This is a genomic window from Pseudomonas sp. GW821-FHT02H09, from assembly GCF_059421425.1.
Window position 1 is genome coordinate 225,132 of record NZ_JBWKVA010000002.1, and the last position, 114,179, is coordinate 339,310.

Below are 114,179 nucleotides of genomic sequence, written 5' to 3' on the forward strand. Positions count from 1 at the left end.
GCCGCTGGCCAGGCGTCCGTCCAGTACCCGCAAGCGCAAAGCCTGATAGAGCTGTCGACTCAAGCCCTGACGACGATCCAGTTCGATACCCGCCGGGTTGAACGACAAGGACAGCGGCGCAAGGGACATGGGCTGGGACCTCAAAAAATGGACCTATGAAATTGGTCATTAATGGCTCTTACAACAGACCAATAGCCTGCCTAGGATGCAGGCATTCGCCAAGGAATATTTCCATGTACACACCCAGCGCATTTGCCGAACAAGACGTGTTGCAACTGCACCAACAAATCCTCAGCACCCGGCTCGCGATGCTGATCACCCACGGCGCACAAGGCTTGCAAGCCAGCCATTTGCCGCTGTTGCTGAGCCCTGAGCAAGGGCCCAATGGCACCCTCTACGGGCATTTGGCCAGAGCCAATCGGCAATGGCAGGAACTGGAGGCTGGCGCTGAAGCACTGGTGATCTTCGCCGGGGCCGATGCTTATGTCAGCCCCTCGTTTTACCCGAGCAAAGCCGACCACGGCAAAGTCGTGCCGACCTGGAACTACGTCGCCGTGCATGCCTATGGCAAGGCCGAAGTGTTCAGCGACGCGCACCGCTTGCGCAACCTGGTCAGCGCCCTGACCGATCGCCACGAAGCCGGTCGCGCCAAACCGTGGAAGGTCGACGATGCGCCGGCCCACTACATCGACGGCATGCTCAAGGCCATCGTCGGTTTCGCTTTGCCGATCCAGCGTCTGGAAGGCAAACGCAAGCTCAGCCAGAACCGCAGTACCACAGACATCGCCGGTGTGCGTGAAGGGCTGGCCGCCAGTCCCGACCTGCACGACCAGGCCCTCGCCCACTTGATGCGTTAAGGAATAACCATGAGTCAGATCGAGATCCGCCCCGTCACCGCCAACGACCACGCCGCCTGGCAACCGTTGTGGCAAGCCTACCTGCGCTTCTACGACACTGAGTTGCCCGGCACTGTTTATCAGAGCACCTGGCAACGCTTACTCGATCCGAACGAACCAACCCACGCCGCCCTTGCGTGGCTCGATGGCAAGGCGGTGGGTCTGGTGCACTTCATTTACCACCGCTCCAACTGGAGCATCGAAAACGCCTGCTACCTGCAGGACCTGCTGGTCGTCCCGGAAACACGCGGCACCGGCGTTGGTCGGCAGCTGATTGAATTCGTCTATGACACCGCACGCGCTGACGGTTGCGCCAAGGTCCATTGGCTGACCCACGAGACCAATGCCACTGCTATTCGGCTCTACGAGCGCATCGCCGAGCGCCCTGGCTTCATCCAGTTTCGCAAAGGCCTTTAAGGTTTAAGGAGAGCAGCATGTCGAACCCACTCGCTCACTGGAAAGGCGTCCCTGCGCCCTCGGTGAAACTCATCGAAGGGCGCTTCATCCGCCTGGAGAAACTCGACCCGGCACGTCACGGCGATGGCCTGTGGCAAGCGCTACAAGGCCCGAATTCCGATCCGAAACTCTGGGACTATCTGCCTTATGGCCCCTTCGCCGAGCGCGATGCATTCGATGACTGGCTAAACAACCACGCGGCCAATAGCGACCCGTATTTTTTCACCGTGATCGACCGCGCCAGCGGCGACGTTCAGGGCATTCTCAGCCTGATGTCGATCGTCCCGGCCCAAGGCCGGATCGAAATCGGCCACGTTACCTTCGGCGCACCAATGCAGCGTTCACCGAAAAGTACCGAAGCGGTTTATCTGCTGGCCAAAGAGTCTTTTGCGTTGGGGTACCGCCGTCTGGAATGGAAGTGCAACAACGGCAATGCCCGCTCCAAGTACGCGGCTGAGCGTCTGGGCTTCAGTTTTGAAGGGGTGTTCCGCCAGCACATGGTGGTCAAAGGTCAAAACCGTGACACGGCGTGGTACTCGATCCTGGATTCGGAATGGCCGGCGATTGGGGCAGGGTTTGAGAAGTGGTTAAGCGAGGAAAATCAGGCGGGGTCTGGGCAGGTCAAGACGTTGGTGGAGTGTCGTCAGAATTCCTGACGATGATCGTTCCCACGCTCTGCGTGGGAATGCAGCCCGTGACGCTGCGCGCCACATTCAGGAGCGGACGCAGAGCGTCCAGTGAGGCATTCCCACGCGGAGCGTGGGAACGATCTTTACACCAGTTTCTGCGCCAACACCGCAATATGCTCCGGCCCTATCCCGCAGCAACCGCCCAGATGGCTGGCACCACGTTTCTGCCAATCGGCCGCCCATTGCAGGTATCCCGGCGGATCGAGGTCTTCACGCAATGGGTCCAGACCATCGTTGGCCGTGGCTTCTTTGGGCTGCGGCGGGAACGCGTTGGCGTAAGCGCCAATGTTGATTTTCACCCCCAACCGCTCAAACGTTTCCCGGGCTGCGTCGATCGCGGCCCCGATCACTTCCGGCTGGCTGCAATTGAACAACAAGGTTTCAACGCCCAGTTGCGCGGCGACAGCTGCGGCCTCGCTAACCGGCTCGCCGGAGCGCAAACGCGGTACTTCGTCGGTGTCTTCATCCTTCAAGGTGAATGACAACCAGAACGGCTTGCCATCCTTCGGCAGGCCCGCGTGAATCGCCCGGGCTTCGACGATAGAACTCTGGGTTTCCGCCAGCCACAGGTCCACATGCGGGGCCAGACCGGCCACCAACGGCGTCAGTAACTCGGACACCCGCGACGCATCGAACAGGTCCGGACGATAAGAACCGAACAGCGGTGGCAATGAGCCCGCCACACGCACCGGCTGCCTGGCGGCGTCGGCCGCACGACGCGCCAGTTCACCCGCCAATGCGGCAAGCGCCTGACCTTCAGCAGCAAAACGCTCTTCCCCAATATGAAACGGCACTACCGCATAGCTGTTGCTGGTAATAACGTTCGCACCGCTTTCGATATAAGCGATGTGAACCGCCTCAACCGCTTGCGGGGCTTCGCTCAAGGCCAGTGCTGACCACTCAGGCTGCCTGAACGGAGCGCCTCGGCGCTGCAGTTCACGACCCATGCCGCCATCCAGAATTACCGTGCTGCCTGCGCTCATATGCTTTTTACTCATATGCTTATGAAAATAACTCACTACCAGAGTCGTTCTTATAACTATTAAATACGCACCATTCAGTTAATAACAACCTCTTTTTTAGTCAGGAACCACCCGTGAAACTTCAACCGCTGCTGGCCTTGGGCCTGACGATTCTCGCTGCCTCCACCCAGGTATTTGCCGGTGCCACGCTGGATCGCGTCGAACAAAAGAAAGAGCTGGTGGGCGTGCTGATGGAAAGTTATCCACCCTTCTCGTTCCTCAACGATCAGAACCAACTCGATGGTTTCGATGTTGACGTGGCCAAAGCCGTAGCAGACAAACTCGGCGTCAAACTGCGCCTCGAGACCCCGTCCTGGGATGTGATCGCCGCCGGGCGCTGGAGTGGTCGCTATGACATCTGCATCTGCTCCATGACCCCGAGCAAGGCACGCGCCGAGGTCTTCGATTTCCCGGTGGAGTACTACGCCTCACCGGCAGTGATCGTGGTCAATGCCAAGGATGACCGCATCCATAACGCCAAAGACCTGAGCGGCAAAAAAGTCGGCCTCACCAGCGCCTCCAGCTACGAAAGCTACCTGAACAAAAACCTGGTGATCGAAGGAGCCGAGGACACCCGGTTGCAGTACCCGTTCGAGGACGTGCAGATCGCCCCGTATGACACCGACAACGTCGCCTTCCAGGACCTGGGCCTGGGTGCCGGGGTTCGGCTGGACGCAATCCTTACCAACCTGGTAACCGCGCAACCGCGACTTACCGAAGACAAACGCTTCAAGCTTGCCGGTGAGCCGCTGTATTCGGAACCTAACTCGGTGGCCATCGAAAAAGGCGACGCGCAGTGGGACAGCAAAGTGCGTGAAGTCTTCGCCCAGCTGAAACAGGACGGCACCCTGACCAGGCTGTCGCAAAAATGGATCGGCGCCGACATCAGCAAATGACTTCTTTCCCCCAACCGCCTCAGCCGCCACAACCGGTGGCTGAGTCGTTGCTCAAACGTGTCTTTGGCTTTCGCACGCGCCTGTACCTGACCTGGGCGGCGATGCTCGGCTTGTTCGCGAGTTTTTTCCTGAGCTTCGACCTGAAGTTCTCGATCATCCTCGACAAACTGCCGAACCTGATCGGCCTGCATCTGGCGCCCAATGGCTTCTTGCAAGGCGCAGCGCTGACACTGTTTTTGTGTCTGTGCTCGATCGTCGCCTCGTCTCTGCTGGGCTTCATCACTGCCCTGGCGCGGCTGTCGAAGAGCGCGGTAGCGTTCGGCGTCGCGAGTTTCTACGCGTCGTTTTTTCGCGGCACACCGCTGTTGATTCAGATCCTGCTGATCTACCTCGGCCTGCCGCAACTGGGCATTGTCCCCGGCGCCATTGCGGCCGGGATCATCGCCTTGTCGCTGAACTACGGCGCGTACTTGAGCGAAATTTTTCGCGCCGGCATCCTCGGCGTACCCCACGGTCAGCGCGAAGCCTCGCTGGCACTGGGCATGCGCGAGACAGTGATCTTCTGGCGGGTCACCCTGCCGCAAGCCATGCGCACCATCATCCCGCCCACCACCAACCAATTCATCTCGATGCTCAAAGACTCGTCACTGATCTCGGTGATGGGCGTCTGGGAAGTGATGTTCCTGGCTCAGTCCTACGGCCGCTCCAGCTACCGCTACATCGAAATGCTGAGCACCGCGGCGATCATTTACTGGTTGATGTCGATTGGTCTGGAGTTGATTCAGGCACGGATGGAGCGCCATTACGGGAAGGCGTATCAGCAGCGCAGCCAGATGACCGATTGAGCTTCCAGCCCAGTGCATCCAGGGCATCGCAGCCATCCTGAATCAGCAAATGCGCGGCGTTGGCGAAGTGTTCCAGGTCGTAGCCCTCGGCATCCTTCACGCTCAGGCAGGTGACGCTGTTGAGCAAATTACGTGCGGTCTTGATACGGTGGATCGCGGTCTCGAAGAGATCACAGGCGTCGGCATTGATGTTGAGGAATAGGGTCGGTTCGACGCTGAGATTGCTTTGGAGGGGGGTGTAGTTGGGCATATGTAACTCCATAATTATTTTTCGGAGCTACCACCGTTTGCAGATAAGCAAAACTAGGGCGGCGCTTTAACGTCCACTCTGTTTTTCGACCGGCTAAGATCGGTCACCATTTTGGCGATGACGGACGAACTATAGGGAAGCCTCTGCAGGATGTAAGAGCCGGTCCCTACATCTCAGACCGTTCCTACATCAATCGAAGGAAGAAGCGCCGAGTACAGACCCCTTTCGCCTGTTCGCTCTGGCTTTGGCTTTGGCTTTGGCTTTGGCTTTAGATCTTGATCCACCCGCCCCTTCGGAAGGCCGAGTGAAGGTGTTCATCAGGGGACTGGCGCGCAGCGCCCCTCGGCGAAGCCGAGGACATCGCATGGAGGTCGTAGCGAAGCAGACCGGAGGGCGATGCCCCCTGATGGACACCGTAGCGAGGGAACACCGAGCCCCAGCGAGGGGCCGAACGCTCGGGGCAAGACTTTTTGGTTCCTTTTGGGGCGTTTGCCAAAAGGGACCCGCTGTAAGAGCGGAACCCTAAGTTGCCGTTACCGCAGAAATGGATATGTACACCTGCAAGAGATTGGTCGGCTGTCAGGCCGCCATCGCGAGCAAGCTCAGCTCCTACAATTTATCTCTGAGTACATCCGCAGGAGATCGGCCGGCTGTCAGGCCGTCATCGCGAGCAAGCTCGGCTCCTACAATTTATCTCTGTGTACATCCGAAGGAGATCGGCCGGCTGTCAGGCCGTCATCGCGAGCAAGCTCGGCTCCTACAGGGCATCTGGGCAACCCGCCAGGACGGTGTTTCGGACAGACGAAAAAAAAGGGGAGCACATGCCCCCCCGAGGTTTAAAGCGTTTCAGTCAAAGGCTGTCAATCAGCCCTCGATCTCGATCAGGATTTCGCCAGGGTTGACCCGGTCGCCCTTGGCCACATGGATAGCGGTGACTTTGCCGGCGATGGCCGATTGAACTTCGGTTTCCATCTTCATCGCTTCGGTGATCAGCACCGCCTGGCCGGCTTTCACGGTGTCGCCTTCCTTGACCAGCACATCGACGATGTTGCCCGGCATGGTGGTGCTGACGTGGCCCGGCGCGGAGGCCTGCTTGCGCTTGCTGCTACCGCCGCTGACGAATTCATTGAGCGGTTCGAACACCACTTCTTCCGGCATGCCGTCGATGGACAGGTAGAAGTGACGCTTGCCTTCAGCCTTGACGCCCACACCGGTGATGTCGACGCGGTAGGTTTCGCCGTGGACGTCGATGACGAACTCGGTCGGTACGCCTTCGCCACCGGCCGACCTCACGCCGCCGGCTTCCGGGATCGGCAGCAGCACTTCCGGGGTCAGGGTGCCGGCTTCGCGCTCTTCGAGGAACTTACGACCGATGTCCGGGAACATGGCGTAGGTCAGTACGTCTTCTTCGGACTTGGCCAACGCGCCGATGTCGCCACGTAGCTTGGTCATTTCCGGCTTGAGCAAATCGGCCGGACGCACGTCGATCACCTCTTCGCTGCCGATGGCCTGACGACGCAGTTTCTCGTTCACGGTACCCGGCGCCTTGCCGTAGCCGCCTTGCAGGTAGAGCTTCACTTCGTTGGTAATGGTTTTGTAACGCTCGCCAGCCAGCACGTTGAAGAACGCCTGAGTGCCGACAATCTGCGAGGTCGGGGTTACCAGCGGCGGGAAGCCGAGGTCCTCACGAACCCGCGGGATCTCCGCCAGCACTTCGCTCATGCGGTTCAGCGCGCCCTGCTCTTTCAACTGGTTGGCCAGGTTGGAAATCATCCCGCCCGGTACCTGGTTGACTTGCACGCGGGTGTCGACGGCGGTGAATTCGCTTTCGAACTGGTGATATTTCTTACGCACGGCGTAGAAATACAGACCGATTTCCTGCAAAAGCTCCAGGCTCAGGCCGGTGTCGAATTCGCTGCCTTTAAGGGCGGCGACCATCGACTCGGTACCCGGATGGCTGGTGCCCCAGGCGAAACTGGAGATCGCAGTGTCGATATGGTCGGCACCGTTTTCGATGGCCTTGAGTTGGCACATCGCAGCCAAACCGGCGGTGTCATGGGAGTGGACGAACACAGGCAGCGATTGCTCGGCTTTCAGCGCCTTGACCAGTTCGCCAGTGGCGTACGGGGTCAGCAGGCCGGCCATGTCCTTGATCGCAACAGAGTCGCAACCCATGGCTTCCATTTGCTTGGCTTGCGCCACGAAGGCCTCGATGGTGTGCACCGGGCTGGTGGTGTAGGCGATGGTGCCCTGGGCGTGTTTGCCGGCAGCTTTCACCGCTTCGATGGCAACGCGCAGGTTACGCACGTCGTTCATGGCGTCGAAGATGCGGAACACGTCGATGCCATTGACCGCGGCCTTGGCGACGAAGGCTTTGACCACGTCGTCGCTGTAGTGGCGGTAGCCCAGCAGGTTCTGACCACGCAGAAGCATTTGCAGACGGGTGTTAGGCAAGGCCGCACGCAGTTTGCGCAGGCGCTCCCACGGGTCTTCTTTCAGGAAGCGCACGCAGGCGTCGAAAGTCGCGCCGCCCCAGACTTCCAGCGACCAGTAGCCGACTTTGTCGAGCTTGTCGCAGATCGGCAGCATGTCTTCGGTGCGCATGCGGGTCGCCAGCAGCGATTGGTGGGCGTCGCGCAGGATCGTGTCGGTAACGTGAATTTTCTTGGTCATGATTATTCCTCACAGGCCTGCGTGGGCGGCGATGGCGGCGGCGATGGCCAGGGCCAGCTCTTCGGGTTTGCGCTTGATCGAGTAGTTGGTCAGCTCAGGGTGGCTTTCAACGAAGCTGGTGTTGAACTGACCGCTACGGAATTCCGGGTTACGCAGGATTTCCTGGTAGTAGGCGGCGGTGGTCTTGACCCCTTGCAGACGCATGTCGTCGAGGGCGCGCAAACCACGGTCCATCGCCTCTTCCCAGGTCAACGCCCACACCACCAGTTTCAGGCACATGGAATCGTAGAACGGCGGGATGGTGTAACCGGTGTAGATCGCCGTATCCGTGCGCACGCCGGGACCGCCGGGTGCGTAGTAACGAGTGATCTTGCCGAAACTCGGCAGGAAGTTGTTTTTCGGGTCTTCGGCGTTGATCCGGAACTGCAGCGCAAAACCGCGGTGCTGGATGTCTTCCTGTTTCACCGAAAGCGGCAGACCGGAAGCGATGCGAATCTGTTCGCGAACAATGTCGATGCCGGTGATTTCTTCGGTAATGGTGTGCTCTACCTGGACCCGGGTGTTCATCTCCATGAAGTACACCTCGCCCTCGGCGAGCAGGAACTCCACGGTACCGGCGTTCTCGTAGCCCACAGCCTTGGCTGCGCGCACCGACAGGTCGCCGATGTAGGCGCGCTGTTCAGGGGTCAGTTGCGGGCTTGGGGCGATCTCGATCAGTTTCTGGTTGCGGCGCTGGATCGAGCAATCACGTTCGAACAGGTGAACCACGTTGCCAAAGCTGTCGCCGAGGATCTGCGCTTCGATGTGCTTTGGATTGACGATGCATTTTTCCAGGAAGACTTCCGCCGAACCAAACGCCTTGGTCGCTTCGGAAATCACCCGCGGGAAAGCTTGCTCCAGCTCTTCGCGGCTGTTGCAGCGACGAATACCGCGGCCGCCGCCACCGGAGGTGGCCTTGAGCATCACCGGGTAACCGATGCGGTCGCCTTCGACCAGCGCTTCGGCGATGTCCGCGACGTTGCCTTCGGTGCCCGGGGTCACTGGCACGCCGGCCTTGATCATGCTGCGGCGCGCTTCAGTCTTGTCGCCCATGCGGCGAATCACTTCTGCCGACGGACCAATGAATTTGATACCGCGCTCGGCGCAGATTTCTGCCAGTTCAGCGTTTTCCGACAGGAAACCGTAACCTGGGTGCAATGCATCGCAACCGGTTTCCACTGCCAGGTTCACCAGCTTGCGCGGATTCAGGTAACCGGCCAGGGGTTCGGCACCAACGCTGTGGGCTTCATCCGCGCGCTTCACATGCAATGCATGGCGATCGGCGTCAGAATAGATCGCGACCGAGCGAATGCCCATCTCGGCGCACGCACGCACGATTCGTACGGCAATTTCCCCACGGTTGGCGATCAGGATTTTTTTTATCACTTGGAGGTTCCCTTGAGCCGATGGCACTGACGACCTGCTAAACCAGGTCGGCGCGTGACTAAATGTTTCAGTTCAGTCGCATAGCCACACTATCCCGCTCAAGGAATTAACAAAAATCAATAATAATTGGGCCGCTCATAAGCAAAGACTTATAGTTGACGGACAAGCCTGCGGCCAGAGTTTCTAAAAATGCGTAAGTCCTTGATGCGTATGACATTGCGCCAGCTTCAGATTTTCAATGAAGTCTGCGATCTACGGTCCTACAGCCGTGCAGCTGAGGAAATGTCTCTCACACAGCCGGCCGTCAGCCTGCAAATTCGTCAGCTGGAAGAGCTGATTGGTCAGCCATTGTTCGATTATGTAGGCAAAAAACTCTACATGACCGAGGCCGCTGAAGCCCTGCAACGGGCCAGCCGGGATATTTTCGGGCGCCTGGAAAACCTCGACATGCAGCTCTCGGACATGCAGGGCTCACTGCAGGGGCAACTGAAACTGGCTGTGGAATCCAGCGCCAAGTACTTCGTGCCGCACCTGTTCGCCGCCTTCAAGCGCCAGCATCCAGAGGTCAACCTGCAGCTGACCGTGATCAACCGCGCGCAGGCCATTCGGCGCCTCTCGGATAACCGCGACGACCTGGTGATCATGTCCATGGTCCCGCAGGACATGGGCCTGGAGTTCCTGCCGTTCCTCAACAACCCGATCATCGCCGTGGCGCCGCCGGACCATCCGCTATGCCACATGGGGCCGCTGCGTTTGCAGGATCTCGAACCCTATACGCTGCTGCTGCGCGAGCAAGGCTCGGGCACACGACTGGCGTGTGAGGAGTATTTCAAGGAGAAGCGTGTGCACTTCACACAAACCCTGGAGGTCGCTTCGGCGGAAGCTCAGCGCGAGTGTGTGGTGGCAGGTTTGGGCGTAGCACTGTTGACGCGCCACGCCCTGAACCTTGAGTTGGCAACCGGCACGCTCAAAGAGTTGCCGGTGGAGGAGTTACCACTGTACCGCAGTTGGTGCGTGGTACAGGCCAAAGCCAAGCGCCTGTCACCGGTGGCGCATGCGTTCCTGGGGTTTATCCGCAGCGAACGGGTGCAGATCAGCGGGCTGGTTGAGCGTTTCGACGGGAAGTTGCCGGCGCTGCCTGCCAGTAATTGAGCTCCGCCGAGTCGGGAAAGTCACCAATCTCGGCGAGCAACTGACGCTGCTCACAACGGTGCTCAATCGCGCGACGGAATGCCATGCGGCGCTGATCTTCCTGCTGACGGCGGGTTTTGACGGCGCTGTTGCGTTCTTCGTAGTGCTGGGCCATTTCGAGTCTCCCAAGACGAGTACGGGAGTTACACGATGGACGTCAGGGATGACGATTTGGCTGCGCGGGGATTACAAGGATGTGAAAGTTACCGGGCGGCGATAGTGCAAGCCTCACCCTTACAGGGATTTGTGGCGCTCTTGTAGGAGCGAGGCTTGCCCGCGATAAGGTCGGAACGACCTTCCAGCAATCAATCGTCCAGCGCTTTGACCGACTTGGGCGACAGACGCAAGCTGCGCAGGCTGCGTTTGACGCTTTTGAGGTGGTTGACCAGGCTTGGGCCACGGGCCATGGCTACGCCCATCGCCAACACGTCGATCACCACAAGGTGAGCAATACGCGAAGTCAGCGGCGTGTAGATTTCGGTGTCTTCATGCACGTCGATCGCCAGGTTGACAGTCGACAGCTCGGCCAACGGCGTCTGGCTCGGGCACAAGGTGATCAGCGTCGCGCCGCTTTCGCGGACCAGGTTGGCGGTGATCAACAGGTCTTTGGAGCGCCCGGACTGGGAAATACAGATCGCCACGTCGGTAGGTTTCAGCGTCACCGCCGACATCGCCTGCATGTGCGGGTCGGAATAGGCTGCGGCGGTCAGCAGCAAGCGGAAGAATTTGTGCTGAGCATCCGCCGCCACCGCGCCAGATGCACCAAAGCCGTAGAATTCGACGCGCTGGGCCTGGGACATGGCGGTGACCGCACGCTGCAAGGCCGCCGGGTCGAGCTTCTCGCGCACTTCCATCAGCGTATGCAGGGTAGTGTCGAAAATCTTCAGACTGTAGTCGGCAACCGAGTCGTCTTCATGGATCGCGAACTGCCCGAAGCTCGCACCTGCCGCCAGGCTTTGCGCCAGTTTCAGCTTCAAGTCCTGGAAGCCCGAACAGCCGATGGCACGGCAGAAGCGCACGATGGTCGGCTCGCTGATGCCAACGCTGTGGGCAAGATCGGCCATGGAACTGTGCATCACAGCCGCGGGGTCAAGCAGCACATGATCGGCGACCTTGAGCTCCGACTTGCGTAACAGGTGGCGTGACTGGGCGATGTGTTGCAACAGATTCAAAGGGCTGGACTCGTTGTTATTGGCAGACGCCAGGGATGTAGCCATTTTGTAGTTATACTACATGAATGCGCTTTTTGCCCGCTCAATGCGTAACTGAATCGCCTTGCCGCCCCCTATTTTGGCCGGCCGCGCGCTATGTAGCAGCTGGCGCAGCCTGCGTTCGGCCGCGAAGCGGTCGTAAAATTTACGACCGCAATTTTCCTGAAAGCTGCATTCATCCAATCTACGGCCGCTTCGCAGCCGAACGCAGCCTTCAGCAGCGGCTACAAAAAGCGCTCATCCGCGCGCAATAAATCCGCCAACCCTGCGGCTTCCACCGGCCGGCTAATCAGATACCCCTGCACTTCATCACAGCCCTCAGCCTTGAGAAACTCAAGCTGCTCCGGACGCTCGACCCCTTCAGCCACCACTTTGAGTGACAGCCCATGGGCCATGGCGATGATTGCCCGGGTGATCGCCGCGTCTCCACTACCCTCGGCCAAACCGCGAATAAACGCTTGATCGATCTTCACGTAGTCCACCGGAATGCGCTTGAGGTAACTCAACGACGAATACCCGGTACCGAAGTCGTCAATCGCCAGTTTCACTCCCAGATCACGCAGTTGCTGGAAGGTTGCGATGATGTGCTCGACGCTGTCCAGCAGTTGGCTTTCGGTCAGTTCGAGCTCCAGGTAGTGCGGCGCCAGACCGGTTTCCTCAAGCACCTGGCGAACCAGGCTGACCAGCTTGCCCTGACGCAATTGATGCACCGACAGATTGACCGAGACCCGGATCGGCTCCAGCCCCTGACGTTGCCATTCGCAGGCTTGCCAGCAGGCCTGACGCAACACGAACTCGCCGATCGGACCGATCAGCCCGGTTTCTTCGGCAAGCCCGATAAAGTCGCCTGGCGGCACCCGCCCCATGGTCGGGTGATCCCAGCGAACAAGGGCTTCAGCGGCATTCAAGCGGCCCGTCGCCAGACACAGCTTCGGTTGGTAGAACACCATCAACTGCTGCTCTTCGATTGCCTTGCGCAGCTGGTTTTCCAGTTGCAGGCGTTCCAGAGTGCTGGCTTGCAGACTTTCGGTGTAGAACTGGAAATTGTTGCCGCCCAAATGTTTGGCATGTTGCATGGCCATATTCGACTGACTGACCAACGTCGAAATGTCCCGTGCATTGTCCGGCAACATGCTGATACCCATCGAGGCACTGACCACCAGCTCATGCCCTTCCACCGTCAGCGGCAACCGCAGCTTGGTCGCTAGCCGGGTCGCTACCCGGGCCAGGCTGGACAAGTTGCCATAAGCGTCGAACAGCACCGCAAATTCATCGCCGGATAAACGCGCGATGGTGTCGGCCTCCGGTAGCGCATTGACCAGTCGGCGTGCCATTTTCTGCAACAACTGGTCGGCGATTTCATGGCCTAGGCTGTCATTGAGCAACTTGAAGCGATCAAGATTGATATGCAGCAACGCCAGGCTTCGGCCACCCTGGCGCACCCGCTGATGGGCGTCGTGCAGCCGCTCGCGGAACAGTGAGCGATTGGCCAAACCGGTCAGTTCGTCGTAATGGGTCAAATAGCGCATGCGCTCTTCGGATTCGCGTCGGGCGGAGAGATCGGTGAAAAAGCCGACGATATGGCTAACATTTCCTCGAACATCGCGCACGACGTTGAGCTGGAGCCATTGCGGATACAGCTCGCCGTTCTTGCGCGCCTCGACCAACTCCCCCTGCCAACTGCCGTGTTGCTCCAGAGCCTGATGGATCACCGGGTAGTACCGGCGCGCGTCACGACTGCCAGGCAACTCGACGACGTTACGCCCGAGCATGTCCTCGATCTGGTAACCGGTCACCCGGCTGAACGCCTGATTGACCGCGATTAACGCGTAATTCGGATCGAGAATCACGATACCTTCGCTGGCCGCTTCGAACACCGTGGCCGCCAGCCGACGCTGCTCTTCCAGCTCTTTGCTGGTGCTGATGTCGCGTCGGGTACCGACCATACGGATTACTCGACCGTTTTCCCCTCGCTCCACTGCCCGCCCGCGGTCCTCGATCCACACCCAATGCCCGTCGCCATGGCGCACGCGGTACTCAATAGAATAATCCTCGGTGCGGCCCTTCAAATGCTCGACCAGTGCGCGCTTGAGCGGCAGCAGATCCTGTGGATGCAAACGCGGCTTGAGATGGCTGAGCATCGCAGTCACGTACTCCGGCTCCAGGCCAAACAGCTCTTTAAGCTGCGTGTGATGCACCTCGTCGGTTTGCAGATTCCAGTCCCACAACCCCAATTCACTGGCCTTTAAGGCCAACCCCAGACGCGCTTCGCTTTTGCTCAAAGCCTGATTCGCCGCGTCCAGTTCCAGGCTGCGTTGCGAAACCCGGCTTTGCAGACTGGTCTGAGCCTCACGCAGTTGCTCTTCGGCACTGCGACGCTGGTCGATTTCCCGGGCCAGTTCCTGGTTCAGCTGTTCGCTGCGACTTTGCGCTTGCTGTAAATGCTCGATCAGCGCCTGGTTCTGGAAGCGCCGCTGCAAACCATGATGAATCAACCGATTAACCTGCCAGGCGACGACACTCAAGGAGGCCAGCAGAATCACCCCCAGCCAGCCCCAGCCTTGCTGCTGTTCGTCACCACCCCAGAATAAATAGCCAATCGCCGGCAACAGACACGGCAAGGTAAAGGACAGGAATGCCGGCAGACTGACTGCATAGGCGACGCTGGCCGAAAGCGTCGCCGCACCGATCAGGCCAAAGACCCAGGCCTGTTGCAGGAAACTGTCGGTCGGCACCAGGGCGATGCCGGCACAAGCCAGGGTCAAACCGCTCATGCCGGAGCCAAGCAGGAACATCCGCCGCCAGATCGGCTGCGCCTGGCGGCTCGGCATTGCGGAGTCGAAGGCCGCTACCTGAATGACCCGTAGTGCCACCAATGTCAGCAGCCAGACCAGCCAAATGCTGACCAGCAAATAGCGCTGCGGGCTCCAGAGCAACCAGACGCAGACCAGACCATTGAGCAACATGAACAACGTGGGCAGCAGCGAGCCTTGATAAAGCAAACGCGTGCGTTCGACCGCCATCTCCATGGCGTAGTGCTTGCGTATAACCCGCGGTTCCACAGAGGGGCCCGGCAGGCCAGGGCTGAGTGTCATAGGCAATGTTCTTATAATGGTGAGCCCGAAACGTCGCAGGAGCATACACAAGCAACCGCCCGGACCAAACTGCTCCAGATCATAAAATCGACAAACAATTTGCGTCTGATTCCCTCCCCGGACCGCTCAAGCGAGCCCCGCCAACGCCTGCAGCGAATGACTGACCGGTCGTCCCCCGTCTCTTTTTATCGGTTAAACCAAAGCTCGGTTTGCCCGGTGTGGCCCAGCACCCTAGAATGCTCCGATGCGCGATGATCTCTCCCTTCTGCTGAACTCTCTCAACGATGCCCAACGCCAGGCTGTAGCTGCCTCCGTGGGTCGTCAGTTGGTCCTGGCCGGTGCTGGTTCCGGTAAAACCCGTGTGCTGGTACACCGCATCGCCTGGTTGATCCAGGTCGAGCAGGCCTCCTCGCACTCAATCCTGTCGGTGACCTTCACCAACAAGGCCGCTGCCGAGATGCGTCATCGCATCGAGCAGTTGATGGGCATCAGCCCGGCCGGTATGTGGGTCGGCACCTTCCACGGCCTGGCGCACCGCCTGTTGCGGGCGCACTGGCAGGAAGCCGGTTTGAGCCAGACCTTCCAGATCCTCGACAGCGATGACCAGCAACGCCTGGTCAAGCGGGTAATCCGCGAGCTGGGGCTGGACGAACAACGCTGGCCGGCCCGTCAGGCACAGTGGTTCATCAACGGGCAGAAGGACGAAGGTCTGCGCCCGCAACATATACAGGCCAGCGGCGATCTGTTCCTGGCCACCATGCGCAGCATCTATGAAGCCTACGAGGCCGCCTGCCTGCGCGCCGGGGTGATCGACTTTTCCGAGCTGCTGCTGCGCGCCCTCGATCTGTGGCGCGATCACCCAGGCTTGCTCGCGCATTATCAAAAGCGCTTCCGCCATATACTGGTGGACGAATTCCAGGACACCAACGCTGTGCAGTACGCCTGGTTGCGGCTGCTGGCCAAGGGTGGCGACAGCTTGATGGTAGTTGGCGATGACGACCAATCGATCTATGGCTGGCGCGGCGCGAAGATCGAGAACATCTACCAGTATTCCGAAGACTTCCCGGACGCTGAAACCATTCGTCTGGAACAGAACTACCGCTCCACCGCCGGGATCCTCAAGGCTGCCAACGCCTTGATCGCCAACAACACCGGCCGTTTGGGCAAAGAGCTGTGGACCGACGGCGGCGAAGGCGAAGCGATCAATCTGTACGCGGCCTTCAACGAGCACGATGAAGCGCGCTACGTCGTGGAAACCATCGAAAGCGCCCTGAAAACTGGCCTGGCCCGCAGCGATATCGCCATTTTGTATCGCTCCAACGCCCAATCCCGGGTACTCGAAGAAGCGCTGCTGCGCGAACGCATCCCTTACCGGATCTACGGCGGCCAACGCTTCTTCGAACGCGCCGAAATCAAGAACGCCATGGCCTACCTGCGTTTGCTCGAAGGTCGTGGCAACGATGCAGCCCTGGAACGGGTGATCAACGTTCCGGCCCGCGGCATCGGCGAGAAAACCGTCGAAGCGATTCGCGAGCACGCACGCCACAGCGATGTGTCGATGTGGGAAGCCATGCGCCTGTTGGTCGCCAATAAAGGCCTGACCGGTCGTGCAGCCAGTGCCCTTGGGGTATTCGTCGAGCTGATCGAGAACCTTGCGGCCAAAACCGTGGACATGCCACTGCACCTGATGACCCAGACGGTCATCGAGCAGTCGGGTTTGATCGCCTACCACGAGGCGGAAAAGGGCGAGAAAGGCCAGGCTCGGGTAGAAAACCTTGAGGAACTGGTCAGTGCCGCGCGTAACTTCGAGAACGCCGAAGAGGACGCCGACCTGTCGCCACTGGCCGCCTTCCTTGGCCATGCGTCGCTGGAAGCCGGTGATACCCAGGCCGACGAACACGAAGACAGTATTCAGTTGATGACGCTGCACAGCGCCAAGGGCCTGGAATTCCCTTATGTGTTCCTGGTGGGCATGGAAGAAGGTCTTTTCCCGCACAAGATGAGCCTGGAAGAGCCTGGCCGCCTGGAAGAGGAACGCCGCCTGGCCTACGTGGGCGTCACCCGGGCGATGCAGAATCTGGTGATGACCTACGCCGAAACCCGACGCCTGTATGGCAGCGAGACTTACAACAAGGTTTCACGCTTCGTACGCGAGGTACCGAAAGGCCTGATTCAGGAAGTGCGGCTGTCCAATAGCGTCAGCCGACCGTTCGGCAGCGGCCAGAAACAAAGTTCGAGCAGTATGTTCAGCGGCACCGAGATCCCGGAAACCGCGTTCAGTCTCGGTCAGCACGTACAACACTCGGTGTTCGGCGAAGGAGTGATCCTCAACTTCGAAGGCGCTGGCGCCCAGGCACGGGTGCAAGTGAATTTCAGCGAAGGCAGCAAGTGGTTGATGCTGGGTTACGCCAAGCTGGAAGCAATCTGACTTTATTGAAGGTAGAAGTACATGGGCTCGGGTTTTTTCTCTTCCTGGACATTCTGGGCCCTGCTTTCGGCGGCGTTCGCGGCCATGACGGCGATCTTCGCCAAAATTGGCATTGAAAACGTCAACTCTGACTTTGCCACCCTGTTGCGCACCATGGTGGTATTGGTCAGTCTGGCCTTGATTTTGTACGCCACGGGCCAATATCAGTCATTAGGATCGATCTCGGCGAAGAGCTACCTGTTTCTGTTGCTGTCCGGACTTGCAACAGGCGCCTCATGGATTTGCTACTTCCGCGCACTGAAGCTGGGGCCTGCGTCGCTGGTGGCGCCAGTGGACAAGCTCAGCGTGGTGCTGGTGGCGGTGCTCGGGGTGATCCTGCTGGGTGAAAAGCTCGACCTGCGCCAATGGGGCGGAATCGGCCTGATCACCTCCGGTGTAGTAATGTTGGCCTTACGGCGCTAAAAAAAAGACATTCCTACAGAACTTATCCATCAGGCCTACAGCCCAAACATTACCGGCCCTACGCCACCGACTGCGCTTCATGGCAGACGACCAGGCAAAAGCCCGAAACACTCTGCCGCTAGCCAGTGACACTTCACCTGTGCAACATGGCACGCGTGCCATCCACAAATGGGAATTCCCTTTATGAAACGTTTTCTTAGCATCGCCATGGCGTTGTGCATCGGCCTGACGATGAGCCTCGACGCCAACGCCAAGCGTTTTGGTGGCGGCAAAAGCGTCGGCGCTGCGCCGACCCACCAGACCAGCCAGATGGCCCCGTCCTCTTCGGGCGTTGGCTCTGCCGCTGCTACTGCAGGGGCTGCCGGTGCCGCAGGCGCTGCCGCCAAAGCCGGCGGAGCTTCGCGCTGGCTCGGCCCTCTGGCCGGCATCGCTGCCGGTGGCCTGCTGGCCTCCATGTTCATGGGCGGCGGCTTCCATGGCATGCAGATCTTCGACATCCTGATCATGGCGGTCATCGCCTTCCTGATCTTCCGCTTCATTGCCGCTCGTCGCCGCAAGCAGCAAGAGCACATGACTCCAGCTGGCCACGCACCGATGCAGCGTGAAGTATTCGAGCAAAAACCGGCTCAAGGGCCGATCTTCGGTGGTTCGGCAGCACCTGCTGCCGCTCGTCCGGTGATCAACGCACCAGCCTGGTTTAATGAACAGCGTTTCGTTGAAGCCGCGCGCAACCACTTCCAGTCCCTGCAGCAGCACTGGGACGCCAACGAAATGGACAAGATCGCCGAGTTCGTGACCCCGCAACTGCTGGAGTTCCTCAAGCGCGAACGTGCTGATCTGGGCAACGGTTTCCAGTCCACCTACATCGACAACCTCAATGTTCAGCTGGACGGCGTGGATGATCGCGCCGACAAGACCGTCGCCACCCTGACCTTCAGCGGCGTGTCGAAAACCTCTCGTTTCGACCAGGGCGAAGTGTTCAGCGAAAGCTGGAACATGGAACGCCCGCAGGGCGAGAACCAGCCTTGGCTGGTGGCCGGTATCCGCCAAAACGGCTGATCCGATACTCTGCGTTGAGTATGTTGAAACAAAACCCCAGCCTCGGCTGGGGTTTTCTATTTCGCAGTTGCACTTATAGCGAGCTACTGTATAAACCGCCCCCATATAAACCGCGCCATTGAGCAAGAGGATTGAGGTCGTGGAAGAAGTCATTGAAGAACTGCGTGAAAAAAATGAACCTGTGCCGGTCCCGTTGGAACTGCCAGATGAAGATCTACTGGTGGAGATCGAAGAACAGCTGTTCATCGACATTCCCTTTGTCTTCAAAGAATTCCTGTTGACCGTCAGCGATGTTGTCTATGGCAGCCTGGAGCCGGTAACCGTCACGGATCCACAGTCCCATACCTATCTGCCTGATGTTGCGGCCAACGCCTGGGACGCCGGTGTTCCCCGGGAGTTGATCCCGATCTGCCAGGACGGTGATGACTATTACTGCGTCGAGGAAGACGGCACTGTGGTGCTGTGGTCCGCCGAAGAAGAACTGGTTACCGAAGAAACCTGGGAATCTGTATGGCATTGGGCGCGGGACGTCTGGCTGGAAAGCTGATCCCGACCGCTTGAGCCCGCTTCCAGCGCCAGACTGGAGCGGGCCTCAATGTTCGGCAGAATCGTTGTGGTTATCCAGGGTTTCCAACAGGGCAACCTGCATCCGCGTATGCACGCGGATAAACCAGCGCCACAGAAGTGCTGCGACAGCCGCCGCAACGACGGCAATCAGGATCAACAGCTCGGTGGTCGGCAGAATGCTCGACGACAATGCCGCCAGCAGCAGGAAGATCACCAGCAACGACAGAATCGGTATCACCTCGGCGATCACCCGCCGCACCCGCTGGGTATGACGACCGGCCATGTCAGCCTTCACACCCATCTCCGCCAGCAACATCGACAGCGCTTTGAGTTTGCGATAAGCGGCGATCAAAAACGGCAACGACAACAGCAATGCCCCTCCCCAGATCAGCGCCTTCTGCCATCCTGGATCGCTGATCCAGCCTTGAAGATAACCGCCAATACGCCCGGCGAAAAAACCGCCAGAGAAAAAGATCGCCATCACCAGCGCCAGATTGACCCCCACCTGTAACAGGATCCGCCGAATCATTTTGGCCAACAGCGCGCCCTGCCCTTGGGGCTGGATGCTGCGCAGCCATTCACCGTACATCCCAAGTACACGAGCCAGACGCTGCGGCATCACCGCTGTCAGCTTTAGCGACAACGGGTCGGCCGCACGAATCAGGTAGGGAGTCAGTAAAGTGGTGATAGCCGACACGGCCACAGCCACCGGATAGAGAAAATCGCTGGTGACCTGCAAGGTCATACCCAAGGCCGCAATGATGAAAGAAAATTCGCCGATCTGCGAAAGCCCCATGCCAACCCGCAGTGAGGTGCGTCCGTCATTGCCCGCGATAAAGGCGCCCAGCCCACAGGACAACATTTTGCCCAGCACCACAGCGACAGTGATCACTGCAATCGGCCAAGCGTATTGCAGCAGAATCTGTGGGTCGATCATCAAGCCGATGGCGACAAAGAAGATGGCGCTGAACATGTCGCGAACCGGCTCGATCAATCGCTCTATTTTCAGTAATTGGCGCGACTCGGCCATAATCGCGCCAATCAGAAATGCCCCCAGCACCATGCTGTATTCCAGCTTGACCACCAGCAGACAGAAGCCAAAGCACAGACCCAACACGGTGATCAGCAACATCTCGTCGCTTTCAAATGTGGCCACATAGGCCAGCAGCCGTGGCACCAGTGAAATGCCGATCACCAGGGCGACAATCATGAACAATGAGAGCTTGCCGACCGTGGAAAACACTTCTCCGGAGCTGACGGTGCCGCTGACCGCAATACTCGAAAGCAGCGCGATGATGCCAATCCCGAGAATGTCTTCAACGATCAACACACCGAAGATCAGCTGCGCAAAGCGCTGGTTTTTCATTTTCAGGTCGTTGAGGGCTTTGACGATGATGGTTGTCGAGGAAATCGCCAGGATGGCGCCGAGGAACATCGAGTCCATGGTATTCCAGTCGAACCAGCGGCCGATTTCGTAACCGATCCAGATCATTAGCACGATTTCGAGGAATGCCGCGATAAACGCCGTAGCCCCTACCCTGAACAATTTACGCAGGCTGAACTCCAGCCCAAGACAGAACATCAGAAAAATCACCCCGAGCTCTGCCAGGGTCTTGATGGTCTGCTCGTCATGGATCAGACCGAAAGGTGGCGTGTGCGGCCCGATGATGAAGCCGGCGACGATATAGCCGAGCACCACCGGCTGTTTGAGCCGATGAAAAAGAATTGTCACCACCCCCGCGACCAACATGATCACTGCCAGGTCCTGAATGAAACTGATGGCGTGCATGGCGTGGAGCTCCTTGGGTCAGGTGCTGACACAGTCGTTCGATCACCGGAACGCCAACAATGGCGTGATTGAGTGAACTACAAATCTGAATCTCAGGTAGAAAATGCCCTCGGGACAGGCTTTTGAAGGGTAACACCGCGACTTCCGGCAGAAAGGCGGTGCAATATATGGAAACAGATCGATCCGGGCGTGACGGCCTTCACCGGTTCGGCGTCCCGTTAAAGATGGTTTTGAAAAACTGACCAGGCGCCCGCAGAGGTGCTCCCAAAATCCCTGCCTAGAATCGTGAGTAGTGAGCTATGGAACCCGGAAACGCCCAGCTGTCGATGACGGTATTGATGACCCCCGACATGGCCAATTTCTCTGGCAATGTCCACGGCGGAACCCTGCTCAAGTATCTCGACGAAGTCGCCTACGCCTGCGCCAGCCGCTATGCCGGACGCTACGTGGTCACCCTGTCGGTGGATCAGGTGATCTTCCGTGAGCCGATCCATGTTGGTGAATTGGTAACCTTTCTTGCTTCGGTCAACTACACCGGCAACACCTCGATGGAGGTGGGAATCAAGGTGGTGACGGAGAACATTCGTGAGCGCTCGGTGCGCCATACCAATAGCTGCTTTTTCACCATGGTAGCGGTCGACGACCAGCGCAAACCTGCCGTCGTGCCTCAGCTGCAACCGCAAAACAGCGAAGACAAACGCCGTTTTATGCAGGCCAAGCAACGCCGCCAGATTCGTCAGGAGCTGGAAAAGCGTTATCAGGAAATCAAGTCGGACGCCTGAGGGCCGTCATTCAAGGACAATCAGGCGAGCGCCTGACCTGTGGCGAAGGGGCAAGCCCCCTCGCCACAAGGTTATGCCAGCCTTGGGACTTGCCTGACTCAGCTCAGAGGCTGATCGCCGTCGCCTCAAACCGCACCCTTGGATGGGCAATCCGGTCCTGGGCTCGCACCAACTCCAGTTCGTAGCTGGCGCAGGCCTGGGTTTCCAGCAGCACTTCATGTACCGCCGCGGCGGTGAACTCGAAGGCCGCCAGCAGGCTGTCCCCCAGCAGCACCCGAGCCAGAAACAGACCGGACGTCAGGTCACCGACACCCACCGGTTGGCGCGGAAAAGCCAGTAACGGCCGACGCAGGTGCCAACTGCCCTCGGCGGTCACCAGTAACATCTCAAAGCCGTCCGGCAACTTGCCGGGATAATCCAGGTGTTTGACCAGCACCGCCTTCGGACCGCGTGCCAGCAGCGCTCGCGCCATGGCCAGGCAATCGAACAGCGACTGCGGCTTGCGACCGGAGAAGCTGTCCAGCTCGAGTTGATTCGGGCACATGAAGTCAGCCATCGCCGCAGCTTCGTCCAGCAGGAAGTCGCTGACTTCGGCCGGCACACTGCAGCCCTTTTCAGGATGGCCCATCACCGGGTCGCAAAGGTACAAGGCTTTGGGATTGATCGCCTTGATCCGCTCCACCCCGGTAAGAATTGCCCGCCCCTGGGCCGCGCTGCCGAGGTATCCGGACAGCACCGCGTCGCAGTTACCCAATTCGCCAATCGCCGCTATCCCTTCCACCAGCGCCGGAATCTGTTGCGGTGCCAACACCTCTCCCGCCCACTGTCCATACTGAGTATGGTTGGAGAACTGCACGGTATTGAGTGGCCAGACATTCACCCCGACCCGCTGCATGGGGAAAACCGCAGCACTGTTGCCAGCATGACCGAAGACCACGTGAGACTGGATGGCGAGCAAATGGGGTGTACGTTTCATGCGAGATTTCCGTAAACCGATTGAAATTCGAGCCGCGCAGTATGCGACTAAACGCAGCCTGTACGACAGACCGGAGACACAGTTAAGCTGACACTACTTTGTTGGAGCGTTCGTTCATGCTGACCCTGGGAAATATTTTCGTGCTGATGCTGCTGGCGACCGGCGCCGCCTGGCTGTGGCACAACCACGGCTTGCGCGAGCGGGCACTGGAGAGGGTCAAGCAGCATTGCGCCAAGCTCGATATCGAACTGCTGGACGGCAACGTCGCGTTGAAGCGCATTGGCTTCGTCAAGGATGCCAACGGTAGACGACGCCTGGCCCGCATCTATAACTTCGAGTTCACCGTAACCGGCGAGACGCGTCATTCAGGCACCATCACCCAGTTTGGCGCCCACAGCTCACAAATCGAGCTGGCGCCCTACCCGTTCGAGGTCAAAACCCCACTCCCGAGTGCTGAAATAATCGAACTGAACCAGTGGCGCCAGGAACATAACAAGCGCAGTAGTTGACGCAAAGGCAAAAGATCGCAGGCTGCGCCAGCTCCTGCAAGGGGTACGCGTGGGTCAAGCCTGCACTACGCGGCACCCGGCCAAGATGTTTTGCAGCGCTGCCGCGTCCTGCGGCTCGCTGAAAATCAATTCGATACGTGAATCACGCCGCCATTCACTGGGCTGCCAGTGCAGACCCGAGTTATCCACTGCGTTGGCTGACACCCAGCCGTCGGCGCTGTGGATAACCAGCTTGGCCCGCCGCCACTCAATGCTTTGAAGCCATTGCAGAACCCGCGTCGCATCGAATCGCTGACTCGGATGCCAACGCCAACCAATACTCCAGTCGCCTTCCTGTTGCTGGCTCAGACAAATCGGCTGCGCCGGATCAGTCCAGATCGAGGGCATCTTTGCCTGGCCTTTAGGCGCGGTGAAGTTATCCACACCCGCGTTTGCCTGGTTCTGCACACCGGGTAATTCGGACAGTGGCAAAGCGGCTTGCTGCGTCCAGCACATCGGACAATCGGGCAATTGTTTGATGATCCGCTGGCGATCCGCATCGCTGAGCTGCTCGTCCTTGTTCAGTACCAACAGACCCGCATTGGAAAGCGCTTCCTGCTGCGCTTGCGGCAGTGGTTTCCCGGTGGCCAGCGCTTGGGCATCCAGTACCAGCACACACGGCTGAACGGCCAAAACGCCCTGCCACGGCGCATCCTGTAATTGTTTGAGTAACTGCGCCGGATGGCCCAATCCGGAAGGTTCGATAAACAACCGGTTTGGCCGCGCCTTACGCAACAAACGCCCAAGCCCAATCTGAAACGGCGCTCCATTCACGCAACACAAGCAACCGCCTGCCACCTCACCCAGCGCAATACCATCGGCGTCCTGAGTCAGCAACGCAGCATCCAGGCCGATTTGACCAAACTCATTGATCAGCACCGCCCAGCGCTCATGGGCCGGCCGCTGCGCCAGCAGGTGCTTGATCAGGCTGGTCTTGCCGGCGCCAAGCGGCCCGGCAATGACGTGGGTGGGAATGTTCTGCAGCATGTTCGACAGTTTTCTAAAGAGGTGAATGATGCGGGTGATATGGCTGCCATTGCTGTGAGGCGTTGGCCCAGGCCTGTGTGGTCCACAGCCAGGCACAACGGCTCGACGTCAAGTTCTGTCAGCAGAACCGCGACGTCCCGAAAAACTGTTCAACGACGGCTTCTGCCAACCCAGACTGGCCGGCCAGAAAGTCGACGTAGCGTTCACCAAGCAGTGCCCCGCCGGAGCCTTCGGCGTTTGCAGCAACGCCCAAGTGGCCAATATGCCTTACCGGCAGGATATTCACTATTACGGCGTGGCCACTGATGCAACGTATTCGCAGCCGTATTGCGAAAACCAAAGCCAGGGTACATGGCTGAAGTCTTGAGTGCGCCTAGCTCAGCCAGTCGAGGGTCAGAATCAGTCGGCGTTCACCCGATGCCGGTTGCGGCGAGCGATGGATCAGGCCGAAGCCTTCGTTGCCATGCCATTTCTCGCCTTTGAGCAAAGCCACTTCACCGCAGGCGACTTGCTGAATCTTTGAGAAGTCTTGCGGCTCGGCGTCGACCTTGCCCAGTTGCCGACGATCCATCGCCCCCTCTTGTAGCCATTGGCTGCCGATGCCGGCGTAAGTGGTGATCAGACGCACCGGCACATGATCGACGTGGAAGCGCGGGCACATGGCCTTGTCCAGCACCCGCAGACGCAGGCCGATGCGCTTGGCGCCCAGCAAGCAGGCGAAGGCGCTGACCAGCCAGGAGATGTCGGCGATAAATCCTTCGTAGCCCTCCAGGTCGCTGAAGCCTGAGGCCAGACCTTGCAGATTCGGTTCTGAATCATCATTGGCCAACTCCAGCGATAACGACTCTGCCAGCGGCTCACCCAAGGACAGCAGCAACGTGCCGAAATCGGCGACATGCACTGGCAGGTGGCGTTGCCAGACAGCCAGATTCACTCCGTCGTCCAGAATTTGAGTGAGCGCTTTTGGTGTATCACCCCGGACCTGACGAATTATCGGACGCAGCTTCAGACTGGGCGCGAGCATCAAGCCGCCTCCTCTTCATGCCAAGGGCCGAAAGGGTCGACCATCAGTCGCCAGCCTTCCACACCCACGGCCATTTCGTCGTCGGTCAGCAGGCAGCTATCAAGCTCGGCAGTGAGCAGGGCGAAGTCGATGTTCTGACCGATGAATACCAGTTCCTGACGGCAGTCACCGGTGGCGGCGGCCCAGTTTTCCATGATCGCCGAGGTGCTTTCCTGATCCTGTGGCCACTGCGGCTTCGGCACGAATCGCCACCAGCGTCCGGCAAAGCCATGACGCATCAAACCGCCAGCCTGGGACCAGCTTCCAGCGTCCTGATGCTTGCTGGCCAGCCAGAAAAAACCCTTGGAACGCAGCAGTTTGCCGTTCACCCACGGGCGGTCGATGAAGCTGAAAAAGCGCTGCGGATGGAAGGGGCGTCGCGCCCGATAAGCCGTCGAGGCGATGCCGTATTCCTCGGTTTCCGGGACGTGTTCACCGCGTAACTCCTGCAACCAGCCCGGCGCCTGAGCGGCACGTTCGAAGTCAAAACGCCCGGTGTTGAGGATCTTCTTCAGCGGTACTTCACCCATCACCATGGGGATTATTTCTGCCTGGGAGTTGAGCCGTTCGAGAATGGCGATCAGCTCCTGGCGGTCGCTGCGGCTGATCAGATCGATTTTGCTGATCAGAATCACGTCGGCGAATTCAATCTGCTCGATCAACAGATCCGTGATCGAACGCTCGTCCTCCTCGCCCAGGGTTTCACCACGGGAGGCGAGGCTTTCGGCCGCTTGATAGTCGAGCAGGAAGTTCATACCGTCGACCACCGTGACCATGGTGTCGAGCCGGGCGATGTCGGCCAGGCTCTGGCCTTCTTCATCGCGAAAGGTAAAGGTTTCCGCAACTGGCATAGGCTCGGAAATACCGGTGGATTCAATCAGCAGGTAATCGAAACGACCTTCCCTGGCGAGCTTGCTGACCTCTTCCAGCAAGTCTTCACGCAAGGTGCAGCAAATGCAGCCATTGCTCATTTCGACGAGTTTTTCTTCGGAACGATTCAGCGTGACATCGCGCTGAACCTCGCTGCCGTCGATATTGATCTCACTCATATCGTTGACGATCACCGCCACCCGAAGGTTGTCGCGGTTGCGCAGAACGTAGTTGAGCAGCGTGCTTTTACCGGCGCCGAGAAAGCCGGAGAGCACGGTAACGGGAAGGCGATTGGGCATCAGGGTGTCTCATCAGAGCGGGACTTATTTTAATGTTATAATATAACAATGCAATTAAGCCAATCCCCTCTTGTTCCCAGCGACGAAGGGCGCAATGCTTGCGCCAACCCGCCTCACGAGAAACCCCATGCGCAACGCTCTGAAATACACGCTGTTGGGCCTTACGCTGTTTGCCGCGAGCAACGCCTTCGCGCAACTGCCGAGAACGCTTGCCAACTGCACCCGCAGCGCCAACCTGCTGGCGTGCGTGGATGCCGATGGCAATGCCTATAGCGTCGCCACGGCCGGCAGCACCACGTATCTGCGGGGTTTCGAAGTAATCGGCAAACGCTACTGGGCGCAGACCAACAGCCGCTACGGGCAATTGACGTTCTTCACAGGCATCGCCTCTGACGGCGAAGCCTGGGTCGGCTACAGCCGCCGTGTTGGCTGGACCACTATCAATCGCTTCTCCAGTTCCGGTGGCGCCAGTGCCAAGTTCACTTGCAGCCGTATCAGCGGCTGTTAGACCTGGGCTTTTTTCTGATCCTGCAACCAGGCCATGTAGCTATTCACCGGTGGATTCTTCTGGAAGTAGCGCTGCAACCCTTCGAACAAACTGTCGGCCACCTCCTGTTCCACGCGTTTCTGATGCAGCGTGGTGATACCGGCAAGACTGCCAAGCACTGTGCTACCTAACTGAATGCTGTTGACCTGCACCGGTCCGGTGAGGTCGAGCACGATCCGTGTACCACAGATAGGAGAGCGTCCGCACTCGACATGACGTGGTGAAGGCCCACTCAGGAAAAAGGCATCGTCGGCTGTAAAGTTATAATATAACATGTCGAATCTTTTCCAACGATGGACCTGCTTATGAACGCGCTGACTCTGCCGGATATCGCCGCGCAGGCCTCACGCCAAGCCTTGCCACTCGAGTGGGTGGGCATGTGCGGCATTGCTCTACCCATGTTGTTCGATGGCCAGCGAATGAGCGCCATAGCGGATGCAGGCGTGAGTCTCGATGATGGCGAGGCGCGTGGCATTCATATGTCACGTCTGTATCTGGCGCTGGAAATGCTCGAACAGGAAAACCTCACACCGCTGCTTTTACGTCAGGTTCTTCAACGTTTTCTCGATAGCCATGACGAGTTGTCCAACAGTGCCTATCTGCGTATTCACACCGATCTACTGCTTAAGCGGCCAGCCTTGGTCAGTCCGCTGTCGGGTTGGAAAACCTACCCGGTGAGCATCGAAGCGCGGCTGAAAAACGCAATGTTCCACGTGGAACTAAAAATTGAGGTTAGTTATTCCTCAACTTGCCCGTGCTCAGCCGCACTGTCGAGACAGCTAATTCAGCAGCAATTCGTCGAGGACTTCGCCAACAAAGCGTTGCAGCACGCCGACGTTCTGGCCTGGCTCGGTTCCTCAAAAGGCATCGTTGCGACGCCTCATAGCCAGCGCAGCAGCGCGCAGTTGCAGCTGCGGTTGGACGACTGTCTCGAAAGCTTGCCATTGATCACGGTGATCAATGACGCTGAAGCAGCCCTCGGCACCGCCGTTCAAACCGCGGTGAAACGCGCCGACGAACAAGCCTTCGCCTTGGCCAATGGTCAAAACCTGATGTTCTGCGAAGACGCCGCTCGACGCTTGAATCTGGCCTTGAAAAGATCCCCGGGCATCAACGCCTTCCTCCTGCGCGTTACCCACGCCGAAAGCCTGCACGCCCACGATGCTGTGGCCGAAAGTTGCTGGAACTGGGAGGCCGCATGATCCGTTGCCAAGCATTACGCTGGGGCGCTCCCGGTCAACCACTGACTCCCCCCGTGAAATTCGAACTGGCGAACGGCAGCCTGACCGCGGTAATCGGCGCTAACGGCTCGGGTAAAAGCAGCCTGCTGAAAGTTATCGCTGGGTTACAGAGGCCGCTGGCTGGCAAAGTCGAACTGGATGTTCCACGACGCGGCAGCCTGTCTTTCCTTGCGCAACAACAGCATCTGGACCGACAGTTCCCCATCAGTCTGCAAGAGCTGGTCGCCGCTGGATTCTGGGGCAGCAAGCAAACCCCACAGATGCGCAACCAACGCCTGCAAACCGTACTGGAAGACTGGTGCTTGAGTGGCCTGGAACATCGCCCATTGATGGCGTTGTCGGGCGGTGAATTGCAGCGAGCCCTACTAGCCCGTTTGAGTCTGGGCCATGCGCCGGTGTTGTTACTCGACGAACCCCACGCCGCGCTCGACGAGCTCGGCCAGACACTGCTCTGGAAACACATCCACGCCTGGCATGCCGATGGTCGGACGTTGGTCGTCGTCTGCCATGACCTGGCTGCAGTGCGCCAACACATTCCTCAAACGCTGCTGATCAAAAGCAGTGGCTGCATACTTGCGCCAAGTACCGAACTGATCACCCAACTACCTCAGACGCAGGTGGCGTAATGGTCGCCGCTGCTGCGCTTTGGCAACCGTTCCACGAATTCGTCTTCATGCGCCGGGCACTTCTTGGCGGTTTGGTATTGGCCTGTAGCACTGCCCCACTCGGGGTGTTTTTGATCCTGCGGCGCATGAGTCTGATCGGTGACGCGGTGGCTCACGGGATCTTGCCCGGCGCCGCCTTGGGGTTCTGGTACGCCGGTTTGAGCCTGACGGCGCTGACCGTTGGCGGCCTCGGTGCGGGCCTGGGCATGGCCGGGCTCGCAGCATGGATCACCCGCCGTACCGGCCTGCGAGAGGACGCCAGCCTCGCGGCGATCTACCCGATTTCCCTGGCTTGCGGTGTGCTGATTCTCGGGATCGCCGGCAAACGTCTGGACCTGCTGCACCTGCTATTTGGCTCAGCGCTTGCCGTCGACGGACCGACGTTGGCCGGCATGCTTTGGGTCTCGGGTTTCAGTCTGACTGCCATGGCGCTGATCTATCGCCCCTTGTTGCTCGACACCCTCGACCCGCTGTTTCTGCAAACCGTCAGCCGTCTCGGACCGTTGGCACACGGGCTGTTTTTGACCCTGGTGGTGCTGAATCTTGTCATCGGCTTCCAGGCCATCGGCGCGCTGATGGTGGTCGGTTTGATGATGTTGCCCGCCGCCGCTTCGCGTTTCTGGAGTCGACGCTTGCCAGTGTTGATGGTCATCGCCGCGGTGCTCGGTTGCCTCTCGGTGTGGCTTGGTCTGTTGCTGTCGTTCTACTACTCGCTGCCCAGCGGTCCGGCCATCGTGCTGGTGGCTGGCGGTTTTTACCTGCTGTCCGTGGTGTTCGGTCCGGTGCACGGTTTGCTGCGCCGCCCACCTTTGCTTACATCCCAATGAGGTGTTTCCCGATGCGCGCTCTACTCGTGCTGTTCAGTCTGCTGCTGCCGTTGTCGCTCTCGACAGCATCCGCGGCAGAAAAACTTCAGGTCGTCACCAGCTTCAGCATTCTCGCCGACATGACCCATCAGGTAGGCGGTGAGCATATTCAGATCACCAACATGGTCGGCCCGGACGCAGACGCCCATACCTACGAACCCACCCCGGACGATGCCAAAGCGCTGCTCAAGGCCAGGCTGATCATCAAGAATGGCTTGGGTTTCGAACCGTGGCTGGATCGCCTGGTCACCAGCACCGAGACCAAAACCCCGGTGATCACCGCCAGCCGTGGCGTCATCCCGCGAACCATGGATGAAGACGGCGAGACCATTCCCGACCCGCATGCCTGGCACAACCTGGCGAACACCGAACTCTATGTGAACAACATCACCAAGGCGCTGATCGCAGCGGATCCGGCGAACAAAGCCGACTACGAACGTAACAGCCAGGCCTACCTGAAACAGATCTACCGTCTGCTGGCCGACGCCAAAGCCAAGCTCGGTTCCCTGCCACCGGGAAACCGCAAGATCGTCACCTCCCATGATGCCTTTGGCTATCTTGGCCAGGCTTACGGCATCAACTTCATGGCGCCTCAAGGTTTGTCCACCGAGCGCGAACCCTCCGCAGCCGAGGTCGCTGCGCTAATCACCCAGATCCGCCAGGCCAAGGTCAAAGCGGTGTTTATGGAAAACATCAAGGACGCGCGCCTGCTCAAGCAGATCGCCGAAGAAAGCGGCGCGCATATTGGCGGTACCTTGTACTCCGATGCCCTTGCCGCCACGGGTCCGGCCAGTACCTTCGCCGGACTCTTCGAATACAACCTCAACACGCTGTACGACGCCTTGAGCACGCCATGATTCGAAAGAACCCGTCAGGCGATCTGCCGCTGATCGCCGAGTCCGCTTATGTGGATAAAACCGCGATCATCTGCGGCAAGGTGGTAATCGGCGAGAACGTCTTCGTCGGCCCCTATGCGGTGATTCGTGCCGACGAAGTGGACGACTCAGGTCAGATGGAGCCAATCAGCATCGGCGCCAATTCGAACATCCAGGACGGCGTGGTCATCCACTCAAAATCCGGCGCGGCGGTGACGATCGGCGAGTTCAGTTCGATCGCCCACCGCTCCATCGTTCACGGGCCATGCTCCGTCGGCAATCGGGTGTTCATCGGCTTCAACAGCGTGTTGTTCAACTGTGCGGTCGGCGACGGCTGTGTGGTGCGGCACAACTCGGTGGTCGATGGCAGGGATCTGCCTGAAGACTTCTACGTACCGTCGACCACCCGCATCGGACCCAAGACCGACCTGTCGCAGTTCCCGCCTGTCAGCGTCAGTGCTTCGGAGTTTTCCGAGGATGTGGCGCGGACCAACGTCGATCTGGTGCGCGGCTACAAAGCCCTGCAGAACGAGTTTTGAACATGAGCAGCGCGCTGACCCACAACGCCCGGTTGGTCAACGAAGGTCATGAGTTCGACGCCGATCTACTGCTGGACCACGGTCGCATCGTGAAATATGTAAGTTTGCGTAGCCGCAATGGGGAGGGTTGGGGGCAGATGAGTGTTCATCAGGTGTGTGGGCGATTGGGGTTGGAAACCAACGCTAATTAGTGACTAGATCGTTCCCACGCTCCTGCGTGGGAACGCCTCAATGGACGCTCCGCGTCCGCTTTGTGACGCAGCGTGTCACGGGCTGCATTCCCAAGCAGAGCGTGTGGGAACGATCATCACGCTCGTGGCTTGACCGTACCGCAGTCTTGCCCCATCCACACCGCTCGGGTGTCCAGGCTGCCCTTCTGCTGGATGCCGGTGGCATTGAAGGTGCCGTTGACCTTGGTCGTGAACTCTCGATCACTGAGGAAAGTGGCGACACCGGTGCCCTGCGCTTTCGGGCAGCTGAAGCGAAATTTCCACTGATTGCCGGCGCGGTCGGTGATTTCCTGCTTGCAGCCCGATTGCGGATCCGTCAGCGGAATGTTGTCGGACTGCACTTGGGCCTGAGTCAGACAAGCTCGAATACCTTTGCCGCCCATGGTGATGCCCTGCTGCTCTAGCGCTGCCCGTTGTTCCGGGGTCATCTGGCTCTGTAACTGGCCAAGGATCAATTGCAGATCAGGCAGGTTCTGGTCATCGACCTTCATATTGCTCGACGTCAATTCCCACAACCCAGGCTGCAACATTTGCGCCTGAGCAGCGACAGGAAGTGACAAGCCAACAACCATGGCCAAACCCAGCAGACGAACGTTCATCAAGTAACTCCTAGAGAATAGTGGCCGTTAGACGTCTGCAACCTACTTCAGTTGCATGGCGAATTAAATAGCGACATTCGCCGTGGAACATGGTCTGTTAAGCATTGAACCTTCAGGAGAAAGGCTGCCCCATGGATTATTTTGGCCCGCATTTTTTCGGTTATCTGATCGCCACTATTCATTTGCTGGGCATGATCGCCGCCATCCATGCCGTATTCACTGTCAGGACTGCCCAAGGCGCAATCGCGTGGGCCTTGTCACTGTTGTTCATTCCTTATCTGACCCTCATCCCCTACCTGGTCTTCGGCCGCAGCACGTTCGATGCCTATATCAAGGCAAGGCGCCAGGCCAACGAGGAAATGCGCAAAGCCATCGCCGATCTGAACTGGCGCCCCTGGATCGAAGAAGCGCTGACCGCTCGCGCCTCAAATGCCTACGCCTCGCTGCGTGCCATGCCGAAACTGGGACAAATGCCCTGCCTTGCCAATAACCAGGTGCGCCTGCTGATCAATGGCGAAGCCACTTTTGCGGCGATTTTCGATGCCATCCGTAACGCCCGCCAAACCGTACTGATCCAGTTTTTTATCATCCACGACGACCACCTCGGTCGCCGCTTGCAGGCCCTGCTGATGGAGAAAGCTGCCGAAGGCGTAGCCATTTACGTGCTCTACGACCGTATCGGCAGCCACTCCCTGCCTCACAGCTACGTTCAGCCAATGCGCGAGGCCGGCGTACAGATCAAAGCCTTTGCCACACGCAGCGGCTGGCTCAATCGCTTCCAGATCAACTTTCGCAATCACCGCAAAATTGTCGTGGTCGATGGTTTGTCCGGATTCGTCGGCGGGCACAACGTCGGCGACGAATACATGGGTGAGAAACCGCCGCTGGCGCCTTGGCGCGACACCCACGTCCAAGTCAGCGGTCCGGTGGTGGCCTGCATGCAGGAGTCGTTCGCTGAAGACTGGTTCTGGGCTTCACGCCAGCTGCCGCCGCTGATCCTGCCGGACACCTATCCGGATGACGGCGTACTCTGCCAACTGCTGGCCAGCGGCCCGGCAGACCCCTACGAAACCTGCTCGCTGTTTTTCGTTGAAGCGATCCATGCCGCGACTGAGCGGGTGTGGATCACCAGCCCGTATTTCATTCCCGACGAAGCGGTTTTCGCTGCGCTGCGACTGGCAGTGTTGCGCAATGTGGATGTGCGGATTCTCCTGCCGTCGCGGCCGGATCACCGCGTCGTCTACGCCGCGTCCAGTCTCTTCGCCTTCGAAGCCGTTCGGGCCGGGGTACGAGTGTTCCGTTATGAGCCCGGTTTTCTGCATCAGAAAGTAGTGCTGATCGACAGCGAAATCAGCGCCATCGGCAGCGCGAATCTGGACAATCGATCGTTCCGGCTCAACTTCGAAGTGATGCTGCTGACCGTCGACAGACAATTTGCCGCCGAGGTGGAACACATGCTCTGCGAGGATTTCGACCAGGCTCACGAGATCGCTAAAGGAGAAAGCCGGGAGACCCACCGCCTGCAACAACTTGGCATGCGGGTCGCCCGGCTTATATCGCCGATCCTTTAAGGGTTGTAGATATCGTCGCGAGTCCACGGCAGTTCATGGCTACCGTCGGCATGAGCCTTGACCGCGAGGATCTGGTGCAAATTGATCCAGCCTCTGGCGAATGCATAAGCGCAACCGGCCAGGTAGAGCCGCCAGATACGTAGAACCTGCTCTGGCACCTGTTTTGCGGCGGCTTCAAGGTTATCTTCCAGGCGCTCGCTCCAGTGGTCCAGGGTGCGTGCGTAATGCAGGCGCAGGCTTTCGACGTCGACGATTTCCAGCCCCGCCTCGCTGATTTCAGCCGAGATCATCGACAGATGCGGTAGCTCGCCATTGGGAAACACATAACGCTCGATGAATTCGCCAGCACCCCGCCCAACCGGCCGACCGTCAATGTGCTTGGCGGTAATACCGTGGTTCATCACCAGGCCGCCTTCGCGCACAGCGCCGAACAGGGTCTGACAATACTGCGCCAGGTTCGCATGGCCCACATGCTCAAACATGCCAACGCTCACCACCTTGTCGAAACGGCCGTCCTGAGGCAGGTCGCGATAATCGAGCAATTGCAGTTCGACCATATCCTCCAGACCTTCCTCAATCACCCGCTCACGAGCCAGCGCCAACTGCTCTTTGCTCAGGGTAATCCCGAATACTTTCGCTCCGAATTCCCGGGCGGCAAAGCGCGCCAGCCCTCCCCAACCGCAACCGACATCCAGCAAGTACTCGCCGGGCTGCAGGCGCAGCTTACGGCACAGATGCCGAAACTTGGCTTGTTGGGCCTGTTCGAGGCTCTCGCTACCGGTCTCGAAATAGGCGCAGGAATAGGCCATGTCGCTATCGAGCCAAAGCTGATAGAACGCATTGGACAGGTCGTAATGATAGGAAATGGCTGCCGCGTCGGTAGCTTTGTCATGGACGGAGCGAACCGGTTGATTGCCTTCGTCCTCAGCCAGCAGAGCCTGGCTCCACTCATCGCAGACCCGAATGACCTCATTGATAGAGCCTTCGAGTTCCAGCTTGCCTTCGACGAACGCCGCCCCTAGCAAATCAAGGCTCGGATGAGTGAATTTGGCAACCAATTGCGGGTCCTTGACCACAATGGTGACGCTGGGCGCCGGGCCCAGATTAAACTCATGGCCATCCCAGAGTCTGAGGCATAACGGTAGTTGCAGATTCTGTAAGGCCGGTGGAAGTTGCACGAGCATGGATAGTCCCCCTTGTTTCAGACGTCTGATTTGAGGGTAGACCATCCATGAAAATTAGCAGGCTATCGAACTCATAGCCTCTCTCTATGACCCGCGACGGTGATCGAACCGTCGTGAACCCACTGTTTCAGCCAGGTTACGGCCTGTAGTGGCGCACCCTCTACACAAGTGACTGTGAACTCGCTACACAGTTCGGAAAAGCTCAAACCGTCGTTCACCACGGTAGTCCCGACATAGCACTAGAGAGAGATCCGCCCCTGATCAGACATCCTCTTTGAGCTTGAGCAACGGCTCCTGAAAACGCAGCAAACGGCCCGCATTGCCGAGCACCAGCAAGGTGCTGAGGTTGTGCAGCACCGCGGCGATCATCGCCCCCGCCGCCCCAAGCCAGCCGAACGCGGCAAACGTGACGATCGCAAGCGTCCAGCCCAGACCGATGATCACATTGACTTGCAGCGTCTGACGACACTGGCGACTCAAGCGTACGCAAGTGCCCAGGCGTCGCAGGTCGCTGCCAATCAGAACGATGTCCGCCGAGGCCAAAGCGATATCCGCCCCGCCCGCGCCCATGGCGACACCGACCACCCCGGCTTTGAGTGCCAGCGAATCGTTGATCCCGTCGCCCACCACCATCGGCCGAAAACCGCTGCCGATTTCCTGCAGAACGCGGTTGAGTTTGTCTTCAGGCAAGGCTTGGGCTTCGACATCGCTGATCCCGACTTCATAGGCCAGGCTGTGGGCCACGCTATGCCGATCCCCGGTGAGTAGCAGTTGCCGCCCCAGTCCCAGTTCTCGCAGCTCGCTCAGTGCGTGGCGAGCCTCGGGTTTGATGCTGTCCGCCAACAACAGCCAACCGAGAAATTGCCCGTCCAGCGCCAGCCCGGCAATGGGGCCGTCATGCTCCGGCACGGCGGACGTCGCAATGCCCAACTGGGTAAACAGCTCCGGACGACCGAGTGCCGCCTCGCCCTGCTCCGTTTGCGCCACGACACCCAAACCCTGGCGTTCACAGATATCCGACAGCACCAGAAAATGTTCCTGCGTCACCAGCCCGGCCAACGCACGGCTAACCGGATGGCTACTGGCCGAACCCAGGCTGGCTGCCAGTTTCAGCAAGGCGCTGCGATCTCCGACCGGGCTGTCGATCGATTGCAAACGCAGGGTGCCAAACGTCAGGGTGCCGGTCTTGTCCACTACCAGCGAGGTCAGGTCCGCCAGCTCTTCGAGAAACGCCGAGCTGCGAATCAAAATCCCGTGGCGCGCCGCTACGGCGATCCCGGCAATTGCCGTTGCCGGCGCCGACAACACCAAAGCACAAGGACAGGCTGCCACCAACACCGCCAACATCGCCTGCGCATCGTTGCTGATAAACCAGGTGACGGCCGCCAGCAGCAAGACCAGCACCATGTAGCTGCCGGCATAACGCTCGAGCAAACGAGTGATCGGCGGCTTCGAGCGCTCGGCGCTTTGCATCAGTGCAATGACTTTGCCCAGGGTCGACTCATTACCGGTGCGGGTAACTTCAATGCGCAACAGGCCATCGAGGTTGATCGCCCCGCCGAACACCTGCATGCCGACACTCGCCTCCAGCGGCACCGACTCGCCAGTGATCGGCGCGGTGTCGAGGCTGGCCTGCCCGGAAAGCACCAGGCCATCGGCCGGCACCCGGTCACCGGCGCGCACTTCCACCAGGTCGCCGGTCTTGAGCGTGGTGTTGTCCACTTCGATAATCGTGCCGTCACCCTGCACTCGCCGTGCATGGCTGCGCGTCAACTTACCCAAGGCATGAATAGCTTCCTGGGAGCCGATCACGCTGCGCTCTTCCAGCACATGGCCGAAGATCATGATGATCGGCAGCAAGGCCGCCGTCAGCAGATCGCCAGTGGCCCACGCGCCCATCATCGCCAGTGCGATCAACTGATCGGTGATGCCGTGCAGGCTTGGATAACGCAGGCTGTACCAGGCCGAACGCATCACCGGAACGGCCACCAGCAACGAGGCAAAACCCAGCAGCAACTGGCTGACACCATTTTGCTCCGGCACCAACCAGCGCCAGACCAGACCCAGCCCGAGCAGGCCGAGGGCGAGCATCGCCAGGGTCAGTTGTCGCGCGGCGCCGCGTTGTTCGGCAGAGGTCAGCATGCTCGCCGCAGGTTGGGCGGCAGCAGAATGGGCAGTCATTGTTCGGCTCCCTGAATGATCAGGCGGGTATCGTCTTTAGGATCGACCGTGGTCACCGAGCCGGCCTGGCCGAGGATCTTCGGCAGACGCTCACGATAAATTCGCAGCAGCATTTCAGGGTCGGTGCCCTTCTGCTGCGCCTGGGCCAGGCTCTGTACTGTTGCCGTGTCGGTCGACGCTTTGGCCAAGCGCTCACTGGCTTGTGCATGAGCTACTTGCAGGACACGGTCGGCTTGCTGGGTGGCGGTCTGGGTCAATTTTTCAGCATCGGTTCGCGCGTTCGCCACGGCCTTGTCAGCCTGTTGGCTGGCGGTCAACACCGCGTTGAACGCGTTCACCGCAGGCTCCGGCAAACTCGATTGCACGTCGACTCGTGCCACCTCAATCCCCAATCCCTGCCCCGTCGCGGTCAATTCGGCCAAGCGTTGATTGATGCCCTGCACCAGATCCCCGCGCAGACGTTCGCGACGCTCGGCGGCCTGGTTATCCGCGCCGATCAACTCAGGGCGCGCCACCAGAATTGTGTCCAGGTCTCGCGCAGCCGTCAGCGCCACCGCACTGCGGGTCACCATGCGATCCAGTGCCGGCAGCACATGCTCGCCTTGCAGTACGAACGCATACGGCTCGTTGACCTTGTAGAAGACCCGTACATCCAGTTGCACCACACCGGCATCACCGGTCAGCAAGTAACCGGAGCCGGCCAAGGCGTCACTCAACGGCGTGGCGAAACTGGCAACTCGATCACCTTGTAGCGCAGCATCGGAACGCAACAGGTTTTCCACCCGGCGCTCGATCACCCGATCCGCCGCCGGCAACAACACAACCTGTTCAAACGGTCGCGGCCACGCCAACAACAAACCAGCATTCTGAATACGATCCAGAGCCCCAAAGTGCAGTACCACCGCCCGATTCTGTGGATCGATCTGCCGCACGTTGGAGAACGCCCAGACCACCGCAGCCAACACTGTCACTGCGTACAACGCGAGGAAGGTCAAGCGGCCGGCTTGAATCCACGGGCTACTGACTTCATTTGTTCCACGTGGAACGTTACTCATGGCTGCGACTCGGCCTTGCTACCCAGGCTCGGCGGCCCGTCCACCAACACCCGAAATGGCGCCGCGTCGGTGCGCAATATCAGCTTGGTACCCGGAGTGACTACCGTGCCCAGAGTGTCCAATGAGCGCAGCAAGTTATATAGCTGCGGTGAACCCGCATAAGCACGGCCGTAAATCTGCGCGGCCTCGACTCGCGATTGAGCTTCGATATCTGCGGCTTTCACCGTGGCATCGGCTTGCACAATTCGCGCATCACGCTCGGCGGCCGATCGAATTTGCGCCGCCTCGCGTTTGCCGATTGCGGTGCGCTCAGTGGCAATGGTTTCACGCTCAGCGCGCATTCGGTCGACAGTAGCGGTCAGGGTCACCGACGGCAGAGTCAGCCGCTCGATACCGACTTGCAGCACACGCACGCCATAGGTGGTCAGCAACTGCTGATCGATCTGCTTACGCAGTTGCGCTTCGAAGTCAGCGATGTGGACCTGGTTGGCGTCGGTGTTCACCAGATTGGCCAGGTCAAAACTGCTGGCCGTGGTTTCCAGCGCCGAGCCGACAAAGGTACGAATCTGCCGCGCCGCCTCGTCTGGCTGGTTTTGTACCGCCCGCATAAAGCGCTGCACGTTATCCGGATCGCCCTGCACCTGCCACGCCACGTAGGCCTGAACAATGATCCGCAAACCATCACGCGTACCGACGTCCTGTAAACCGCTGGAGGTGGTGCGCAACCGCAGGTCCACCGGGATCGCCGCCTCGAACGGCGCTGGCCAACGCCAGCCAAGACCAGGCTTCAGCAGCACCCGCGACGGGTTACCAAAACGGGTGATTACCGTGGCTTCACCTGAGCGCACTTGCACCAGGCTCGCCGCCGCAATAGCAAACAACACCAGCAACACCGCCCAGGCCATGCGCCGCCAAGGAAAAGGTCCAGCCTCTTGTGGATCGCCATGGTGATGATGGTGGCCATGATGGTGCCCGCCATGGCCGTGGTCGTGGCCGACGTGGTCTTGATGATCGTGGGAATGAGGCTGGCTCATTGGGAAGCTCCTGACTGAACGGCTTTACGCGGCGCCGCAGGGTCAACCGGTAGCGTGAACGTACGTAGATCGATTGTCGGAGCGCTGTTGCCGCCCAAACGATGATCGAGAATAAGCAGCTTGGTTTTCGCCAGGCCCAAGGTTAGCTGACTGAAGTATTGCTCCAGCACAAAGGCCTTCCCGGCCGAGGCATAAGCCTTTTGTTCAGCCGCAAAACGCAGGTCGGCGGACTGAGCGGTGGCTTTGACTTCATGGGCGCTGGCCTGCGCCTGATCACGGGTAACACTGGCTTGCAATTGCGCCTGATTGGTCTGCTCACTGGCAGCCCCGCGCTCACGGGCGATCAACGCCTGGGCGCCGATCTGCGCGGCTTGCACACCGTGATAAGCGTTGGCAGCACCGGCCGGTGGATGAATCGCTTCAACCACCGTGGCAAGGATTTCCACGCCGCTGTCGAGTTTCTGCAAGTCAGCCTGCACCGCGCGACCGATGTCATCGGCAAGCCCTACACGATCCTCACCCAGCAACCCATCGAGGGTACGCGAAGCGAAATCGTGAACAAGAATCCGGCTGGCGGTGCTGCGAATCAGCGTCGGAACATCTGCAGTGTTATAAGTCGCCGCCAGCGCCGCCTGATCGGTCAGGCCGATGCGATAGACAAAACGCACGTCCATGTTGACGATCTGAAAGCTCTGTTTGTCGGCACTGCTGCTGGCGATGACCTGTGATTTGTCGTTCACATGGCTGGCATCCCACAGCCGATTGGCGATCAACGGTGCGGGGCCTTCCGCCGAATCTGGCAGTGTTGCGACAGTCGCTTCACCGGTGCTGGTGGCCAACTCATGCACCACACCGTTCTCGACACTCAGCACGCGACCTAAAGGCCAAGGCAAGCCGGCATGCAGTCCCGGCCCGAAGACCTCGACCGGCTTACCGAAGCGCTCGTAAATTCCCCGCGCTTGCAGGGGAATTTCGTGAATCCCGGTGAGCAGCCAACCAACCGCCAGCACCACCATCAGTACTGGAAAAAACGCCCGGCGCATGTAGGTGAAAGCCCAGATCTGCCTAAGGTCGATACCGAAGCGGTTGTGCAGTTCGTGCTGTAACGCCAGCAAGGGCTGCGGAGGCCAGCGCAGCATGCCGGCGACAAAACTTTGCGCCAACAGCCGTGGTTCAAGCTGTTCGCGACGAGGGCTGAACAGCGACAACAGCGCGCGCAACAGCAATTCGATCGCCACCAAACCCGGCAGCAAACCGATCAACACCGCCAGACGTACAGGCCAAACCGACGTTTCACTGCTGAACAACAGGCATAACGCGCTCAACACCAGGCAGATGATCGCCACCCGGACCAATTGCCCAAGCTGCCCGGCCTCGGGCCATTCAGCGGGGCTTTCCTGGGCCAGCTGACGTTCGAACACCAGCAAGCCGAAGGCCAGTAATAACGAAAGCGCCGCCCCCACACTGGCCGACAGCCCTAATGCGGCGCCGGGCAACGACAGATCCCAGACCTGCTCGATGCTCAGCAGCGCCAACAGTGCCCAGCCACACAGCCAGAGAGTCGGTGCGCCAATCTGCGCCAGCAGGCGCATCCAGCTGTCGCCAATACGCTCCAGCAGCCGCTCGTACCAGCCAAGCGCTTCAACCGGCCTGTCCACGATTTGCTCAGCGGATGGTGCGGCCTGTGACCCCAGCGCTCGCCCGCGCCACTGTGTCACCCACCAGGCTGATTGCAGCCCGGCAATCACGACCAGCAGGGAGGCGGTCTGATTGACCAACAACGCAGACCATGGCGATTGCGGGGCGAAAAGTCCGACAAAAAACGCCAGCACCAAGCCGACTACCGAGCCCCCCGCCAAACCGATGCCGACCCGCTTCAACCGCCGCGCGTGAAATGCCGCTTGTTGAAAACGCGGCAGCCCTTCTACATCCGCCCCATCCGCATCCAGATCGACTTGCATACCACCCCAGCCTGTTGTTGCCAAAACCCAGGCCTGTGGATAAGTCCCAGGCCGCTGCGAATATCACATTTCGTTACGATATAACGATGGTAATGAAATTTTCTCTTCGCACCTATCCTTTTGTCTGCACAGCAGTGCCTGTGGATAAGCCCTTTCCATGGGGCTTGACCAAAAGCGTACAACCGAAACATATTACGAGCATAATTTTTTTGTGCGATCTAACTTCCTGACCTGCCACCCGCACCCGACACGCTCTGAAGCGTTGCGTCAGGCGCCGATGAATGTGGAGGGGATGGCGACGCAGATCCAGTTTTATACGGTGGGAGTTTATGTTGGTTGTTCAACCGTCTTCGCGGGCAAGCCTCGCTCCCACATCAGTTATTCGGCGAACACAAAATGTATGCCTCACACAGATCCGTAGGAGCGAGGCTTGCCCGCGATCGACTCAATCCGGCAAATGCCCCAACGGCAATGGCCCGGGGGTTTTCACTGTGTGGATCGCGAAGTTGCTGCGAATGTCGCTGACGCCCGGCAGTTTGAGCAAACTGCCGGTGAGAAAGCGTTCATAGCCACGCAAGTCCGGCACCACGACTTGCAGCAAAAAGTCCGACTCGCCCGACACCAGAAACGCTGAAATCACCTCGGGCAACGCCGTCACCGCCTGGCGAAAAGCTTCGGCTTGAGCATCGTTATGCCGCTCGACCTTGACCCCGACAAACACCGTCAAACCCAGGCCCACCTCGTCGCGATCGAGGTTGGCCTGATAGCCGCGAATCACCCCGGCCTCTTCCAGCAATCGAACCCGACGCAAGCACGGCGAGGCCGAAAGACCGATCTCGTCGGCCAATTGTACGTTGCTCAGGCGTCCGTCTCGTTGCAGGGCCGCCAGGATTCGGCGGTCGTAGGCGTCCAGTTTCATGATTGGCATATCCTGACTGTTCTTGTTCATCACTTGGCAGATTATGCCAAGTCTAACCACTTTACTGGCTTACTACGCAAGCACCTACCCTGCCCGTCGGGCATAGACTTTGATCACCGAATCGATAACGAATGGGGTGGCAAGGTGGCAGAACTCTGGATGTTTTTTTTGGCTCTGGCGGTGGTGTATCTGCTGCCGGGCCCGGACATGATTCTGCTGCTGCAAACCGGCGCGCGTCAGGGCACAGCCACGGCGCTGGCGACTGCCGTGGGGCTGGCGATTGCCCGTGGTTGCCATGTGGCCTTGGCGGCGTTGGGCCTGGCGACCTTGTTCAAGGCCGCGCCCTGGACCTTTGAGGCGGTGCGCCTGGCGGGTGCCGCCTACCTGCTATGGCTGGGGGTTCAGTGTCTGCGCTCCAACATGTTGCCGAGCCTGAATTCAGCCGGTGCGTCCACCCGGACCTTGCTGTGGCGTGAAGCGATCCAGCGTGGGTTGCTGACCAACCTGCTTAACCCCAAGGCGTTGCTGTTTTGCTCGGTGCTGCTACCGCAGTTCATCGACCCGCAAGCCGGCCCGGTAGTGGCGCAGTTCGCCAGGCTTGGCGTGGTGCTGGTCATCGTTGGGCTGTTGTTTGACAGCTGTTACGCACTGGTCGGGACCAGGCTCGGCCGCTGGCTCGAACGCAGCCCCTCGGCGCAGCGGGTGCAGCAATGGCTGTTCGGCAGCTTGTTGATCGGTTTTGCCCTGCGCCTGACGTTCGTTCAGCAGGCGTAAAGCCCTGCACTTGGCAATCGGCCGGTACTTGCAGGATCTATGCGATGACTTCGGAATGAAACAAGGGCCTTTCAAGGCCCTTTGCGTCACTGGCCAGTACCCTGCTCAGCCAGGCTTGCGGGCAATGATGACCTGACTTTTCGCCACGACCGCGTCCAGCGCCTGCTTGATCTGCGCGCCACGCGGCGAGGACAGAACCGCCTGCCAGGTGTCGGCCCAGTGATTGAGCAGCGGATGATCGGCGTTGCCGAAGTCGACCTTGGCTTCCCAGAACAGCAGCATCCACATCGACCAGTAGAAACCGTACTGGCTGTGGCTGATCACTTCCAGACCGGCATCGCTGACCATCTGCTTGAACTGGTCTTCGCTGATGATCCGGATGTGGTTGGGTTTCTGGAAGTATTCGGGTGCAGCGATGTCTTTTTGCAGGTCTTCGGAGCTCGGATGCGGAACGCTCAACAGGTACAAAGCACCCGGTTTGCCGACTCGCACCAGCTCGCAAAGAAACTGCGCCGGATCGTCTACGTGTTCGATGACTTCAGTGGAGACGATACGTGTCGCGATGGCATCGGCCAGCGGCAGCGGGTTGCAATCAGTGACATGGGATTCGATATCGCGCGCCGGGGTGTCGCTCATGCGCTGGCGAGCGGCCTCGACTTTGGCCGCGTCGATATCGGCGATGATGATTTTCGCCCCGCGCATGGCACAGAAATGCACGTTACCGCCGTCACCGCAGCCGACATCCAGCACCGTATCTTCGGTGGTGATCGGGAATCCGCTGAACAGCTCGCCGGTTTGCTGATTGAACCAGCCGCTGAGCATCGCATCGTGCAGCCCCAGCATGTACGGGTCGACCTTGTCGGTCGAGGTCTGGGACTGCACTGGTTCGGGTACTTTGCCCGCCGTGAGTTTCTTCAAAAGGCTCAGCATGAGGTAGCTCCAGAGGGTTGGACGGCGGTTCGGCTGGCGTTCAAGCGCTCAACCCGGCGTGTGCCCCGGTTGCGCATGGGCAGCTCGATGAATCGATAATTGAGCTCGCTCAACAGGATGATCAGGGTCATGGCGAGGAGGATGGTCAATATGGGATGACCGGCCGGGCTCGGCAGCCCCGCCGACTGCAGCCGGAAACAGAGTTCGCGGACCAGCAAATAGGCCGGTACATGGATCAGATAGATCCCATAGGAGCGACTGCCGACCCAAGTAAGCAGGTTTTTCAGCGGGCCACGCGGGAACAGGTAATCGCGGTTGTAAGAGGCGACCCAGACCAGTACGGCGCAGAGGACAGCCATTGCGCCAATGCGGTAGCTGGCGAACGTGTAGGGTTCAGTACCCAACACGCTCAGCATCAGCCCGATGCCAATCAGCAACGGCACGCCGAGCCACGGATGGCGTAACACCGTGGGTTCCCAGCGAGCGTGGCTGGCGTGCGCGCCCCAGATCGCCAGCAATACCCCGAGGGCCAGGGCATCGGTCCTGATCACCATCAGTAAAGGCGTGCGCAGGGTAAGCAATTGCATGGCAACCAGCGTCAGCAGCGCCCAGACCAGGCGTTTGCGGAACACCAGAATGAACACCGGCAGCAGCACATAAAACTGCTCTTCCAGCGACAGGCTCCAATAGACAAAGCTGGCCCCGTATTCATAGCGGAAGAAACTGTCGGCGAAACGGAAATTGGCAAACTGCAGAAAACCCGCCTGGGTCGCTTGAAGGTTGGCGGACAGGCTGCCGAAAGCCCCGGACTGATTGAGGAACGCGCACGCCAGCAGAATCAGCACCAGCCACAACCAGGCTGAAGGCAACAACCGGAAGGCCCGGCGAATCCAGAAATTGCGGGTCTGCTGCCAAAACTGCTGGCCCGAGGTGCAGCCTTGCAACACCGGGATCAGACTGCGGGCGATGACGTATCCGGAGATAACGAAAAACAGGTCAACACCCCACCACGACTGAACGTGCGCATTGATGGCCTCCAGCAGCGGGACAGGCGTGGGGAACATGCTGCCCTGCAAGTGGTGAAACAGTACGCCGAGCACGGCAATCGCCCGCAGCAGCTCAATGTCCATGATTCGCTTGTTGTTCATCACGTGCGTCCTGCTTCTGGAGCGGATTGAGCAATGCCCGCTTTGCGCGCAATAATCACCTGACTTTTTGGCATGAACTGATCCAGCATGCGTTTGATGGCCAGCCCATCGGGCTGCGCCAGCAGGTCTTGCCAGGTTCTCGCCCAACTTTCCATCAGTGGCGGATACGGCGCCTGAATCCGGTCGCGTACAGCCCCACCAAGATCGCGCCCGGCGGCCCGTTCGCTGGCCCAGAAAAAAATCATGCCCATGACCCAGAAGAAGCCGCTGGCCTGACGATGCTCGATGACCAGGCCGGCGTCCTCGATCAACGCGGCGAAGCGCTCACGGGAGAAAATCTGAATGTGGTTGGGGGACTGGTAATAGCCCCGCGGCGCGATGCCCTGTTGCAGATGCTCGCCCACAGCGTCCGGAACGCTGATCAAATACTGAGCGCCGGGGCGGCCCATTCTCACCAGTTCAGCCATGAACTGCTCGGGCTGGTCGACGTGCTCCAGCACTTCCATGCACACAATCTTGCTCGCACAACCGTCGGCCAAGGGCAGCGGCAGGCTGTTGCTGACCAGGCCCAGCGACGGAGCCTGTGTCTGAGCGCAAACCTGGCGGGCAAGGTCTCGAACCTTGTCGAATTCGCTGTCGGTGAAAATAACCGAAGCGCCCTGACGGACCGCGAACAGCGTCGCAACGCCCTCGCCGCAGCCTACGTCGAGCAGCGTATCGCTTGCACTGATGGCGAAACCTTTGAGCAGTTCGCCGCTGTCCGCCAGAAACCAGCCGTCGTGCATGGCGTCGTGCAGACCAATATCACGCGGCGACACTGCGGGCGCGGGCGCAAGCAGCGGCTCAGCCTGTACACCACACAGACGTCTGAACAGTGCACGGATCATGCTTCCGGGGTTTCCACTGCTAGCGTCTTGCGACTATCGAACAGTTGCACGAAAAAGGCCTGCAAACGCTCCTGCGCATTGGCCTGGCTGCAGAACTTTTCCAGGCTGCGTACGGCATGCGCGGACATGTGTGCGTAGCGCTCGCCATCCAGTTTGGCCACCTCATAGCTGGCCCGATAAGCCGAACACAATGACGCCCAGTTGGTGATGTAGCGCAGGGTGCGAAACGCCTTGCGCGGATCATGGGGCCAGGCGGTCAGCTCTTCAGTGGAGTCGATGATGAAGCTGTTGTCCGCGTCCATGTAATCAATCATCGCCGTGGTGCAAGGCGCCACCGCAGGTTTGCCACAGGACATGAACTCCATCAGCGGCAGGCATTGTCCTTCGCCGTAGGAGGTATTCACCACGTAGCTGGTGGCTTGCACCAGGCGTTCATAGTCGGGGTCAGCCAGATAGCCGTAAATCAAGACGATCCGGCAACGGTAGGATTGATTCTTGTAGAGGTGGTGAAGGATATCGCTCAGCGCTTGCTCGGCATCGTGATGGGTCAGCTTCAACACCAGCGTTGCATCCTCCACCTCGCGGAACGAGACACAGAAAGCGCTGAGCATGTCTTCCCAGTTCTTGCGACCATCACTTGGGTTGAATACCGAGGTGTAGACCACGCCATCGAGTACCAGCTCACGATCCTGAACCGGAGCATCGAAATCGATTGCAGTGCCATTGCGCAAGTGCGCGGGCCCAAAGGCGCACAGATCGAGCTGGCGGCTGTCGACCAGCAGCCCCTTCAGATTGAGCTTGACCTGATGAGCCTGTGGCTGACGCTCAAGTTGTTGGCCCCGCGCTGCAAAACGATCCCAAACCGGGGCCGGGATGGCGCTGATGGGGTAGTCCGCGCCCATGGCGTCGCACACAGCTCTTACCGTGTAGCTGGAATGGGTAATCGCCGCGCCCGCTGCGCCAAGGACGTTGCGCCAATCGTTTCGGGGTTCGCCGTCCCAGCTTTCGTTGGGAATCGTGCTGAACTCCCAGGCAAACACCGGAATGGTCGGGCAGGCATAGTGGATCGGCGTGCGATGAGGCGGTGAAAACGATAGAAACACGCACTCTTCGCCACGGCCCAGACACTCACGGTACAAGTGATCCACCTGCTCGTCGGGGTCGATGATTTCCACCACCGTGCCCAGCCGCTCGAGCACCGGGCGGTATTCCTTGAGCACGAAGTAATAGCTGTATTCAGAGCGGCCAAGATTCTGCGCGATGGTGCTCTTGTTGGTTTCCGAATGAATGAGGATCAGCATGATGCGTTGTCCGCCACAGCGACTGTCGGTGCAGTCCCGAGCGCACCTGTCAGGGGAAGCTCGAAGAACGCCCAGAGACGCTTTTGTACGGGGGTGAAGGCGCAATAGTCACGCATGCGCTCAATCGCCGCACGGGACATGTTCTGGTAGACGTCCGGCTGTTCCTTGGCCATTCGATAGCTGTCCTGATAGGCAGTTTTCAGCGAGCCCCAGTCCGGTCGATGACGCAGGGTGCGATAGATAATGCGTGTGTCCTGCGGCCAGATCGTCAGCTCCTCGCTGGACTTGACGACAAAAGCCACTGTCTCATCGATGTAGTCTTCCATGGCGGTATGGTTCGGTGCGATCACCGGTTTGCCGCTGGCCATGAACTCCATCAGTGGCAGGCAAAGCCCCTCACAGCGTGAGGCGTTCACATAGAAACTGGCGGCCCCATACAGACGGGCATATTGCGGGTCATCGAGATAGCCATGCATGACGACCACCCGGCAGGCGAACGGCGAAAGCTGCGCCAGCAGAGTCATCAGCTCGGTGTAGTAGCAAGACAGATCGTTATGGGTGATCTTCAACACCAGCGTGGCATCGTCGATCTCACGAAAGGCCCAGCAGAAGGCGGTGATCAATTGATGCCAGTTCTTGCGGCCGTCCTTTGGGTTGAACACGCTGACATACACGACGCCATCCACCAGGGTTTCGACGCGCTGACTTGTGTCCGGCAGGTCCAACGCAGGTTGCTCCGGTTGCGGCACGGACTGAGGACCGGCCACACCCGGCAGGTACCTGGCCAAGCGTGAATGCTGCTTGTACGACAGCAGGTCGCGAATACCTTCCCAATACCACTGACTCAAATACAACGTGCGGCTGGCAGGCCCCGACTGCGACTGGCCGCGAACCGCTTCCAGGCACCACAGGCGCAGGTAATGCTTGGCGATGACAAAGCGTCGCTGCCAGGTCAATGGCGGCGGCCGCAAGGCATCCAGCAGTTCCTGCTCCTCGGGGGTCAGCCGCGGTGCAAGCAGCGCATCGGGAGACAGACCGAGCAACCGTGTGTCGAGAATGCAGCCCTTGATGTCCAGGGTAGTCCCCGGATTGATCGGCGCGCTGGAGTACTGATCGCGAATGGTAGCGAAATTTTCCCAGAGCGGCGTGGGCAGTACCAGGACCGGAAAGTCCTCACCCAGCGCCCGACGGACGGCCCGAGCGGTGTGGCTCGATAACGTAATGACCCGGCCATGACGAGCAAGTGTACGGCTCCAGTCCTGATGCGGGTCGTTATCCCAGTGTTCGTCGGGGATCGAATCGAACTCCCAGGCCACCACGCAAATGGTCGGGCAGCTCAGGTCGGTCGGGGTTTTCTGGGGTGGCGTGAACGAAAGGAAGAGACTCTCCTGGCCTTCACGCAGGAGTTGCCGATAGAGCGGATCGACTTCAGCGGTCGACTGCACCACGTGAACCCGCCCAAGGCTTTCGAGTACCGGACGGTAGGCCTTGAGCACGAAGTAGTAACTGTACTCCGGACGGCCGAGGCTCTGGCTGATCGAACTGTCGTTTACGTCCGAGTAAAGAATAAAATTCATGGCATCCCACGATGAAGCCGCCGTTGGGCAACTTCACTCTATGACGGCAGAGCCATTGACGAAGTCCTGTATTTCCAGTGGCTTCGCCGATCGTCCTCATGCCCGTCTACGTTCTTGTTTTATTGGTCAGCTTTCCCTGGCCAAAAGCAGCCATGCTGATCGCTGGGCGGTCGCGACGAGGGGCATTCTAAACACATCCGTTGAGGGTTCGTGAACCGGCGGGCGACAAATTTTGCGCTACGCTGACGAGAACTGACTGGTCACAATTGGACTTATTGAAATTGCCGGGCAATTGGCACAGATTGTCTCAAAACAACTACAACAATAACTTCGCACGCCACTGAATCTGGAACAACTACTAGAAATTACCGGATTTTCTCAGCAAAGACTGGGGGTGATTTGCCGAAGTTTGATAATTGAGGGGGCTGCTGTTTGAAGAAGCGTCTGTTCGTTACGGGTCTGACTGGATTCGTAGGACGTCACATCCAATCCCGTCTGAGTGCTCCCGATTCGGTTTGGGATCTCCTGCCTGTCGCGTCCGGCTATGACCTTTCCCAGCCACACAGCCTGGAAGACCTGTGGCCCGAAATGCCCGACGCCGTCATCCACCTGGCTGGCCAGACCTTCGTCCCCGAAGCGTTCCGTGATCCGGCCAAGACTCTGCACGTCAACTTGCTCGGGACGCTGAATTTGCTGCAGGCGCTCAAAGCTCGCGGCTTCAACGGCACCTTCCTGTATGTCAGCTCTGGCGACGTTTATGGCCAAGTGAGCGAATCCGCGCTGCCTATCGATGAAAACCAGTCGCCCTGCCCGCGTAACCCATATGCTGTCAGCAAGCTCTCGGCGGAATTTCTATGCCTGCAATGGGGGATGACCGAGGGCTGGCCGGTGATCGTCGCACGCCCCTTCAACCACATCGGTACCGGACAAAAGGACAGTTTCGTCATCGCCAGCGCCGCACGCCAGATCGCCAGGATCAAACAGGGTCTGCAAGAACCACGACTGGAAGTGGGCGATATCGACGTGACCCGCGACTTTCTCGATGTGAGCGACGTGGTGTCTGCCTATCTGGCCATGCTGCAGCGCGGCTCACCCGGTCAGACCTATAACGTCTGCTCAGGCAAAGAGCAAAGCATCCGCAGCTTGATCGCACAGCTGGCGGACATCGCACAGGTCGACATCGAATTGATTCAGGACCCTGCGCGTCTTCGCCGCGCAGAGCAGCGTCGCGTCTGTGGTAGCCATGCCAGGCTGCAACACGCCACTGGGTGGACGCCTGAGATAACTACACAACAATCCTTGCGGGCGATCCTGTCCGACTGGGAGTCACGAGTACGCCAAGAATGACAAAAAGTGCACTGATCACTGGGATCACCGGACAAGACGGCGCCTATCTGGCCAAGCTGCTGCTCGACAAGGGTTATCAGGTCCACGGTCTGGTGGCGCGTCGCAGCAGCGATTCGCGCTGGCGCTTGCGTGAGATGGGTATCGAGGGCGAGATTCGCTATCTGGATGGCGACATGGCCGACGCCTGTTCAGTGCAGCGCGCGGTGATCAAGGCCGCTCCCGATGAAATCTACAACCTGGCGGCACAGAGCTTTGTCGCAGCCTCCTGGGATCAACCGGTGACCACCGGAATCGTCGATGGGCTGGGTGTGACCCACCTGCTCGAGGCGATCCGTCAGTTCAGTCCGCACACGCGTTTCTACCAGGCCTCCACCAGCGAAATGTTCGGCCTGATCCAGGCCGAGCAACAGGACGAGAACACTCCGTTCTATCCACGCAGCCCCTATGGTGTAGCCAAGCTCTACGGTCACTGGATCACGGTGAACTACCGCGAAAGCTTCAATTTGCACGCCAGCAGCGGGATTCTGTTCAACCACGAATCGCCCCTGCGCGGGATTGAATTCGTGACGCGCAAAGTGACCGATGCCGCCGCGCGTATCAAGCAGGGCAAACAGCAGGAGCTGCGCCTGGGGAATATCGACAGCAAGCGCGACTGGGGCTTTGCCGGCGATTACGTCGAGGCCATGTGGCTAATGCTGCAGCAGGAAAAGGCCGACGACTATGTGGTGGCGACCGGTGTCACCACCACTGTCCGTGAGATGTGCCGTATTGCGTTCGATCACGTCGGCCTGGACTACCGGGACTTTGTGAAAATCGATCAGGCATTCTTCCGTCCGGCCGAAGTTGACGTGTTGCTCGGCAACCCGGCCAAAGCGCAACGCGTCCTGGGCTGGAAGCCCAAAACCAATCTCGAGAATCTGATCCGCATGATGATGGATGCGGACATGAAACGCGTCGCCAAGGAGTAAGGCATGCTGATTCCTGTGATTCTTTCCGGTGGTGCCGGGACTCGTTTGTGGCCGGTTTCGCGCGAAGGTCATCCCAAGCCGTTCATGACCTTGCCCGATGGCCAGACCTTGCTGGGCAAGACCTACCGACGCGCGGCCGGGCTCCTGGCTGCGGGCGGCAATATCGTCACGGTGACCAACCGTGACTACTACTTTCAAAGCAAGGATCACTACCAGGCGGCCAGACTGGAACGCCACCGCGGGCACTTTCTCCTGGAGCCTGTGGGACGCAACACGGCACCAGCGATTGCTGCCGCTGCACTGTCCTTGCAAGCCTTGCACGGCGACGATGTGATTCTGGTGGTGATGCCGGCCGACCATCTGATTCAGAACGAAGACGCTTTCGGGCACTCTGTCGAACATGCCGTACAGCTGGCGAAGGCTGGGCATCTGGTCACGTTCGGCATCACCCCGACCGCGCCGGAAACGGGTTTCGGTTACATCGAAACCGGCGAACAACTGGATGAGCAAGGCGCGGCCAGGGTTCAGCGCTTCGTCGAGAAGCCCGACCTGCAGACCGCGACCCACTACCTGGAAAGCGGCAATTTCCTATGGAACTCGGGCCTGTTCTGCTTCTCGGCCGCGACCTTGCTGGCTGAGTTGCAGATCCATGCGCCAGCGCTCCTGGAGCTAGGCAAAGCCTGCCTGGCGGCCAGCGCCCCGGTCGAGACAAGCGGGGGCATTCAGCAGGAATTGTCAGCGGCGCACTTCGCCGACATGCCGGATATCTCCATCGACTATGCCTTGATGGAGCTGTCCGACAAGGTTGTGGTGGTGCCTGCGGGTTTCGACTGGAGCGATATCGGCTCCTGGGGTGCGGTCAGCGACTTGATCAAGGCTGATGCCCAGAACAATCGGGCCAGTGGCGACGCGCTGTTCATCGACAGCCACAACAATTTTGTCCAGAGCGAAGGACGTCTGGTAGCCACGGTCGGCGTCGACAATCTGATCATCGTCGATACCGCCGATGCGGTTCTCGTCGCCCATGCCGATCGCGCGCAGGATGTGCGCAAGGTGGTGAAGCAACTCAAGGATAAAAAGCACGAAACCTATCGCCTGCACCGTACGGTCAGTCGCCCCTGGGGCACTTACACCGTGCTGGAGGAAGGTCCGCGCTTCAAGATCAAGCGCATTGTGGTGAAGCCTGGAGCCTCCCTCTCCCTGCAGATGCACCACCATCGCAATGAACACTGGGTCGTCGTCGAAGGCATGGCCAAGGTCACCAACAACGGCGACGGCTCGCACTTTGTCGCCAAAAACGAATCCACCTTCATTGCCGCCGGGCACAAGCATCGTCTGGAAAACCCGGGGGTGATCGACCTGGTCATCATTGAAGTTCAGAGCGGCGAGTACCTGGGAGAGGACGATATCGTTCGCTTCGAAGATAAATACGGAAGGACGGTCTGAATGCTGCTCAATCTGTACCGCTCGCTGTGGGGCTATCGGGGTTTCATCCTCGGAAGCGTCAAGCGAGAGTTCCAAGCCCGCTATCGCAACTCGCTGTTCGGTGCCCTTTGGACCGTCCTTAACCCGCTGTCGATGATCGTCGTCTACACGGTGATCTTTTCTCACGTGATGCGTGCGCGTCTTCCCGGCGTGGATGACGGGATGGCCTACAGCATTTACCTCTGCGCCGGTTTGCTGACCTGGGGACTGTTCTCCGAGATCACCCTGCGCAGCCAGAACATGTTTCTGGAAAATGCCAATCTGCTGAAGAAGATCAGTTTCCCGCGCATCTGCCTGCCGGTGATCGTGCTGCTCAATGCCGGGATCAACTTCGCAATTATTGTGTCGTTGTTCCTGGGCTTTCTGCTGATCACCGGGCGCCTTCCCGGTATGGCCTTGTTGGCATTGGTGCCGTTGCTGGCGTTACAGGTTATTTTCTCGGCCGGTCTGGGGATGATTCTCGGCGTGTTGAATGTGTTCTTCCGCGACGTCGGGCAGTTCTTCGGGATTTGCCTGCAATTCTGGTTCTGGTTTACGCCCATCGTCTATCCGATGTCGATTCTCCCGGAGCCGATCCAGCGGCTGCTCTGGCTCAACCCGATGACTGCCTTGATGGTGAGTTACCAGAACCTGTTTCTGTATGGTCAATGGCCGGTCTGGAGTTCGCTGTTGTCGGTCCTGATCATCGGCGTGCTGTTCTGTGTCCTGGGGCTGCGGCTATTCCGCCGACGAGTGGGTGAAATGGTGGATGAGCTCTGATGGGACACATACGCGTTAGTGGCCTGAGCAAGGCCTACAAGCAATATCCGACACGCTGGAGCCGCCTGCTCGAATGGATCATCCCCTTCTCTGCGGCGCGTCATCGCGAGCACTGGATCCTGCGTGACATCGACTTTGAAGTCGCCCCCGGTGAAGCCGTAGGGATCGTCGGGGTCAACGGTGCCGGCAAGAGCACCTTGCTGAAGATCATCACCGGTACCACCCAAGCCACTTGTGGACAACTTCAGGTGCAAGGACGGGTGGCCGCGCTACTGGAACTGGGCATGGGCTTCCACCCGGATTTCACTGGTCGCCAGAATGCCTTCATGGCTGGCCAGCTGCTGGGCATGCAGGTGGAGGAAATCGAGGCGCTGATGCCGGAAATCGAGGGTTTCGCGGAGATTGGCGAAGCCATTGATCACCCGGTGCGCACTTATTCGAGCGGCATGCAGATGCGTTTGGCCTTCAGTGTCGCGACTGCGCGTCGGCCGGATATTTTGATTGTCGATGAAGCGCTGTCGGTAGGCGACGCCTACTTCCAGCACAAGAGCTTCGAACGTATCCGCAGTTTTCGTCGAGCAGGAACGACCTTATTGATCGTTTCCCATGATCGTTCAGCGATCCAGTCGATCTGCGATTCCGCGATCCTTCTGGAAAACGGTCGCATGGCCATGCACGGTAAACCCGAAGAGGTCCTGGACTACTACAACGCCCTGATGGCCGAGCGCGAGGGCCAGACCGTGCGTCAGGAAATGCTCGCCACCGGCCAGGTCCAGACCATCTCCGGTACCGGTGAAGCAGGCATCTTGAGTGTGCGCCTGCTGGATGCACACGAGCGATCGGTGGAGGTCGCCGAGGTGGGCCAGCCGATGGTGCTGGAAGTGCAGGTCGAGGTACGCCAGGACATCGAGCGGCTGGTGCTGGGCTTCATGATCAAGGATCGCCTTGGACAGTCCATGTATGGCATCAACACCCATCGGCAGGGACAAGCACTGACGAACTTGAGTGCCGGTGAACGGGTCACGTTCCGATTTGCCTTCACCATGCGCCTGGGCAAGGGTAATTATTCCGTAGCCCTGAGCCTGTCGCGCCTGGACTCGCACCTGGACCGCAATTTCGAATGGCGAGACTACGGCCTGGTCTTCCATGTCCTCAACAACCGTCATGAAGACTTCGTCGGCTGCTCCTGGCTCGAAGCCCAAACCACGATCACCCGTTCGACCGTTGCCCCTGCCGGGTCAGTCGCCTTGCAGGCCACGCCATGACGCGCCTGTTGGTCGAATGTACCCATGTGTTCGAGCACCCCAAGGTCAACTCGGGTATTCAACGGGTGGTGCGCAATGTCATCAAGCAGTTGCCCGAGGCCGTGGAGGGTGTGGAATGCCTTCCGGTGGTGATACTCAAGGGCAAGCTCTACCGGGTGCTGAGTCTGGCACCGCTGGATACGCCTTTTTTCAATGCGCTGATGGGTTTCGGTACGCGCCTGGAGCGGGTCGCCCACAGGTTCTGGCAACTTCACCAAAACCTGGAACAACGCTATCAGTCGCGTTTCGCCCGGCGCGCGCTGTACGTGATGTATCGGCTCACAGCGCTGGCCTGTTTCAGTGTGCCGTTACGTCTGATCGGGCTGGTGAACCAGAAACAACTGCCGAAACGTTGCACACCTTTGCAGCATCAGCCGGGTGATCAACTGGTGCTGCTGGATTCGTCCTGGCACGCCAACTTTTTTCCCATGGCCGAACAGCTCAAGCGTGAAGGGGTGGACATCGTCTCGGTAATCTACGACCTGATCCCGCTGACCCATCCACAGTTCTACGACACCCGGCTGGTGCAGATTTTCAACGAGTGGTTCGACTGGATCGCCAGAACTGCAGACGGATATGTCGCCATTTCGGCAACCGTGCGTGACCAGGTCCGCGAAGAGCTTCTGCGCAGGCTTGGACCGCAGCAGGTCAAAACGCTCTGGTTCGATTATTTCCACCTCGGTTCCGAGCTGGACCTGAGCAACGATGGGGCAGTTGTGGAGCCGCGTCTTGTGCGGCTGTTCGAAGGGCAAGATCCGGTTTTCCTCATGGTCAGTACCATTGAACCGCGCAAGAACCATGACTACTTGCTCGACGCCTTCGAACGCGCCTGGGCCGCGGGCTCAAATGCCCGGCTGTGCATTGCCGGGCGGATTGGCTGGAAGTGCGATGCGCTGGTCGACCGCGTTCGCCAGCACCCGGAGCTGAACAAGCGACTGTTCATGTTCAACACACTCACCGATAAAAGCCTTGAGCATGCCTATGCACAGGCAACAGCGCTGGTATTCCCGTCCTATGTCGAAGGCTTTGGCTTGCCGCTGGTCGAAGCCATGCAGCGCGGGCTGCCGGCGATGGGCAGCGATATTCCGGTCTTTCGTGAGATTGGTGGCGAGTTCATGGCCTATTTCGATCTGGCCGATCCACAAAGCCTTGCCAATCTGGTTGCGCGCATGGAAAGCACTGGTGAGTTTCCGGCAGTGCGCAATGTCAGCGAGTGGCGCTGGCTGGGCTGGCGCGAGGCCAGTACCCAGTTTGTCGAACGCATCCAGCGCAACTTGAAGAAGGTGCCTGCGCCGGTAGAGAGGCAGCATGCGGATTGCCCTTAACGCACGGATTCTCCAGGCACCACGCACCGGCATAGGTCATTACCTGGCCGAACTGGCGACGGCCCTTGTGGCAGAGCCGGACCTGGAGCTCTCGCTGTTCCATGGCTGGGGCTGGAGTGCTGCCCTGCCGGCCGCCGCCATGCCCGGCTATTCCCGAATGACACCTTGGTTGCGACGAGTACCGGGGGCCTACCAGGCCCGTCGTTGGCTGGAGCAGCGGCGCTTCGACCAAGGACAGTCCCAAGCCATCGATCTCTATCACGAGCCGAGCCTGTGGCCCCTGGCGTTCAAGGGTCCGACCATCATCACCCTGCACGACCTGACCCACCTGCACTATCCCTCGACCCAGCCATCGGCCCGGTTGAAAGAGATAGAGCGCCGACTTGGTCATGGCGTGCAGCAGGCACGATTGATTTTGACCGACTCGCAGTACGTGGCCGATGAAGCCCAGCGCTATTTTGGCCTTCCCCATGAACGCTTTGTCGTTGCACCGCTTGGGGTAGCCGCGCGCTTCCATCCACGCTCGATCGAGGCGTTGCAGGAGGCACTCACGCCCCATGGAGTGCAACCGCAGGCGTATTTCCTCTGTGTAGGAACGCTGGAACCGCGCAAAAACCTGTCACTGGCCTTGCACGCTCACGCGCGATTGCCAGAGCTGATGCGTCAGCGTTTTCCTTTGCTGATTGTAGGAATGGCCGGTTGGGAACGTGGGCAGTTCAGTGATGAGTTGCAAAAGGCCTTGGCCTCCGGCTATGTCCGCCTGATGGGTTATCTGCCGGATGAACAGGTCGCACAGCTCGTGGCCGGTGCCAGTGCGCTGGTGTTTCCGTCTCTCTACGAGGGCTTTGGCCTTCCGGTTCTGGAAGCCATGGCCAGTGGTACTCCGGTGATCCTGACCCGACGCTCGGCAATGCCGGAGGTCGCAGGTGACGCGGGCAATTATATTGAACCTGACGATGTAGACGGCTTGCGCGACGCGATGAGCCGATTGATCGACGATCAAACGCATTGGCTGGAATGCCGAGAGGCTGGATTGCAGCAAGCGAAGCTTTTTTCCTGGGGGCGCTGCGCGAAGGTAACAGCAGGCGCATACCGTCAGGCTATGGGAGGTTGAATGCGCGTTCTACATTTCTTCAAGACATACCTGCCTGACTCGGTCGGCGGTATCGAACAGGTCATCTTTCAGTTATGCGAAAGCGGATCCCGGCACGGCATTGAGAGCCAGGTTCTGACATTGAGCGCCGAGCCCACGCCTGCGGTCGTCAAGATCGGTCAGCATGAGGTGCATCGGGCTAAACTGGATGTGCAGTTCGCTTCCACCGGTTTTTCCTACAGTGTCTTCAAACAGTTTCGGGAAATGGCCGCGGAGGCGGACGTGGTCAACTACCACTTTCCTTGGCCATTCATGGACCTGGTGCATTTCATCAGCGCCACGAACAAACCGTGCGTGGTGACCTACCATTCGGACATCGTTCGTCAGCAACATTTGCTCAAAATGTACCGCCCACTGATGAATCGCTTCCTCAATAGCGCCGACCGGATTGTCGCCGCCTCGCCCAACTACTTCCATACCAGCGATGTCTTGCAGAACCACCGGGAAAAGACCCGGGTCATTGCTTATGGCTTGAACAAGTCAGGTTATCCACAACCCGAGCCTGAGCGCCTGGCCCATTGGCGGCAACGTCTGGGTGAACGCTTCTTCCTGTTCGTCGGTGTGATGCGTTATTACAAAGGACTGCATATCCTGCTCGATGCACTTAAAGAGGTGGATTACCCGGTCGTGATCGTCGGCGCAGGCCCGCTTGAGTCGGAATTACATGCCCAGGCAGCCGCTCTGGGCTTGCGCAATCTGCACTTTCTAGGACGCCTGGGTGAAGAGGACAAAGTGGCGCTGCTACAACTGAGCTACGCGATCGTGTTCCCATCGCATCTGCGTTCCGAAGCGTTCGGTATCTCATTGCTTGAAGGCGCGATGTATGGAAAACCGATGATCTCCAGTGAGATCGGTACCGGGACCAGTTACATCAATATCCATGGCGAGACCGGTTTGGTCGTTCCCCCGAGTAATCCACAGGCCTTTCGTGAAGCAATGCGTACCTTGTGGGAAAACCCGCAGCGTGCGGCAGAAATGGGACAGCGAGCCGAAGCCCGCTATCGCCAACTGTTCACCGCCGATGAAATGGGCCGTAAATGGACAGAGTTGTACCAAGAGCTGTTGGAGGAAAAGGCACTTTCCTACGCATGACGTTGGTTGGCGCCAACTGCTGCCCAACGCCTAATCCTGCAAACGTGTCGTGGCCTGCTCCCAAGTTCCAGTCATTCGGCTATTGGGAGAGAAACCCTCGAACCGCCAGCGCAAACCCAGCGCTGCCGGTCGGCGCACCATGTGCTCCACATACAGCTTCCAAAGCCGCTCGGCGCCCTGAAAGGCGCTGATTTGCGGCCCGTCGAGGATAATTTCGGTGCGCCCGCTGACCTGCAGCAAATCGCCCGAGGTGAAATCGATGAACAGCAAGCCCGCGCGCGGATTGAGCAACAGGTTGCCCAACGTATTGAAGTGCAAGTTGCCGGCGAAATCGGGAATGGTCAGGCAATTGCCGTCTACCTGGACGAAACCGCTCTGCCCTCCCCGATGAGAGACGTCCACCGAGCGTTGGTTTTCAACGTCAACGTAACTGGCGACAAAGAAGGTGTCGGCTCCACGAATCATCGCGCTCGCCTCGTCATCCAGTTGACTCAGACGCTGCACCACGCGCATCGACGGATCTGCGACAGGCACCGATTCAAATTGGCGCAGCTGGATGTACTTAGGGCAATTGCCGAAAGCCTGTTGGACCGCCACGGTAAAGCCGTTTTCGGCCATATCGCTGACCTGGCCATTGATTCGGTTCCGCCGCCGCGTGTGCAACTCGATACCCAGCAGGCCGATAGCCGCGCCAGTGTGTAATTGAGCGGGGTCGTTCTGCCCTGGCAGACTGTCCAGCTGCAACAGGGCAGGCTCGGGAGAACAGGCAAAACCTGGTTGCCCCTCGAGAATACTGGCCCAAGGATTACCATCTACATCCACCGCGCCAAATAGCATGAAGGGCAATTGCTGATAGAACTGACGATGTTGATCAGGCAAGTAATTACGGATGACCTTGGGTCCGAACGCTTCCATACGCTCAGCGACACCGACGTGCGCCTGCAGCTGCTTTTCGCCGGCATGCCAGGGTGATTGAAGGTTCATCGCGTTTCTCCCCTGCGCCGAGGGCACAGTCTGAAAGGCACAGCCAGGCTGGGCCGCAGTCACTCATATCAGGCAGTCTGCAAGCCGGCCACCGTGCGCGGCATCGCAACAAAACCGGGCAAGGCTTCGATGCGTGCCAGCCAGGCCCGCACATTGGCATAGTCAGCCAGAGACACATTGCCTTCGGGCGCATGGGCGATATAGCTGTAGCCGGCGACATCAGCAATGGTCGGTTCATCACCCGCCAGATAGGCAGTGTGAGCCAGTTCCTGATCAATCACCTTGAGCAGGCTGTGGGAACGGGCGATCACCTCTTCAGCGTTGTAAGGCGCGCCAAACACAGTGATCAGTCGAGCCGTGGCCGGTCCTGAGGCAATCTGCCCGGCCGCAACCGACAACCAGCGCTGAACCTTGGCCGCACCGACCGGGTCCGCCGGCAACCAGCGGCCTTTGCCATATTTCTGCGCCAGGTACACCAGAATCGCGTTGGAGTCAGCCAACACCACGCCTTGGTCATCGATGACCGGAACCTGGCCAAAAGAATTCAGCGCGAGGAAATCCGCCTGTTTGTGAGCACCGCTGACGAGATCGACGAACACCAGTTCAGTCGGCAGTTCGAGTAAGGACAGCATCAGCTCGACACGGTGAGCATGACCGGAGCGCGGGAAGTTATAGAGTTTGATGGCGGGCTTGGACATGGTGAACTCCGCGGGGCGATCGCGCAGTTCAGGAGAGATCCGCGCCGATGGGAGCTACCTTCCACTTTCGATTAAAACAACAGAATAACCAAAAAACACAATCCATTATTTCAGCAGGTGCAATAAAGCGTCAGGCCTGCAACGCCGGATGTTCGCGAAGCGCCTTCACGGCAAAATCCACAAAGCTGCGCACCCGCGCTGGTGCCTTGCGACCCCCCTGATACACCACATGGATCGGCAGCGGCGCCAGCTCAAAGTCTTGAAGAACGATTTCCAGCTCGCCTGCGGCCACCTTGCTGGCGACCTGATAAGACAGTACCCGGGTCAACCCCCAACCCAGACAAGCCGCAGTAATCGCCGCCTGATTCGCAGTGACCACCAAACGCGGCTCCGGGCGAATGCTCAGGGCTGTTCCTTGCTCCACAAACTGCCAGCTCCTGACCTGCCCAATGGAAGAGGTAGCGACAATCCGTGCCTGGCACAGGTCATCAGGATGCCGAGGTCGACCGTGGCTTGCGAGGTAACCGGGAGACGCGCAGATCACACGTCGTACTTCACCCACCTGGATCGCGTGCAGATTGCTGTCCGGCAATTGTGCGATACGCACCGCGACATCAATCCCCTCCTCGACCATGTTCACCACACGGTCGACGAGTACGGCATTGATACTGACCTCGGGGAACTGATCAAGGTAACCGACCATCACTGGCGTCACGAATAGCTCACCGAACAACACCGGCGCCGTGATGGTCAGTTGCCCCCGGGGCTGGGCGTGGCTGCCTGCCGCCGAGGCTTCCGCCTCCTGGAGCTCAGCCAGAATGCGCCGGCAGTCTTCCAGATAACGCTGACCGGCCTCGCTCAGGTGAATACTGCGGGTAGTGCGCACCAGCAGCTGGGTGCCTATGCGCTTTTCCAGCGCCGCGACCGCCCGTGTGACGCTCGCAGCCGACATGCTCAAGCGCCGCGCGGCAGCAGAAAAACTCTGCTCTTGCGCCACGGTGAGGAACACCTGCATTTCCTGAAACCTGTCCATGGATCCACCTCTATTGGTGCCGAACAAAATATTGTGACAACGCAAGACCAAACCAGATAGCTGCCGAGATGTCAGCACTTTAGAGTGCACAGCGGTGTGGCTCATTGCGCCAATTCCAAATAATGGCATCAACCTACCGATCCAACAGAGTCCCTATAAAAAGAACAAATATCGGAGGAGTCAGCGTGACCTCCCTCCCCAAGACCTACTGGCAAAAGTGCATTCCAAACGGCTGTGTCGTTCAGTTCTGGTCGCGCCAAAGGAACGGGCCGCGGCTCACAAGCGAACCGTCGGCCCGTGGCCTGCCGTCACGAGGAGCGGCGGGCCGTTTTCGATGCGTGCGCCTGAGCGCTACCGATCACGACGCCTGCGCGACGCTGTACTGTGACGACAGGTAGCGCCGGATATCGTCGGGCGCGTTGATGAAGCGCGTGCCGTTGTGCTCCTGAACCGCGATGGACGTGTCCTTCGGCACCTGCCCTTTGCCGAGCACGATCACTGGCGCAGACTGGTTGTCTTCGCCAATCAGCGCGACGATCGCGTTGCGCGGACGAGGCGCGTCGATGTAGTCGACCTCGACCACGTCCCGAAGCTGTGGGAAGAAGCTCAGCAAGCCTTCGACGGATACCGAGTCGCCGCAGTAGAACGGGCCTTCGGCGCCGCTGAAGAAGCCCGGACGAAGAATGAGCAGTTTGTCTTTCATGGTTGTCTCTCTGTGGGTGGGTGTAGAAAGTTGAGGTGATGTGGCGGCGATGCGCGATCGTCGCGTCGCGAACCGAAGCATCGATACGCGAATCTTCGACCTGCGCGGGTCGGATCAGACTTCCATTCGTGTCAGCCCAGCGGCGCGCAGCCGTGAGAATGCGGCTTCGAGATCGGCGATCAGGTCGTCCGGGTGCTCGAGGCCCGCGTGAATTCGTAACAGCGGGCCTTCCCACGGCCATTGCGTCGCCGTGCGGGAGCTCGCCGGGTTCGACCGGAGAATCAGGCTCTCGAAACCGCCCCAGCTATAGCCCATGCCGAAGCAGGTCATGCCGTCGAGCATCGCGCGCATCGCTTCGTCCGATTGCGGATTCAGCACCACGCCGAACAGGCCGCTCGCACCCGTGAAATCGCGCTTCCACAGCGCGTGCCCAGGTGAATCCTGTCGCGCCGGATACAGGATCTGAGCGACTTCCGGCTGCTGCGCGAGCCATTCCGTCAGAGCATGCGCGTTGCGCTGGTGCCGCTCGAGCCGCAGCGACAGCGTGCGCAAGCCGCGCAGTGCGAGATACGCGTCGTCGCCGCTCACGGTCATGCCGAGCTGCCGATAGAAGCGGTTGATCTTCGCAAAGAGCGCCTCGGTCGTGAGGATCGCGCCCATTAGCACGTCGGAGTGCCCGGAGATGTATTTCGTCGCCGCGTGAATCGATACGTCGACACCATGCTCGAACGAACGGAAATGCAGCGGCGTGGCCCAGGTGTTGTCCATCAGCACGATTGCGCCGTGCCGATGCGCGATCCGGCTGATCGCCGGAATGTCCTGCACCTCGAACGTCAGCGAGCCGGGCGACTCGACGAACACTGCGCGCGTGCTCGGACGTATCAGCGCTGCGATGTCCGCGCCGATCGACGGATTGTAGTACGTCGTTTCGATGCCCAGGCGCGCGAGCGTCTCCGCGCAGAACGCGCGAGTCGGATCGTAGACCGAGTCTGTCATCAGTAAATGATCGCCGGGACCGAGCACCGCGAGCAGCGATGTCGTGATCGCGCTGAGCCCGCTCGGCGTGAGCATCGCTCGATGCGCGCCTTCGAGGCGGGCGAGCGCGTTTTCGAGCGCGCGGGTGGTCGGACTGCCGCCGCGGCCGTATGCGTTCGGCGTGCCGCTCGCCGTTTTCAGCGCCTCGATGCTGTGAAAGAGCAACGTCGATTGCCGGTAGACCGGCGGGTTCACCGGCGCGCCGAGCTGGCTGTGCGTGCGGCCCTCGTGGACCAGAACGGTGTCGGTCGAATACGTGGTGTTCAAGGCGTGATCCTTTTTCGTCGGTTCAATCGAGGCGAATCAAGCGGTGCCGCATCGTCGCGGCAGTCGCTGTGCTTGAGGACATGTTAATTGCGCGAAGACGAAAATAGTTTCCAAAGAATGTCGTCGATCCAGATAAGATTAGAAAAAATTTCTACCTCGGAGGCGATATGGACAAACGCGATGCACAGATGCTCACGATGCTTCAGGCGGATGCGACGATCGGTCTGAACAACCTGGCGAAGGCGGTGAATCTGTCGCCGACGCCATGCTGGCGAAGGCTGCAGAAGCTGCGGGACGACGGCGTGATCTGCCGGCAGGTTGTGCTGTGCGATCCGGCCAAGCTGAACCTGGGGCTCACTGCATTCGTGACGGTGCGCTCGAACCAGCACGGCGATGCGTGGACATCGCATTTTGTCGAGGCTGTTTGTGCGATTCCGGAGATCATCGAGATCTACCGGATGAGCGGCGACGTCGATTACCTGCTCAAGGTCGTCGTGCCGAATATTGCCGGATACGACAGAGTCTACAAACGGCTGATCAAGAGCGTCGAGCTGATGGACGTGAGCTCGGCATTCGCGATGGAGGTGATCAAGCGCACGACCGCGCTGCCGACCGATTACATCGTGACGGAATGATGCGAACAGCGCCGCCCACGATCGGCGACGAGCGGCGCGTTCTGCGTTATTGCGGCGAGGAGACGGCCGTGAAGTCGAGCCCCGCCGCAGAGATCTGCTGCTCGAGCTCGAGGCCCGCGCGAACGTAGCCGAGCGCATACGAGCCGCCAATCGGGATCACGTATGGGCGACGGCCTCGGCCAGTTCTTTGAGGAGGATGGTGGTATCGCGTTGCAAGAGGGAGAGGATGTGGCGATCGAAAATATCAATTCCTCTAATGACGGCAAATTGTAGAAATTTTTTCTAAAAACCAGCGCAAAGAGCAGGAAGTTTAAAACTCTTTTTCTGGAGGGCGACGGTAAAATTTATCCCATGAAACGTGCCCGGAGAGCCCCGAATATGAAGAAGATCATCACCACCCGCGCCGCTCCTGAGGCGATTGGCCCTTACTCGCAAGCCGTACAATGCGCAGCCACCCTTTATGTTTCCGGTCAGATCGCCCTGGACCCACAGAGCATGCAGATGGTCGTAGGCATCGAAGCACAGGTCCGGCAAGCCTTTGCCAACCTGGGTGCGATTCTCGAAGAGGCCTCAATGGGCTTCGCCGATGTGGTCAAGCTGACCATCTACCTGACTGACTTGAGCCATTTCGCCTTGATCAATTCGGTGATGGAAGAGCTGTTCGCCAAACCCTATCCCGCACGAGCGGCGATCGGCGTGAGTAGCTTGCCGCGGGCAGCATTGGTGGAAATTGACGCGATCGCTGTGGCCGCATGCTGAGCCGGGGGAAAACTATGATGAATGAATGGATCCGGTCTGCGACCAGGAGTATCTCCTGCGACCTGTTACGCTCCGCCGACACCCATATCCACAAGCTGGACATTCCGGGGTTGAAGGGCGTCGACATCTACCTCAAGGACGAGAGCACACATCCAACCGGCAGCCTCAAGCACCGGCTGGCACGCTCGCTGTTCCTGCACGCCATTTGCAGCGGCAAGATCCGTGAGGGCACCCATGTGGTCGAGGCTTCCTCGGGTAGCACGGCCGTGTCCGAAGCCTATTTCGCCAAACTGCTTGGCCTGCCTTTCACCGCGGTCATGCCGCGCAACACCGCGAGCAAAAAGATCGTACAGGTTGAGCAGCTCGGCGGACGTTGCCACTTCGTCGATCAATCGTCCCAGGTCTATTCCGAGGCGCAGCGCCTGGCGCGCGAAAGCGATGGCCACTACATGGACCAGTTCACCTATGCCGAGCGGGCGACGGATTGGCGCGGCAACAACAATATAGCCGACAGCATCTTCCAGCAGATGACCGGCGAGCCGCACCCCATTCCCCACGCAATTGTCATGAGTGCAGGCACCGGCGGCACCTCTTCGACCATCGGCCGCTACATCCGCTACAAGGGGCACGATACCCGATTGATAGTGGTGGACCCGGAGAACTCGGTGTTCTATGAAAGCTACCGAACAGGCGACTCAAGTCTCACCAGCACCCATAGCAGCCGCATCGAAGGCATCGGTCGTCCCCAGGTGGAGCCGTCCTTCCTGCCGGACGTGATCGACGACATGCTGAAGATTCCCGACGCTGCCAGCATCGCCACCCTCTACTGGCTGGAAAAGTTGCTCGGCAAGAAGGCCGGTGGCTCCACCGGTACCAATATGTGGGGCGCGCTGAGTGTTGCGTTGCGGATGCAGGAGCAAGGTCTGAAGGGCTCTATCGTGACCCTGATGTGCGATAGCGGCGAACGCTATCTGGACACCTACTACGACCATGACTGGGTCGCTCGTACTATCGGTGACATCACACCCTATTCGAAACAACTCGATCGCTATCTTTAGTCTTCGCAAGGTATTACCGACTATGAGCCAGAACAAGAGCAACTTTTCCACCCAAGTGATCCACGCCGGCGAACAGTCGACCTACGCGGACAACACGATCTTCCCCTCGATAGTCACCTCCAGTTCGTTCATCAAGCGCAGCCTTGACGACAGTCCAGACTATGCCTACGGGCGCGTCGGCAACCCCACCCGCCATGCCTACGAGAGCTGCATTGCACAGTTGGAGAGCGGCCGTGGTGCTGTGGCCTGCGCTTCGGGCATGGCTGCCACCGCCACCGTGCTCGAGCTCCTGCCGAAGGACTCCCATGTGATCGTGATGGCTGGCGTCTACGGTGGCACCTTCCGCCTGATGGAGGACTACCGAAGCAAGACCTCCGGGCTAAGCGCCAGCTACATCGACCTCAACGACCTTGAGTCACTGGCAGCGAGCCGCCGCGACAACACCCGGATGATCTGGATCGAAACGCCGACCAACCCCCTGCTGCAACTGGTCGACATCCAGCGCGTGACAGAGTTCGCCCGCGCTCACGGCATCCTGACCTGCGTCGACAACACCTTCTGCTCGCCCTGGAACCAGCGCCCGATCGAGTACGGCGTCGACCTGGTGATGCACTCGGCGAGTAAATACATCGGGGGGCACTCCGACCTGATCGGTGGCGTGGTGGTCGCGGCAGACGAGTCACTATTCGCTCGCCTGCGCTCCATCAGCATGGCCATCGGCGCGGTCCAGGGGCCGTTCGACTGCTATCTTGCCCTGCGCGGGCTGAAGACCCTTGACGTGCGCATGGAGCGCCAGTGCAGCAATGCGGCGAAGATTGCCCACTTCCTGAGCACTCACCCGCAGGTCGAGGAAGTATTTTACCCGGGGCTGGAAAGCCATCCGCAACACGCGCTGTGCAAACACCAGATGCGCTCCGGCGGCGCGGTGGTCTCGCTGAAGTTGAAGGCCGACCGTAAAGCGCTGACCCCCTTCATCGAGCAGTTGTCGATTTTTGTGCTGGCCGACTCCCTGGGCGGGGTGGAAAGCATGATCAACCACTCCTACAGCATGTCGCACAACTCCTTGAGCCATGAACAGAAGATCAGCCTCGGCATCACCGAGAACCTGATCCGGCTGTCCATCGGACTGGAGCACGTCGACGACCTGATCGCCGACTTGAGTGCGGGCTTCGAGCGGCTGCGTACTGCTTCGGCCGAATAACTAATACCACTATCGACAAGAGGCACCTCGACGTTCGCTCCACCCAATGCTGACTAAAACTGGAATGCTTTTTCACAATAATAAGGTCAAGAAAATGCAAACGAACCGCGTAGTCAAAGCCCACTGGAAAACTGCAGTACTGGCCCTGGCGCTTGCAACAAGTGTCTCGGCGTCAGCCGACCAACTCAGCGATATCAAGGCAAAGGGGGAGTTGGTCTGTGGCGTGCTCGGCACCGACGAGCCGTTCAGCTTCATGAAGAACCCGGCAACTCGCGAAATCGTGGGTTACGACGTGGATCTTTGCACTGCCATCGCCGCGAGCATCGGTGTCAAGCCGGTGGTGAAGCAATTGGCGAACACAGCACGCATACCCGAGCTGCAGCAGGGCCGTGTCGACCTCCTGACCGCCTCCTTGACCCATAGCAAGGAGCGTGAGGCATTGATCAACTTCTCGCTCTCGACCTTCATCACCGGTCAGAAGGTGATGGTCAAGGCTGACAGTGGCATTGATCAACTTGACCAGCTGGCAGGCAAGAAGATACTGACGATCAAAGGCACCACGATGGAGCAGAGCGTCAGATCGAAGATCCCCACCGCCCAGATCGTTTCGTTCGACACCAATCCTCAGGCCTTGCTCGCTCTGCAACAGGGCAAGGGTGTGGCTTACGCCAACGACGAGACTTCATTGGCCGGTAATTTCGCCAAGCTCGGTGATGCGGCAAAAGACTATCGGATCCTCCCGCAGAGCTTGTCGACCGAGCACTTGGCGTTGGGCCTGAAGAAAGGCGAGCCCGCCTTCCAGGAGCAGGTGAACAAGACTCTGCGTGATCTGGAGTCTTCCGGCGCGGCCGACAAGCTGTTCATAAAATGGTTTGGTCCGGACTCCAACATGAAGTTCGCCAGCCGGTCGTTCAAGATCGAAACCGACAACATCAACTGACTTGTTGAAGGCCCGGCCTTCGGCCGGGCCACGGGCCCATTTATGAATACGTTTGATTTGTCGATCGTGCTGTCCGGACAGTATCAGGAATGGCTTGTCAGTGGCTTCCTGCTGTCCATCCAACTCGCCCTGATTACCTTGGTCATCGCGCTGCCTCTGGCTATCTTTCTGGCCGTCTTGCGGCTCGCTCCCTACGCCCCGTTACGAGGCATCGCGATCACCTACGTGGAAGCGATCCGCAACGTGCCGCTGCTGGCGCACATGCTGTTCTGGTATTTCGGCGCACCGGAGCTGCTGCCGGCCCCCATCAAGTCCTGGATTTACCAGCACAACATTGAGGCGGTCAGTGCGGTCATCGCCTTGGTGCTCTATACCGCGGCCTATATGGCCGAGGACATCCGCAGCGGCTTGCGTTCCATTCCCAAGGAGCAAATGGAGGCGGGCCGCACCCTCGGTTTTGGCTTTATCAGCACCATGCGCCTGGTGATCCTCCCGCAGTCGTTGCGGGTGACGGTGCCACCGCTGATCAGCCAGACGCTGAACCTGTGGAAGAACACCAGCATCGCCATGGTGATCGGCGTCGCTGAAATGATGTATCAGGCCCAGCAGGTGGAAAGCGCCACCTTCCGGGGGTTTGAGTCGTTCGCCGTAACCACCGCCGGTTATGTCAGCGTCTCGATCGCCATCACCCTGCTGTCCAGCTGGTACCAGCAACGCTATCCCGTACGGAGTGCCTGACGATGCTCGATATCATCCAAACCTATGGGCTGTACTACCTGATCGGCCAGTATCCGAACGGCCCTCTGGGTGGCTTGTTGATGACCCTGATTCTGGCGGCATTGGCGCTGGTACTGGCCTTTCCAGTCGGGGTGCTGCTCGCACTTTGTCGCATCAGTCCGTTCGCGTTTTTACGCGTGCCGGTCACTGGGTTGGTGCATGTACTACGTGGCACCCCGTTGTTGATGGTGATCTTCTGGGCCTATTTCCTCCTGCCGACTATTACCGGTCAACGCACCGATCAATTCGGCACCATGCTTGCAGCCTTGGTGATTTTCGATGGGGTCTACCTCGCCGAAATCATCCGCGCCGGAATTCTTGGATTGCCGCGCGGGCAAATGGAAAGCGCTCGCTCACTGGGCTTCTCGTACCTGGCCTCGATGCTGTTGGTGATACTGCCCCAGGCCTTTCGCAACATGCTGCCCTCCCTGGTGAATCAGTTCGTCTCCACCATCAAGGAGACCTCGCTGGGCTACATCATCAGCCTCTCCGAAGTGTCGTTCGTCGCATCGCAGATCAGCGCTCAGCTGCCGACCAAACCGGTCGAGATCTATGCACTACTCGGCCTCACTTACTTCGTCATGTGCTTCAGCCTGTCGCGCTTCGCCTTCTGGCTGGAAAAGCATCTCGCCGTCCGTTCTGCAAAGGTTTAATCCCATGATCAAACTAGAAAACGTCAACAAGTGGTACGGCAGCTACCATGCTCTGGCTGACATCAACGAAACCGTGGCCAAAGGTGAAGTGGTCGTGGTCTGTGGCCCGTCTGGTTCAGGCAAGTCGACGATGATTCGCACCCTCAACCGGCTGGAAGCCATCCAGAGTGGCAACATTTTCATCGACGGCGTGGACATCTATGAGCGCTCCGTCAGTGTCAATGCACTGCGTAGCCGGATCGGCTTCGTGTTCCAGCAGTTCAATCTGTTTCCACACCTCACCGTGTTGCAAAACTGCACCCTGGCACCGCGCCGCTTGCGCAAGCTGCCCGCCAAGGAAGCGGACGACCTGGCCATGAGCCTGCTGGAGCGCGTCGGCCTGGCCCACAAGGCCGGCGCTTATCCCGGTGAGCTCTCGGGCGGTCAGCAACAGCGCGTGGCCATCGCCAGGGCACTGGCGATGAACCCGCCGGTGATGCTGTTCGATGAGCCCACCTCCGCGCTGGATCCGGAAATGGTCGGCGAGGTGCTGCAAGCGATGAAAGGTTTGGCTAAGGAAGGTATGACCATGGTCTGCGTCACTCACGAGATGGGCTTCGCCCGCGAAGTGGCCGATCGGGTGATCTTCATGGATCAGGGCAAGGTGCTCGAACGCGCGACGCCCGAGACATTTTTCCAGCATCCCGAGCACCCGCGTGCGCAGCGCTTCCTGTCCGATATTCGCTCGCCATTGGCCGGGGGCGGTATGTCGCTGGCGTCTTGAATGGAGTACAGCAGTGCGGCTCAACCGCCGCGCTGCTGTGCGTTGCCGGCAGTACTGACCCAGACGATCCGAACGTGGAAAAGTGACTATGCAGTTTGACGTTGAACCTGTCTTCGACCCGGATAGCTGCACCTACAGCTACCTGATCAGCGACCCGAAGACCCGCCGCTGCGCGATCATCGACCCGGTGCTTGACTACGATGCCGCCGCCGCCCGCATCTCGTATGCCAGTGCCGATCGCCTTATAGAGCAGGTGCGCGCCAACAAGCTTACGCTCGAGTGGATTCTGGAAACCCACGTGCATGCCGATCACCTCTCGGCCGCACGCTATCTGCAGGAGCAATTGGGCGGGCAGATCGGCATTGGCGATCGCATTCCCCTGGTGCAGAGCACCTTCGCCAGGCTTTTCGACGCCGAAGATGGATTCAAGGCAGACGGCAGTCAGTTCGACCGCCTGTTCGCCGACAGCGAAACATTCCACATCGGTGAGCTGGCCGTCCGCGTACTGCACACCCCCGGCCATACTCCGGCTTGCGTGACCTATCTGATCGAAGATGCGGCTTTCGTCGGCGACACCCTGTTCATGCCCGACTGCGGCACGGCCCGCTGCGACTTCCCCGGTGGCGACGCACATCAGTTGTACCGTTCGATTGGCCGGCTGTTCGAGCTGCCAGGTAGCACCCGCCTGTTCATGTGCCACGATTACAAATCCCCCAACCGCGACGTCTACCGTCACCAGACCACGGTGGACGAGGAGCGCGCGCACAACATCCATGTCGGCCAAGGCATCGGCGAAGTTGAATTCGTTGCCTTGCGCACTGCGCGTGACAAAACCCTGAATCAGCCCAGGCTGCTGCTGCCGTCAGTGCAGATCAACATGCGAGCCGGGGAGAGCCCCGTGGCGAAGGCCAATGGCATCAGCTACCTGAAGATTCCGCTCAATGTGTTCTGAATCCTTTTATTGAATTCAGGCAGCGCGACATGGATAACCTCTTTAAGAGTCTAAATGGCATGCAAGTCACCACTCATAGCAAAGATTTTGCAACAACCGGTCAAATAGCCCCGGAAGATCTCAACGAAGCGGCCAGGCTAGGGTTTAGCTCAATCATCTGTAACCGACCGGATCATGAAGGTGGCGCGGATCAACCTGCCAGCGCAGCCATTCAAGCCGAAGCCAAACGGCTGGGCCTGGACTTTGCCTATCTCCCGGTCCAGCCCAATAACATCAGCGACCGTGAAATCCAGCAGTTCGGCCAACTGTTGGGTACTCTACCTGCACCCGTTTTGGCGTTTTGTCGTACCGGTAATCGCTCAACCCAGCTCTACCAACAAGCGTCGGCGAGCGCCGCTCGCAGCGAAGTCGCCACAGGTCGCGCCGATATCAGCGCCGACATCGTGGTCATTGGTGGAGGATCGGCGGGCATCGGGGTCGTGGCAAGCCTGCTCAAGCGTGCTCCCGATCTGCAGATCACGCTCATTGAGCCCAATGACAAGCACTACTACCAACCGGCCTGGACGCTGGTTGGCGGGGGGGCGTATGACGTGCGCAAGACCGTCAGACCCATGTCGCAGGTCATTGCGCGTGGCGCAACCTGGATCAAGGCTGCTGTAGTCGAGGTCCTGCCAGACAGCAAGCGCCTGTCGCTGAGCGACGGTAAAAGCGTCGCTTATCAAAACCTCATCGTCTGCCCGGGGTTGAGGCTTGCCTGGGAAAAAATCGAAGGGCTGGAAGAAACCCTGGGCAAGAATGGGGTGACGTCCAACTACCGCTATGACCTATGCGCCTACACCTGGCAGCTGGTGAAGGGGTTACGCCGCGGTACAGCCCTCTTTTCCCAGCCAGCCATGCCGATCAAATGTGCCGGCGCCCCGCAAAAGGCCCTGTACCTTTCCTGCGATCATTGGCAAAAATCAGGCGTGCTGCAGGACATGGATGTCGAGTTCAATCTCGCTGGCGCAACGCTGTTCGGCGTGGCGGCCTTTGTCCCGCCACTGATGAAGTACATCGAGAAGTATCAAGCGCAGCTGAAATTCGGCTCGAATCTGGTCAAAGTCGACGGCCCGGCCAAAACAGCCTGGTTCGAAAGCCTGGACGAGCTCGGCAAGCCCACTCAGTGCGCCAAAAAATTCGACATGCTCCATGTGGTCCCGCCACAGGTGGCCCCCGACTTCATTCGCAGCAGCCCCTTGGCTGACTCAGCAGGCTGGTGCGAGGTAGATCCGGCGACGCTGCAACACAGCCGCTATCCGGACGTATTTGCGCTTGGCGATATCTGCTCCACCAGCAACGCCAAAACCGCTGCTGCAGCCCGCAAGCAAATCGTCGTAGTGGCCAACAACCTCCTGGCGTTGCGCCGCCATCAACCTATGTTGCTGCGCTACGACGGCTACGGGTCGTGCCCGCTCACGGTCGAAAAAGGCAAGGTGGTGCTCGCAGAGTTCGGCTACGGCGGGAAATTGCTGCCATCGTTCCCCCTGGACCCGACTGTAGCCCGGCAGTGCGCATGGTTCCTGAAAGCCAGATTCCTGCCCTGGTTTTACTGGAACGGCATGCTCAAGGGGCGTGAGTGGCTGACCAGTCTCTCCAAGGCTGAGTGAGGGTCCAGCATGCTACTTAGTGCAATGTTCGGGACAGTCATTGGCATCATTCTTGGCCTTACCGGTGCCGGTGGCGGCATTCTGGCCGTACCCGCACTGGTGATCGGCTTGGGCTGGTCCATGACGGCGGCAGCCCCTGTGGCGCTGTTTGCCGTCAGCGCTGCGGCGACGTTAGGGGCCATGGATGGACTCAGGAAAGGGCTGGTACGTTATCGTGCAGCCCTGGTGATGGCGCTGTTGGGCGCCGTGTTCTCGCCCCTGGGCGTGCACATTGCCCATTCGCTGCCCAACACTGTACTGATCTCCCTGTTCAGCATGGTGATGGTCGTTGTGGCGATACGCATGATTCGACAGACGCGCGGCAGTAAGGCTGAAACCGCAGACACTGAGCAGCGTTGGCAACACAAAAACTGCATGCTCAACCCTGAGACCGGCCGCCTACGCTGGACACTGAAATGCTCAACCACCTTAGCCCTCGTCGGCTCGCTCTCAGGGCTGTTAACGGGGATGCTCGGTGTGGGTGGAGGGTTCCTGATCGTGCCTGCATTTCAACAATTTTCAGACATCAGAATGCATGGCATCGTGGCTACCTCGCTCATGACCATTGCCCTGATCTCAGCCACTGCGGTGACGGGTGCTATTCACGCAGGTGCCCACATAACGGCTACAGGTGGGGTTTTTATAGCCACCAGTGTCGGCGGGATGCTGTTGGGAAGAATCATCTCTCCCAGGATTCCCGCCAAAGCCATACAACTCGGTTTTTCTGCGGTGTGCGTTGTGGTTGCTGGCTACCTGATGCTCAAAACCTGGATGTAGAAAACATAATCAGGATGGCCGCTGCTTACTTTTCCAGGGAGTGCGGCTGAATTACGTCTTCATCTGCCAGATGGCTGCGGGTATTCCATCCGGCGGCATTGCCTGACGTTGAATGCCCCCCAGCGACTACTACGCCTGGTTGGGAGAACCAAAGTCTGCACACGGCAACCAGACGAAAGCGGGATGAGGAAAACGGACAAACGGCTCTCTAAACAAGCAGAACCCCCCGAAAATCGGGGGGTTTAGGCATTGTGTCTAACTATGTTGTCTTGTGTCAGACAGACCGCTGGCTGTGGATAACTCACTCCACCGTTACAGATTTCGCCAGGTTGCGTGGCTGGTCAACGTCCGTGCCTTTGAGCACCGCGACGTAGTACGACAGCAGTTGCAGCGGGATGGTGTAGAGGATCGGCGACAGAATGTCGTGGATGTGTGGCATGTTGATAACGTGAGTACCTTCGCCATTGGTCATGCCGGCCTGTTCGTCAGCAAAGACGATCAACTCGCCGCCACGGGCGCGAACTTCCTGCAGGTTGGATTTGAGTTTCTCCAACAGCTCGTTGTTCGGCGCCACGGTGACCACCGGCATGTCGTTGTCGACCAGCGCCAATGGGCCGTGCTTCAGCTCACCGGCCGGATAAGCTTCAGCGTGAATGTAAGAGATTTCCTTGAGCTTGAGCGCACCTTCCATCGCCACAGGGTATTGCGCGCCACGGCCGAGGAACAGGGTGTGGTGTTTGTCGGCAAACAGCTCGGCAATTTTCTCGACCGTGCTGTCCATCGCCAGGGCTTCACCCAAGCGAGTCGGTAAGCGACGCAGCTCTTCAACCAGCTTGGCTTCCATACCATCTGCCAACGTGCCACGTACCTGGCCCAGGGACAGGGTCAGCAGCAACAGCCCGACCAGCTGAGTGGTGAAGGCTTTGGTCGAGGCCACGCCGATTTCGCGACCAGCCTGGGTCAGCAGGGTCAGATCGGACTCACGCACCAGTGAACTGATCCCAACGTTGCAGATCGCCAGGCTGGCGAGGAAGCCCAGCTCCTTGGCATTACGCAGCGCCGCCAAGGTGTCGGCAGTTTCGCCGGACTGCGAGATGGTCACGAACAGGGTGTCCGGTTGCACCACTACTTTTCGGTAGCGGAACTCGCTGGCGACTTCGACCTGGCACGGAATCCCGGCCAGCTCTTCCAGCCAGTAACGGGCAACCATACCGGCGTGATAGCTGGTACCGCAGGCGACGATCTGCACGTTACGGACCTTTGCAAACAGCTCTGCAGCCTGCTGACCGAATGCCTGGACCATTACCTGATTCTGGCTGAGACGACCTTCCAGCGTACGTTGCACCACAGACGGCTGTTCGTGGATTTCCTTGAGCATGAAGTGGCGGAACGCGCCCTTTTCGGCCGCTTCGGCGCCATCGCGATATTGCACGGCTTCGCGTTCGACCGACTGACCGTTGACGTCCCAGATCTGCACGCTATCGCGATGTATCTCAGCGATGTCGCCCTCTTCCAGGTACATGAAACGGTCGGTGACCTGCCGCAACGCCAATTGATCGGAAGCCAGGAAGTTTTCGCCCAGCCCCAGGCCGATCACCAACGGGCTGCCACTACGTGCCGCTACCAGGCGATCAGGTTGGCGGGCGCTGACAACCGCCAGGCCATAAGCGCCGTGCAGTTCTTTGACAGTGGCTTTGAGTGCCACGGTGAGGTCACTATGGTGTTTGAGTTTGTGGTCCAGCAGGTGGGCGATGACTTCGGTATCGGTCTCCGAAGTGAACACATAATCCAGCGCTTTCAATTGCTCGCGCAGAGCTTCATGGTTCTCGATGATGCCGTTGTGCACCACCGCCAGATCACCGGAGAAATGCGGGTGGGCATTGCGCTCGCACGGTGCGCCGTGAGTTGCCCAGCGAGTATGAGCGATACCGAGCCGACCTGTTAGCGGCTCACCGGCCAGGGCTTGCTCCAACTCGCTGACCTTGCCCGGGCGGCGAACGCGCTCAAGCTTGCCGGCATTACTGAAAACCGCCACGCCCGCGCTGTCATAACCGCGGTATTCCAGGCGCTTGAGGCCTTCGAGCAAAATGGCGGTGATATTCCGTTCAGCGACTGCGCCAACAATTCCACACATGCTATTTCTCCTGGCTGACTGCCGCGCAAATCAAGTTAATGCCGCGGGCCTGAATCTGTTCGCGTGCCTCGAGTGGCAAACGATCATCAGTAATAAGGGTATGGACGCTGCTCCATGGCAGCTCCAGGTTGGGGATTTTGCGGCCGATCTTGTCGGCCTCGACCATCACGATCACTTCACGGGCCACTTCCGCCATCACCCGGCTGAGGCCAAGCAGTTCGTTGAAAGTGGTGGTGCCACGAATCAGATCAATGCCATCGGCACCGATGAACAGCTGGTCGAAATCATAAGAGCGTAGTACCTGCTCGGCGACCTGCCCCTGGAAAGACTCTGAATGCGGGTCCCAGGTTCCGCCGGTCATCAACAGCACGGGTTCGTGCTCCAACTCGCTCAAGGCATTGGCAACATGCAGGGAGTTGGTCATGACCACCAGACCTGGCTGTTGGCCGAGTTCCGGGATCATCGCGGCGGTAGTGCTGCCGCTGTCGATAATGATCCGCGCGTGTTCGCGAATCCGCGTAACGGCGGCGCGTGCGATGGATTGCTTGAACTTCGAGACGGGCTGGCCGATCTCGCTGACCAACTCTTGCGGCATGGTGATCGCGCCACCATAGCGGCGCAACAACAGACCATTGCTCTCCAGGGCAGCCAGATCCTTGCGAATCGTGACTTCAGAGGTTTCGAAACGTTTGGCCAACTCATCCACACTGACTTCGCCCTGCTCATTGAGCAAAGCGAGAATGTTATGACGACGTTGTGGTGTATTTCGTTTCGACATGGACTTATAAGTTTCGTTTCGAAAGATAGCGAAGGCAATCAAAACCTATCTGAAGAAAATCGTCAAGCGGGCGGAATGAAAAAGATCTGTGGATAAAAGCATCGCGGGCAAGCCTCGCTCCTACAAATGATAACGTCTGTAGGAGCGAGGCTTGCCCGCGATAGCTATCTCATGAGCGCCACAGACGCCGAATCCGAAACGCTCTGTGGATAACTCAGCTCTTCTTGATTTTCACCGGCCGTTTCCAGCCATCGATATTGCGCTGACGAGCGCGGCCGACTGCCAACTGCTCGACACCCACGTCAGAAGTAATGGTCGAACCCGCCGCCGTGGTCGCTCCAGATGAGATATCCACAGGCGCCACCAACGAGTTGTTGGAGCCGATGAATACGTCTTCGCCCAGTATCGTCTTGAACTTGTTAGCGCCGTCATAGTTGCACGTGATGGTGCCAGCGCCAATATTGGTGCGCGCGCCGACCTCTGCGTCGCCCAGATAGGTCAAATGACCAGCCTTCGCGCCTTCGCCCAGGTGGGCATTCTTCAGCTCTACAAAGTTACCCACATGGGCGCGGGCTTCCAGCACAGTCCCCGGACGCAGTCGAGCAAACGGGCCGGCATCACTGCCCTCGCCCAGGACTGCACCTTCGATATGACTATTGGCCTTGATTACCGCACCTTTGCGCAGGGTGCTGTCTTTGATCACGCAGTTCGGACCGATGACCACATCATCTTCGATGACCACCCGACCTTCGAGAATCACGTTGATGTCGATCAGCACATCACGACCGACACTGACTTCGCCACGCACATCAAGGCGCGCCGGGTCACGCAACGTCACGCCCAGCGCCATCAAGCGACGACCTTCACGCAATTGGTAATGGCGTTCCAGCTCAGCGAGTTGCTTGCGATCGTTGGCGCCCTGCACTTCCATGGCGTCATGGGGTTGCTCGGTGGCGACGACCAGACCATCGTTGACCGCCATTTCGATCACATCGGTCAGGTAGTACTCGCCCTGGACGTTGTTGTTCGACAAGCGGCCCAGCCAATCAGCCAAACGCGCGCCAGGCACCGCGAGAATCCCGGTGTTGCCTTCGCAAATGGCCTTCTCGGCGTCAGAGGCATCCTTGTGTTCGACGATGGCAGTGACGTTACCCTCGGCATCGCGGACGATCCGGCCGTAACCGGTCGGGTCTGCCAGGGTTACGGTCAACAGTCCGAGTTGTTCAGGGCTGGCTTTCTTCAGCAGACGCTGGAGCGTCTCAACTTCAATCAGTGGCACATCACCGTAAAGGATCAGCACATTTTCAGCCGTCAGAAACGGCAAAGCCTGAGCGACGGCGTGACCCGTGCCGAGCTGCTTGTCCTGCAAGACGAAATTCAGATCGTCTGCGGCGAAACGTTCGCGCACCACATCGGCACCATGGCCGATGACTACGTGGATGCGCTGTGGATCAAGTTGCCGGGCGCTGTGGATAACATGACCAAGCATGGAATTGCCCGCGACCGGGTGGAGAACTTTCGGCAGTGCCGAACGCATGCGAGTGCCTTGACCGGCAGCGAGAATAACGATTTCGAGAGACATGACTGGCTACCAATCCTGGGTGGTCAGCGGCTGTGACCAGAAAGTGAATTGCACAAAAAGAAAAAGGGTAGCCGAGGCTACCCTTTTTAATCAATCACACAAAAAGCTGATGGCTTAGCCGCCGAACTTCTTGCGGATCTGCTGGACGGTGCGCAGCTGAGCTGCAGCCTCGGCCAGACGAGCGGCAGCAGAACCGTAATCGAACTCCGCGCCTCTTTCATGCAGGGCCTTCTCGGCAGCCTTGACGGCTTCCTGAGCGGAGGCTTCGTCCAGGTCGGCAGCACGTTGCACAGTGTCGGCAAGAACCTTGACCATGTTCGGCTGAACCTCGAGGTAACCACCGGAGATGTAAAACACCTCGGCTTCCCCACCCTGTTTGATCAGGCGGATCGGACCCGGCTTCAGTTCAGTGATCAGCGGAGCGTGACCTAGAGCGATACCAAGATCACCCAGGCTGCCGTGCGCGATCACCATCTCGACCAGACCGGAAAAGATTTCTCCTTCCGCGCTGACGATATCGCAATGGACTGTCATAGCCATCTGCTTGCCTCAACCTGATTAGCGCCCGTTGCCGGGCGCCGGGATTACAGTTTTTTGGCTTTCTCGATCGCTTCTTCGATGCTGCCGACCATGTAGAACGCTTGTTCTGGCAGGTGGTCGTAGTCACCGTTGAGGATGCCTTTGAAGCCAGCAATGGTGTCTTTCAGGGAAACGTATTTACCCGAAGCACCGGTGAAGACTTCAGCCACGAAGAACGGCTGCGACAAGAAGCGCTGGATCTTACGAGCACGGTTTACCAACTGTTTGTCGGCTTCCGACAGCTCGTCCATACCCAGGATCGCAATGATGTCCTTCAGCTCTTTGTAGCGCTGCAACACATACTGCACGCCGCGAGCGGTGTCGTAGTGTTCCTGGCCGATAACCATCGGGTCCAGCTGGCGCGAAGTCGAGTCCAGTGGATCGACCGCTGGGTAGATACCCAGGGAAGCGATGTCACGGGACAGTACGACGGTGGCGTCCAAGTGGGCGAAGGTGGTCGCTGGCGACGGGTCGGTCAAGTCATCCGCCGGTACGTATACCGCCTGGATCGAAGTGATCGAACCTTCCTTGGTCGAAGTGATACGTTCTTGCAGAACGCCCATCTCTTCAGCCAGGGTCGGCTGGTAACCTACTGCCGAAGGCATACGGCCCAGCAGTGCGGATACTTCAGTACCGGCCAGGGTGTAACGATAGATGTTGTCGACGAACAACAGTACGTCGTTACCTTCGTCACGGAACTTCTCGGCCATGGTCAGGCCAGTCAGTGCTACGCGCAGACGGTTACCCGGCGGCTCGTTCATCTGACCGTAAACCAGTGCAACTTTGTCCAGAACGTTGGAATCCTTCATCTCGTGGTAGAAGTCGTTACCCTCACGGGTACGCTCACCCACACCGGCGAACACGGAATAACCGCTGTGCTCGATGGCGATGTTACGGATCAGTTCCATCATGTTTACGGTTTTGCCTACACCGGCACCACCGAACAGACCGACTTTACCACCCTTGGCGAACGGGCAAACCAGGTCGATAACCTTGATACCGGTTTCCAGCAGGTCGTTGCCGCCAGCTTGTTCAGCGAAGGATGGCGCAGGACGGTGAATGCCCCAGCGCTCTTCGGTGTCAATCGGGCCTGCTTCGTCGATCGGGTTGCCCAGAACGTCCATGATCCGGCCCAGAGTCGCTTTACCGACCGGTACGGAGATGGCTGCGCCGGAGTCGATAACGCCCAGACCGCGCTTCAAGCCTTCGGTGGAACCCATCGCAATGGTACGAACTACGCCGTCGCCCAGCTGTTGCTGAACTTCCAGGGTAGTTTCCGCGCCTTGTACTTTCAGCGCGTTGTAGATGCTCGGTACGCTGTCGCGTGGAAATTCCACGTCGATAACGGCGCCGATGATTTGAACGATACGTCCGCTACTCATAGCTGGATCCTCTGAATATTTGAACCGTTAAACCGCGGCAGCGCCGCCGACGATTTCCGAGATCTCTTGGGTGATCGCAGCCTGACGCGCCTTGTTGTAGATCAGCTGCAAATCGCTGATCAAATCACCGGCGTTGTCGGTAGCGTTCTTCATCGCGATCATCCGCGCTGCTTGTTCAGCTGCGTTGTTCTCGACCACCGCCTGGTACACCTGCGACTCCACGTAGCGCACCATCAAGCCGTCAAGCAGCTCTTTGGCGTCTGGTTCGTAGAGGTAGTCCCAGTGATGCTTGAGTTCTTTTTCCGGGGTCGCCACCAATGGAATCAACTGCTCCACGGTAGGCTGTTGCGTCATGGTGTTGATGAACTTGTTGGATACCACGGACAGGCGGTCAATACGGCCGTCCAGGTAGGCATCCAGCATCACCTTGACGCTGCCGATCAGATCATTGATCGACGGCTCTTCACCCAGGTGGCTGATAGCAGCGACTACGTTACCGCCGAAGTTGCGGAAAAATGCCGCACCTTTGCTGCCGACCACGCACAGATCGATCTCTACGCCGCGTTCGCGGTTTACCGCCATGTCCTTGATCAAAGCCTTGAACAGGTTGGTATTCAAACCACCGCACAAACCACGGTCACTGCTCACTACGACATAACCGACGCGCTTGGTTTCGCGGTCGATCATGAACGGGTGGCGATATTCCGGGTTGGCGTTGGCCAGATGACCAATAACCTGGCGGATGCGCTCCGCGTAAGGACGGCTAGCAGCCATGCGCATTTGTGCCTTGCGCATTTTGCTGACCGCCACTTTTTCCATGGCGCTGGTGATCTTTTGCGTGCTTTTGATGCTCGCAATCTTACTGCGAATCTCTTTTGCGCCTGCCATGTAACACCTATCAGGTTAGCAAGCGGGAGCCTCTCGGCCCCCGCTGCGGCTTACCAGGTTTGGGTGGCCTTGAACTTTTCGATACCGGCTTTGAGGCCAGCGTCGATTTCGTCATTGAAGTCACCCTTCACGTTGATCTTCGCCATCAAATCGGCGTGATCGCGGTTGAAGTAAGCAATCATGGCCTGCTCGAAGCTACCGATTTTTTGAATCTCGACGTCAACCAGGAAGCCACGTTCAGCGGCATACAGGGACAACGACATGTCGGCGATGGACATCGGCGCATATTGCTTCTGCTTCATCAGCTCGGTAACGCGCTGACCATGCTCAAGCTGCTTGCGAGTGGCTTCGTCCAGGTCAGAAGCGAACTGAGCAAATGCAGCCAGTTCACGGTACTGAGCCAGAGCGGTACGGATACCACCGGAAAGCTTCTTGATGATCTTGGTCTGAGCGGCACCACCCACACGGGATACCGAAACACCGGCGTTCACAGCCGGACGGATCCCGGAGTTGAACATGGCCGATTCCAGGAAGATCTGACCGTCGGTGATGGAAATCACGTTGGTCGGAACGAACGCGGAAACATCGCCAGCCTGGGTTTCAATGATTGGCAGAGCGGTCAAAGAACCGGTCTTGCCAGTCACGGCACCGTTGGTGAACTTCTCTACGTACTCTTCCGAAACGCGGGATGCACGCTCCAGCAGACGGGAGTGGAGATAGAACACGTCGCCTGGGTAAGCTTCACGGCCTGGTGGACGGCGCAGCAGCAGGGAAATCTGGCGGTAGGCCACTGCTTGCTTGGAGAGATCGTCATAAACGATCAGCGCGTCTTCACCGCGGTCACGGAAGTATTCGCCCATGGTGCAACCGGAGTACGGTGCCAGGAATTGCAGCGCAGGAGATTCGGAAGCACTGGCAGCCACGATGATCGTGTTTGCCAGGGCGCCGTTTTCTTCCAGCTTGCGAACCACGTTAGCGATGGTCGATTGTTTCTGACCGATTGCTACGTAGACGCAAAAGATGCCGCTGTTTTTCTGGTTGATGATCGCGTCGATCGCCAGAGCGGTTTTACCGATCTGACGGTCACCGATGATCAGCTCACGCTGGCCACGGCCGACAGGGATCATGGCATCGACAGCCTTGTAGCCAGTCTGTACAGGCTGGTCTACCGACTTACGCCAAATCACGCCTGGTGCAACTTTCTCGACCGCATCGGTCTCGGTGTTGTTCAGCGGACCTTTGCCGTCAACTGGGTTACCCAGTGCGTCGACTACGCGACCCAGCAGTTCCTTACCAACTGGAACTTCGAGGATGCGGCCAGTGCACTTGGCGCTCATGCCTTCAGCCAGAGACTGGTAAGAGCCCAATACAACGGCGCCTACAGAGTCTTGCTCCAGGTTGAGGGCCATACCGAAGACGCCGCCCGGAAACTCGATCATCTCGCCGTACATAACGTCGGCCAGACCGTGAATCCGCACGATACCGTCAGATACGCTGACGACAGTGCCTTCGTTACGGGCTTGGGAGGTCACATCGAGCTTGTCGATGCGGCCCTTGATAATTTCACTTATTTCGGAAGGATTGAGTTGCTGCATTGCTCTGCTGCCCCTTCAAACTCAAGATTTCAATGCTTCGGCAAGGTTCGCGAGTTTGCCGCGAATCGAGCCATCGATAACCAGGTCGCCGGCGCGAATGATGACACCACCGATAAGGGTGGCATCCTCCGCAACTTGCAGGCGCACTTCCCGGTCGAGTCGTGCACTGAGAACCTTGGCGAGTTTGTCTTGCTGTTCTTGGTTCAATGCAAAAGCACTGGTGACTTCCACGTCTACCGATTTCTCTTGTTCGGCCTTGTACAGGTCAAACAGAGCGGCGATCTCCGGCAAAAGCTGAAGACGGTCGTTCTCGGCTGCAACGTGAATGAAGTTCTGTACCTTCACATCAAACTTCTCGCCACACACGTCAATAAACGTGGTGGCCTTGTCTGCGCTCGTCAGTCGCGGGGCCTTGAGCACGCGCTGCATGGTGTCGTCTTGCGACACTGCTGCAGCCAGGCCGAGCATGGCTGACCAAGAGGCCAGCTGCTGGTGGGCCTGGGCGTGCTCGAAGGCTGCCTTAGCGTAAGGTCGGGCCAACGTGGTCAGTTCTGCCATGATCGCCCTCGCTTAAATTTCAGCAGCCAGTTTGTTAACCAGCTCCGCGTGCGCGTTTTGATCGATTGTGGCACCCAGGATCTTCTCGGCACCGCCAACGGCCAGAGCACCCAGTTGGGCACGCAGCGCGTCTTTGACACCATTCAGTTCCTGCTCGATCTCGGCCTGAGCCTGAACCTTCACACGTTCAGCATCGACACGGGCTTTATCAACAGCCTCATCGACGATCTGATTACCGCGTTTCTTGGCTTGCTCAATGATTTCGGCTGCCTGAGCTTTTGCTTCGCGCAGTTGTTGACCCACTTTATCTTGGGCCAATTCCAGGTCGCGAGCTGCTCGGGCGGCAGCGTCCAGTCCATCCGCGATCTTCTTCTGACGTTCGTGCAAAGCCGCGATGACCGGAGGCCACACGAACTTCATGCAAAACAGTACAAAAATGAAGAACGCAACGGACTGGCCAATCAGGGTTGCATTAATGTTCACGCCAACACCTCGCTCGTTCGTTGTCCATCACACTTGCTCAACTCGAAAAACCGAGTAATTAGTGAGCGAGTTGACCAACGAAAGGGTTCGCGAAGGTGAAGAACAGAGCGATACCAACGCCGATCATGGTTACGGCGTCGAGCAGACCGGCAACGATGAACATTTTAACTTGCAGCATTGGAACCATTTCTGGCTGACGCGCTGCGCCTTCCAGGAACTTGCCGCCCAACAGGCCGAAACCAATTGCGGTACCCAGTGCGCCCAGGCCGATCAACAGTGCAACAGCGATAGCGGTTAGACCAACTACAGTTTCCATCTTTCCTCCCGACTTTTACGTCGTATGGTTTAGGTTTTTTAGATTAAAGCGGTAAAACAAAATCGTTTGATACATCAGCCCCAATGGGCACCCTCGCGCCAAAACGAGAGGGTCATCAGACTCGCCAGGCGGGTCTTAATGGTTCTCTTCGTGCGCCATCGACAGATAGACGATGCTGAGCATCATGAAGATAAACGCTTGCAGGGTGATGATCAGGATGTGGAATACAGCCCACGCCCATTGCAGCACCACGCCCAGGCCGCTGAGCCAGAGCAGGCCGCTGCCGAACATGACAGCGATCAGGATGAACACCAGCTCGCCAGCGTACATGTTGCCGAACAGACGCAGTGCCAGAGAGATCGGTTTGGCAACCAGCGTCACGAATTCAAGCAGGAAGTTCACCGGAATCAGCAGAGCCTGAACGAAAATGTTCTTGCTGCCGAACGGGTGAAGGGTCAGTTCGCCGATGAAACCGCCGATGCCCTTGACCTTGATGCTATAGCAAATGATCAACGCGAACACCGACAGGGACATGCCCAGAGTCGCGTTCGGGTCAGTGGTCGCAACGGCGCGGAAGACCAGATGTTGGTCCCCGGAAATCATTGCGGCCAGTTTAGGAATCCAGTCGACCGGTACCAGGTCGATAGCGTTCATCAGGAATACCCAGACAAAAATCGTCAGGGCCAATGGCGCGATCAACGGGTTACGGCCGTGAAAGGTGTCTTTCACGCTGCCGTCGACGAACTCGATCAGAACTTCAACAAAGTTTTGCAAAGCACCTGGTTGACCGGAAGTCGCCTTCTTTGCCGCCATGCGGAAAAGAAGGACGAAAATCAGACCCAACGCAACAGACCAGCCGAGGGTATCGACGTGGAATGCCCAGAAGCCCATTTCTTTGGCTTCTGCTGCGGTGTGGGCAAAACCCCAGCCACCGTTAGGTAGATGACCGAAGGTCAGGTTCTGCAAGTGGTGCTGGATATAGCCCGAAGCGGTTTCTGCTGCCATGGTTGCCTCAAACGCCCTAAGGTCTCGAAAGTCTTGTTTTCATTAGCAGGGGAGCGAACCAGCTGACCAGTTGGGTCAGCACGAAGACGCCAAATACAGCTAATGGCGCCAATGGCTTCACACCTGCAAACGTCAGTGCAAACAGCACAGCCGTCAAAATCAGTTTGCCCGCCTCGCCAGCATAAAAAGACCGGACGATGGCTTGAGCTGCTCGGGCGCCGGAAAACCGAAATGCCCTGTGAGCGAAATACACATTGGGCAGCAAGGCTATCAGTCCTCCGCAGAGTCCCGAGTATCCGGCTACGACTCCATGCCATCGCCAGAGCGCCAAAGCGGCGAGCAGCAAAACGACAAATTGAGCCAATAACACCGGAAATACCGCCAAGCGATGGAACGGCAAGCGGTTTGGCGTGCGGCTTTCCATCACTATTGCCCCCCAAGGGCCGGCTACCAAAATTCAATAACTTGGCATAATTTGTGCCGACAAAATGCGCGCAGAGTATAGGGGCGGTTCTGCCCCTATTCAACTGCCAGGTAGTGATTTCCGTCTGCGCGCTACATATGGTTTTGTTTCAGCGGATGTGTGCGAGAACGCCTTGCAACTCATCGAGTGAGTTATAACCGATGACCAACTGTCCTTTGCCCTTCTTTCCGTGGCGGATCTGCACCGCAGAGCCCAGGCGCTCAGCCAGACGCTGCTCGAGACGGGCAATATCAGGGTCAGGTTTGGTGGGTTCGGCAGGCTCCTGTTTACCACTCAACCACTGGCGAACCAGGGCTTCAGTCTGGCGAACAGTCAGGCCACGTGCGACAACGTGTCGCGCCCCTTCAACCTGTTGATTTTCCGGCAAACCCAGCAATGCACGTGCATGACCCATTTCCAGGTCACCATGGGACAGCATCGTCTTGATTACTTCAGGCAACGTGATCAAGCGCAGCAAGTTGGCCACGGTCACGCGGGATTTACCCACCGCTTCGGCGACTTGCTGCTGAGTCAGCTGGAATTCCTGCTGCAAGCGCTGCAGGGCGACCGCTTCCTCGATAGGGTTGAGGTCTTCGCGCTGGATGTTCTCAATCAGCGCCATGGCGATCGCGGTCTCATCCGGCACATCGCGCACCATCGCCGGGATGGTTTCCTGACCGGCTTGTTGACTGGCACGCCAGCGGCGTTCGCCAGCAATGATTTCAAAGCGACCACCACCGATCGGGCGAACCACAATCGGCTGCATCACACCCTGTGCCTTGATCGACTGAGCCAGTTCTTCCAGCGCTTGTGGATCCATGTCCCGACGTGGCTGGTATTTGCCACGTTGAATCAGGTCCAACGGCAAGTGCTGCAGCTCACGCTGATCTGCCTGTACCGCCTGCTCTTCCAGCAAGCTGACAGTCGGACCACTCAGCAGTGCATCCAGTCCACGTCCGAGACCTCGTTTCTTGACGGCCATGGGGATTCCTTAAGTTGCCTGAGCAGCGGCGGTGCGTGAGTTTTTGCGTTGGCGACGAACCATCTCGCCCGCCAGGGCCAGATAGGCCAGCGCGCCACGGGATTGTTTGTCGTACGCCAGAGCCGGCATGCCATAACTCGGTGCTTCGGCCAGACGAATGTTGCGCGGAATCACAGTGTCGTACAGCTGCTCACCGAAGTGTTCCTTGAGCTGGGCTGAAACGTCGTTCATCAGGCTCAGGCGCGGGTCATACATGGTCCGCAGCAAGCCTTCGATTTTCAGGTTCGGGTTCAGCAGTTCAGCGATACGCTTGATGTTATCCACAAGGTCGCTCAGACCTTCCAGTGCGAAATACTCGCACTGCATGGGGATAATCACGCCATCGGAAGCCACCAGAGCGTTGAGCGTGAGCATCGACAGCGATGGCGGGCAGTCGATCAGAATGTAATCGTAATTCTCACGGATCGGCGCCAGGGCGCTGCGCAGACGGCTTTCTTTCATCTGCATTTCCAGCAGAACGACTTCTGCCGCAGTCAGATCGCGGTTGGCCGGTAGCAGTTGATAACCGCCATGCTCGGAAAAATGCATGGCCTGGGCCAGATCGCATTCACCGATCAGCAGGTCATAGACCGAATTTTCCAGGCCGTGTTTATCCACACCGCTACCCATGGTGGCGTTGCCCTGTGGATCGAGATCGATCAACAGCACCCGACGCTTGGTCGCGACCAGGGATGCTGCGAGGTTGATGCAGGTGGTGGTCTTGCCCACACCACCCTTTTGGTTCGCTATCGCGAATACCTTAGCCATTCTTGCTTGTGTTCCCAATCATGCCGTGCGGCGCAGTATCAGCAGATGGCGTTGGCCTTGGCAACCAGGTACGGCCAGGGCGTGTTCGCTATCGAGGTGGAAGTCTGCCGGCAATGCTACCAGCTCATCCGCAGGATGAACGCCCTTCATTGCCAGCCAACGTGTGTCGCTATCGCCTAAGTGGCGAGTCCAGTTGCTGAAGTTCTCCATACTGCTGAACGCCCGGGAAATGATCCCGTTGAATGGCAGTTCAGGCTGGAAGGCTTCGACGCGACTGTGGATAACTTGCAGGTTATCCAGTTTTAGTTCGAGTTTGACCTGGGTCAGAAAACGGGTTTTCTTGCCATTGCTGTCCAGGCAGGTCACTTGTGACTCGGGAAACAGGATTGCCAACGGGATGCCAGGCATCCCGCCGCCGCTACCGACATCCAGCCAGCGACCGTTTTCGATGAAGGACATCACGCTCAGGCTGTCGAGCAAATGCCGTGAAACCATTTCGTCCGGATCACGTACTGCCGTGAGGTTGTAAGCCTTGTTCCATTTTATCAACAGGGCCAGGTAGTCCAGCAGCTGCGCATGTTGGGCGTCTGTCAGGCTGACACCCAGCTGGCGAGCGCCTGTGGATAACTCTTCGGCGTGTTGCGAGGTGACCAACGAACTCAAGCGCTTTGCTCCAACTGACGGCCCGCGCCGCGTTTTTTCAAATGAATCATCAGCAGCGAAATCGCTGCCGGGGTAACGCCCGGAATCCGCGAAGCCTGGCCCAGGGTCTCCGGGCGGGTCGCGCCGAGCTTGCTTTGAATCTCTTTGGAAAGCCCCGAGATGTTCGTGTAATCGATATCCACAGGCAACCTGGTGTCTTCGCTGGCCCGCAGGCGAGCGATTTCATCTTGCTGGCGATCGATGTAGCCGGCGTATTTGGTCTTGATTTCAACCTGCTCGGCGACTTGTGGATCTTCCGTGCCCGCGCCAGTCACCGAGATCAGACCAGCGTAGTCGATTTCCGGACGGGTCAGCAGGTTCAGCAAGTTGTATTCGTGAGTCAGCGGCGTGCCGAATTTTTCAGAGATTGCATCGCCTTGTTCGGTGCCAGGGCGAACCCAGGTACTTTTCAGACGCTGTTCTTCCAGCTCGATGCTTTCGCGTTTCTTGCAGAAAGCCGCCCAACGCACGTCATCCACCAGACCCAATTCGCGACCTTTTTCGGTCAAACGCAGGTCCGCGTTGTCTTCGCGCAGGATCAAGCGGTATTCGGCGCGGGAGGTGAACATCCGGTACGGTTCCTGAGTACCCAGGGTAATCAGGTCGTCGACCAATACGCCGATGTATGCCTCGTCGCGACGCGGGCACCAGCTGTCTTTGCCCTGGGCACGCAGTGCCGCGTTGGTGCCGGCCAGCAAACCCTGGGCACCGGCTTCTTCGTAACCGGTGGTGCCGTTGATCTGCCCGGCGAAGAACAGACCGCCGATGACTTTGGTTTCCAGGCTGTACTTCAGGTCTCGCGGATCGAAGTAGTCGTACTCGATGGCGTAGCCCGGGCGAACAATGTGAGCGTTTTCCATGCCACGGATCGATTGCACGATCTGCAGCTGCACATCAAACGGCAAGGATGTGGATATCCCGTTCGGGTACAGCTCGTGAGTGGTCAATCCTTCCGGTTCGATGAAGACCTGGTGGCTTTCCTTGTCGGCAAAGCGGTGGATCTTGTCTTCGATCGACGGGCAGTAACGCGGACCGATACCTTCGATCACCCCGGAATACATCGGCGAACGATCGAGGTTCGAGGCGATGATCTCGTGTGTACGGGCATTGGTGTGGGTAATCCAGCAACTGACCTGCGCTGGATGCTGTTCTTTGGACCCCAGGAACGACATCACCGGAATCGGCGTATCGCCGGGTTGCTCGGTCATTACCGAAAAGTCCACAGAGCGGCCATCGATACGCGGTGGCGTACCGGTTTTCAGGCGACCCACGCGCAAAGGCAGTTCACGCAGACGATGTGCCAGGGCGATCGACGGTGGATCGCCGGCACGACCGCCGGAATAATTCTGCATCCCGATGTGGATAAGTCCGCCGAGGAAGGTGCCAGTGGTCAACACCACGGAGTCTGCGAAGAAACGCAGGCCCATTTGGGTGACAACACCACGCACTTGTTCCTGTTCAACGATCAGGTCATCGGCAGCCTGTTGAAATATCCACAGGTTCGGCTGGTTCTCGAGAATCTCGCGTACAGCGGCCTTGTACAGAACGCGGTCGGCCTGGGCACGAGTAGCGCGCACGGCTGGGCCTTTGCGGCTGTTCAACACACGAAACTGAATACCACCTTTATCGGTAGCCATGGCCATCGCGCCACCAAGGGCATCGATTTCCTTGACCAGATGGCTCTTGCCGATCCCGCCAATCGCGGGATTGCAGCTCATTGCTCCGAGGGTTTCCACGTTATGCGTAAGCAGCAGGGTTTTTACCCCCATGCGTGCTGACGCAAGTGCAGCCTCGGTACCGGCATGACCGCCGCCGATGACGATCACTTCAAAACGGGAAGGGAAATCCACCACGCACCTCGTGCCTGCTTCTATGGGTTATTCGGATAGACCGGCAAGTATAGGGACTTCGACCTTCTTAAAGAACCCTTTGCACAAAATTTAACCAGCTGTGGATGAATCACAGATAATAGAAATTAAAAGAGAGAGATTTATTAAATCTTTGTTTTTATGTTTATTTCTACTGAGCCTGTATTCTGTGGATAGATCTATACAGGCCTTTATTTTCAATGTGTACAGAGATTTATAAGTCTGTGGTTAGGTGGCAATGAGGCCCTTGGATAACCGGTTTAAGCCTGTGGGTAAAAGTGATGGTTGTCCACAGGCGGGGTTTTCCTCAGTTTTCTGGCCCTGTTATCAACTGAGCCTAAGGGCGGTTATTCACAGGGCTTAATCCACAGAAAAGCGCTGAATGGAACAAATTCCACCCACGGCGAAACCACCGAAGCGGTCGATGCCGCCTGCGGTTTAAATAATTTGGAGAAATGTGCAGAGGTGGGAGCCTGGCTTGCCAGCAAACGATGCGATGCGGTTTGTCAGATAGGCCGCTTCGCGAGCAAGCTTGGCTCCTGCAGAGGGAATGGTGAGGTTATTTGCCGATGCAGAAGCTGGAAAAGATACGGCCAAGCAGATCATCGGAACTGAATGCACCGGTAATCTCACCCAAAGCCTGCTGGGCCTGACGCAAATCTTCCGCCAGAAGCTCACCAGCACCAGCGAGGGTCAATTGCGCACGACCATGCTCGAGTGAGGTACTGGCATGGCGCAAAGCTTCCAGATGTCGCCTGCGAGCACTGAAGCTGCTTTCCGAGGTCTGCTCATAGCCCATGCAAGCTTTGAGGTGATCGCGAAGCAACTCCAGGCCTTCGCCGGCAGACCTGGCGCTCAGGCTGATAGTCACGTGGCCATCCTCACTGACTTCCAGCGCGATCGCTTCCCCCGTCAGGTCGGCCTTATTGCGAATCAAGGTTACTTTTGCCGGATCCGGTCGCTGCTCCAGGAACTCAGGCCACAGCGAAAACGGATCAAGAGCTTCGGGGGCGGTGGCATCGACCACCAACAAGATCCGATCAGCTTCACCAATAGCCTTTAGAGCTCGCTCGACGCCAATTTTTTCGACCTGGTCATCGGTGTCGCGTAACCCTGCAGTATCGACCACATGCAGCGGCATGCCATCAATGTGGATATGTTCGCGAAGGATATCCCGAGTGGTTCCGGCAATTTCCGTGACGATCGCCGCTTCACGCCCGGCCAGCGCATTGAGCAGACTGGATTTGCCGGCATTTGGCCGACCGGCGATCACTACGGTCATGCCATCACGCAGCAATGCCCCTTGCCCGGCTTCACGCAGTACTGTTGATAACTCGTCACGCACCGTATCGAGCATCTTCAACACATGGCCATCGGCAAGGAAGTCGATTTCCTCCTCCGGGAAATCAATCGCCGCTTCGACATAGATACGCAGGCTGATCAGCTGTTCCGTGAGGTTATGCACACGCTGCGAAAACGCGCCTTGCAACGAACGCAAAGCATTTCGTGCGGCCTGTGTAGAACTGGCTTCAATCAGGTCGGCGATGGCTTCAGCCTGAGCCAGGTCGAGTTTGTCGTTAAGAAACGCTCGTTCGCTGAATTCCCCCGGACGGGCCAGACGGCAGCCCAATTGCAGACAGCGCTGAAGCAGCATATCGAGCACGATCGGACCACCGTGGCCCTGGAGCTCGAGCACGTCTTCGCCGGTAAATGAATTCGGCCCCGGGAAATATAGGGCAATGCCTTCATCCAGAACTTCGTCCTGCTCGCTGAGGAACGGGCCGTAGTGCGCAAAACGCGGTTTCAGTTCACGGCCGCTGAAGGCTTTCGCGGCGATGCTTGCGAGCGGTCCGGAGATTCGGACGATGCCCACACCGCCACGACCTTGAGCGGTAGCGACGGCAGCGATGGTTTCACGAGGGACGCTCATAACCCAATATCCAGACAAAAGTGACAGATAGCAAAACGCCCCACTAGGGGGCGTTTTCAGTGGTTATCAACAGAGTAAGTTACGCAGCGGCTTTTTTGGTAGCAGCTTCGATCTTACGCGTGATGTACCACTGTTGTGTGATCGACAGACAGTTGTTGACCACCCAGTACAGCACCAGACCAGCCGGGAACCACAGGAAGAAGAAGGTGAAGATGATAGGCATCAGCTTCATCACCTTGGCCTGCATCGGATCCGGAGGAGTCGGGTTCAACTGCTGCTGGATGAACATGGTGGCACCCATGATGATCGGCAGAATGAAGAACGGATCCTTGATCGACAGGTCAGTAATCCACAGCATGAAGGGTGCCTGGCGCATTTCCACGCTTTCCAGGAGAACCCAGTACAGCGAGAGGAAAACCGGCATTTGCACAAGAATCGGCAAGCATCCACCCAGCGGGTTGATCTTCTCTTTCTTGTACAACTCCATCATCGACTGCGACAGTTTCTGCCGGTCATCACCATGTTGCTCTTTCAGAGCCGCCAATTTCGGCGCTACTGCACGCATGCGTGCCATGGATTTGTAACTGGCTGCCGACAGCGGGAAGAAGAGCCCTTTGATCAGCATGGTCAGGAAGATGATCGACCAGCCCCAGTTACCGACCAGCGCGTGGATATGTTGCAGCAACCAGAAGATCGGCTGGGCAATGAACCACAGAATGCCGTAGTCGACAGTCAATTCCAGGCCTGGGGACAACTCTTTGAGTACGGCCTGGCTTTTCGGACCGGCATAAAGCGTAGCGGTCGTTTCAGCCTTGGCGCCTGGCGCAACGGTCAACGCCGGGCCAGTGTAACCAATGATGTAGTTACCTTTGCTGTCTTTACGGGTCTGGACGATGTTGCTTTCGCCTTTCGCCGGAATCCACGCAGTCACGAAGTAGTGCTGCAACCAGGCAACCCAACCACCTTGAACGGTTTCTTTCAGCGAGCCTTTGTCCATGTCCTTCATCGACACTTTCTTGTACGGCTCGGAACTTGTCCACAGGGCAGCGCCCAGGTAAGTAGCGGTGCCGGTAGCAGTGCTGGAAGAAGGATCGGCGCTGTTGTCACGCTTCAATTGCGCGAACATTGCACCGGACCAAGGCTGAGCGCTTTGGTTGTCGATCAGGTAGGAAACGCCTACATCGTACAGACCACGCTTCAAGGTGAAGCGTTTGATGTAATTGACGCCGCCGGCGCTGTATTTCAGGTCGACGATCAGTTGGTCCTGACCGTCAGCCAGTTGATAAGTCTTCTTCTCGGACGAGAATACCGGGCGACCCGATGAACTGGCATCCGGACCGTTGGTCCCGATCAGACCGCTTTGCGCCAGATAGGTCCGCTCACCGCCGTTATCGAACAGCTGGAATGGAATTTCCGGGTGATCCTGACGACGTGGATACAGCGGCAGCTTCAGCTGGGCGATATCACCACCTTGTGGATCGATAGCCAGGTCGAGCACATCCGTTTTGATCTGGATGAGGTCTTTGCTTGCAGCCACTGGAGCTTCGGCTGGTGCACTGGTATCGCTTGCCGCGCGTGGAATGTCGTCACTAACGGAGGCGTTATTGCCAGTCGCCGTTTCCGGCAGGCCCGGTGCGGTAGTACTGGCGGCAACATTCTGAGTCGGCAGGGCAGCCTGACCATAGTCCTGGTTCCATTTAAGAACCATAACGTAGGACACGATTGCCAGGGCGACGATCAGGATCGTGCGTTTAATATCCATGATTACTCGGCCATCGAAGAAGAACGGGAGGTAGGGATAGATGGAACCGGGTCATAACCACCGGGATTCCACGGATGACAGCGACCTAAACGACGAAAGGCCAGCCAGCCACCGCGCAGAAGGCCATGATTTTCTATGGCTTCGTACGCGTAGCAGGAACAACTGGGGTAGAAACGACAGTGACTGGCCATCAGAGGACTAATGGCATAGCGGTAAAACTGGATCGGAACGAGTGCCAGTTTACGCATCGGGACTGTCTACCCCTACAGTTTCGGTTTTGACTGCTGGTACCGGCTTGCTGCGTGCCAGACGTTTCCAGAGTTTGCCGAAATGCTGAATCAATTCGGGGTTTTCTACGTCACCCAAACCTTTGCGCGCGACGATAACGATGTCCCAACCGACCAGAGAATCCTGGTGGAGGCGAAACGATTCGCGCATCAGACGTTTGAGGCGATTGCGCTCAACGGAGAGCTTTACGCTCTTCTTGCCGATCACTAACCCCAGACGGGGGTGATCCAGATCGTTGTTACGCGCAAGGAGCAGGAGATTTTTCCCCGGAACCTTGCCGGTGGGGGAGTCAAAGACTGCCTTGAAATGCCGGGGTGTAAGCAGACGCTTTTCCCGACTGAAGTCCTGACTCACCACCAGTACCGGATTATCAAACTGCCAGACGCGCACGACCTTTGGCGCGGCGACGCGACAGGACTGCACGGCCGTTTTTGGTAGCCATGCGAGCACGGAAGCCGTGAGTACGGGCGCGTTTGATGGTGCTTGGTTGGAAAGTACGTTTCATGTCGTGTTACCTGGTTCGTCCACAACGGGCCGGAATGGCCCCCGTTTTAAGAGACCGGCGATTCTAGAGAAAGCAAGCCTCTAGGTCAATTTCCAACCAGCTTTTCCTTAAATTAGATGTCTGTGGGTTTTTGCCGTCTGACAGAGGGTGGCCAGATATAGAAATAAAGAAGGGAATTATTTAAAGCTTTTCTGTAAAGCTTATAAAAGCTAGGGCCGCCGGCATCTGTGGATAAGTACCTTAAAGCCTTATATCACTTGATGTACAGAGAATGACAACCATGGTGAGAAACGGTGTTCTGCCTGTGCTGCGCTATCGGATAAGCTGTGTGTGGAATGCCATGTTATCCACAGGCAGGTTATCCACCGGGTTTGCCCCCCACTTGTACAACGAGCTCAGGCGGGCTTATCCACAGAGCTTATACACATACCATTGGTCGTGTTTTTTATGGATAAGGCGTTGATTCTTCATGACCTGTCAGCAACCTACATGTGGATAAGTGTGCGTCTGGTCGCTACAATGGCGGCTGTTTTTGCCTCACCGGCTTTCAACTTAGGGGATATCCGTGTCAGTGGAACTTTGGCAGCAGTGCGTGGAGCTTCTGCGCGATGAGCTGCCTGCCCAGCAATTCAACACCTGGATCCGTCCACTACAGGTCGAAGCCGAGGGCGACGAGTTGCGTGTCTACGCACCGAATCGTTTTGTTCTCGATTGGGTCAACGAAAAGTACCTGGGCCGCGTGCTCGAGCTACTTGATGAGCATGGCAATGGCCTGGCGCCTGCGCTTTCCTTATTAATAGGTAGCAAACGCAGCTCGGCACCTCGTGCTGCGCCTAATGCACCTTTGGCAGCGGCGGCGTCTCAAGCCCAGGCTGCGGCGACACCTGTGGTCAATGCCCCGGTGCCGACTGCGCCAGCCAAACGCTCTACGCAAAAGGTTGCCCAGGTCAGTGAAGAGCCTTCTCGCGACAGCTTCGACCCAATGGCCGGCGCCAGCTCGCAACAAGCCCCGGTACGCTCCGAGCAGCGCACCGTGCAGGTTGAAGGCGCGCTAAAGCACACCAGTTACCTGAACCGCACCTTCACCTTCGAGAATTTCGTCGAAGGTAAGTCCAACCAATTGGCCCGGGCTGCTGCCTGGCAGGTCGCGGACAATCCCAAGCATGGGTATAACCCGCTCTTCCTTTATGGTGGGGTTGGTCTGGGTAAAACCCACTTGATGCATGCTGTGGGTAACCATCTATTAAAGAAGAACCCGAATGCCAAGGTTGTGTACCTGCATTCCGAGCGCTTCGTCGCGGACATGGTCAAAGCGTTGCAGCTCAACGCAATCAATGAGTTCAAGCGCTTCTACCGTTCGGTCGATGCGCTGCTGATCGATGACATCCAGTTCTTCGCCCGCAAGGAACGTTCCCAGGAAGAGTTCTTCCACACGTTCAACGCACTGCTCGAAGGTGGCCAGCAGGTCATTCTTACCAGTGACCGTTACCCTAAAGAGATTGAAGGGCTTGAAGAGCGCTTGAAGTCGCGCTTCGGTTGGGGGTTGACGGTTGCCGTGGAGCCGCCGGAACTGGAAACCCGCGTTGCGATTCTGATGAAGAAAGCCGATCAGGCCAAAGTCGATCTGCCCCATGACGCTGCGTTCTTTATTGCCCAGCGTATTCGCTCCAACGTACGTGAGCTGGAGGGTGCACTTAAACGTGTTATCGCCCACTCGCACTTCATGGGCCGCGACATCACCATCGAGTTGATTCGTGAATCCCTGAAAGACCTGCTGGCACTGCAAGATAAGCTTGTATCTGTGGATAATATTCAGCGCACTGTCGCTGAGTACTACAAGATCAAGATTTCCGATCTGCTGTCCAAGCGTCGTTCGCGCTCGGTCGCACGTCCACGCCAGGTAGCGATGGCATTGTCCAAAGAGCTGACCAACCACAGTCTGCCGGAAATCGGCGATGTGTTCGGTGGCCGAGATCACACCACGGTCTTGCACGCATGCCGCAAGATCAACGAGCTCAAGGAATCCGACGCGGACATCCGCGAGGACTACAAGAACCTGCTGCGTACACTGACCACTTGATGAAGACCAGCGCAGCTTATTAAGGCAAGGGACTAGACCATGCATTTCACCATTCAACGCGAAGCCCTGTTGAAACCCCTGCAACTGGTCGCAGGCGTCGTTGAGCGCCGACAGACCTTGCCGGTGCTTTCCAACGTGCTGTTGGTTGTCGAAGGCCAGCAACTGTCGCTGACCGGTACTGACCTGGAAGTCGAGCTGGTCGGTCGCGTGCAACTCGAAGAGCCTGCCGAGTCAGGAGAAATTACCGTTCCTGCACGCAAGCTGATGGATATCTGCAAGAGCCTGCCAAACGACGCCTTGATCGATATCAAGGTCGACGAGCAGAAGCTTGTGGTGAAAGCCGGCCGTAGCCGTTTCACCTTGTCCACGTTGCCAGCCAATGATTTCCCGACTGTCGAAGAAGGCCCGGGTTCGCTGACCTGCACACTTGCGCAAAGCAAACTGCGTCGTTTGATCGAACGCACCAGCTTCGCCATGGCTCAGCAGGACGTTCGCTACTACCTCAACGGTATGTTGCTCGAAGTGTCCGCCGGCATCATCCGCGCGGTGGCTACCGACGGTCACCGTCTGGCGATGTGCTCGATGCAAGCCGATATTGGCCAGACCGATCGCCACCAGGTGATTGTGCCGCGCAAAGGTATTCTGGAGCTGGCTCGCTTGCTGACAGAGCCTGAGGGGCTGGTAAGCATCGTACTGGGTCAGCATCACATCCGTGCGACCACCGGTGAATTCACCTTCACTTCCAAACTGGTCGATGGCAAGTTCCCTGACTACGAGCGCGTTCTGCCTAAAGGCGGTGACAAACTCGTTCTGGGCGATCGTCAGGCGTTGCGTGAAGCGTTCAGCCGTACTGCGATCCTCTCCAACGAGAAGTACCGTGGTATTCGTCTGCAATTGGCCAACGGCCAGTTGAAGATCCAGGCGAATAACCCTGAGCAGGAAGAAGCCGAAGAAGAAGTCGGTGTGGAGTACAACGGCGGCTCGCTGGAAATCGGCTTCAACGTGAGCTACCTGCTAGATGTGTTGGGCGTGATGACTACTGAACAAGTACGTTTGATTCTGTCCGACTCCAACAGCAGTGCGTTGGTACAAGAGTCCGATAACGACGACTCGGCTTACGTTGTTATGCCGATGCGCCTGTAATCATGTTCAGCAGAAGCTAGATGTCCCTCAGTCGCGTCTCGGTCACCGCGGTGCGCAATTTGCACCCGGTGACCTTCTCCCCTTCCCCTCGCATCAACATTCTTTACGGCGCCAACGGCAGCGGCAAAACCAGCGTTCTGGAAGCCATCCATCTGCTAGGGCTCGCTCGTTCGTTCCGCAGTGCCCGTCTGTTGCCGGTTATTCAATATGAGCAATTGGCGTGCACCGTGTTTGGTCAGGTTGAATTGGCTGAGGGTGGGCACAGCGCCTTGGGGATTTCCCGTGATCGCCAAGGCGAGTTTCAAATCCGCATCGACGGGCAGAACGCTCGCAGTGCGGCGCAGCTGGCTGAAATACTGCCATTGCAATTGATCAATCCGGACAGCTTCCGATTGTTGGAAGGCGCTCCAAAAATCCGCCGACAGTTTCTGGACTGGGGTGTGTTCCACGTGGAACCACGTTTCATGTCCACTTGGCAGCGGCTGCAGAAGGCCCTTCGGCAGCGAAACTCATGGCTGCGGCATGGTACACTTGACGCCGTTTCGCAAGCGGTTTGGGACAGGGAACTGTGCCAGGCCAGCGCTGAAATTGATGAATACCGCCGCGCTTATATCAAAGCCTTGAAACCAGTCTTTGAACAGACCTTAAGCGAACTGGTTGAGCTCGAGGGCTTAACGCTTAGCTATTACCGAGGCTGGGATAAGGAGCGAGAGCTGAGTGCAGTGCTCGCCACATCCCTTCATCGGGATCAGCAAATGGGACATACCCAGGCCGGACCACAACGTGCTGATTTGCGCCTTAGATTGGGCGCACATAACGCCGCGGATATCTTGTCCCGCGGTCAGCAGAAGTTGGTGGTCTGTGCGTTGCGGATTGCCCAAGGGCATTTGGTCAGCCAAGCCCGGCGTGGCCAATGTATTTATCTAGTGGATGACTTGCCGTCCGAACTGGACGAGCAGCACCGCCGCGCACTTTGCCGCTTGTTGGAAGACTTACGCTGCCAGGTGTTTATCACCTGTGTAGACCACGAATTATTGAGGGAAGGCTGGCAGACGGAAACGCCAGTCGCTCTGTTCCACGTGGAACAGGGCCGTATCACCCAGACCCACGACCATCGGGAGTGAAGGCATGAGCGAAGAAAATACGTACGACTCAACCAGCATCAAAGTGCTGAAAGGCCTGGATGCCGTACGCAAACGTCCCGGTATGTACATTGGTGACACCGACGATGGCAGCGGTCTGCACCACATGGTGTTCGAGGTGGTCGATAACTCGATCGACGAAGCTTTGGCCGGCCATTGCGACGACATCAGCATTATTATCCACCCGGACGAGTCCATCACCGTACGCGACAACGGTCGCGGCATTCCGGTAGACGTGCATAAAGAAGAAGGCGTTTCGGCAGCCGAGGTCATCATGACCGTACTGCACGCCGGCGGTAAGTTCGATGACAACTCCTACAAAGTCTCCGGCGGTTTGCACGGTGTAGGTGTCTCGGTAGTGAACGCTCTTTCCGAGTTGCTGGTGCTGACGGTTCGTCGCAGCGGCAAGATCTGGGAACAAACCTACGTTCACGGTGTTCCTCAAGAGCCGATGAAAATCGTCGGTGAGACCGAATCCACCGGTACCCAGATTCACTTCAAACCCTCTGATCTGACCTTCAAGAACATCCACTTCAGCTGGGACATCCTGGCCAAGCGGATTCGTGAACTGTCTTTCCTGAACTCCGGTGTCGGTATCGTCCTCAAGGATGAACGCAGCGGCAAGGAAGAACTGTTCAAGTACGAAGGCGGTCTGCGTGCGTTCGTTGAATACCTGAATACCAACCGGACTGCGGTCAATCAGGTGTTCCACTTCAACGTCCAGCGTGAAGATGGCATCGGTGTAGAAATTGCCCTGCAGTGGAACGACAGCTTCAACGAGAACCTGTTGTGCTTCACCAACAACATCCCGCAGCGCGATGGCGGTACTCACCTGGTGGGGTTCCGTTCGGCGCTGACCCGTAACCTGAATACCTACATCGAAGCGGAAGGTCTGGCGAAGAAACATAAAGTCGCGACCACCGGTGACGATGCCCGTGAAGGTTTGACGGCGATTATTTCGGTCAAGGTGCCAGATCCGAAGTTCAGCTCCCAGACCAAAGACAAGCTGGTTTCTTCCGAAGTGAAGACCGCTGTCGAACAGGAAATGGGCAAGTACTTCTCCGACTTCCTGTTGGAAAACCCTAACGAAGCCAAGCTGGTTGTCGGCAAAATGATCGACGCCGCACGTGCTCGTGAAGCGGCGCGTAAAGCCCGTGAGATGACCCGTCGTAAAGGTGCGCTGGATATCGCCGGCCTGCCGGGCAAACTGGCTGACTGCCAGGAGAAAGACCCTGCCCTTTCCGAGCTGTACCTGGTGGAAGGTGACTCTGCTGGCGGTTCCGCCAAGCAGGGACGTAACCGCAAGACTCAAGCGATTCTGCCTCTGAAAGGTAAAATCCTTAACGTTGAAAAAGCCCGCTTCGACAAGATGATTTCCTCGCAAGAGGTTGGCACTTTGATCACTGCGCTGGGCTGCGGCATCGGTCGCGACGAGTACAACATCGAAAAGTTGCGTTACCACAACATCATCATCATGACCGATGCCGACGTCGACGGTTCGCACATCCGCACATTGCTGCTGACCTTCTTCTTCCGTCAGTTGCCTGAGCTGATCGAGCGTGGCTACATCTATATCGCTCAGCCACCGTTGTACAAAGTGAAGAAAGGCAAGCAAGAGCAATACATCAAAGACGACGACGCCATGGAAGAGTACATGACGCAGTCGGCGCTTGAAGACGCGAGCCTGCACCTGAACGAAGAAGCTCCGGGTATTTCCGGTGAAGCGCTTGAGCGTCTGGTGAATGACTTCCGCATGGTGATGAAGACTCTCAAGCGTTTGTCGCGCCTGTATCCACAGGAACTGACCGAGCACTTCATCTACCTGCCAGCGGTGAGCATGGATCAACTGTCCGATCACGCAGCAATGCAGGATTGGCTGGCCCAGTACGAAGTCCGTCTGCGCACTGTGGAGAAATCCGGCCTGGTCTACAAAGCCAGCCTGCGTGAAGACCGTGAGCGTAACGTCTGGCTGCCAGAGGTCGAACTGATCTCCCACGGCCTGTCGAACTACATCACCTTCAACCGCGACTTCTTCGGCAGCAATGACTACAAGACTGTCGTCACCCTTGGCGCTCAATTGAGCACCTTGCTGGACGAAGGCGCATATATTCAACGCGGCGAGCGCAAGAAAGCCGTCACCGAGTTCAAGGAAGCTTTGGACTGGTTGATGGCTGAAAGCACCAAGCGTCACACCATCCAGCGCTACAAAGGTCTCGGTGAGATGAACCCGGACCAGCTTTGGGAAACCACCATGGACCCAAGCGTGCGTCGTATGCTGAAAGTGACGATCGAAGATGCCATCGGTGCCGACCAGATCTTCAACACCCTGATGGGTGATGCGGTTGAGCCACGTCGTGACTTCATCGAAACCAACGCCTTGGCGGTGTCCAACCTGGACTTCTGATCAGGTGTGATCTGCTGAAATAAAAAAAGCCAACGCTCAGCGTTGGCTTTTTTTATGCGTTGAGTTGATGTCACTGAAAAAGCTTGCGCCCTACTCGCTCGCGGGATGGACGCTTTCAAGTCGATAGCCGTAACCGTAAATGGTCAGCAGCTGCCAGCCTCGATCAGCGGTCAGGCCTAGCTTGTTTCGCAATCGATAGATATGCGTATCCAGAGGACGAGAAGACACCATCTCTTCATGGGTCCAGAAACGCTCGTAGAGATATTCCCGGGATAACGGGCGGCCCAGGTTGGCAAACAGGCAGCGTGCCAGGCGGTATTCGCGCTCGGTAAAACTGATGGGCTTACCGGCACGGGTGACGGTCAATTCAGCATCGTCGAATTCGAGATCATTGAAGCTCTGCACTTCGTTAGCCGTTGAACGTTGCAGGCCATGCCGGCGCAATACAGCCGACACCCGCGCCTTGAGCTCGTTGGGTCGGAACGGCTTGCTGACGTAATCGTCGGCTCCCGCATTCAGTGCCTGAACGATGTCGCTCTCCGCGTCGCGGCTAGTGAGCATGATCGCAGCTGGTGGCGCTTCCATGTGTTCGCGAGTCCAGCGCAGCAGTGACAAACCACTGAGGTCGGGCAGTTGCCAGTCGAGGATCAACAGATCGAATGTTTCTCGTCGTAACTGACGCAGCAAATCTTCGCCTCGTTCAAAGCTGTGCAACGTCCAGGGTTGTTCTCTCGTGGCCGGGATCTGTCGCAGTGTCTGTTCCACCCGCCGTAGCTCGGCGGGCTCGTCATCCAATATTGCGACACGCATGCAGGGTAGTTCCTTCATCTCGGAGAGTGCGATTGCTTTTTGAAACGTCCTACGGCGCTGAGTTTAGGCTGATAGTTCGAATCTGAACAATTATGGGAATTTGCTCGAGCATCCTTACGGCTCGGTACGCTGATGTCAATTGGCCGGTAGCTGACAGGAGCACTGTTATTGCCAGTGTTTTTTCCGCAGAACGATACCGAAACCCTCAAGGAAAAGGACATGGGGAACAACATGCTTCGTATAGGTCGAAAACAGATCGCGAAGGTTGTAAATGGCAGGGATTTAACCAGGCTGACATCGCTGGTTCTCGCTGCATACCTGGGACTCGGGTTGGGAGCCAAGCAGTCCACGACCGTATCTCACGTCAATGAAGTAATAACTGAATGGTATTTCAGCCCCGATGAATTACGAGGATTCGCTCCCGTGAATTATCCACAGGCTGAGTTTAGCCAGACCACACAGCCGATTCTGCGTGAAGAACAACAGCGTTGGGTGTTCTGAACCCGGATTCAGAATTCTGAACAAATATTGCAAACCGACTTTATGCGCTTTGTCAGTAGGTAAATTCCTTATCGCTGAGTGGCACACTGGGGCATAGGAAATGCTCCGACACAGGGAGTGTTTCCGTCGATCTGGCGGGCACCGGATCGCGAGCTTGCTTGGGATCTGCGGTAGGGGGGAAAAATGGAGTGCTTGCTCACGCTGGAAAGCCGGGTCGAACCTTAGATCTGACTGCGACACAGGGATGTGTCATCCCTCGCTCAATCAGCGAGGCTGACACATCTCCCTTATCTCGACTTCTGCAGCCTCACGTGAAGGGCTAGCCTGATTATGGCTATCTGCCACTGAGCCCGGTCAGGTATGGTGTGTAAGGCTGATGAAACAGTTTTCCTGGCCCGACTTCCAGAAGAGCGTGAAAGCAAATCCAATGAAACAAATTACCTCTTTGCAATTTCGACGCCTGGGCTCCTGCCTGTTGCTTCTTGGCGGGTTCATGAGTCTGTTCGTACAGCCCGCGTCGGCAGCCTTTTTCGCCGTCAAACGTTTGCCTTATATCGATGAAAACCAACAGTGTCGTGGTCAGCCACTGCCGGCCACCGTTGAGCACCTGACCGGCGAGGCCTGGAAACTCGATACCAAAGGGAATCAGGTGCCTCTGGAAGAAGGCATGAACATTGACGAACAGGAAGGCGTGAAGACTTCCCCTTCGGCTTTCGTCAGCTTGTCTCTGGGCGATGGATCTCGCGTGGTTCTGCCCTCAAGTTCTCAGGTTACGTTGCACCTGAATGAAGAACGCTCCATTCCACAGGTCATTCTTGAGCAAGGTCAGGTCGAGTCCTATGTGATCAAGCGTGCGAGCGACTACGACCGCTTCCAGATAGTGACCCCGGTCGGCGTGCTAGGGGTGCGAGGCACGCATTTCCGTGTGCGCAATGACGATGGGCTGTCACTGATTGAAGTGCTCAATGGTCAGGTCGCAGTCAATCGGGATGGCAGCGCTATAGATGCTGTAAAAAGAAGCTCGACCAAGCCTCCCACCAAAAAAACGGTAGCACCTGTCGCTGACGAAGCTCAGGTCATGGCACGGCAAGGTTTGCGAATTCAGAAAGAAGGCAAGCTGACCCCGGTCGACTTGTTACCTGCCCCCCAGCTGATGGGGCAGGCCGGCCAACAGGGTGATACGCCAGTCTGGAAGTTGATCATGAAACCTCTGGAGGGGGCTAAGCGCTATCGAGCCCAGGTCGCGACCGACACCGACTTCTTGAACATTAAGCAGGAACAGTTTTCCAGCACACCCGAAGTTAACTTCAGTGGCCTGAAGGCATTTTTCTACCATGTCCGTCTCTCTGCGTTCGACGAGCACGGGCTGGAAGGAGATACTGGGGTGTATGACATTTTCTATTACCCCCGTACGACTCGTGCCCAATAACGCCTCGGCATTCTTCCGATGAAGGGCTGGCAAGGGGCCGATAGCCGTGAATCGACTCAGGCCCAGCATCTGTTTCGCGGCCTGGTGCGTGAATGGTTGTGGGTCAGTTTGATCCTGCTGCCCTTGACGGCCGTCTTGTCCCTGAGCCACGGTCTGACGCTGAACAATCTTTTGTATGACAGCCTGCGTCGCTTGAGCCCGTTGCCCGTCGACCCGAAAATTCTCATCGTTACCATCGACGACTACAGCCTGCAGCAGCTTGGCCAGTGGCCATGGCCCCGCGACCTGCACGCACAGTTACTGGATCGGCTCAGTGCGGCGAATGCCAAGGGTGTCTTGTTCGACGTCATCTTCAGCGAGCCGGCCAGCGTTCCGGAAAACGACCAACGCCTGGCCCAGGCGCTCTGCCGAGCCGGGAATGTCTTCGTGCCGTTGCTTCGGGAAGGTGTCGCCCGTTACGGGCAATCTCTTGGCGAAATCGAACCGGTACCACCGCTACGCAGCTGCGCCAAGGGTATCGGGCATATCAACGCCGAGGCGGATGCCGATGGCATCGTGCGCAGTGTGTATTTGCGCGAAGGACCTGCGCACAATCCAAGGGCCCAACTGGCCTGGCTTCTCTATGAGTTGACCCAGCCTATCGATAAGCAGATGCCGGGCTCGCCCTCCTCGTTGACGGCTCAGGGTTGGGAGCGAGCCTATAGGATTCTTGTTCCTTTCATCAGTGCCAACGCCGGTTTCCCCAGCGTCCCTTACGTCAGCGTGTTGCGGGGCGAAGTCCCCCCCGAGTTGCTGCGTGATCGCTTGATCCTGATTGGCTCCACCGCCCCGGGTCTGGGAGACCGTTATGTCACGCCGCAGTCGGCGAGTCTCGGAACGACACCCGGCATCGAGATACAGGCCAATATTCTTAATGGCTTGTTGCAAAAGCGCTGCATCGTCCCCTTGGGCGATGGCTTGGCGATTGCGCTGTCGTTGTCCGTCGTTGCGTTTCTGCTTGGCTTGCTGTTGTTACGTCCACGGCATGCGCTTTGGCTGACTCTGGGTTGCATGGGAGGTGCTCTGCTGGCGTCCTGCCTGTTGTTGCGACTGGGCTGGTGGTGGTCACCGGCCGCCAGCCTGCTGGGGTTATTACTGGGTTATCTGATCTGGAACTGGCGTCGCTTGAGCGTTGTGCTGGCCTACTTCGGCTGGGAACTGGCGCGCCTCGACAGTGAGCCCAAGGTGCTCCCGGAACGCCGCCGTACTCAGGCCCCGGCTGGAGATCGGCTGCAGGAGCAGATTGTCGCGCTGGAACAGGCCATGACCCGCACCCGTGACACGCGTCGCTTTATCGCCGACGGGCTGGAGTATCTTCCGGTCGCCACGCTGATCAGCGATCCGCATGGGCAGATCCTGCTGGCAAACCGCAATGCCCGCGCATTGTTCTCCAATAGCCTGGTTGGCGAAAACCTGCTCGATCAACTGGCCAGTCTCGGCTACCCAAGCTTGATCGATGGCGCACGGCCGCCGTTGTCGGCGCTGGAGATTGTCGAGTTCCGCGACACGCAGGAGCGTAGCTTGCGCCTGGACCTGGCTGCGCTGTTACCGGTGGGAGGCGAGATGGCGATTGGCTGGTTGCTCAGCCTCACTGACTTGAGCGTCGAGCGCGATGCCGAGCAGCAACGGGCGGTGCTGTTGCGCTTTCTTTCCCATGACTTGCGTGCACCGCATTCGGCAATCCTGGCCTTACTCGATATACAACGCCACCAAGCGCCTGGCGATTCACAGATGTTCAACCAGATCGAGCTGCAAGTGCGCAGAGCCTTGAGCCTTACCGAGGCGTTTGTGCAGTTGGCGAAAGCCGAGTCGGAGGCCTATCAATTCGAGCCAAGCATATTCGCGATGCTGATACTGGATGCATTCGATCAGGCCATAACCATCGCCCAGCTAAAGAATGTTCAGCTTGTTCACGATCTGGATGAAGAGGCGGAAGGGATGGTCTCGGCTGACCAATCCCTGCTGACCCGTGCACTGTTCAATCTGCTGGAAAACGCCATCAAATACAGCCCGGCAGGTTCGCGTATCACGGTGCATATGAGTTGCATTGAAGGCTGGTTGAGCTGCGAGATCGCGGATCAGGGCAAAGGTATCGCCGCCGATGAGCTGCCTCGGCTGTTCAGCCAGTACCAACGATTTGCTTCGGCCCAAGGCAGTGATGGTCTGGGGCTGGGGCTTTCAATGGTCAAAGCAGTCGTCGATCGGCATGGCGGAAGGATTTTCTGTGAAAGCATGGTGGGGCAAGGCACCACCTTCAGTCTTCAGCTTCCCCTGCTGGAGGAGTGATATTCAACAGGCAAAGAAAACCGGTCTCAAGGACTAATGCCGGTCAGTTAAGGAATTTTAAGTTCAGCACTGTCCCCCGTAGCAGCTGCCGAAGGCTGCGTCCGGCGGCGAAGCCGTCGCAAATCCTGCTTCCACGATTTGTCTGGAATACCGCAGTGACTGTTTTACGACTGCTGCGCAGCCGGACGCAGGCTTCGCCAGCTGCTACGGTTCGCGTAATGCCTTAACTGACTGGCATTGGTCTCAAGGACCGGTTTTTTTATTGCCATAAAAACTTATGCACGTTTTTTGTCGTTTTATTAGCTTAAGAAATATCTATATAAATCATATAGTTATTTGATGAAACAGGCGGTTTTCAACAAAACGGTACACAGGTTATCCACAAAATCTCAGACAGCCATTTTTTCCGGTTCAGCGGTGATGGGCGGCAGGGAGCCCATGTCTCGTTGAGCCTGCTCGTTCCAGGCTGCAACCCGGTCATTGAGTTCGGCAATCGCACGCGGCCCGGCGCCTTCGGCATACATCGGTGCGCCGATGACCACTGTGATAGTGCCAGCCTTTTTAGCCCAGCCGGTCTTCGGCCAGAACTTGCCGGCGTTGTGCGCAATCGGCAGAACCGGTAGTGCAGCGTTGACCGCTAACGCCGTACCGCCCCGGGAAAACTTGCCGAGTGTGCCGAATGGAACACGCGTGCCTTCCGGGAAGATCAGCACCCAGACACCATCCTTGAGCAGCTCGTCGCCCTTCTTGGCCACATGCTTGAGCGCTGCCTTGGGGTTGTCACGGTCGATGGCAATCGGACGCAACATGGCCATGGCCCAGCCGAAAAACGGCACATAGAGCAACTCGCGCTTGAGCACCTGGCTCAAGGGCTGAAAGTAGGCCGAGAGGAAGAACGTCTCCCAGGTACTTTGATGGTTAGACAGAATCACGCATGGCTGTTCGGGCACGTTCTCGGCGCCCTTCACTTCAAAGCGGATATCGAGAAATACCTTGCTCAACCACAGCGCACAACGGCACCAGTACACGTTGATAAAACGATAACGTGCCTTGAACGGTAAAAAAGGCGCGATAAAAAAGCTGAGGCTGCACCAGAGCAACGAGGTGGTGCCCAGCAGCAGGTAAAAGAAGAAAGTTCTGATTGCCTGCAGGATCGACATAGCGGCATTTGCCTATTAAAAGCGCACTCCGGAACTGTCCTTGGTCAGGATGTCAGAAGCGCTCTATTTGTGGATAAGTTCAGTTGCGCACAAGTTCTGCGGCAACCGCCGCCAGATCGTCAAAAATCAAGGTGCCCACCGGTAGGTTTTTGCCCAGTGTCTCTTCGCCTTTCCCGGTTTTAACCAAAACTGGCTGAGAGTCGACGGCTTTTGCAGCTTCCAGGTCACCGAGACTGTCGCCGACAAACCATAGGCTGGTCAGCGCCACGTCGTAATGAGCGGCGATGGTTTTGAGCATGCCGGGTTTCGGCTTGCGGCAATCGCAGCCTTCATCGGGTCCGTGAGGACAATAGACGACGAGCCCGAGTTCGCCACCCTGCTCCGCCACCAGCGAGCGCAAGCGCTCGTGCATGGCGTCCAGGGTCGCGACATCGTAGTAGCCGCGAGCGATACCGGACTGGTTGGTAGCAACCGCTACCGTCCAGCCGGCTTTGCTCAACTGCGCGATGGCTTCGATCGAGCCAGGGAGCGGAATCCACTCCTCCACTGACTTGATATAAGCGTCGGAGTCGTAATTGATCACCCCGTCCCGATCGAGAATCAGCAGTTTCAAGCCCCGCTCCTTAAACCATTAGCCCAGCAGCGAAATATCGGCAACACCGAGGAACAACCCACGCAAACGTGCCAGCAACGCATAACGGTTGGCACGCACCTTGGCGTCTTCAGCATTAACCATCACGGCTTCGAAGAACGCATCGACCGGCTCGCGCAACGCTGCCAGACGCGCCAGCGATTCACTGTACTGACGCGCCGCAGCCATTGGCTGGACCGCCTGATCAGCCTGCTGGATCGCCGAGTACAGCGAGAATTCATTGGCGTTGTCGAAGTACTTGGCTTCGACGGTGCTCGGGATCGAGCCTTCGGCCTTGCTCAGCAGGTTCGATACGCGCTTGTTCACGGCAGCCAATGCAGCCGCTTCCGGCAATTTGCGGAACGCTTGCACCGCTTGCACGCGCTGATCGAAGTCCAGAGCCGAACCCGGTTTCAGGGCACGTACCGAGAGGTAGGTGGCGACATCCACGCCTTCGTCTTCGTAACGGGCACGCAGACGGTCGAAGATGAACTCCAGCACCGAATCAGCCAGGCCGGCAGCCTTGACCTTGGCGCCGAACGCGGCGACGGCGAAGGCCACGGCGTCGGTCAGGTCCAGCTCGAGCTTCTTGTCGATCAGGATCCGCAACACGCCGAGCGCGGCACGACGCAGGGCATACGGGTCTTTGCTACCGGTTGGCAGCATGCCGACACCGAAGATGCCGACCAGGGTGTCGAGCTTGTCGGCGATCGCCACGGCCGCACCGGTCAGGGTGGTCGGCAGTTCAGCGCCGGCACCGCGCGGCATGTATTGCTCGTTCAGCGCCAGTGCGACGTCTTGCGGCTCTCCATCGTTGAGGGCGTAGTAGTAACCGGCGACACCTTGCATCTCCGGGAACTCACCGACCATCTCGGTTGCCAGATCACACTTGGACAACAGGCCGGCCCGCGCCGCCCATTGAGCGTTGCCGCCAATGTGTGGCGCGATGAACGCGGCAAGTTTGGAAACGCGCTCGGCCTTGTCATAGACGCTGCCGAGTTTTTCCTGGAACACCACGTTCTGCAGGCGCAGGTTGAAGTCTTCGAGTTTCTGCTTCTTGTCTTGCTTGAAGAAGAATTCGGCGTCGGTCAGGCGTGGGCGAACCACTTTCTCGTTACCGTCGATGATCTGCTGCGGGTCTTTGCTCTCGATGTTGGCCACGGTAATGAAACGTGGCAGCAACTTGCCGTCGGCATCCAGCAGGCAGAAGTACTTCTGGTTGTCCTGCATGGTAGTGATCAGGGCTTCTTGCGGCACATCGAGGAAACGCTCCTCGAACGAGCACACCAGCGGCACTGGCCATTCCACCAGCGCGGTCACTTCGTCGAGCAGGCTCGGCGGCACGATCGCAGTGCCTTCCTGCATCGTTGCCAGCTCGGTGGTGCGCTTGCTGATCAGCTCGCGGCGCTCATTGGCATCGGCCAATACGTAAGCGGCGCGCAGGTCGTTCAGGTAGTTGGCAGGCGAAGTGATGCGCACGCTTTGCGGGTGATGGAAGCGGTGACCACGGGAGTCGCGACCGGCCTTCTGAGCAAGGATGGTGCAGTCGATGACCTGGTCACCGAGCAGCATCACCAGCCACTGCGTCGGGCGAACGAATTCTTCCTTGCGAGCGCCCCAGCGCATGCGCTTCGGAATCGGCAGGTCGTTCAGGGAGTCCTCGACGATAGTCGGTAGCAGACTGGCGGTCGGCTTGCCTTCGATACGTTGGCTGTAGCGCAGTTTCGCACCGCTCTGATCGACTTCGCTCAGGTCAACGCCGCACTTCTTGGCGAAGCCCAGGGCGGCCTGGGTCGGGTTGCCTTCGGCATCGAAGGCGGCCTGACGTGGCGGGCCGTCGAGGTTGATGCTGCGATCCGGCTGTTGGGTGGCCAGTTTGGTGATCAGCACGGCCAGACGACGCGGTGCGGCGTAGACCTGCTTGGCTTCAAAGCCCAGGCCAGCGGCCAGCAGGCCCTTCTCGATACCGGCGAGGAACGCATCGGCCAAGGTGTTCAGGGCCTTGGGTGGCAGCTCTTCGGTGCCCAGTTCAACCAGGAAATCTTGAGCACTCATTGTGCAGCCTCCAGCTTAGCCAACACTTCATCACGCAAATCCGGGGTCGCCATCGGGAAGCCCAGCTTGGCACGAGCCAGCAAGTAGGCTTGCGCAACGGAACGCGCCAGGGTGCGTACACGCAGAATGTATTGCTGACGCGCCGTCACCGAGATCGCCCGGCGTGCATCCAGCAGGTTGAAGGTGTGCGAGGCCTTCAGCACCATTTCATAGCTTGGCAGTGGCAGCGGTTGATCGAGCTCGATCAGGCGCTTGGCTTCGCTTTCATAGAAGTCGAACAGTTCGAACAGCTTCTCGACGTTGGCGTGTTCGAAGTTGTAGGTCGACTGCTCCACTTCGTTCTGGTGGAACACATCGCCGTAGGTCACTTTGCCGAACGGACCGTCAGCCCAGACCAGATCGTAGACCGAATCCACGCCTTGCAGGTACATGGCCAGACGCTCGAGACCGTAGGTGATCTCGCCGGTCACTGGGTAGCACTCGATGCCGCCCGCTGCCTGGAAGTAGGTGAACTGGGTCACTTCCATGCCGTTGAGCCAGACTTCCCAGCCCAGACCCCAGGCGCCGAGGGTCGGCGATTCCCAGTTGTCTTCGACGAAACGGATGTCGTGCACCAATGGGTCAAGGCCCACGTGCTTGAGCGAGCCCAGGTACAGTTCCTGGAAATTGTCCGGGTTCGGCTTCAGGACTACCTGGAACTGGTAGTAGTGCTGCAGACGGTTCGGGTTTTCGCCGTAGCGGCCGTCAGTCGGGCGACGACTGGGCTGCACATAAGCGGCGTTCCAGGTTTCCGGGCCGATGGCGCGCAGAAACGTGGCGGTATGGAAAGTGCCGGCGCCTACTTCCATATCGTAGGGCTGAAGTACCACACAACCTTGCTCGGCCCAGTATTGCTGGAGGGCGAGGATCAAGTCTTGGAAGGTACGCACGGCTGGCGTAGGCTGGCTCACGAAATTCACCTGTTTCTTGGGCTGCGATTTAAAGAGCGGGAGTATACCCGATTCGTTCGTCCGCACGCCCCCTGGAGCCTTATGCCACGCTGCTTTTGGTGTTCCGAAGATCCGCTGTACATGGCTTATCACGATCAAGAGTGGGGCGTACCGCTACGCGATGCGCAGCGCTTGTTCGAGTTGCTTTTGCTCGAAGGGTTCCAGGCCGGTCTGTCATGGATCACCGTGCTGAGGAAACGCGAACGCTACCGTGAGGCGCTGTTCGGCTTCGACGTGCAGCGCGTGGCGCAGATGAGCGACGCCGAAATCGACGATTTGATGCTCGATCCGGGGATCATTCGCAACCGTCTCAAACTCAATGCCGCCCGGCGCAATGCCCAGGCCTGGATGGCGCTGGAAGACCCGGTGGCGCTGCTCTGGTCGTTTGTCGGCGGCGTTCCGAAGATCAATCATTTCAAGGATCGCAGCGAAGTGCCGGCCGTGACGCCCGAGGCCGAAGCGATGAGCAAAGGTTTGAAGAAAGCCGGCTTCACGTTTGTCGGCCCGACCATTTGCTATGCCCTGATGCAGGCCTCGGGCATGGTCATGGATCACACCACCGATTGTGATCGCTACGCCATCTTGCGCAGTGGGCGGTTAGAATAGCCGGCTCGCGATACGGATCATTACGTCGGTTCAGAAGATCAGGAGTGACCTGTGGATAAGTTTAAAGGCGCCTTGCTGGTAGGCGCTCTGCGGTTGTTTGCCCTGCTCCCGTGGCGGGCGGTGCAAGCGGTAGGCGCGGCAATTGGCTGGGTCATGTGGAAAACCCCCAGCCGTTCCCGCGACGTGGTGCGCATCAACCTCGCCAAATGTTTCCCGGAGATGGACGCCGCCGAGCGTGAGCGTCTGGTCGGGCAAAGCCTGATGGATATTGGCAAGTCGCTGACCGAAAGCGCCTGTGCCTGGATCTGGCCTGCCCAACGCTCTATCGACCTGGTGCGTGAAGTCGAAGGTCTGGATGTACTGAAAGAAGCGTTGGCCTCAGGCAAGGGCGTGGTCGGTATCACCAGCCACCTCGGCAACTGGGAAGTGTTGAATCACTTCTATTGCAGTCAGTGCAAACCGATCATTTTCTATCGGCCACCCAAACTCAAGGCTGTGGATGAGTTGCTGCGCAAGCAGCGGGTGCAATTGGGCAACCGCGTCGCGGCGTCCACCAAGGAAGGCATCCTCAGCGTTATCAAGGAAGTGCGCAAAGGTGGTGCGGTGGGCATCCCGGCTGACCCGGAACCGGCCGAATCCGCCGGGATTTTCGTGCCGTTCTTCGCGACCAAGGCGCTGACCAGCAAATTCGTGCCGAACATGCTCGCGGGCGGCAAAGCGGTCGGTGTGTTCCTGCATGCCCTGCGCCTGCCCGACGGTTCTGGCTACAAAGTGATCCTCGAAGCCGCGCCAGAAGCCATGTACAGCACCGATACCGAGACTTCCTGCGCGGCGATGAGCCAGGTCGTCGAGAAATACGTGCGGGCTTATCCGAGCCAATACATGTGGAGCATGAAGCGCTTCAAGAAACGTCCGGCGGGCGAGGCGCGCTGGTACTGAGTCTTATCCCGGGCAGGCCTCGCGCCTACAGCTAACTGGCATGATCTGTGGATAGTTTTGGATTCAATGTTATCCACAGCAGTTTGAACAAGGGCGCAGCAGATGTCCGATCACCGCAAATCCTTTCGCATTAAAATCCAGCACGAAAGCTTTGGCGAGTGCCTGGGCCAGACACGCAATCTCTCGGCCAGCAGCGTATACGTGAAACATCCGGCACTCTCGGCGTTGACCAAGGGCGCGGTGGTCTATGGGCAGGTGCAAGACTTGCCGGTGGCTGCGCCGTGGGTGAGTATGGAAGTGGTACAGGTCGACGCCGAAGGCATAGGACTGCGTTATCTCTGAACTGACTGTTTTTTGATCACTTAGCCTGGCGATCAAGCTTCTTCAAAAACACCGTCATTTCCTTTTCCGCCTGTTTGTCGCCATGAGCGCGCGCGGCTTCGAGCCCCTGTTCCCAAGCCTTACGGGCGGCCGGATAGTCCGCCAACGCCAAATGCGCCTTGCCCAGCAGCTTCCAGGCAGCGGAATACTTCGGATCGAAACACACACAGCGTTGCAGATGCTCGGCCGCTTTGGCGTTCTCGCCCAAATCCAGATAGCCCTTGCCCAGACCGAAGCGCAGCAGCGAGTTATCCACACCCTTGGCGAGCATTTTTTCCAGGGATTCGATCATGGGGCAGTGTCCTTCAGTTGATGATCGTTCCCACGCTGCGCATGGGGATGCATCCCGTGACGCTGCGCGTCACATCCGGAGCGGACGCAGAGCGTCCATGGCGGCATTTCCACGCAGAGCGTGGGAACGATCTATTTGTGTGGGTCAAAAAAAGCTCAGCCCAACGTGGAACAGCTTCTCCACATCGCGGATATGTTTTTTATCCACAAGGAACAGAATCACATGGTCGCCGGTCTCGATCACCGTGTCATCGTGGGCGATGATGACTTCTTCGTCGCGAATAATCGCGCCAATGGTGGTTCCCGGAGGCAAACCGATGTTTTCGATGGCGCGGCCGATCACTTTGCTCGACTTGGCATCGCCATGGGCAATCGCTTCAATGGCTTCCGCTGCACCACGGCGCAACGAGTGAACGCTGACGATATCGCCGCGACGCACGTGGGCCAGCAAGGTGCCGATGGTTGCCAACTGCGGGCTGATGGCGATATCGATGTCGCCACCCTGGATCAGGTCGACATAGGCCGGGTTGTTGATGATGGTCATCACCTTTTTCGCGCCCAGGCGTTTGGCCAGCAGCGACGACATGATGTTGGCTTCGTCATCGTTAGTCAGCGCCAGAAAGATATCGGCGTCAGCGATGTTCTCTTCCAGCAGCAAGTCGCGGTCTGATGCGCTGCCCTGCAACACCACGGTGCTGTCGAGGGTATCGGAGAGGTGGCGGCAACGCGCCGGGTTCATCTCGATGATCTTCACCTGATAACGGCTTTCGATGGCTTCGGCCAAGCGCTCGCCAATCTGCCCGCCACCAGCAATCACGATGCGTTTGTAGCTTTCATCGAGGCGGCGCATTTCACTCATTACTGCACGAATATTCGCTTTTGCGGCGATGAAAAATACTTCATCGTCGACCTCAATTATCGTATCGCCCTGGGGCAGGATCGGTCGGTCACGGCGGAAGATGGCTGCAACACGGGTTTCGACATTGGGCATGTGCTCGCGCAACTGCCGCAGTTGCTGACCCACCAGCGGTCCGCCGTAGTAAGCCTTGACCGCCACCAGTTGCGCCTTGCCTTCAGCGAAGTCGATCACTTGCAAGGCACCGGGATGTTCGATCAGGCGCTTGATGTAATTAGTGACGACCTGTTCCGGACTGATCAACACGTCGACCGGAATGGCGTCGTTGTCGAACAGGCCGGCGCGAGTCAAGTAGGCGGCTTCGCGCACGCGAGCGATTTTGGTCGGGGTGTGGAACAGGGTGTGGGCGACCTGACAGGCGATCATGTTGGTTTCGTCGCTGCTGGTCACCGCCACCAGCATGTCGGCATCGTCGGCGCCAGCCTGACGCAGCACTGTCGGGAACGAGCCGCGGCCTTGCACGGTGCGGATATCGAGCCGATCACCGAGATCGCGCAAGCGTTCGCCGTCCGTGTCGACCACGGTGATGTCGTTGGCTTCGCTGGCCAGGTGTTCCGCCAGCGTACCGCCGACCTGCCCTGCGCCGAGGATGATGATTTTCATCCACTCACTCCCTTGAAACCGGTTAACCGCGTGCAGCGGCGATCTTGATCAGCTTGGCGTAGTAAAAACCGTCATGGCCGCCCTCTTGTGCCAGCAACTGCCGGCCGTGGGGTTGTTTCAGACCTGCTGCAGGCTGCCCGAGCTGGCCGGCGATGTCCAACTCACGAGCGCCCGGGGTACGGGTGAGGAAGGCTTCGATGACTTCGGTGTTCTCGGTCGGCAAGGTCGAGCAGGTGGCATACAGCAGGATG

At 58.3% G+C, this 114,179-nt stretch carries 109 protein-coding genes and 7 pseudogenes (2 of these 116 cut by a window edge); 53 read left to right on the top strand and 63 right to left on the bottom strand.

Translation table 11 applies throughout. The annotated features are described in order from the left end of the window. Nucleotides 1-129 carry the 5' portion of a MocR-like pyridoxine biosynthesis transcription factor PdxR gene (pdxR, locus tag AC07VR_RS03500; protein ID WP_495010471.1) on the bottom strand. 1,419 nt of this gene lie to the left of the window's left edge, so only the first 129 of its 1,548 coding nucleotides appear in the window; the start codon lies at nt 127-129; the stop codon falls past the left edge of the window. Nucleotides 130-233: 104 nt separating this feature from the next. Here pdxR and AC07VR_RS03505 point away from each other — a divergent pair, with 104 nt between their 5' ends. The 3 genes from AC07VR_RS03505 to AC07VR_RS03515 are packed head-to-tail and all read left to right on the top strand — an operon-like array spanning nt 234 to nt 2,008. Next, complete coding sequence (locus AC07VR_RS03505) at nt 234-857, top strand: FMN-binding negative transcriptional regulator (RefSeq protein WP_495010472.1); 624 nt, start codon at nt 234-236, stop codon at nt 855-857. Nucleotides 858-866: 9 nt separating this feature from the next. After that, nucleotides 867-1,313 (top strand): GNAT family N-acetyltransferase, encoded by a 447-nt coding sequence (locus tag AC07VR_RS03510; RefSeq protein ID WP_494990962.1) that lies wholly within the window; start codon nt 867-869, stop codon nt 1,311-1,313. Between the two features lie 17 nt (nt 1,314-1,330). Beyond that, nucleotides 1,331-2,008 (top strand): GNAT family N-acetyltransferase, encoded by a 678-nt coding sequence (locus AC07VR_RS03515; protein ID WP_494990963.1) that lies wholly within the window; start codon nt 1,331-1,333, stop codon nt 2,006-2,008. Between the two features lie 116 nt (nt 2,009-2,124). On the opposite strand, the gene AC07VR_RS03520 is transcribed toward AC07VR_RS03515, so the two are convergent. After that, nucleotides 2,125-3,024 carry a homocysteine S-methyltransferase family protein gene (locus AC07VR_RS03520; RefSeq protein ID WP_494990964.1) on the bottom strand — a complete coding sequence of 300 codons (900 nt, stop codon included), beginning with the start codon at nt 3,022-3,024 and terminating at the stop codon, nt 2,125-2,127. A 113-nt stretch (nt 3,025-3,137) separates the two neighbouring features. On the opposite strand from AC07VR_RS03520, the gene AC07VR_RS03525 reads away from it, so the two are divergent. Further along, on the top strand, nt 3,138-3,959 hold the full coding sequence (locus tag AC07VR_RS03525; RefSeq protein WP_495010473.1) for an ABC transporter substrate-binding protein: 822 nt from the start codon (nt 3,138-3,140) through the stop codon (nt 3,957-3,959). After that, complete coding sequence (locus tag AC07VR_RS03530; RefSeq protein ID WP_495010474.1) at nt 3,956-4,804, top strand: amino acid ABC transporter permease; 849 nt, start codon at nt 3,956-3,958, stop codon at nt 4,802-4,804. The genes AC07VR_RS03525 and AC07VR_RS03530 overlap by 4 nt, the downstream gene beginning before the upstream one ends. Here AC07VR_RS03530 and AC07VR_RS03535 read toward each other — a convergent pair. From AC07VR_RS03535 to AC07VR_RS03545, 3 genes are all read right to left on the bottom strand, one after another. Beyond that, a complete protein-coding gene (locus tag AC07VR_RS03535; RefSeq protein ID WP_495010475.1) occupies nt 4,704-5,054 on the bottom strand; it encodes a hypothetical protein in 351 nt (116 codons plus the stop codon). The genes AC07VR_RS03530 and AC07VR_RS03535 overlap by 101 nt on opposite strands. Nucleotides 5,055-5,918: 864 nt before the next feature. Next, entirely contained in the window at nt 5,919-7,727 is a 1,809-nt protein-coding gene (gene oadA / locus AC07VR_RS03540; RefSeq protein ID WP_494990970.1) for a sodium-extruding oxaloacetate decarboxylase subunit alpha, read from the bottom strand. A 9-nt stretch (nt 7,728-7,736) separates the two neighbouring features. Continuing rightward, nucleotides 7,737-9,152 carry an acetyl-CoA carboxylase biotin carboxylase subunit gene (locus tag AC07VR_RS03545; protein WP_494990971.1) on the bottom strand — a complete coding sequence of 472 codons (1,416 nt, stop codon included), beginning with the start codon at nt 9,150-9,152 and terminating at the stop codon, nt 7,737-7,739. 189 nt (nt 9,153-9,341) lie between these two features. On the opposite strand from AC07VR_RS03545, the gene AC07VR_RS03550 reads away from it, so the two are divergent. Further along, entirely contained in the window at nt 9,342-10,304 is a 963-nt protein-coding gene (locus tag AC07VR_RS03550; RefSeq protein WP_494990972.1) for a LysR family transcriptional regulator, read from the top strand. Here AC07VR_RS03550 and AC07VR_RS03555 read toward each other — a convergent pair. The 3 genes from AC07VR_RS03555 to AC07VR_RS03565 form a co-directional block, all read right to left on the bottom strand. Then, entirely contained in the window at nt 10,246-10,458 is a 213-nt protein-coding gene (locus tag AC07VR_RS03555) for a PA3496 family putative envelope integrity protein (RefSeq protein ID WP_494990973.1), read from the bottom strand. The two genes, AC07VR_RS03550 and AC07VR_RS03555, sit on opposite strands and share 59 nt — an antisense overlap. A 190-nt stretch (nt 10,459-10,648) precedes the next feature. After that, complete coding sequence (gene hexR, locus AC07VR_RS03560) at nt 10,649-11,515, bottom strand: transcriptional regulator HexR (RefSeq protein ID WP_494990974.1); 867 nt, start codon at nt 11,513-11,515, stop codon at nt 10,649-10,651. A gap of 263 nt (nt 11,516-11,778) precedes the next feature. Further along, on the bottom strand, nt 11,779-14,649 hold the full coding sequence (locus AC07VR_RS03565) for a putative bifunctional diguanylate cyclase/phosphodiesterase (RefSeq protein ID WP_494990975.1): 2,871 nt from the start codon (nt 14,647-14,649) through the stop codon (nt 11,779-11,781). A 244-nt stretch (nt 14,650-14,893) separates the two neighbouring features. Here AC07VR_RS03565 and uvrD point away from each other — a divergent pair, with 244 nt between their 5' ends. The 4 genes from uvrD to AC07VR_RS03585 all read left to right on the top strand — a co-directional run bounded on the left by uvrD (nt 14,894) and on the right by AC07VR_RS03585 (nt 19,145). Further along, a complete protein-coding gene (gene uvrD, locus AC07VR_RS03570; protein WP_495010476.1) occupies nt 14,894-17,077 on the top strand; it encodes a DNA helicase II in 2,184 nt (727 codons plus the stop codon). Between the two features lie 21 nt (nt 17,078-17,098). After that, nucleotides 17,099-17,539, top strand: a complete 441-nt coding sequence (locus AC07VR_RS03575; protein ID WP_494990977.1) for an EamA family transporter — start codon at nt 17,099-17,101, stop codon at nt 17,537-17,539. Between the two features lie 183 nt (nt 17,540-17,722). Continuing rightward, complete coding sequence (locus AC07VR_RS03580; RefSeq protein WP_495010477.1) at nt 17,723-18,598, top strand: Tim44 domain-containing protein; 876 nt, start codon at nt 17,723-17,725, stop codon at nt 18,596-18,598. A gap of 139 nt (nt 18,599-18,737) precedes the next feature. Beyond that, on the top strand, nt 18,738-19,145 hold the full coding sequence (locus tag AC07VR_RS03585; protein WP_494990979.1) for an SMI1/KNR4 family protein: 408 nt from the start codon (nt 18,738-18,740) through the stop codon (nt 19,143-19,145). Between the two features lie 45 nt (nt 19,146-19,190). Here AC07VR_RS03585 and AC07VR_RS03590 read toward each other — a convergent pair whose 3' ends face one another. Then, nucleotides 19,191-20,954 carry a cation:proton antiporter gene (locus tag AC07VR_RS03590; protein ID WP_495010478.1) on the bottom strand — a complete coding sequence of 588 codons (1,764 nt, stop codon included), beginning with the start codon at nt 20,952-20,954 and terminating at the stop codon, nt 19,191-19,193. 299 nt (nt 20,955-21,253) lie between these two features. Here AC07VR_RS03590 and AC07VR_RS03595 point away from each other — a divergent pair, with 299 nt between their 5' ends. Then, complete coding sequence (locus tag AC07VR_RS03595) at nt 21,254-21,736, top strand: acyl-CoA thioesterase (protein ID WP_494990981.1); 483 nt, start codon at nt 21,254-21,256, stop codon at nt 21,734-21,736. Between the two features lie 103 nt (nt 21,737-21,839). Here the strand turns inward: AC07VR_RS03595 and pdxY are convergent, their stop codons facing one another. Continuing rightward, nucleotides 21,840-22,712, bottom strand: coding sequence for a pyridoxal kinase PdxY (gene pdxY, locus AC07VR_RS03600; protein ID WP_495010479.1), 873 nt, complete (start codon nt 22,710-22,712; stop codon nt 21,840-21,842). A gap of 116 nt (nt 22,713-22,828) precedes the next feature. Between pdxY and AC07VR_RS03605 the strand changes: the two genes are divergently transcribed. Continuing rightward, nucleotides 22,829-23,221 (top strand): DUF3301 domain-containing protein, encoded by a 393-nt coding sequence (locus tag AC07VR_RS03605; protein ID WP_494990983.1) that lies wholly within the window; start codon nt 22,829-22,831, stop codon nt 23,219-23,221. 54 nt (nt 23,222-23,275) lie between these two features. Here the strand turns inward: AC07VR_RS03605 and AC07VR_RS03610 are convergent, their stop codons facing one another. Next, nucleotides 23,276-24,247 (bottom strand): CobW family GTP-binding protein, encoded by a 972-nt coding sequence (locus AC07VR_RS03610; protein WP_495010480.1) that lies wholly within the window; start codon nt 24,245-24,247, stop codon nt 23,276-23,278. A gap of 62 nt (nt 24,248-24,309) precedes the next feature. Between AC07VR_RS03610 and AC07VR_RS03615 the strand changes: the two are divergent. Then, nucleotides 24,310-24,614 (top strand): annotated as a pseudogene (locus AC07VR_RS03615) (NADH:ubiquinone oxidoreductase). 6 nt (nt 24,615-24,620) lie between these two features. On the opposite strand, the gene AC07VR_RS03620 reads toward AC07VR_RS03615, so the two are convergent. Together AC07VR_RS03620 and zigA are read right to left on the bottom strand one after the other, a co-directional pair. Beyond that, nucleotides 24,621-25,271 (bottom strand): DUF1826 domain-containing protein, encoded by a 651-nt coding sequence (locus AC07VR_RS03620; RefSeq protein WP_494990985.1) that lies wholly within the window; start codon nt 25,269-25,271, stop codon nt 24,621-24,623. Further along, entirely contained in the window at nt 25,271-26,479 is a 1,209-nt protein-coding gene (gene zigA, locus AC07VR_RS03625; RefSeq protein ID WP_495010481.1) for a zinc metallochaperone GTPase ZigA, read from the bottom strand. The genes AC07VR_RS03620 and zigA overlap by 1 nt, the downstream gene beginning before the upstream one ends. 127 nt (nt 26,480-26,606) lie before the next feature. Between zigA and AC07VR_RS03630 the strand changes: the two genes are divergently transcribed. Next, nucleotides 26,607-26,987 carry a glutamine synthetase gene (locus tag AC07VR_RS03630; RefSeq protein WP_494990987.1) on the top strand — a complete coding sequence of 127 codons (381 nt, stop codon included), beginning with the start codon at nt 26,607-26,609 and terminating at the stop codon, nt 26,985-26,987. Here the strand turns inward: AC07VR_RS03630 and AC07VR_RS03635 are convergent. After that, a pseudogene (locus AC07VR_RS03635) lies at nt 26,984-27,202 on the bottom strand (N-acetylmuramoyl-L-alanine amidase); the annotation flags it as partial. The gene AC07VR_RS03630 and the pseudogene AC07VR_RS03635 overlap by 4 nt on opposite strands. Nucleotides 27,203-27,331: 129 nt before the next feature. Here AC07VR_RS03635 and folE2 point away from each other — a divergent pair. Genes folE2 through AC07VR_RS03665 form a run of 6 tightly spaced genes read left to right on the top strand, consistent with a single transcriptional unit; the run spans nt 27,332 to nt 31,403 of the window. Continuing rightward, complete coding sequence (gene folE2, locus AC07VR_RS03640) at nt 27,332-28,228, top strand: GTP cyclohydrolase FolE2 (RefSeq protein WP_495010482.1); 897 nt, start codon at nt 27,332-27,334, stop codon at nt 28,226-28,228. Next, nucleotides 28,225-28,893, top strand: a complete 669-nt coding sequence (locus AC07VR_RS03645) for a metal ABC transporter ATP-binding protein (RefSeq protein ID WP_495010483.1) — start codon at nt 28,225-28,227, stop codon at nt 28,891-28,893. Before folE2 ends, AC07VR_RS03645 begins: the two co-directional genes overlap by 4 nt. Further along, nucleotides 28,893-29,759 (top strand): metal ABC transporter permease, encoded by an 867-nt coding sequence (locus AC07VR_RS03650; protein ID WP_495010484.1) that lies wholly within the window; start codon nt 28,893-28,895, stop codon nt 29,757-29,759. Before AC07VR_RS03645 ends, AC07VR_RS03650 begins: the two co-directional genes overlap by 1 nt. An 11-nt stretch (nt 29,760-29,770) precedes the next feature. Beyond that, nucleotides 29,771-30,655 carry a metal ABC transporter substrate-binding protein gene (locus AC07VR_RS03655; RefSeq protein WP_495010485.1) on the top strand — a complete coding sequence of 295 codons (885 nt, stop codon included), beginning with the start codon at nt 29,771-29,773 and terminating at the stop codon, nt 30,653-30,655. Next, nucleotides 30,652-31,212, top strand: a complete 561-nt coding sequence (locus AC07VR_RS03660) for a gamma carbonic anhydrase family protein (protein WP_495010486.1) — start codon at nt 30,652-30,654, stop codon at nt 31,210-31,212. The genes AC07VR_RS03655 and AC07VR_RS03660 overlap by 4 nt, the downstream gene beginning before the upstream one ends. Nucleotides 31,213-31,214: 2 nt before the next feature. Then, complete coding sequence (locus AC07VR_RS03665; protein ID WP_495010571.1) at nt 31,215-31,403, top strand: hypothetical protein; 189 nt, start codon at nt 31,215-31,217, stop codon at nt 31,401-31,403. Between the two features lie 116 nt (nt 31,404-31,519). On the opposite strand, the gene AC07VR_RS03670 is transcribed toward AC07VR_RS03665, so the two are convergent. Next, nucleotides 31,520-32,041 (bottom strand): DUF3617 domain-containing protein, encoded by a 522-nt coding sequence (locus tag AC07VR_RS03670; RefSeq protein WP_494990995.1) that lies wholly within the window; start codon nt 32,039-32,041, stop codon nt 31,520-31,522. 131 nt (nt 32,042-32,172) lie between these two features. On the opposite strand from AC07VR_RS03670, the gene cls reads away from it, so the two are divergent. Further along, on the top strand, nt 32,173-33,612 hold the full coding sequence (gene cls / locus AC07VR_RS03675; RefSeq protein WP_494990996.1) for a cardiolipin synthase: 1,440 nt from the start codon (nt 32,173-32,175) through the stop codon (nt 33,610-33,612). On the opposite strand, the gene cfaB is transcribed toward cls, so the two are convergent. The 6 genes and pseudogenes from cfaB to hflK (AC07VR_RS03705) form a co-directional block, all read right to left on the bottom strand. Next, nucleotides 33,609-34,796, bottom strand: coding sequence for a C17 cyclopropane fatty acid synthase CfaB (gene cfaB / locus AC07VR_RS03680; RefSeq protein WP_494990997.1), 1,188 nt, complete (start codon nt 34,794-34,796; stop codon nt 33,609-33,611). The genes cls and cfaB overlap by 4 nt on opposite strands. 71 nt (nt 34,797-34,867) lie before the next feature. Continuing rightward, nucleotides 34,868-35,017, bottom strand: a pseudogene (locus AC07VR_RS03685) (HvfC/BufC N-terminal domain-containing protein); the annotation flags it as partial. Between the two features lie 40 nt (nt 35,018-35,057). Then, a complete protein-coding gene (locus tag AC07VR_RS03690) occupies nt 35,058-36,977 on the bottom strand; it encodes a cation-translocating P-type ATPase (RefSeq protein ID WP_495010487.1) in 1,920 nt (639 codons plus the stop codon). Further along, on the bottom strand, nt 36,974-38,032 hold the full coding sequence (gene hflK, locus AC07VR_RS03695; RefSeq protein WP_495010488.1) for a protease modulator HflK: 1,059 nt from the start codon (nt 38,030-38,032) through the stop codon (nt 36,974-36,976). Before hflK (AC07VR_RS03695) ends, AC07VR_RS03690 begins: the two co-directional genes overlap by 4 nt. Beyond that, on the bottom strand, nt 38,029-39,066 hold the full coding sequence (gene hflC / locus AC07VR_RS03700; protein ID WP_494991000.1) for a protease modulator HflC: 1,038 nt from the start codon (nt 39,064-39,066) through the stop codon (nt 38,029-38,031). Before hflC ends, hflK (AC07VR_RS03695) begins: the two co-directional genes overlap by 4 nt. Continuing rightward, nucleotides 39,063-41,027 (bottom strand): protease modulator HflK, encoded by a 1,965-nt coding sequence (gene hflK / locus AC07VR_RS03705; protein WP_495010489.1) that lies wholly within the window; start codon nt 41,025-41,027, stop codon nt 39,063-39,065. The genes hflC and hflK (AC07VR_RS03705) overlap by 4 nt, the downstream gene beginning before the upstream one ends. A 226-nt stretch (nt 41,028-41,253) precedes the next feature. Between hflK (AC07VR_RS03705) and AC07VR_RS03710 the strand changes: the two are divergent. After that, nucleotides 41,254-41,331 (top strand): annotated as a pseudogene (locus AC07VR_RS03710) (hypothetical protein); the annotation flags it as partial. A gap of 141 nt (nt 41,332-41,472) precedes the next feature. Here AC07VR_RS03710 and AC07VR_RS03715 read toward each other — a convergent pair. Continuing rightward, nucleotides 41,473-41,946, bottom strand: coding sequence for an Lrp/AsnC family transcriptional regulator (locus AC07VR_RS03715; RefSeq protein ID WP_494991002.1), 474 nt, complete (start codon nt 41,944-41,946; stop codon nt 41,473-41,475). A gap of 144 nt (nt 41,947-42,090) precedes the next feature. Between AC07VR_RS03715 and AC07VR_RS03720 the strand changes: the two genes are divergently transcribed. Then, nucleotides 42,091-42,720 carry a LysE family translocator gene (locus tag AC07VR_RS03720; protein WP_495010490.1) on the top strand — a complete coding sequence of 210 codons (630 nt, stop codon included), beginning with the start codon at nt 42,091-42,093 and terminating at the stop codon, nt 42,718-42,720. Between the two features lie 105 nt (nt 42,721-42,825). On the opposite strand, the gene AC07VR_RS03725 is transcribed toward AC07VR_RS03720, so the two are convergent. The 5 genes from AC07VR_RS03725 to AC07VR_RS03745 are packed head-to-tail and all read right to left on the bottom strand — an operon-like array spanning nt 42,826 to nt 48,563. Then, a complete protein-coding gene (locus AC07VR_RS03725; RefSeq protein WP_494991004.1) occupies nt 42,826-43,650 on the bottom strand; it encodes a class I SAM-dependent methyltransferase in 825 nt (274 codons plus the stop codon). After that, nucleotides 43,644-44,798, bottom strand: a complete 1,155-nt coding sequence (locus tag AC07VR_RS03730; protein ID WP_495010491.1) for an acyltransferase family protein — start codon at nt 44,796-44,798, stop codon at nt 43,644-43,646. Before AC07VR_RS03730 ends, AC07VR_RS03725 begins: the two co-directional genes overlap by 7 nt. Next, nucleotides 44,798-45,685 (bottom strand): class I SAM-dependent methyltransferase, encoded by an 888-nt coding sequence (locus AC07VR_RS03735; protein WP_495010492.1) that lies wholly within the window; start codon nt 45,683-45,685, stop codon nt 44,798-44,800. The genes AC07VR_RS03730 and AC07VR_RS03735 overlap by 1 nt, the downstream gene beginning before the upstream one ends. Next, nucleotides 45,682-46,986, bottom strand: coding sequence for a glycosyltransferase (locus tag AC07VR_RS03740; RefSeq protein ID WP_495010493.1), 1,305 nt, complete (start codon nt 46,984-46,986; stop codon nt 45,682-45,684). The genes AC07VR_RS03735 and AC07VR_RS03740 overlap by 4 nt, the downstream gene beginning before the upstream one ends. Continuing rightward, nucleotides 46,980-48,563, bottom strand: a complete 1,584-nt coding sequence (locus AC07VR_RS03745; RefSeq protein ID WP_495010494.1) for a glycosyltransferase — start codon at nt 48,561-48,563, stop codon at nt 46,980-46,982. The genes AC07VR_RS03740 and AC07VR_RS03745 overlap by 7 nt, the downstream gene beginning before the upstream one ends. Before the next feature lie 432 nt (nt 48,564-48,995). Here AC07VR_RS03745 and AC07VR_RS03750 point away from each other — a divergent pair, with 432 nt between their 5' ends. Genes AC07VR_RS03750 through AC07VR_RS03785 form a run of 8 tightly spaced genes read left to right on the top strand, consistent with a single transcriptional unit; the run spans nt 48,996 to nt 57,996 of the window. Then, on the top strand, nt 48,996-49,910 hold the full coding sequence (locus AC07VR_RS03750; RefSeq protein ID WP_495010495.1) for a GDP-mannose 4,6-dehydratase: 915 nt from the start codon (nt 48,996-48,998) through the stop codon (nt 49,908-49,910). Further along, nucleotides 49,907-50,878 carry a GDP-mannose 4,6-dehydratase gene (gmd, locus tag AC07VR_RS03755; protein ID WP_494991010.1) on the top strand — a complete coding sequence of 324 codons (972 nt, stop codon included), beginning with the start codon at nt 49,907-49,909 and terminating at the stop codon, nt 50,876-50,878. Before AC07VR_RS03750 ends, gmd begins: the two co-directional genes overlap by 4 nt. A gap of 3 nt (nt 50,879-50,881) precedes the next feature. Next, a complete protein-coding gene (locus AC07VR_RS03760; RefSeq protein WP_495010496.1) occupies nt 50,882-52,324 on the top strand; it encodes a mannose-1-phosphate guanylyltransferase/mannose-6-phosphate isomerase in 1,443 nt (480 codons plus the stop codon). After that, nucleotides 52,325-53,122 (top strand): ABC transporter permease, encoded by a 798-nt coding sequence (locus AC07VR_RS03765; protein ID WP_495010497.1) that lies wholly within the window; start codon nt 52,325-52,327, stop codon nt 53,120-53,122. After that, nucleotides 53,122-54,387, top strand: a complete 1,266-nt coding sequence (locus tag AC07VR_RS03770) for an ABC transporter ATP-binding protein (RefSeq protein ID WP_494991013.1) — start codon at nt 53,122-53,124, stop codon at nt 54,385-54,387. The genes AC07VR_RS03765 and AC07VR_RS03770 overlap by 1 nt, the downstream gene beginning before the upstream one ends. Beyond that, entirely contained in the window at nt 54,384-55,751 is a 1,368-nt protein-coding gene (locus AC07VR_RS03775; protein WP_495010498.1) for a glycosyltransferase family 4 protein, read from the top strand. The genes AC07VR_RS03770 and AC07VR_RS03775 overlap by 4 nt, the downstream gene beginning before the upstream one ends. Next, nucleotides 55,735-56,865, top strand: a complete 1,131-nt coding sequence (locus AC07VR_RS03780) for a glycosyltransferase family 4 protein (RefSeq protein WP_495010499.1) — start codon at nt 55,735-55,737, stop codon at nt 56,863-56,865. The genes AC07VR_RS03775 and AC07VR_RS03780 overlap by 17 nt, the downstream gene beginning before the upstream one ends. Next, the gene (locus AC07VR_RS03785; RefSeq protein WP_495010500.1) at nt 56,866-57,996 is read left to right on the top strand and encodes a glycosyltransferase family 4 protein; all 1,131 of its coding nucleotides are present in this window, start codon (nt 56,866-56,868) and stop codon (nt 57,994-57,996) included. 33 nt (nt 57,997-58,029) lie between these two features. Here AC07VR_RS03785 and AC07VR_RS03790 read toward each other — a convergent pair. The 5 genes and pseudogenes from AC07VR_RS03790 to metC form a co-directional block, all read right to left on the bottom strand. Further along, nucleotides 58,030-58,980, bottom strand: a pseudogene (locus tag AC07VR_RS03790) (FAD-binding oxidoreductase); the annotation flags it as partial. Nucleotides 58,981-59,048: 68 nt separating this feature from the next. After that, complete coding sequence (locus tag AC07VR_RS03795) at nt 59,049-59,678, bottom strand: glutathione S-transferase family protein (RefSeq protein WP_494991017.1); 630 nt, start codon at nt 59,676-59,678, stop codon at nt 59,049-59,051. Nucleotides 59,679-59,808: 130 nt separating this feature from the next. Beyond that, on the bottom strand, nt 59,809-60,711 hold the full coding sequence (locus AC07VR_RS03800; RefSeq protein WP_494991018.1) for a LysR family transcriptional regulator: 903 nt from the start codon (nt 60,709-60,711) through the stop codon (nt 59,809-59,811). A gap of 358 nt (nt 60,712-61,069) precedes the next feature. After that, nucleotides 61,070-61,414 (bottom strand): DUF3088 domain-containing protein, encoded by a 345-nt coding sequence (locus AC07VR_RS03805; protein ID WP_495010501.1) that lies wholly within the window; start codon nt 61,412-61,414, stop codon nt 61,070-61,072. Between the two features lie 114 nt (nt 61,415-61,528). Beyond that, entirely contained in the window at nt 61,529-62,716 is a 1,188-nt protein-coding gene (metC, locus tag AC07VR_RS03810; protein ID WP_495010502.1) for a cystathionine beta-lyase, read from the bottom strand. 167 nt (nt 62,717-62,883) lie between these two features. On the opposite strand from metC, the gene AC07VR_RS03815 reads away from it, so the two are divergent. Further along, nucleotides 62,884-63,351, top strand: a complete 468-nt coding sequence (locus AC07VR_RS03815) for an Lrp/AsnC family transcriptional regulator (protein WP_494991021.1) — start codon at nt 62,884-62,886, stop codon at nt 63,349-63,351. Between the two features lie 61 nt (nt 63,352-63,412). On the opposite strand, the pseudogene AC07VR_RS03820 reads toward AC07VR_RS03815, so the two are convergent. Both AC07VR_RS03820 and AC07VR_RS03825 read right to left on the bottom strand, forming a co-directional pair. After that, a pseudogene (locus AC07VR_RS03820) lies at nt 63,413-63,526 on the bottom strand (D-cysteine desulfhydrase); the annotation flags it as partial. Next, nucleotides 63,508-63,567: a hypothetical protein gene (locus tag AC07VR_RS03825; RefSeq protein WP_495010568.1), complete on the bottom strand. Its 60-nt coding sequence runs from the start codon at nt 63,565-63,567 to the stop codon at nt 63,508-63,510. The gene AC07VR_RS03825 and the pseudogene AC07VR_RS03820, both read right to left, overlap by 19 nt. 162 nt (nt 63,568-63,729) lie before the next feature. Here AC07VR_RS03825 and AC07VR_RS03830 point away from each other — a divergent pair, with 162 nt between their 5' ends. From AC07VR_RS03830 to AC07VR_RS03880, 11 genes and pseudogenes are all read left to right on the top strand, one after another. Then, nucleotides 63,730-64,110, top strand: coding sequence for a Rid family detoxifying hydrolase (locus AC07VR_RS03830; protein WP_494991022.1), 381 nt, complete (start codon nt 63,730-63,732; stop codon nt 64,108-64,110). A 14-nt stretch (nt 64,111-64,124) separates the two neighbouring features. Next, entirely contained in the window at nt 64,125-65,168 is a 1,044-nt protein-coding gene (locus AC07VR_RS03835) for a PLP-dependent cysteine synthase family protein (RefSeq protein ID WP_494991023.1), read from the top strand. A gap of 22 nt (nt 65,169-65,190) precedes the next feature. Continuing rightward, nucleotides 65,191-66,369, top strand: coding sequence for a trans-sulfuration enzyme family protein (locus AC07VR_RS03840; RefSeq protein WP_494991024.1), 1,179 nt, complete (start codon nt 65,191-65,193; stop codon nt 66,367-66,369). Between the two features lie 94 nt (nt 66,370-66,463). Then, nucleotides 66,464-67,309: an ABC transporter substrate-binding protein gene (locus AC07VR_RS03845; RefSeq protein ID WP_494991025.1), complete on the top strand. Its 846-nt coding sequence runs from the start codon at nt 66,464-66,466 to the stop codon at nt 67,307-67,309. A 42-nt stretch (nt 67,310-67,351) separates the two neighbouring features. Beyond that, nucleotides 67,352-68,047, top strand: a complete 696-nt coding sequence (locus AC07VR_RS03850) for an amino acid ABC transporter permease (protein WP_495010503.1) — start codon at nt 67,352-67,354, stop codon at nt 68,045-68,047. 2 nt (nt 68,048-68,049) lie between these two features. Continuing rightward, nucleotides 68,050-68,739, top strand: a complete 690-nt coding sequence (locus AC07VR_RS03855) for an amino acid ABC transporter permease (protein WP_494991027.1) — start codon at nt 68,050-68,052, stop codon at nt 68,737-68,739. Nucleotides 68,740-68,743: 4 nt separating this feature from the next. Then, entirely contained in the window at nt 68,744-69,502 is a 759-nt protein-coding gene (locus tag AC07VR_RS03860; protein WP_494991028.1) for an amino acid ABC transporter ATP-binding protein, read from the top strand. 88 nt (nt 69,503-69,590) lie between these two features. Further along, on the top strand, nt 69,591-70,454 hold the full coding sequence (locus AC07VR_RS03865; RefSeq protein WP_495010504.1) for an MBL fold metallo-hydrolase: 864 nt from the start codon (nt 69,591-69,593) through the stop codon (nt 70,452-70,454). 59 nt (nt 70,455-70,513) lie between these two features. Further along, nucleotides 70,514-70,840 (top strand): annotated as a pseudogene (locus AC07VR_RS03870) (protein tyrosine phosphatase family protein); the annotation flags it as partial. 42 nt (nt 70,841-70,882) lie between these two features. Beyond that, on the top strand, nt 70,883-72,100 hold the full coding sequence (locus AC07VR_RS03875) for an NAD(P)/FAD-dependent oxidoreductase (protein ID WP_495010569.1): 1,218 nt from the start codon (nt 70,883-70,885) through the stop codon (nt 72,098-72,100). Between the two features lie 9 nt (nt 72,101-72,109). Further along, nucleotides 72,110-72,916 carry a sulfite exporter TauE/SafE family protein gene (locus tag AC07VR_RS03880; RefSeq protein WP_494991031.1) on the top strand — a complete coding sequence of 269 codons (807 nt, stop codon included), beginning with the start codon at nt 72,110-72,112 and terminating at the stop codon, nt 72,914-72,916. Nucleotides 72,917-73,217: 301 nt separating this feature from the next. On the opposite strand, the gene glmS is transcribed toward AC07VR_RS03880, so the two are convergent. From glmS to rpmH, 21 genes are all read right to left on the bottom strand, one after another. Continuing rightward, nucleotides 73,218-75,050, bottom strand: coding sequence for a glutamine--fructose-6-phosphate transaminase (isomerizing) (gene glmS, locus AC07VR_RS03885; protein ID WP_494991032.1), 1,833 nt, complete (start codon nt 75,048-75,050; stop codon nt 73,218-73,220). Between the two features lies 1 nt (nt 75,051). Then, nucleotides 75,052-75,828 (bottom strand): DeoR/GlpR family DNA-binding transcription regulator, encoded by a 777-nt coding sequence (locus tag AC07VR_RS03890; protein WP_494991033.1) that lies wholly within the window; start codon nt 75,826-75,828, stop codon nt 75,052-75,054. A gap of 214 nt (nt 75,829-76,042) precedes the next feature. Beyond that, nucleotides 76,043-77,410, bottom strand: a complete 1,368-nt coding sequence (glmU, locus tag AC07VR_RS03895; RefSeq protein WP_495010505.1) for a bifunctional UDP-N-acetylglucosamine diphosphorylase/glucosamine-1-phosphate N-acetyltransferase GlmU — start codon at nt 77,408-77,410, stop codon at nt 76,043-76,045. A gap of 114 nt (nt 77,411-77,524) precedes the next feature. Further along, nucleotides 77,525-77,950 (bottom strand): F0F1 ATP synthase subunit epsilon, encoded by a 426-nt coding sequence (locus tag AC07VR_RS03900; RefSeq protein ID WP_494991035.1) that lies wholly within the window; start codon nt 77,948-77,950, stop codon nt 77,525-77,527. A 44-nt stretch (nt 77,951-77,994) separates the two neighbouring features. Further along, nucleotides 77,995-79,371 (bottom strand): F0F1 ATP synthase subunit beta, encoded by a 1,377-nt coding sequence (atpD, locus tag AC07VR_RS03905; RefSeq protein WP_494991036.1) that lies wholly within the window; start codon nt 79,369-79,371, stop codon nt 77,995-77,997. Nucleotides 79,372-79,398: 27 nt separating this feature from the next. Then, nucleotides 79,399-80,259 (bottom strand): F0F1 ATP synthase subunit gamma, encoded by an 861-nt coding sequence (atpG, locus tag AC07VR_RS03910; protein ID WP_494991037.1) that lies wholly within the window; start codon nt 80,257-80,259, stop codon nt 79,399-79,401. A gap of 50 nt (nt 80,260-80,309) precedes the next feature. Continuing rightward, on the bottom strand, nt 80,310-81,854 hold the full coding sequence (gene atpA / locus AC07VR_RS03915) for a F0F1 ATP synthase subunit alpha (protein WP_494991038.1): 1,545 nt from the start codon (nt 81,852-81,854) through the stop codon (nt 80,310-80,312). 21 nt (nt 81,855-81,875) lie between these two features. Beyond that, a complete protein-coding gene (locus tag AC07VR_RS03920; RefSeq protein ID WP_495010506.1) occupies nt 81,876-82,412 on the bottom strand; it encodes a F0F1 ATP synthase subunit delta in 537 nt (178 codons plus the stop codon). A gap of 12 nt (nt 82,413-82,424) precedes the next feature. Continuing rightward, nucleotides 82,425-82,895, bottom strand: coding sequence for a F0F1 ATP synthase subunit B (locus AC07VR_RS03925; RefSeq protein WP_494991040.1), 471 nt, complete (start codon nt 82,893-82,895; stop codon nt 82,425-82,427). Nucleotides 82,896-82,953: 58 nt separating this feature from the next. Beyond that, nucleotides 82,954-83,211 (bottom strand): F0F1 ATP synthase subunit C, encoded by a 258-nt coding sequence (atpE, locus tag AC07VR_RS03930; RefSeq protein WP_019694395.1) that lies wholly within the window; start codon nt 83,209-83,211, stop codon nt 82,954-82,956. 135 nt (nt 83,212-83,346) lie between these two features. After that, nucleotides 83,347-84,216: a F0F1 ATP synthase subunit A gene (gene atpB, locus AC07VR_RS03935; RefSeq protein ID WP_494991041.1), complete on the bottom strand. Its 870-nt coding sequence runs from the start codon at nt 84,214-84,216 to the stop codon at nt 83,347-83,349. Nucleotides 84,217-84,232: 16 nt separating this feature from the next. Further along, a complete protein-coding gene (locus AC07VR_RS03940) occupies nt 84,233-84,640 on the bottom strand; it encodes a F0F1 ATP synthase subunit I (protein WP_494991042.1) in 408 nt (135 codons plus the stop codon). A 148-nt stretch (nt 84,641-84,788) separates the two neighbouring features. Further along, the gene (locus AC07VR_RS03945) at nt 84,789-85,661 is read right to left on the bottom strand and encodes a ParB/RepB/Spo0J family partition protein (protein WP_495010507.1); all 873 of its coding nucleotides are present in this window, start codon (nt 85,659-85,661) and stop codon (nt 84,789-84,791) included. Nucleotides 85,662-85,670: 9 nt separating this feature from the next. Continuing rightward, nucleotides 85,671-86,468: a ParA family protein gene (locus tag AC07VR_RS03950; RefSeq protein WP_494991044.1), complete on the bottom strand. Its 798-nt coding sequence runs from the start codon at nt 86,466-86,468 to the stop codon at nt 85,671-85,673. 18 nt (nt 86,469-86,486) lie between these two features. Beyond that, on the bottom strand, nt 86,487-87,131 hold the full coding sequence (gene rsmG / locus AC07VR_RS03955) for a 16S rRNA (guanine(527)-N(7))-methyltransferase RsmG (RefSeq protein WP_494991045.1): 645 nt from the start codon (nt 87,129-87,131) through the stop codon (nt 86,487-86,489). Beyond that, on the bottom strand, nt 87,128-89,020 hold the full coding sequence (mnmG, locus tag AC07VR_RS03960) for a tRNA uridine-5-carboxymethylaminomethyl(34) synthesis enzyme MnmG (RefSeq protein ID WP_494991046.1): 1,893 nt from the start codon (nt 89,018-89,020) through the stop codon (nt 87,128-87,130). The genes rsmG and mnmG overlap by 4 nt, the downstream gene beginning before the upstream one ends. A gap of 577 nt (nt 89,021-89,597) precedes the next feature. Next, nucleotides 89,598-90,968 (bottom strand): tRNA uridine-5-carboxymethylaminomethyl(34) synthesis GTPase MnmE, encoded by a 1,371-nt coding sequence (gene mnmE, locus AC07VR_RS03965; protein WP_494991047.1) that lies wholly within the window; start codon nt 90,966-90,968, stop codon nt 89,598-89,600. Nucleotides 90,969-91,047: 79 nt separating this feature from the next. Continuing rightward, on the bottom strand, nt 91,048-92,730 hold the full coding sequence (gene yidC, locus AC07VR_RS03970) for a membrane protein insertase YidC (RefSeq protein ID WP_494991048.1): 1,683 nt from the start codon (nt 92,728-92,730) through the stop codon (nt 91,048-91,050). 2 nt (nt 92,731-92,732) lie between these two features. Further along, the gene (yidD, locus tag AC07VR_RS03975) at nt 92,733-92,978 is read right to left on the bottom strand and encodes a membrane protein insertion efficiency factor YidD (RefSeq protein WP_074872215.1); all 246 of its coding nucleotides are present in this window, start codon (nt 92,976-92,978) and stop codon (nt 92,733-92,735) included. After that, entirely contained in the window at nt 92,971-93,372 is a 402-nt protein-coding gene (rnpA, locus tag AC07VR_RS03980; protein WP_208492426.1) for a ribonuclease P protein component, read from the bottom strand. Before rnpA ends, yidD begins: the two co-directional genes overlap by 8 nt. Nucleotides 93,373-93,388: 16 nt before the next feature. Next, nucleotides 93,389-93,523, bottom strand: coding sequence for a 50S ribosomal protein L34 (rpmH, locus tag AC07VR_RS03985; RefSeq protein WP_003213577.1), 135 nt, complete (start codon nt 93,521-93,523; stop codon nt 93,389-93,391). A 565-nt stretch (nt 93,524-94,088) separates the two neighbouring features. Between rpmH and dnaA the strand changes: the two genes are divergently transcribed. From dnaA to gyrB, 4 genes are read left to right on the top strand one after another with little or no spacing between them, the layout of a single operon-like run. Beyond that, a complete protein-coding gene (dnaA, locus tag AC07VR_RS03990; RefSeq protein WP_495010508.1) occupies nt 94,089-95,603 on the top strand; it encodes a chromosomal replication initiator protein DnaA in 1,515 nt (504 codons plus the stop codon). 39 nt (nt 95,604-95,642) lie between these two features. After that, a complete protein-coding gene (dnaN, locus tag AC07VR_RS03995; protein ID WP_495010509.1) occupies nt 95,643-96,746 on the top strand; it encodes a DNA polymerase III subunit beta in 1,104 nt (367 codons plus the stop codon). Nucleotides 96,747-96,766: 20 nt separating this feature from the next. Further along, complete coding sequence (recF, locus tag AC07VR_RS04000; RefSeq protein WP_494991051.1) at nt 96,767-97,870, top strand: DNA replication/repair protein RecF; 1,104 nt, start codon at nt 96,767-96,769, stop codon at nt 97,868-97,870. A 4-nt stretch (nt 97,871-97,874) separates the two neighbouring features. Beyond that, nucleotides 97,875-100,292 (top strand): DNA topoisomerase (ATP-hydrolyzing) subunit B, encoded by a 2,418-nt coding sequence (gyrB, locus tag AC07VR_RS04005; protein ID WP_495010510.1) that lies wholly within the window; start codon nt 97,875-97,877, stop codon nt 100,290-100,292. A gap of 90 nt (nt 100,293-100,382) precedes the next feature. Here the strand turns inward: gyrB and AC07VR_RS04010 are convergent, their stop codons facing one another. Next, nucleotides 100,383-101,102, bottom strand: coding sequence for a response regulator transcription factor (locus AC07VR_RS04010; RefSeq protein WP_495010511.1), 720 nt, complete (start codon nt 101,100-101,102; stop codon nt 100,383-100,385). A gap of 168 nt (nt 101,103-101,270) precedes the next feature. Between AC07VR_RS04010 and AC07VR_RS04015 the strand changes: the two genes are divergently transcribed. From AC07VR_RS04015 to AC07VR_RS04025, 3 genes are all read left to right on the top strand, one after another. After that, a complete protein-coding gene (locus tag AC07VR_RS04015; protein WP_495010512.1) occupies nt 101,271-101,603 on the top strand; it encodes a hypothetical protein in 333 nt (110 codons plus the stop codon). Nucleotides 101,604-102,096: 493 nt separating this feature from the next. Beyond that, nucleotides 102,097-103,032: a FecR family protein gene (locus AC07VR_RS04020; protein WP_495010513.1), complete on the top strand. Its 936-nt coding sequence runs from the start codon at nt 102,097-102,099 to the stop codon at nt 103,030-103,032. Nucleotides 103,033-103,050: 18 nt separating this feature from the next. Beyond that, entirely contained in the window at nt 103,051-105,357 is a 2,307-nt protein-coding gene (locus tag AC07VR_RS04025) for a CHASE2 domain-containing protein (RefSeq protein ID WP_495010514.1), read from the top strand. A 389-nt stretch (nt 105,358-105,746) separates the two neighbouring features. On the opposite strand, the gene AC07VR_RS04030 is transcribed toward AC07VR_RS04025, so the two are convergent. The 4 genes from AC07VR_RS04030 to glyQ form a co-directional block, all read right to left on the bottom strand. Next, nucleotides 105,747-106,517 carry a lysophospholipid acyltransferase family protein gene (locus tag AC07VR_RS04030; protein WP_494991069.1) on the bottom strand — a complete coding sequence of 257 codons (771 nt, stop codon included), beginning with the start codon at nt 106,515-106,517 and terminating at the stop codon, nt 105,747-105,749. Between the two features lie 79 nt (nt 106,518-106,596). Further along, nucleotides 106,597-107,130 carry a D-glycero-beta-D-manno-heptose 1,7-bisphosphate 7-phosphatase gene (gmhB, locus tag AC07VR_RS04035; RefSeq protein WP_494991070.1) on the bottom strand — a complete coding sequence of 178 codons (534 nt, stop codon included), beginning with the start codon at nt 107,128-107,130 and terminating at the stop codon, nt 106,597-106,599. Nucleotides 107,131-107,148: 18 nt separating this feature from the next. Continuing rightward, nucleotides 107,149-109,203, bottom strand: a complete 2,055-nt coding sequence (glyS, locus tag AC07VR_RS04040; protein WP_495010515.1) for a glycine--tRNA ligase subunit beta — start codon at nt 109,201-109,203, stop codon at nt 107,149-107,151. Then, on the bottom strand, nt 109,200-110,153 hold the full coding sequence (glyQ, locus tag AC07VR_RS04045) for a glycine--tRNA ligase subunit alpha (RefSeq protein ID WP_031319418.1): 954 nt from the start codon (nt 110,151-110,153) through the stop codon (nt 109,200-109,202). The genes glyS and glyQ overlap by 4 nt, the downstream gene beginning before the upstream one ends. An 81-nt stretch (nt 110,154-110,234) precedes the next feature. Here glyQ and AC07VR_RS04050 point away from each other — a divergent pair, with 81 nt between their 5' ends. The 3 genes from AC07VR_RS04050 (at nt 110,235) to AC07VR_RS04060 (ending at nt 112,079) form a co-directional block, all read left to right on the top strand. Next, nucleotides 110,235-110,798: a DNA-3-methyladenine glycosylase I gene (locus tag AC07VR_RS04050; RefSeq protein ID WP_493062793.1), complete on the top strand. Its 564-nt coding sequence runs from the start codon at nt 110,235-110,237 to the stop codon at nt 110,796-110,798. A gap of 51 nt (nt 110,799-110,849) precedes the next feature. Further along, nucleotides 110,850-111,737, top strand: coding sequence for a lysophospholipid acyltransferase (locus AC07VR_RS04055; protein ID WP_495010516.1), 888 nt, complete (start codon nt 110,850-110,852; stop codon nt 111,735-111,737). A 102-nt stretch (nt 111,738-111,839) separates the two neighbouring features. Then, nucleotides 111,840-112,079, top strand: coding sequence for a PilZ domain-containing protein (locus AC07VR_RS04060; protein ID WP_495010517.1), 240 nt, complete (start codon nt 111,840-111,842; stop codon nt 112,077-112,079). A 16-nt stretch (nt 112,080-112,095) separates the two neighbouring features. Here AC07VR_RS04060 and AC07VR_RS04065 read toward each other — a convergent pair whose 3' ends face one another. From AC07VR_RS04065 to rsmB, 3 genes are all read right to left on the bottom strand, one after another. Beyond that, nucleotides 112,096-112,410 carry a tetratricopeptide repeat protein gene (locus AC07VR_RS04065; RefSeq protein WP_494991074.1) on the bottom strand — a complete coding sequence of 105 codons (315 nt, stop codon included), beginning with the start codon at nt 112,408-112,410 and terminating at the stop codon, nt 112,096-112,098. A gap of 144 nt (nt 112,411-112,554) precedes the next feature. Next, nucleotides 112,555-113,928, bottom strand: coding sequence for a Trk system potassium transporter TrkA (trkA, locus tag AC07VR_RS04070; RefSeq protein ID WP_495010518.1), 1,374 nt, complete (start codon nt 113,926-113,928; stop codon nt 112,555-112,557). 22 nt (nt 113,929-113,950) lie between these two features. Then, nucleotides 113,951-114,179, bottom strand: partial view of a 16S rRNA (cytosine(967)-C(5))-methyltransferase RsmB gene (gene rsmB / locus AC07VR_RS04075; RefSeq protein ID WP_494991076.1) — the final stretch only. Its footprint extends 1,097 nt past the window's final position; the window shows 229 of its 1,326 coding nt (coding positions 1,098-1,326); its start codon lies off the right edge, out of view; it ends in the stop codon at nt 113,951-113,953.

Coding starts and splice junctions, on each gene's coding strand:
- AC07VR_RS03505 (WP_495010472.1), top strand. CDS start 234: ATGTACACACCCAGCGCATTTGCCGAACAAGACGTGTTGCAACTGCAC.
- AC07VR_RS03510 (WP_494990962.1), top strand. CDS start 867: ATGAGTCAGATCGAGATCCGCCCCGTCACCGCCAACGACCACGCCGCC.
- AC07VR_RS03515 (WP_494990963.1), top strand. CDS start 1,331: ATGTCGAACCCACTCGCTCACTGGAAAGGCGTCCCTGCGCCCTCGGTG.
- AC07VR_RS03520 (WP_494990964.1), bottom strand. CDS start 3,024: ATGAGCGCAGGCAGCACGGTAATTCTGGATGGCGGCATGGGTCGTGAA.
- AC07VR_RS03530 (WP_495010474.1), top strand. CDS start 3,956: ATGACTTCTTTCCCCCAACCGCCTCAGCCGCCACAACCGGTGGCTGAG.
- AC07VR_RS03535 (WP_495010475.1), bottom strand. CDS start 5,054: ATGCCCAACTACACCCCCCTCCAAAGCAATCTCAGCGTCGAACCGACC.
- oadA (WP_494990970.1), bottom strand. CDS start 7,727: ATGACCAAGAAAATTCACGTTACCGACACGATCCTGCGCGACGCCCAC.
- AC07VR_RS03550 (WP_494990972.1), top strand. CDS start 9,342: ATGCGTAAGTCCTTGATGCGTATGACATTGCGCCAGCTTCAGATTTTC.
- AC07VR_RS03555 (WP_494990973.1), bottom strand. CDS start 10,458: ATGGCCCAGCACTACGAAGAACGCAACAGCGCCGTCAAAACCCGCCGT.
- AC07VR_RS03565 (WP_494990975.1), bottom strand. CDS start 14,649: ATGACACTCAGCCCTGGCCTGCCGGGCCCCTCTGTGGAACCGCGGGTT.
- uvrD (WP_495010476.1), top strand. CDS start 14,894: ATGCGCGATGATCTCTCCCTTCTGCTGAACTCTCTCAACGATGCCCAA.
- AC07VR_RS03575 (WP_494990977.1), top strand. CDS start 17,099: ATGGGCTCGGGTTTTTTCTCTTCCTGGACATTCTGGGCCCTGCTTTCG.
- AC07VR_RS03580 (WP_495010477.1), top strand. CDS start 17,723: ATGAAACGTTTTCTTAGCATCGCCATGGCGTTGTGCATCGGCCTGACG.
- AC07VR_RS03590 (WP_495010478.1), bottom strand. CDS start 20,954: ATGCACGCCATCAGTTTCATTCAGGACCTGGCAGTGATCATGTTGGTC.
- AC07VR_RS03595 (WP_494990981.1), top strand. CDS start 21,254: ATGGAACCCGGAAACGCCCAGCTGTCGATGACGGTATTGATGACCCCC.
- pdxY (WP_495010479.1), bottom strand. CDS start 22,712: ATGAAACGTACACCCCATTTGCTCGCCATCCAGTCTCACGTGGTCTTC.
- AC07VR_RS03605 (WP_494990983.1), top strand. CDS start 22,829: ATGCTGACCCTGGGAAATATTTTCGTGCTGATGCTGCTGGCGACCGGC.
- AC07VR_RS03610 (WP_495010480.1), bottom strand. CDS start 24,247: ATGCTGCAGAACATTCCCACCCACGTCATTGCCGGGCCGCTTGGCGCC.
- AC07VR_RS03620 (WP_494990985.1), bottom strand. CDS start 25,271: ATGCTCGCGCCCAGTCTGAAGCTGCGTCCGATAATTCGTCAGGTCCGG.
- zigA (WP_495010481.1), bottom strand. CDS start 26,479: ATGCCCAATCGCCTTCCCGTTACCGTGCTCTCCGGCTTTCTCGGCGCC.
- AC07VR_RS03630 (WP_494990987.1), top strand. CDS start 26,607: ATGCGCAACGCTCTGAAATACACGCTGTTGGGCCTTACGCTGTTTGCC.
- folE2 (WP_495010482.1), top strand. CDS start 27,332: ATGAACGCGCTGACTCTGCCGGATATCGCCGCGCAGGCCTCACGCCAA.
- AC07VR_RS03645 (WP_495010483.1), top strand. CDS start 28,225: ATGATCCGTTGCCAAGCATTACGCTGGGGCGCTCCCGGTCAACCACTG.
- AC07VR_RS03650 (WP_495010484.1), top strand. CDS start 28,893: ATGGTCGCCGCTGCTGCGCTTTGGCAACCGTTCCACGAATTCGTCTTC.
- AC07VR_RS03655 (WP_495010485.1), top strand. CDS start 29,771: ATGCGCGCTCTACTCGTGCTGTTCAGTCTGCTGCTGCCGTTGTCGCTC.
- AC07VR_RS03660 (WP_495010486.1), top strand. CDS start 30,652: ATGATTCGAAAGAACCCGTCAGGCGATCTGCCGCTGATCGCCGAGTCC.
- AC07VR_RS03665 (WP_495010571.1), top strand. CDS start 31,215: ATGAGCAGCGCGCTGACCCACAACGCCCGGTTGGTCAACGAAGGTCAT.
- AC07VR_RS03670 (WP_494990995.1), bottom strand. CDS start 32,041: ATGAACGTTCGTCTGCTGGGTTTGGCCATGGTTGTTGGCTTGTCACTT.
- cls (WP_494990996.1), top strand. CDS start 32,173: ATGGATTATTTTGGCCCGCATTTTTTCGGTTATCTGATCGCCACTATT.
- cfaB (WP_494990997.1), bottom strand. CDS start 34,796: ATGCTCGTGCAACTTCCACCGGCCTTACAGAATCTGCAACTACCGTTA.
- AC07VR_RS03690 (WP_495010487.1), bottom strand. CDS start 36,977: ATGACTGCCCATTCTGCTGCCGCCCAACCTGCGGCGAGCATGCTGACC.
- hflK (WP_495010488.1), bottom strand. CDS start 38,032: ATGAGTAACGTTCCACGTGGAACAAATGAAGTCAGTAGCCCGTGGATT.
- hflC (WP_494991000.1), bottom strand. CDS start 39,066: ATGAGCCAGCCTCATTCCCACGATCATCAAGACCACGTCGGCCACGAC.
- hflK (WP_495010489.1), bottom strand. CDS start 41,027: ATGCAAGTCGATCTGGATGCGGATGGGGCGGATGTAGAAGGGCTGCCG.
- AC07VR_RS03715 (WP_494991002.1), bottom strand. CDS start 41,946: ATGAAACTGGACGCCTACGACCGCCGAATCCTGGCGGCCCTGCAACGA.
- AC07VR_RS03725 (WP_494991004.1), bottom strand. CDS start 43,650: ATGCTGAGCCTTTTGAAGAAACTCACGGCGGGCAAAGTACCCGAACCA.
- AC07VR_RS03730 (WP_495010491.1), bottom strand. CDS start 44,798: ATGAACAACAAGCGAATCATGGACATTGAGCTGCTGCGGGCGATTGCC.
- AC07VR_RS03735 (WP_495010492.1), bottom strand. CDS start 45,685: ATGATCCGTGCACTGTTCAGACGTCTGTGTGGTGTACAGGCTGAGCCG.
- AC07VR_RS03740 (WP_495010493.1), bottom strand. CDS start 46,986: ATGCTGATCCTCATTCATTCGGAAACCAACAAGAGCACCATCGCGCAG.
- AC07VR_RS03745 (WP_495010494.1), bottom strand. CDS start 48,563: ATGAATTTTATTCTTTACTCGGACGTAAACGACAGTTCGATCAGCCAG.
- gmd (WP_494991010.1), top strand. CDS start 49,907: ATGACAAAAAGTGCACTGATCACTGGGATCACCGGACAAGACGGCGCC.
- AC07VR_RS03760 (WP_495010496.1), top strand. CDS start 50,882: ATGCTGATTCCTGTGATTCTTTCCGGTGGTGCCGGGACTCGTTTGTGG.
- AC07VR_RS03765 (WP_495010497.1), top strand. CDS start 52,325: ATGCTGCTCAATCTGTACCGCTCGCTGTGGGGCTATCGGGGTTTCATC.
- AC07VR_RS03770 (WP_494991013.1), top strand. CDS start 53,122: ATGGGACACATACGCGTTAGTGGCCTGAGCAAGGCCTACAAGCAATAT.
- AC07VR_RS03775 (WP_495010498.1), top strand. CDS start 54,384: ATGACGCGCCTGTTGGTCGAATGTACCCATGTGTTCGAGCACCCCAAG.
- AC07VR_RS03780 (WP_495010499.1), top strand. CDS start 55,735: ATGCGGATTGCCCTTAACGCACGGATTCTCCAGGCACCACGCACCGGC.
- AC07VR_RS03785 (WP_495010500.1), top strand. CDS start 56,866: ATGCGCGTTCTACATTTCTTCAAGACATACCTGCCTGACTCGGTCGGC.
- AC07VR_RS03795 (WP_494991017.1), bottom strand. CDS start 59,678: ATGTCCAAGCCCGCCATCAAACTCTATAACTTCCCGCGCTCCGGTCAT.
- AC07VR_RS03800 (WP_494991018.1), bottom strand. CDS start 60,711: ATGGACAGGTTTCAGGAAATGCAGGTGTTCCTCACCGTGGCGCAAGAG.
- AC07VR_RS03805 (WP_495010501.1), bottom strand. CDS start 61,414: ATGAAAGACAAACTGCTCATTCTTCGTCCGGGCTTCTTCAGCGGCGCC.
- AC07VR_RS03815 (WP_494991021.1), top strand. CDS start 62,884: ATGGACAAACGCGATGCACAGATGCTCACGATGCTTCAGGCGGATGCG.
- AC07VR_RS03830 (WP_494991022.1), top strand. CDS start 63,730: ATGAAGAAGATCATCACCACCCGCGCCGCTCCTGAGGCGATTGGCCCT.
- AC07VR_RS03835 (WP_494991023.1), top strand. CDS start 64,125: ATGATGAATGAATGGATCCGGTCTGCGACCAGGAGTATCTCCTGCGAC.
- AC07VR_RS03840 (WP_494991024.1), top strand. CDS start 65,191: ATGAGCCAGAACAAGAGCAACTTTTCCACCCAAGTGATCCACGCCGGC.
- AC07VR_RS03845 (WP_494991025.1), top strand. CDS start 66,464: ATGCAAACGAACCGCGTAGTCAAAGCCCACTGGAAAACTGCAGTACTG.
- AC07VR_RS03850 (WP_495010503.1), top strand. CDS start 67,352: ATGAATACGTTTGATTTGTCGATCGTGCTGTCCGGACAGTATCAGGAA.
- AC07VR_RS03855 (WP_494991027.1), top strand. CDS start 68,050: ATGCTCGATATCATCCAAACCTATGGGCTGTACTACCTGATCGGCCAG.
- AC07VR_RS03860 (WP_494991028.1), top strand. CDS start 68,744: ATGATCAAACTAGAAAACGTCAACAAGTGGTACGGCAGCTACCATGCT.
- AC07VR_RS03865 (WP_495010504.1), top strand. CDS start 69,591: ATGCAGTTTGACGTTGAACCTGTCTTCGACCCGGATAGCTGCACCTAC.
- AC07VR_RS03880 (WP_494991031.1), top strand. CDS start 72,110: ATGCTACTTAGTGCAATGTTCGGGACAGTCATTGGCATCATTCTTGGC.
- glmS (WP_494991032.1), bottom strand. CDS start 75,050: ATGTGTGGAATTGTTGGCGCAGTCGCTGAACGGAATATCACCGCCATT.
- AC07VR_RS03890 (WP_494991033.1), bottom strand. CDS start 75,828: ATGTCGAAACGAAATACACCACAACGTCGTCATAACATTCTCGCTTTG.
- glmU (WP_495010505.1), bottom strand. CDS start 77,410: ATGTCTCTCGAAATCGTTATTCTCGCTGCCGGTCAAGGCACTCGCATG.
- AC07VR_RS03900 (WP_494991035.1), bottom strand. CDS start 77,950: ATGGCTATGACAGTCCATTGCGATATCGTCAGCGCGGAAGGAGAAATC.
- atpD (WP_494991036.1), bottom strand. CDS start 79,371: ATGAGTAGCGGACGTATCGTTCAAATCATCGGCGCCGTTATCGACGTG.
- atpG (WP_494991037.1), bottom strand. CDS start 80,259: ATGGCAGGCGCAAAAGAGATTCGCAGTAAGATTGCGAGCATCAAAAGC.
- atpA (WP_494991038.1), bottom strand. CDS start 81,854: ATGCAGCAACTCAATCCTTCCGAAATAAGTGAAATTATCAAGGGCCGC.
- AC07VR_RS03920 (WP_495010506.1), bottom strand. CDS start 82,412: ATGGCAGAACTGACCACGTTGGCCCGACCTTACGCTAAGGCAGCCTTC.
- atpE (WP_019694395.1), bottom strand. CDS start 83,211: ATGGAAACTGTAGTTGGTCTAACCGCTATCGCTGTTGCACTGTTGATC.
- atpB (WP_494991041.1), bottom strand. CDS start 84,216: ATGGCAGCAGAAACCGCTTCGGGCTATATCCAGCACCACTTGCAGAAC.
- AC07VR_RS03940 (WP_494991042.1), bottom strand. CDS start 84,640: ATGGAAAGCCGCACGCCAAACCGCTTGCCGTTCCATCGCTTGGCGGTA.
- AC07VR_RS03945 (WP_495010507.1), bottom strand. CDS start 85,661: ATGGCCGTCAAGAAACGAGGTCTCGGACGTGGACTGGATGCACTGCTG.
- AC07VR_RS03950 (WP_494991044.1), bottom strand. CDS start 86,468: ATGGCTAAGGTATTCGCGATAGCGAACCAAAAGGGTGGTGTGGGCAAG.
- mnmE (WP_494991047.1), bottom strand. CDS start 90,968: ATGAGCGTCCCTCGTGAAACCATCGCTGCCGTCGCTACCGCTCAAGGT.
- yidC (WP_494991048.1), bottom strand. CDS start 92,730: ATGGATATTAAACGCACGATCCTGATCGTCGCCCTGGCAATCGTGTCC.
- yidD (WP_074872215.1), bottom strand. CDS start 92,978: ATGCGTAAACTGGCACTCGTTCCGATCCAGTTTTACCGCTATGCCATT.
- rpmH (WP_003213577.1), bottom strand. CDS start 93,523: ATGAAACGTACTTTCCAACCAAGCACCATCAAACGCGCCCGTACTCAC.
- dnaN (WP_495010509.1), top strand. CDS start 95,643: ATGCATTTCACCATTCAACGCGAAGCCCTGTTGAAACCCCTGCAACTG.
- recF (WP_494991051.1), top strand. CDS start 96,767: ATGTCCCTCAGTCGCGTCTCGGTCACCGCGGTGCGCAATTTGCACCCG.
- gyrB (WP_495010510.1), top strand. CDS start 97,875: ATGAGCGAAGAAAATACGTACGACTCAACCAGCATCAAAGTGCTGAAA.
- AC07VR_RS04010 (WP_495010511.1), bottom strand. CDS start 101,102: ATGCGTGTCGCAATATTGGATGACGAGCCCGCCGAGCTACGGCGGGTG.
- AC07VR_RS04020 (WP_495010513.1), top strand. CDS start 102,097: ATGAGTCTGTTCGTACAGCCCGCGTCGGCAGCCTTTTTCGCCGTCAAA.
- AC07VR_RS04025 (WP_495010514.1), top strand. CDS start 103,051: ATGAAGGGCTGGCAAGGGGCCGATAGCCGTGAATCGACTCAGGCCCAG.
- AC07VR_RS04030 (WP_494991069.1), bottom strand. CDS start 106,517: ATGTCGATCCTGCAGGCAATCAGAACTTTCTTCTTTTACCTGCTGCTG.
- glyS (WP_495010515.1), bottom strand. CDS start 109,203: ATGAGTGCTCAAGATTTCCTGGTTGAACTGGGCACCGAAGAGCTGCCA.
- AC07VR_RS04050 (WP_493062793.1), top strand. CDS start 110,235: ATGCCACGCTGCTTTTGGTGTTCCGAAGATCCGCTGTACATGGCTTAT.
- AC07VR_RS04060 (WP_495010517.1), top strand. CDS start 111,840: ATGTCCGATCACCGCAAATCCTTTCGCATTAAAATCCAGCACGAAAGC.
- AC07VR_RS04065 (WP_494991074.1), bottom strand. CDS start 112,410: ATGATCGAATCCCTGGAAAAAATGCTCGCCAAGGGTGTGGATAACTCG.
- trkA (WP_495010518.1), bottom strand. CDS start 113,928: ATGAAAATCATCATCCTCGGCGCAGGGCAGGTCGGCGGTACGCTGGCG.